110 protein-coding genes and 7 pseudogenes are annotated in these 108,828 nt (G+C 68.2%); 58 read left to right on the top strand and 59 right to left on the bottom strand.

The genetic code is table 11. From position 1 onward, the window contains the following. Positions 1-134: 134 nt before the first annotated feature. Together E5671_RS04220 and E5671_RS04215 are read right to left on the bottom strand one after the other, a co-directional pair. Positions 135-977, bottom strand: a complete 843-nt coding sequence (locus E5671_RS04220) for a maleylpyruvate isomerase family mycothiol-dependent enzyme (RefSeq protein WP_160502497.1) — start codon at positions 975-977, stop codon at positions 135-137. Positions 978-1,112: 135 nt separating this feature from the next. Further along, entirely contained in the window at positions 1,113-1,364 is a 252-nt protein-coding gene (locus E5671_RS04215; RefSeq protein ID WP_160509975.1) for a TetR/AcrR family transcriptional regulator C-terminal domain-containing protein, read from the bottom strand. 211 nt (positions 1,365-1,575) lie between these two features. On the opposite strand from E5671_RS04215, the gene E5671_RS47710 reads away from it, so the two are divergent. Together E5671_RS47710 and E5671_RS04205 are read left to right on the top strand one after the other, a co-directional pair. Next, positions 1,576-1,857 carry a transposase gene (locus E5671_RS47710; RefSeq protein WP_160502496.1) on the top strand — a complete coding sequence of 94 codons (282 nt, stop codon included), beginning with the start codon at positions 1,576-1,578 and terminating at the stop codon, positions 1,855-1,857. A 127-nt stretch (positions 1,858-1,984) separates the two neighbouring features. Further along, on the top strand, positions 1,985-3,412 hold the full coding sequence (locus E5671_RS04205; protein ID WP_160502495.1) for a carbohydrate-binding protein: 1,428 nt from the start codon (positions 1,985-1,987) through the stop codon (positions 3,410-3,412). Positions 3,413-3,499: 87 nt separating this feature from the next. Here the strand turns inward: E5671_RS04205 and E5671_RS04200 are convergent, their stop codons facing one another. Genes E5671_RS04200 through E5671_RS04180 form a run of 5 tightly spaced genes read right to left on the bottom strand, consistent with a single transcriptional unit; the run spans position 3,500 to position 7,472 of the window. Then, complete coding sequence (locus tag E5671_RS04200; RefSeq protein ID WP_160502494.1) at positions 3,500-4,609, bottom strand: serine hydrolase domain-containing protein; 1,110 nt, start codon at positions 4,607-4,609, stop codon at positions 3,500-3,502. Continuing rightward, entirely contained in the window at positions 4,609-5,529 is a 921-nt protein-coding gene (locus tag E5671_RS04195; protein ID WP_160502493.1) for a DUF6895 family protein, read from the bottom strand. The genes E5671_RS04200 and E5671_RS04195 overlap by 1 nt, the downstream gene beginning before the upstream one ends. Continuing rightward, positions 5,526-6,575, bottom strand: coding sequence for a DUF6895 family protein (locus E5671_RS04190; protein ID WP_336605659.1), 1,050 nt, complete (start codon positions 6,573-6,575; stop codon positions 5,526-5,528). The genes E5671_RS04195 and E5671_RS04190 overlap by 4 nt, the downstream gene beginning before the upstream one ends. Continuing rightward, complete coding sequence (locus tag E5671_RS04185) at positions 6,572-7,276, bottom strand: hypothetical protein (RefSeq protein WP_160502492.1); 705 nt, start codon at positions 7,274-7,276, stop codon at positions 6,572-6,574. Before E5671_RS04185 ends, E5671_RS04190 begins: the two co-directional genes overlap by 4 nt. Positions 7,277-7,289: 13 nt before the next feature. Next, positions 7,290-7,472, bottom strand: coding sequence for a hypothetical protein (locus tag E5671_RS04180; RefSeq protein WP_160502491.1), 183 nt, complete (start codon positions 7,470-7,472; stop codon positions 7,290-7,292). Between the two features lie 404 nt (positions 7,473-7,876). Here E5671_RS04180 and E5671_RS04175 point away from each other — a divergent pair, with 404 nt between their 5' ends. The 4 genes from E5671_RS04175 to E5671_RS04160 all read left to right on the top strand — a co-directional run bounded on the left by E5671_RS04175 (position 7,877) and on the right by E5671_RS04160 (position 11,284). Continuing rightward, positions 7,877-8,296, top strand: a complete 420-nt coding sequence (locus E5671_RS04175) for an MmcQ/YjbR family DNA-binding protein (protein ID WP_160502490.1) — start codon at positions 7,877-7,879, stop codon at positions 8,294-8,296. Between the two features lie 576 nt (positions 8,297-8,872). Beyond that, positions 8,873-9,724, top strand: coding sequence for an endonuclease/exonuclease/phosphatase family protein (locus E5671_RS04170; protein ID WP_160502489.1), 852 nt, complete (start codon positions 8,873-8,875; stop codon positions 9,722-9,724). Positions 9,725-9,875: 151 nt separating this feature from the next. After that, positions 9,876-10,436: a cytochrome b gene (locus E5671_RS04165; protein ID WP_160502488.1), complete on the top strand. Its 561-nt coding sequence runs from the start codon at positions 9,876-9,878 to the stop codon at positions 10,434-10,436. A gap of 230 nt (positions 10,437-10,666) precedes the next feature. Beyond that, positions 10,667-11,284: an SUKH-4 family immunity protein gene (locus E5671_RS04160; protein ID WP_160502487.1), complete on the top strand. Its 618-nt coding sequence runs from the start codon at positions 10,667-10,669 to the stop codon at positions 11,282-11,284. An 80-nt stretch (positions 11,285-11,364) separates the two neighbouring features. Here the strand turns inward: E5671_RS04160 and E5671_RS04155 are convergent, their stop codons facing one another. After that, positions 11,365-11,826 carry a VOC family protein gene (locus E5671_RS04155; RefSeq protein ID WP_160502486.1) on the bottom strand — a complete coding sequence of 154 codons (462 nt, stop codon included), beginning with the start codon at positions 11,824-11,826 and terminating at the stop codon, positions 11,365-11,367. Further along, positions 11,823-12,695, bottom strand: coding sequence for a sigma-70 family RNA polymerase sigma factor (locus E5671_RS04150; protein ID WP_160502485.1), 873 nt, complete (start codon positions 12,693-12,695; stop codon positions 11,823-11,825). Before E5671_RS04150 ends, E5671_RS04155 begins: the two co-directional genes overlap by 4 nt. 126 nt (positions 12,696-12,821) lie before the next feature. Between E5671_RS04150 and E5671_RS04145 the strand changes: the two genes are divergently transcribed. After that, positions 12,822-13,238 (top strand): VOC family protein, encoded by a 417-nt coding sequence (locus E5671_RS04145; protein WP_160502484.1) that lies wholly within the window; start codon positions 12,822-12,824, stop codon positions 13,236-13,238. A gap of 281 nt (positions 13,239-13,519) precedes the next feature. On the opposite strand, the gene E5671_RS04140 is transcribed toward E5671_RS04145, so the two are convergent. Next, positions 13,520-14,119, bottom strand: a complete 600-nt coding sequence (locus E5671_RS04140; protein ID WP_160502483.1) for a YdcF family protein — start codon at positions 14,117-14,119, stop codon at positions 13,520-13,522. A gap of 246 nt (positions 14,120-14,365) precedes the next feature. On the opposite strand from E5671_RS04140, the gene E5671_RS04135 reads away from it, so the two are divergent. Continuing rightward, on the top strand, positions 14,366-14,572 hold the full coding sequence (locus E5671_RS04135; protein WP_160502482.1) for a hypothetical protein: 207 nt from the start codon (positions 14,366-14,368) through the stop codon (positions 14,570-14,572). A gap of 464 nt (positions 14,573-15,036) precedes the next feature. Here E5671_RS04135 and E5671_RS04130 read toward each other — a convergent pair whose 3' ends face one another. From E5671_RS04130 to E5671_RS04115, 4 genes are all read right to left on the bottom strand, one after another. Further along, positions 15,037-15,252, bottom strand: coding sequence for a hypothetical protein (locus E5671_RS04130; protein WP_202121008.1), 216 nt, complete (start codon positions 15,250-15,252; stop codon positions 15,037-15,039). Between the two features lie 111 nt (positions 15,253-15,363). Continuing rightward, a complete protein-coding gene (locus E5671_RS04125; protein ID WP_160502481.1) occupies positions 15,364-16,482 on the bottom strand; it encodes an AI-2E family transporter in 1,119 nt (372 codons plus the stop codon). A 678-nt stretch (positions 16,483-17,160) separates the two neighbouring features. Beyond that, a complete protein-coding gene (locus E5671_RS04120; RefSeq protein WP_160502480.1) occupies positions 17,161-17,517 on the bottom strand; it encodes an FhaA domain-containing protein in 357 nt (118 codons plus the stop codon). A 495-nt stretch (positions 17,518-18,012) separates the two neighbouring features. Then, complete coding sequence (locus E5671_RS04115; RefSeq protein WP_160502479.1) at positions 18,013-18,498, bottom strand: phospholipase; 486 nt, start codon at positions 18,496-18,498, stop codon at positions 18,013-18,015. A gap of 247 nt (positions 18,499-18,745) precedes the next feature. On the opposite strand from E5671_RS04115, the gene E5671_RS04110 reads away from it, so the two are divergent. Beyond that, on the top strand, positions 18,746-19,486 hold the full coding sequence (locus E5671_RS04110; RefSeq protein ID WP_160502478.1) for a methyltransferase domain-containing protein: 741 nt from the start codon (positions 18,746-18,748) through the stop codon (positions 19,484-19,486). A 119-nt stretch (positions 19,487-19,605) separates the two neighbouring features. On the opposite strand, the pseudogene E5671_RS04105 reads toward E5671_RS04110, so the two are convergent. After that, positions 19,606-20,086 (bottom strand): annotated as a pseudogene (locus E5671_RS04105) (IS5 family transposase); the annotation flags it as partial. Positions 20,087-20,544: 458 nt separating this feature from the next. Between E5671_RS04105 and E5671_RS04100 the strand changes: the two are divergent. Further along, the gene (locus tag E5671_RS04100) at positions 20,545-21,240 is read left to right on the top strand and encodes a L,D-transpeptidase (protein WP_160502477.1); all 696 of its coding nucleotides are present in this window, start codon (positions 20,545-20,547) and stop codon (positions 21,238-21,240) included. Between the two features lie 333 nt (positions 21,241-21,573). Here the strand turns inward: E5671_RS04100 and E5671_RS04095 are convergent, their stop codons facing one another. Beyond that, positions 21,574-22,527 carry a pentapeptide repeat-containing protein gene (locus E5671_RS04095; protein ID WP_160502476.1) on the bottom strand — a complete coding sequence of 318 codons (954 nt, stop codon included), beginning with the start codon at positions 22,525-22,527 and terminating at the stop codon, positions 21,574-21,576. A gap of 123 nt (positions 22,528-22,650) precedes the next feature. After that, complete coding sequence (locus tag E5671_RS04090; protein WP_160502475.1) at positions 22,651-23,613, bottom strand: helix-turn-helix transcriptional regulator; 963 nt, start codon at positions 23,611-23,613, stop codon at positions 22,651-22,653. Positions 23,614-23,676: 63 nt separating this feature from the next. Between E5671_RS04090 and E5671_RS04085 the strand changes: the two genes are divergently transcribed. The 4 genes from E5671_RS04085 (at position 23,677) to E5671_RS04070 (ending at position 28,637) form a co-directional block, all read left to right on the top strand. Then, positions 23,677-25,188, top strand: coding sequence for an MFS transporter (locus E5671_RS04085; protein WP_160502474.1), 1,512 nt, complete (start codon positions 23,677-23,679; stop codon positions 25,186-25,188). Positions 25,189-25,325: 137 nt separating this feature from the next. After that, positions 25,326-26,159, top strand: a complete 834-nt coding sequence (locus tag E5671_RS04080; protein ID WP_160502473.1) for a VOC family protein — start codon at positions 25,326-25,328, stop codon at positions 26,157-26,159. A gap of 24 nt (positions 26,160-26,183) precedes the next feature. Continuing rightward, positions 26,184-27,128 carry a Gfo/Idh/MocA family protein gene (locus E5671_RS04075; protein ID WP_160502472.1) on the top strand — a complete coding sequence of 315 codons (945 nt, stop codon included), beginning with the start codon at positions 26,184-26,186 and terminating at the stop codon, positions 27,126-27,128. A gap of 348 nt (positions 27,129-27,476) precedes the next feature. After that, positions 27,477-28,637, top strand: a complete 1,161-nt coding sequence (locus E5671_RS04070) for an alkaline phosphatase PhoX (RefSeq protein WP_160502471.1) — start codon at positions 27,477-27,479, stop codon at positions 28,635-28,637. Positions 28,638-28,657: 20 nt separating this feature from the next. On the opposite strand, the gene E5671_RS47705 is transcribed toward E5671_RS04070, so the two are convergent. Further along, on the bottom strand, positions 28,658-28,993 hold the full coding sequence (locus tag E5671_RS47705; RefSeq protein ID WP_160502470.1) for an AsnC family protein: 336 nt from the start codon (positions 28,991-28,993) through the stop codon (positions 28,658-28,660). A gap of 365 nt (positions 28,994-29,358) precedes the next feature. On the opposite strand from E5671_RS47705, the gene E5671_RS04060 reads away from it, so the two are divergent. Both E5671_RS04060 and E5671_RS04055 read left to right on the top strand, forming a co-directional pair. Continuing rightward, positions 29,359-30,102 (top strand): polysaccharide deacetylase family protein, encoded by a 744-nt coding sequence (locus E5671_RS04060; protein WP_336605658.1) that lies wholly within the window; start codon positions 29,359-29,361, stop codon positions 30,100-30,102. A gap of 381 nt (positions 30,103-30,483) precedes the next feature. Further along, complete coding sequence (locus tag E5671_RS04055; RefSeq protein WP_160502469.1) at positions 30,484-31,089, top strand: dihydrofolate reductase family protein; 606 nt, start codon at positions 30,484-30,486, stop codon at positions 31,087-31,089. A gap of 235 nt (positions 31,090-31,324) precedes the next feature. On the opposite strand, the gene E5671_RS04050 is transcribed toward E5671_RS04055, so the two are convergent. Continuing rightward, positions 31,325-32,305: a GNAT family N-acetyltransferase gene (locus tag E5671_RS04050; RefSeq protein ID WP_202121005.1), complete on the bottom strand. Its 981-nt coding sequence runs from the start codon at positions 32,303-32,305 to the stop codon at positions 31,325-31,327. Positions 32,306-32,497: 192 nt separating this feature from the next. Next, complete coding sequence (locus E5671_RS04045) at positions 32,498-34,600, bottom strand: NACHT domain-containing protein (RefSeq protein ID WP_160502468.1); 2,103 nt, start codon at positions 34,598-34,600, stop codon at positions 32,498-32,500. An 834-nt stretch (positions 34,601-35,434) separates the two neighbouring features. Between E5671_RS04045 and E5671_RS04040 the strand changes: the two genes are divergently transcribed. Further along, entirely contained in the window at positions 35,435-35,662 is a 228-nt protein-coding gene (locus tag E5671_RS04040; protein ID WP_160502467.1) for a DUF5133 domain-containing protein, read from the top strand. A gap of 602 nt (positions 35,663-36,264) precedes the next feature. Here the strand turns inward: E5671_RS04040 and E5671_RS04035 are convergent. The 3 genes from E5671_RS04035 to E5671_RS04025 all read right to left on the bottom strand — a co-directional run bounded on the left by E5671_RS04035 (position 36,265) and on the right by E5671_RS04025 (position 39,851). Continuing rightward, positions 36,265-36,816 carry a DM13 domain-containing protein gene (locus tag E5671_RS04035; protein WP_160502466.1) on the bottom strand — a complete coding sequence of 184 codons (552 nt, stop codon included), beginning with the start codon at positions 36,814-36,816 and terminating at the stop codon, positions 36,265-36,267. Between the two features lie 104 nt (positions 36,817-36,920). Next, the gene (locus E5671_RS04030) at positions 36,921-37,430 is read right to left on the bottom strand and encodes a hypothetical protein (RefSeq protein ID WP_160502465.1); all 510 of its coding nucleotides are present in this window, start codon (positions 37,428-37,430) and stop codon (positions 36,921-36,923) included. A 1,296-nt stretch (positions 37,431-38,726) separates the two neighbouring features. After that, positions 38,727-39,851: a hypothetical protein gene (locus E5671_RS04025; protein ID WP_160502464.1), complete on the bottom strand. Its 1,125-nt coding sequence runs from the start codon at positions 39,849-39,851 to the stop codon at positions 38,727-38,729. Positions 39,852-40,403: 552 nt separating this feature from the next. Between E5671_RS04025 and E5671_RS04020 the strand changes: the two genes are divergently transcribed. From E5671_RS04020 to E5671_RS04010, 3 genes are read left to right on the top strand one after another with little or no spacing between them, the layout of a single operon-like run. Further along, on the top strand, positions 40,404-40,604 hold the full coding sequence (locus tag E5671_RS04020; RefSeq protein WP_160502463.1) for a hypothetical protein: 201 nt from the start codon (positions 40,404-40,406) through the stop codon (positions 40,602-40,604). After that, entirely contained in the window at positions 40,601-40,825 is a 225-nt protein-coding gene (locus tag E5671_RS04015) for a hypothetical protein (protein ID WP_160502462.1), read from the top strand. Before E5671_RS04020 ends, E5671_RS04015 begins: the two co-directional genes overlap by 4 nt. Further along, positions 40,825-41,154, top strand: coding sequence for a DUF6233 domain-containing protein (locus E5671_RS04010; RefSeq protein WP_160502461.1), 330 nt, complete (start codon positions 40,825-40,827; stop codon positions 41,152-41,154). Before E5671_RS04015 ends, E5671_RS04010 begins: the two co-directional genes overlap by 1 nt. Positions 41,155-41,996: 842 nt before the next feature. Here the strand turns inward: E5671_RS04010 and E5671_RS04005 are convergent. Beyond that, positions 41,997-43,271, bottom strand: a complete 1,275-nt coding sequence (locus E5671_RS04005; protein WP_160502460.1) for a DUF3326 domain-containing protein — start codon at positions 43,269-43,271, stop codon at positions 41,997-41,999. Between the two features lie 987 nt (positions 43,272-44,258). Between E5671_RS04005 and E5671_RS04000 the strand changes: the two genes are divergently transcribed. Then, positions 44,259-44,750 (top strand): NUDIX hydrolase, encoded by a 492-nt coding sequence (locus E5671_RS04000; RefSeq protein ID WP_160502459.1) that lies wholly within the window; start codon positions 44,259-44,261, stop codon positions 44,748-44,750. Positions 44,751-45,629: 879 nt separating this feature from the next. Here the strand turns inward: E5671_RS04000 and E5671_RS03995 are convergent. Next, positions 45,630-46,772 carry a Rieske 2Fe-2S domain-containing protein gene (locus E5671_RS03995; RefSeq protein WP_272902816.1) on the bottom strand — a complete coding sequence of 381 codons (1,143 nt, stop codon included), beginning with the start codon at positions 46,770-46,772 and terminating at the stop codon, positions 45,630-45,632. 554 nt (positions 46,773-47,326) lie between these two features. Between E5671_RS03995 and dapB the strand changes: the two genes are divergently transcribed. From dapB to E5671_RS03960, 7 genes are all read left to right on the top strand, one after another. Further along, on the top strand, positions 47,327-48,076 hold the full coding sequence (gene dapB, locus E5671_RS03990) for a 4-hydroxy-tetrahydrodipicolinate reductase (protein ID WP_160502457.1): 750 nt from the start codon (positions 47,327-47,329) through the stop codon (positions 48,074-48,076). Between the two features lie 147 nt (positions 48,077-48,223). Further along, on the top strand, positions 48,224-49,372 hold the full coding sequence (locus E5671_RS03985; protein WP_160502456.1) for an isopropylmalate synthase: 1,149 nt from the start codon (positions 48,224-48,226) through the stop codon (positions 49,370-49,372). A 27-nt stretch (positions 49,373-49,399) separates the two neighbouring features. Then, the gene (locus E5671_RS03980) at positions 49,400-49,585 is read left to right on the top strand and encodes a lysine biosynthesis protein LysW (RefSeq protein WP_160502455.1); all 186 of its coding nucleotides are present in this window, start codon (positions 49,400-49,402) and stop codon (positions 49,583-49,585) included. A gap of 1 nt (position 49,586) precedes the next feature. Then, entirely contained in the window at positions 49,587-50,435 is an 849-nt protein-coding gene (locus E5671_RS03975) for an ATP-grasp domain-containing protein (RefSeq protein ID WP_160502454.1), read from the top strand. Beyond that, on the top strand, positions 50,432-51,487 hold the full coding sequence (gene argC, locus E5671_RS03970; protein WP_160502453.1) for an N-acetyl-gamma-glutamyl-phosphate reductase: 1,056 nt from the start codon (positions 50,432-50,434) through the stop codon (positions 51,485-51,487). Before E5671_RS03975 ends, argC begins: the two co-directional genes overlap by 4 nt. Continuing rightward, positions 51,484-52,287: an amino acid kinase family protein gene (locus E5671_RS03965; protein ID WP_160502452.1), complete on the top strand. Its 804-nt coding sequence runs from the start codon at positions 51,484-51,486 to the stop codon at positions 52,285-52,287. Before argC ends, E5671_RS03965 begins: the two co-directional genes overlap by 4 nt. 12 nt (positions 52,288-52,299) lie before the next feature. Continuing rightward, a complete protein-coding gene (locus E5671_RS03960) occupies positions 52,300-52,863 on the top strand; it encodes a glutamine amidotransferase-related protein (protein ID WP_160502451.1) in 564 nt (187 codons plus the stop codon). On the opposite strand, the gene E5671_RS03955 is transcribed toward E5671_RS03960, so the two are convergent. Next, positions 52,854-53,285, bottom strand: coding sequence for a nitroreductase family protein (locus E5671_RS03955; protein WP_443032564.1), 432 nt, complete (start codon positions 53,283-53,285; stop codon positions 52,854-52,856). The two genes, E5671_RS03960 and E5671_RS03955, sit on opposite strands and share 10 nt — an antisense overlap. Positions 53,286-53,462: 177 nt before the next feature. Here E5671_RS03955 and E5671_RS03950 point away from each other — a divergent pair, with 177 nt between their 5' ends. Beyond that, positions 53,463-54,629 carry a pentapeptide repeat-containing protein gene (locus tag E5671_RS03950; RefSeq protein ID WP_237330094.1) on the top strand — a complete coding sequence of 389 codons (1,167 nt, stop codon included), beginning with the start codon at positions 53,463-53,465 and terminating at the stop codon, positions 54,627-54,629. A gap of 72 nt (positions 54,630-54,701) precedes the next feature. On the opposite strand, the pseudogene E5671_RS03945 reads toward E5671_RS03950, so the two are convergent. Next, positions 54,702-54,809, bottom strand: a pseudogene (locus E5671_RS03945) (IS21-like element helper ATPase IstB); the annotation flags it as partial. A gap of 6 nt (positions 54,810-54,815) precedes the next feature. Here E5671_RS03945 and E5671_RS47340 point away from each other — a divergent pair. Beyond that, positions 54,816-55,256, top strand: a complete 441-nt coding sequence (locus E5671_RS47340; protein WP_336605657.1) for a VOC family protein — start codon at positions 54,816-54,818, stop codon at positions 55,254-55,256. A 122-nt stretch (positions 55,257-55,378) separates the two neighbouring features. On the opposite strand, the gene E5671_RS03940 is transcribed toward E5671_RS47340, so the two are convergent. The 5 genes from E5671_RS03940 to E5671_RS46020 all read right to left on the bottom strand — a co-directional run bounded on the left by E5671_RS03940 (position 55,379) and on the right by E5671_RS46020 (position 60,606). After that, positions 55,379-55,777: a hypothetical protein gene (locus E5671_RS03940; RefSeq protein ID WP_160502449.1), complete on the bottom strand. Its 399-nt coding sequence runs from the start codon at positions 55,775-55,777 to the stop codon at positions 55,379-55,381. Between the two features lie 504 nt (positions 55,778-56,281). After that, positions 56,282-56,731 carry a hypothetical protein gene (locus E5671_RS03935; protein ID WP_160502448.1) on the bottom strand — a complete coding sequence of 150 codons (450 nt, stop codon included), beginning with the start codon at positions 56,729-56,731 and terminating at the stop codon, positions 56,282-56,284. Positions 56,732-56,931: 200 nt separating this feature from the next. Continuing rightward, complete coding sequence (locus tag E5671_RS03930) at positions 56,932-57,933, bottom strand: ArsR/SmtB family transcription factor (RefSeq protein WP_336605656.1); 1,002 nt, start codon at positions 57,931-57,933, stop codon at positions 56,932-56,934. A gap of 188 nt (positions 57,934-58,121) precedes the next feature. Then, on the bottom strand, positions 58,122-59,837 hold the full coding sequence (locus E5671_RS03925; protein ID WP_160502447.1) for an ISL3 family transposase: 1,716 nt from the start codon (positions 59,835-59,837) through the stop codon (positions 58,122-58,124). 31 nt (positions 59,838-59,868) lie between these two features. Then, a complete protein-coding gene (locus tag E5671_RS46020; RefSeq protein ID WP_237330988.1) occupies positions 59,869-60,606 on the bottom strand; it encodes a hypothetical protein in 738 nt (245 codons plus the stop codon). A gap of 1,006 nt (positions 60,607-61,612) precedes the next feature. On the opposite strand from E5671_RS46020, the gene E5671_RS03910 reads away from it, so the two are divergent. Beyond that, positions 61,613-62,035, top strand: coding sequence for an RICIN domain-containing protein (locus tag E5671_RS03910; RefSeq protein ID WP_160502446.1), 423 nt, complete (start codon positions 61,613-61,615; stop codon positions 62,033-62,035). 361 nt (positions 62,036-62,396) lie between these two features. Here the strand turns inward: E5671_RS03910 and E5671_RS03905 are convergent, their stop codons facing one another. The 3 genes from E5671_RS03905 to E5671_RS46920 form a co-directional block, all read right to left on the bottom strand. Further along, positions 62,397-62,927 carry a hypothetical protein gene (locus E5671_RS03905; RefSeq protein ID WP_160502445.1) on the bottom strand — a complete coding sequence of 177 codons (531 nt, stop codon included), beginning with the start codon at positions 62,925-62,927 and terminating at the stop codon, positions 62,397-62,399. 23 nt (positions 62,928-62,950) lie between these two features. Next, positions 62,951-63,367: a hypothetical protein gene (locus E5671_RS03900; RefSeq protein ID WP_160502444.1), complete on the bottom strand. Its 417-nt coding sequence runs from the start codon at positions 63,365-63,367 to the stop codon at positions 62,951-62,953. A 1,896-nt stretch (positions 63,368-65,263) separates the two neighbouring features. Next, on the bottom strand, positions 65,264-65,392 hold the full coding sequence (locus E5671_RS46920; protein WP_272902815.1) for a hypothetical protein: 129 nt from the start codon (positions 65,390-65,392) through the stop codon (positions 65,264-65,266). Between the two features lie 906 nt (positions 65,393-66,298). Between E5671_RS46920 and E5671_RS03895 the strand changes: the two genes are divergently transcribed. The 3 genes and pseudogenes from E5671_RS03895 to E5671_RS03885 all read left to right on the top strand — a co-directional run bounded on the left by E5671_RS03895 (position 66,299) and on the right by E5671_RS03885 (position 67,389). After that, complete coding sequence (locus tag E5671_RS03895; protein WP_160502443.1) at positions 66,299-66,676, top strand: VOC family protein; 378 nt, start codon at positions 66,299-66,301, stop codon at positions 66,674-66,676. Continuing rightward, positions 66,673-66,828 (top strand): annotated as a pseudogene (locus E5671_RS03890) (RNA polymerase subunit sigma-70); the annotation flags it as partial. The gene E5671_RS03895 and the pseudogene E5671_RS03890, both read left to right, overlap by 4 nt. 375 nt (positions 66,829-67,203) lie before the next feature. Then, entirely contained in the window at positions 67,204-67,389 is a 186-nt protein-coding gene (locus E5671_RS03885; protein ID WP_160502442.1) for a hypothetical protein, read from the top strand. Positions 67,390-68,114: 725 nt separating this feature from the next. Here the strand turns inward: E5671_RS03885 and E5671_RS03875 are convergent. Then, the gene (locus E5671_RS03875) at positions 68,115-68,672 is read right to left on the bottom strand and encodes a MarR family winged helix-turn-helix transcriptional regulator (RefSeq protein WP_336605655.1); all 558 of its coding nucleotides are present in this window, start codon (positions 68,670-68,672) and stop codon (positions 68,115-68,117) included. 67 nt (positions 68,673-68,739) lie between these two features. On the opposite strand from E5671_RS03875, the gene E5671_RS03870 reads away from it, so the two are divergent. Beyond that, on the top strand, positions 68,740-70,017 hold the full coding sequence (locus E5671_RS03870; RefSeq protein WP_160502441.1) for an MFS transporter: 1,278 nt from the start codon (positions 68,740-68,742) through the stop codon (positions 70,015-70,017). Positions 70,018-70,232: 215 nt separating this feature from the next. Continuing rightward, positions 70,233-71,087, top strand: coding sequence for an oxidoreductase (locus E5671_RS03865; RefSeq protein WP_160502440.1), 855 nt, complete (start codon positions 70,233-70,235; stop codon positions 71,085-71,087). 236 nt (positions 71,088-71,323) lie between these two features. Here E5671_RS03865 and E5671_RS03860 read toward each other — a convergent pair whose 3' ends face one another. Beyond that, entirely contained in the window at positions 71,324-72,163 is an 840-nt protein-coding gene (locus E5671_RS03860; RefSeq protein WP_160502439.1) for an SDR family oxidoreductase, read from the bottom strand. 92 nt (positions 72,164-72,255) lie between these two features. Here E5671_RS03860 and E5671_RS03855 point away from each other — a divergent pair, with 92 nt between their 5' ends. The 3 genes and pseudogenes from E5671_RS03855 to E5671_RS47335 all read left to right on the top strand — a co-directional run. Then, complete coding sequence (locus E5671_RS03855; protein ID WP_160502438.1) at positions 72,256-72,627, top strand: winged helix-turn-helix transcriptional regulator; 372 nt, start codon at positions 72,256-72,258, stop codon at positions 72,625-72,627. A 150-nt stretch (positions 72,628-72,777) separates the two neighbouring features. Continuing rightward, entirely contained in the window at positions 72,778-73,017 is a 240-nt protein-coding gene (locus tag E5671_RS03850; protein WP_160502437.1) for a hypothetical protein, read from the top strand. Between the two features lie 148 nt (positions 73,018-73,165). Beyond that, a pseudogene (locus tag E5671_RS47335) lies at positions 73,166-73,258 on the top strand (transposase); the annotation flags it as partial. Between the two features lie 7 nt (positions 73,259-73,265). Here the strand turns inward: E5671_RS47335 and E5671_RS03840 are convergent. Continuing rightward, complete coding sequence (locus tag E5671_RS03840) at positions 73,266-73,577, bottom strand: mycothiol transferase (protein ID WP_336606035.1); 312 nt, start codon at positions 73,575-73,577, stop codon at positions 73,266-73,268. A gap of 2 nt (positions 73,578-73,579) precedes the next feature. Beyond that, the gene (locus E5671_RS03835) at positions 73,580-74,332 is read right to left on the bottom strand and encodes a helix-turn-helix domain-containing protein (protein WP_237330092.1); all 753 of its coding nucleotides are present in this window, start codon (positions 74,330-74,332) and stop codon (positions 73,580-73,582) included. 6 nt (positions 74,333-74,338) lie between these two features. Between E5671_RS03835 and E5671_RS03830 the strand changes: the two genes are divergently transcribed. Together E5671_RS03830 and E5671_RS03825 are read left to right on the top strand one after the other, a co-directional pair. Beyond that, positions 74,339-74,728, top strand: a complete 390-nt coding sequence (locus tag E5671_RS03830) for a hypothetical protein (protein WP_160502436.1) — start codon at positions 74,339-74,341, stop codon at positions 74,726-74,728. 93 nt (positions 74,729-74,821) lie between these two features. Beyond that, positions 74,822-75,397 (top strand): NAD(P)/FAD-dependent oxidoreductase, encoded by a 576-nt coding sequence (locus E5671_RS03825; protein WP_160502435.1) that lies wholly within the window; start codon positions 74,822-74,824, stop codon positions 75,395-75,397. Here the strand turns inward: E5671_RS03825 and E5671_RS03820 are convergent. Both E5671_RS03820 and E5671_RS03815 read right to left on the bottom strand, forming a co-directional pair. Next, positions 75,345-75,923: a GNAT family N-acetyltransferase gene (locus E5671_RS03820; RefSeq protein WP_160502434.1), complete on the bottom strand. Its 579-nt coding sequence runs from the start codon at positions 75,921-75,923 to the stop codon at positions 75,345-75,347. The two genes, E5671_RS03825 and E5671_RS03820, sit on opposite strands and share 53 nt — an antisense overlap. Positions 75,924-75,987: 64 nt before the next feature. Beyond that, positions 75,988-76,422, bottom strand: coding sequence for a nuclear transport factor 2 family protein (locus E5671_RS03815; RefSeq protein WP_160502433.1), 435 nt, complete (start codon positions 76,420-76,422; stop codon positions 75,988-75,990). Between the two features lie 95 nt (positions 76,423-76,517). Between E5671_RS03815 and E5671_RS03810 the strand changes: the two genes are divergently transcribed. Further along, positions 76,518-77,003: a MarR family winged helix-turn-helix transcriptional regulator gene (locus E5671_RS03810; protein ID WP_160502432.1), complete on the top strand. Its 486-nt coding sequence runs from the start codon at positions 76,518-76,520 to the stop codon at positions 77,001-77,003. 250 nt (positions 77,004-77,253) lie between these two features. On the opposite strand, the gene E5671_RS03805 is transcribed toward E5671_RS03810, so the two are convergent. The 3 genes and pseudogenes from E5671_RS03805 to E5671_RS03795 form a co-directional block, all read right to left on the bottom strand. Next, complete coding sequence (locus tag E5671_RS03805; protein WP_160502431.1) at positions 77,254-78,084, bottom strand: SigB/SigF/SigG family RNA polymerase sigma factor; 831 nt, start codon at positions 78,082-78,084, stop codon at positions 77,254-77,256. 242 nt (positions 78,085-78,326) lie between these two features. Further along, positions 78,327-78,743, bottom strand: a complete 417-nt coding sequence (locus tag E5671_RS03800) for a CBS domain-containing protein (RefSeq protein WP_160502430.1) — start codon at positions 78,741-78,743, stop codon at positions 78,327-78,329. A 45-nt stretch (positions 78,744-78,788) separates the two neighbouring features. Continuing rightward, positions 78,789-79,327, bottom strand: a pseudogene (locus E5671_RS03795) (hemerythrin domain-containing protein). Between E5671_RS03795 and E5671_RS47330 the strand changes: the two are divergent. Then, complete coding sequence (locus E5671_RS47330; RefSeq protein ID WP_336606092.1) at positions 79,253-79,408, top strand: hypothetical protein; 156 nt, start codon at positions 79,253-79,255, stop codon at positions 79,406-79,408. The pseudogene E5671_RS03795 and the gene E5671_RS47330 overlap by 75 nt on opposite strands. Positions 79,409-79,633: 225 nt before the next feature. Here the strand turns inward: E5671_RS47330 and E5671_RS03790 are convergent, their stop codons facing one another. Continuing rightward, a complete protein-coding gene (locus E5671_RS03790; RefSeq protein WP_160502429.1) occupies positions 79,634-79,960 on the bottom strand; it encodes a plasmid stabilization protein in 327 nt (108 codons plus the stop codon). A 727-nt stretch (positions 79,961-80,687) separates the two neighbouring features. Here E5671_RS03790 and E5671_RS03785 point away from each other — a divergent pair. Then, positions 80,688-81,488 carry a VOC family protein gene (locus E5671_RS03785; protein ID WP_160502428.1) on the top strand — a complete coding sequence of 267 codons (801 nt, stop codon included), beginning with the start codon at positions 80,688-80,690 and terminating at the stop codon, positions 81,486-81,488. Between the two features lie 922 nt (positions 81,489-82,410). Further along, positions 82,411-83,514, top strand: a complete 1,104-nt coding sequence (locus E5671_RS03775; RefSeq protein ID WP_336605654.1) for an FUSC family protein — start codon at positions 82,411-82,413, stop codon at positions 83,512-83,514. A gap of 192 nt (positions 83,515-83,706) precedes the next feature. Here E5671_RS03775 and E5671_RS03770 read toward each other — a convergent pair whose 3' ends face one another. From E5671_RS03770 to E5671_RS03755, 4 genes are all read right to left on the bottom strand, one after another. Beyond that, positions 83,707-84,045, bottom strand: a complete 339-nt coding sequence (locus E5671_RS03770) for an STAS domain-containing protein (protein WP_160502426.1) — start codon at positions 84,043-84,045, stop codon at positions 83,707-83,709. A 395-nt stretch (positions 84,046-84,440) separates the two neighbouring features. Continuing rightward, positions 84,441-84,710: a hypothetical protein gene (locus E5671_RS03765; protein WP_160502425.1), complete on the bottom strand. Its 270-nt coding sequence runs from the start codon at positions 84,708-84,710 to the stop codon at positions 84,441-84,443. 264 nt (positions 84,711-84,974) lie between these two features. Next, positions 84,975-85,442: an ATP-binding protein gene (locus tag E5671_RS03760; RefSeq protein ID WP_160502424.1), complete on the bottom strand. Its 468-nt coding sequence runs from the start codon at positions 85,440-85,442 to the stop codon at positions 84,975-84,977. 632 nt (positions 85,443-86,074) lie between these two features. Then, positions 86,075-86,524, bottom strand: a complete 450-nt coding sequence (locus E5671_RS03755) for an SgcJ/EcaC family oxidoreductase (RefSeq protein WP_160502423.1) — start codon at positions 86,522-86,524, stop codon at positions 86,075-86,077. Between the two features lie 91 nt (positions 86,525-86,615). Here E5671_RS03755 and E5671_RS03750 point away from each other — a divergent pair, with 91 nt between their 5' ends. Further along, the gene (locus E5671_RS03750; protein WP_160502422.1) at positions 86,616-87,116 is read left to right on the top strand and encodes a MarR family winged helix-turn-helix transcriptional regulator; all 501 of its coding nucleotides are present in this window, start codon (positions 86,616-86,618) and stop codon (positions 87,114-87,116) included. A gap of 122 nt (positions 87,117-87,238) precedes the next feature. Here the strand turns inward: E5671_RS03750 and E5671_RS03745 are convergent, their stop codons facing one another. After that, complete coding sequence (locus E5671_RS03745; protein WP_160502421.1) at positions 87,239-87,562, bottom strand: ArsR/SmtB family transcription factor; 324 nt, start codon at positions 87,560-87,562, stop codon at positions 87,239-87,241. Positions 87,563-87,721: 159 nt separating this feature from the next. Further along, positions 87,722-88,624, bottom strand: a complete 903-nt coding sequence (locus E5671_RS03735) for a LysR family transcriptional regulator (protein WP_160502420.1) — start codon at positions 88,622-88,624, stop codon at positions 87,722-87,724. A gap of 187 nt (positions 88,625-88,811) precedes the next feature. On the opposite strand from E5671_RS03735, the gene E5671_RS03730 reads away from it, so the two are divergent. Beyond that, complete coding sequence (locus E5671_RS03730; RefSeq protein WP_160502419.1) at positions 88,812-89,117, top strand: DUF1330 domain-containing protein; 306 nt, start codon at positions 88,812-88,814, stop codon at positions 89,115-89,117. A 232-nt stretch (positions 89,118-89,349) separates the two neighbouring features. On the opposite strand, the pseudogene E5671_RS03725 reads toward E5671_RS03730, so the two are convergent. Next, positions 89,350-89,958: pseudogene (locus tag E5671_RS03725) on the bottom strand (ATP-binding protein); the annotation flags it as partial. 391 nt (positions 89,959-90,349) lie between these two features. Continuing rightward, positions 90,350-91,126, bottom strand: a complete 777-nt coding sequence (gene map / locus E5671_RS03720) for a type I methionyl aminopeptidase (protein ID WP_160502418.1) — start codon at positions 91,124-91,126, stop codon at positions 90,350-90,352. A gap of 64 nt (positions 91,127-91,190) precedes the next feature. On the opposite strand from map, the gene E5671_RS03715 reads away from it, so the two are divergent. From E5671_RS03715 to E5671_RS45280, 3 genes are all read left to right on the top strand, one after another. Further along, complete coding sequence (locus tag E5671_RS03715; RefSeq protein WP_160502417.1) at positions 91,191-91,496, top strand: helix-turn-helix domain-containing protein; 306 nt, start codon at positions 91,191-91,193, stop codon at positions 91,494-91,496. Positions 91,497-91,781: 285 nt separating this feature from the next. Beyond that, positions 91,782-92,366: a hypothetical protein gene (locus E5671_RS03710; RefSeq protein WP_160502416.1), complete on the top strand. Its 585-nt coding sequence runs from the start codon at positions 91,782-91,784 to the stop codon at positions 92,364-92,366. A gap of 456 nt (positions 92,367-92,822) precedes the next feature. After that, positions 92,823-93,107, top strand: a complete 285-nt coding sequence (locus tag E5671_RS45280; RefSeq protein ID WP_202121003.1) for a hypothetical protein — start codon at positions 92,823-92,825, stop codon at positions 93,105-93,107. A gap of 23 nt (positions 93,108-93,130) precedes the next feature. On the opposite strand, the gene E5671_RS03705 is transcribed toward E5671_RS45280, so the two are convergent. Together E5671_RS03705 and E5671_RS03700 are read right to left on the bottom strand one after the other, a co-directional pair. Next, on the bottom strand, positions 93,131-93,565 hold the full coding sequence (locus E5671_RS03705) for a hypothetical protein (protein ID WP_336605652.1): 435 nt from the start codon (positions 93,563-93,565) through the stop codon (positions 93,131-93,133). Between the two features lie 282 nt (positions 93,566-93,847). Beyond that, entirely contained in the window at positions 93,848-94,477 is a 630-nt protein-coding gene (locus tag E5671_RS03700; RefSeq protein WP_160502415.1) for a TetR/AcrR family transcriptional regulator, read from the bottom strand. 172 nt (positions 94,478-94,649) lie between these two features. Between E5671_RS03700 and E5671_RS03695 the strand changes: the two genes are divergently transcribed. Further along, positions 94,650-95,261 carry a DUF2867 domain-containing protein gene (locus tag E5671_RS03695; protein WP_160502414.1) on the top strand — a complete coding sequence of 204 codons (612 nt, stop codon included), beginning with the start codon at positions 94,650-94,652 and terminating at the stop codon, positions 95,259-95,261. A gap of 213 nt (positions 95,262-95,474) precedes the next feature. Here E5671_RS03695 and E5671_RS03690 read toward each other — a convergent pair whose 3' ends face one another. The 3 genes from E5671_RS03690 to E5671_RS03680 all read right to left on the bottom strand — a co-directional run bounded on the left by E5671_RS03690 (position 95,475) and on the right by E5671_RS03680 (position 99,866). Further along, positions 95,475-96,317: an AAC(3) family N-acetyltransferase gene (locus E5671_RS03690; protein ID WP_160502413.1), complete on the bottom strand. Its 843-nt coding sequence runs from the start codon at positions 96,315-96,317 to the stop codon at positions 95,475-95,477. A gap of 83 nt (positions 96,318-96,400) precedes the next feature. Beyond that, positions 96,401-98,671 (bottom strand): tetratricopeptide repeat protein, encoded by a 2,271-nt coding sequence (locus E5671_RS46915; protein ID WP_160502412.1) that lies wholly within the window; start codon positions 98,669-98,671, stop codon positions 96,401-96,403. 634 nt (positions 98,672-99,305) lie between these two features. Further along, the gene (locus E5671_RS03680; RefSeq protein ID WP_160502411.1) at positions 99,306-99,866 is read right to left on the bottom strand and encodes a TetR/AcrR family transcriptional regulator; all 561 of its coding nucleotides are present in this window, start codon (positions 99,864-99,866) and stop codon (positions 99,306-99,308) included. Between the two features lie 115 nt (positions 99,867-99,981). Here E5671_RS03680 and E5671_RS03675 point away from each other — a divergent pair, with 115 nt between their 5' ends. From E5671_RS03675 to E5671_RS03660, 4 genes are all read left to right on the top strand, one after another. Next, positions 99,982-100,668: an SDR family oxidoreductase gene (locus E5671_RS03675; protein WP_160502410.1), complete on the top strand. Its 687-nt coding sequence runs from the start codon at positions 99,982-99,984 to the stop codon at positions 100,666-100,668. A 56-nt stretch (positions 100,669-100,724) separates the two neighbouring features. After that, positions 100,725-101,780: an aldo/keto reductase gene (locus tag E5671_RS03670; RefSeq protein WP_160502409.1), complete on the top strand. Its 1,056-nt coding sequence runs from the start codon at positions 100,725-100,727 to the stop codon at positions 101,778-101,780. A gap of 136 nt (positions 101,781-101,916) precedes the next feature. Further along, positions 101,917-102,921: an NADP-dependent oxidoreductase gene (locus E5671_RS03665; RefSeq protein WP_160502408.1), complete on the top strand. Its 1,005-nt coding sequence runs from the start codon at positions 101,917-101,919 to the stop codon at positions 102,919-102,921. 59 nt (positions 102,922-102,980) lie between these two features. Continuing rightward, entirely contained in the window at positions 102,981-103,604 is a 624-nt protein-coding gene (locus E5671_RS03660) for an alpha/beta fold hydrolase (protein WP_237330089.1), read from the top strand. Between the two features lie 269 nt (positions 103,605-103,873). Here the strand turns inward: E5671_RS03660 and E5671_RS03655 are convergent, their stop codons facing one another. Then, positions 103,874-104,299, bottom strand: a complete 426-nt coding sequence (locus E5671_RS03655; protein ID WP_160502407.1) for a DUF6299 family protein — start codon at positions 104,297-104,299, stop codon at positions 103,874-103,876. Between the two features lie 628 nt (positions 104,300-104,927). Here E5671_RS03655 and E5671_RS46005 point away from each other — a divergent pair. The 3 genes and pseudogenes from E5671_RS46005 to E5671_RS03645 all read left to right on the top strand — a co-directional run. After that, a pseudogene (locus E5671_RS46005) lies at positions 104,928-105,130 on the top strand (hypothetical protein); the annotation flags it as partial. A gap of 264 nt (positions 105,131-105,394) precedes the next feature. Further along, positions 105,395-105,628, top strand: coding sequence for a hypothetical protein (locus tag E5671_RS03650; RefSeq protein WP_237330088.1), 234 nt, complete (start codon positions 105,395-105,397; stop codon positions 105,626-105,628). Then, on the top strand, positions 105,625-108,768 hold the full coding sequence (locus tag E5671_RS03645; RefSeq protein ID WP_336605651.1) for a helix-turn-helix transcriptional regulator: 3,144 nt from the start codon (positions 105,625-105,627) through the stop codon (positions 108,766-108,768). Before E5671_RS03650 ends, E5671_RS03645 begins: the two co-directional genes overlap by 4 nt. Positions 108,769-108,828: the final 60 nt, after the last annotated feature.

Below are 108,828 nucleotides of genomic sequence, written 5' to 3'. Positions count from 1 at the left end.
CCTTCAGGCTGCTGGACAGCTGACGAGTGGTCCGAAGAACGCCTGGCGGGCGCCGAGGTCGGCGTGGGCGAGCCCGAGGGATACACGACAACCGGCCCCGGAACCCGCCAGGAGCCGGTGAGGCAGGCGTCGGGTCAGTAGATGATGGATACGATCTGGCACGCGGCTTCGGCGAGCCGACGATCTCCTTGCACATGGGCGCGGGACAGGGCATCCGCAGGATCGATGCTCCGGGTAGCCAATCGCCAGAGGGTGTCAGCATCCAGCAGCACTGCTGCGGTTGGTCGGCCGCTCGGTGCTCCGGCCAACGACCAATGGTCCGCGGCGGCAGTCGCCGTCCACGTGCCGCCGACGGGGCCCGCGGAGATCACCCGGACCTGCGCCCCGACTGGTGCTGACGTGCGTCGGAGTGTGTGAGGCAGGGCCCGCATGAAGGTATCGAGGACCATGGCCAGGGCACGCGGCTCCGGATCGGTGTCGCGGCCGATGGCGTGGCGGATCTGCTGGCGGTGAGTCCAGTGCTCGGTGAACTCCCGGGCGATGTCCAGCCAGGCCGGCGCAGGGTCGACACCTGCCCACGACACGCCCAGGGCGGCCGCGTCAAGATCGGCTGTGGCGAATCGCTGGGCCAGCTGGGTGCCTGCCGCAGCCAGGGCGTCGATGAGCGAAGCAGGGGTGTCGTCCGCGTGCAGGTCGACCCATTCCTGGTTCGTGCGGTGGATGAACGCCTCGAGCGTCTCGCCATCGGCCGGGTTGTTCCGGTAGCCGCGGCCGAGGCGGCCGTAGTAGTCGCCGAGGAGGTGGGCGGCAACGTCGTGCACCGTCCAGTGCCCGGCTGCCGTCCTGCTCCAGTCGGCGGGTGTCAGGCCACGCAGGGTATCGAGCAGCGATCTGAGCTCCTGACCGAACAGCGCACGTGCGTCGATCGGGTTGCCCAGCCAAGAAATTCCGGACACGCGGTTGGACTCGGGACTCATGGCCACAGCCTGTCAGTTGGGGGCCGTGGCCTGCCATCGAATACTCCGCCCGGGAGAGCCCGGGTGACCCGCTGCGTCAACCGTCCGCGAGCAGTGCGGTTGCGGGCCAGAGCTACCGGCACCCACCGGCCGCCGTCAGGCGTACCGCCCCGAGTGCGCAGGAAGCGAGCTGGTGATGCGGGAGAGGAAGTGTTCGGCGGCGACCTCCGGGTCGTATCTGCTCAGGCGGCCATTGAGGGCCAGGCGGGCCAGGCGGTCAGCGAGGGCGGAGCGTACCCGCAGGGTTGTGCGCTCGCGTACGCTCGCCGCCAGGTCGGGGAGTTGCGCCGCCTGCACACAGGCCAACTGCCGTACGGCGATGGTGTCTTCGTCGCCAAACGCTTTCAGTTACGGGGCCAGGATCGCCATTGGCCCGGACCTGTCCCACGACATGACACCCACCCCGGCCCGGGACACCCTTGCCCTGCACGAGGAGAAGGCCGCGCTCTACCCGCAGTGGGCCGCCGAACTCGGCCCACTGTTGGCATCCTCGTGACGTGACCTGGCAGTTCGTGTTGCATGACACGGGCACAACTGACTGACAAGACATGGCAGTTCGTTGGGACGTGGCTGCCGATCGATCGGTGGGTGCGGCCCGTATCCCGAGTGGCTGTGGCTACGGCAGCAGTTCGAGGGCGCGACAGGGCGGTTCCGGACCGGTGGGCAGTGGCGGAATGCGCCGACCGAGCTCGGTGCCTGGTCCACCGTCCACAACCGCTTCAGGCAGTGGCGGGACGCCGCTGAAGTTGTTGGCCCTCAGTTGTTGGTTCTAGACGTCGGCCTCGTCCCAATGACCGATGCCCTGGCCGACCCCCGGGCGTTGGGCCGGGTGGGTCGCTGATGTGGTCCGTTTTGCCGAACCGGGGGCGTGGGGGGATTTCCTGAGTCGGTGTCGGCAAGGTCTAGGTTTCGACGCCTTTCTGTCTCCACCCCACCGAACCGGATCTTCCGAGGATGAGGAATCACTCATGGTCGACAGACACGCCGCCCGACCCGGCCACCCCCTCCGGCCTGCCCGTCTTCCCTGGTTTGTGGTGAGCGTACTGGGTGCGTTCGTACTGACGGGGTTGCCGGTGGCTGCGGCTGTCGTGCCGCCCGCGCCGACTCCGCCTGTGCCGGCCCCGCAGTCCTCCGTGGTGCCGGCGCCCCCGTCGGCTGCGCAGACGCTGGCCGCTGACAAGCCGTCAGGGGGGTTGCTGCGGGCACTGCGGCGTGACCTGGGGCTGTTGGAGGGGCAGGCGCGGGCGCGGTTGGTCAACGAGGCGGAGGCGGGGACGCGGGCGGGTCGGCTTCAGAACACGCTGGGCAAGAAATTCGCCGGTGCCTGGGTGCAGGGCACGACCTCCGCCCGCCTCGTGGTAGCCACCACGGACGCCGCGGACGTGGCCGCGATCAAGGCGGAGGGGGCACAGGCCAGGGTCGTCAAACATGGTCTGGGTGAGTTGGAGGCGCTCACGGCGAAGCTGGATTCCGCCGCCGTGGCAGGTGGGGGTCTGGAAACGCCGGTGCGGTATGTCGACGTGCGGGCCAACAAGGCGACGGTGCAGGCGACGAGCAGCGCGGCCGCCGACAAGCTGATCGCGGCGGCCGGAGTCGACCGGCGGCTCCTGAACGTCAAGGTGTCGGCCGACCGCCCGCGCGCGCTGCACGACGTCCGCGGGGGCGACGCGTACTACATCGACGAGATGGCTCGATGTTCGGTCGGGTTCTCGGTGACCAAGGGCACCCAGCAGGGGTTCGCCAGCGCCGGGCACTGCGGCAAGGCGGGCGCGAAGACCACCGGCTTCAACAAGGTCTCCCAGGGTGCTTTCGAGGCGTCGGTCTTTCCGCAGAAGGACATGTCCTGGGTGGGCGTGAACAGTCAGTGGGCTGCCACGCCGCGGGTGAAGAGTCAGGGGGCGGCGGACGTGCAGGTCACCGGTTCGGTGCAGGCGCTGGTGGGCGCGGCGGTCTGCCGGTCGGGTTCCACCACCGGCTGGCACTGCGGGACCATCGAGCAGCACGGCGCCAGCGTGAACTACGCGGAGGGCGTCATCGAGGGGGTGACCCGCACCACGGTGTGCGCGGAGCCCGGGGACTCGGGTGGCTCCTACATCTCCGGCAGCCAGGCCCAGGGGGTGACTTCCGGAGGCAGCGGTGACTGCAAGAGCGGCGGGATCACTTTCCATCAGCCGTTGAACCCGCTGCTCAATGAGTTCGGACTCACGTTGAAGACCGCCCTCGCCCAGCGTGATCCCAGTACGCAGGGGACCTCGGGCAGTTGGAGTGCGGGCAAGGTCTATCAGACCGGGTCGCGCGTGACCTTCGACGGCGTCACCTACGTGTGCCTGCAGCCCCATCAGGCTCAGGGCGGGTGGCAGCCTGCCCGCACACCGGCCCTGTGGCAGCGCGTCTGACGGGCAGTTCGTTCACGACATCCCTGGCCGAAGCGGCGACGTCGGGGGCTGGTGTCTCAGGCCTTGGTGTCTCAGGGGTTGGTCGGCTCAGGTCTCTGCGAGCAGTGTGTAGGCCGTCGTCACGAAGGTTTCGCGGGCGCGGTAGCGGCGGGTGCAGACGGCGGCCAGAGCAGTTGCGGTGTCGGGCCTGTAGCCCAGGAAGGCCTGTTGGCCGAGGGTGGCTCCGCAGTGGAAGTAGAGCGGGCCGTACTGGGCGGGGTGCTGGAACCAGGACATGGTGTGCGTGTGCCGGTGCCCAAAGCCCCGCCGCAGGACCGGGCGGCCTGCTGCCCGCAGGGCCGCGGCCAGGGGGTGGCCCGTCGGGTCGAGGTGGGCTTCGAGGAAGGTCAGCAGGTCGTGCGGGGTGGCACGGATCGCGCCTGCTGCCTTGAATCCGCCGATGGTCAGCGGGGGCGTGGGCGTGCTGCCGTCCTTGCGGTGGCCGGTGGCGTCGGTGGCATCCGTATCGTCCGGGCCCGCGGGGTGCAGGGCCGTGCCGCCCAGACGCAGTGGCCGCAGCACCTGTTCGGTGAGCAGGTCGTCCCAGGGGGTGGCGGTAGCGGCGGCCAAGGCGTGGCCGAGCACGGAGACACCGAAGTTGGAGTAGTGCCAGCGGGAGCCCGGCCGCCGGCGCGGTCGTCGGCGTACGAAGGCGTTGACGACGTGCCGGTCCTCGTAGCGGGCGTAGGGGTTGGTGCGCCAGGTGGGCAGGGCCCGGGGGTAGAAGTCGGGGGGCAGGGCGGGCAGCCCGGAGGTGTGGGTGACCAGGTGCGCGAGGGTGATGGGGTGCGCGCCGATGCGCCGCGTGGGGGCGAGGAAGGACAGGGCCGGCTCGCCCGCGGAGAGAACTCCGGACTGCGTCAGGTGGGCCAGCAGCAGTGCGGTGAACGTCTTGGAAGCCGAGCCGATCTCGTAACGCAGCTGGTCACGGGGAACGGGCGGCGGCGGTCCGGTCCCGCCGCAGCGCACCGTGCGCCGGCCGTCGCGGGACAGTGCGAAGACGACATCGGGCGCCTCCACCGCGGCGATGGCGTCATCCAGCCGCCGGTACATCGTCTCGTCGTCCGGGCGGTTCTGCGCCGGGGCGCGGCGAGGCGGAAGTTCGTCTTCGGTGGCGTTGTGCGGTTCGCCTGGCCAGGGCGTGCGCGGGGGCGTCATCAGGACGTGGTGTGGGTGAGTTGCGTCAGGGCACGGGAGGTGGCCATGACGGAGGCGAAGGCGGCGACGAGCGTGGGGTGATAGACGAGGTCGAAGAGTTCTTCGGGATCCCCCTCGGGGATGGTGCGTACGGCGGGCATGGCACCGTCGGCCTGTTGGGCGGCGGCGAAACCCTCCCAGGCTCGTTCGTCCAGCGTGGGACGGGGCAGGCAGGCGTCGACGACCAGGAGTTCGCCGAGGAGGTCCCAGCGCTCCAGGTCCAGCCAGTCGTCCAGCCAGGCGGGCAGCCAGGTGGCCAGGTAGTCGGCGAGCGGGGGCGGGATGTCGTCGGGGTGCTTGCCCCAGTCGGTGAGGTGGAAGACGGTGTGGGTGATGTCGTAGGCGGTGTGCCCTTCCACCGTCCAGGGTTCGGGGGTGCGTCCCAGCCATGTCCGGCCGATGACCTCGGCCTCCGGCGGCCGGGGCTCGAGGCCGCAGCGGCGCTGGAACGCGGAGAGCCCCAGGCGGCGTACGGGTGGCATCTCGCGGGCGGCGAAACTCTCCAGGCGCTGGTTGAGCCGGAAGATCTGCTCGAACGCGGGATGGCTGTAGCCCAGCTCCTTGAAGGGGAGGTAGACCTCGAAGGGAATGGGGGAGATGGGTTCGATGCGCTGGCCGCGCACCAGCATCTGACCGCCGTCCAGCGTGTTGCGCCAGGCGTGGTCGAGCAGTTGCCGTGCCAGCTGCGCCTGCCGGGAGCCCGCCACTCCTTCCCGGAACAACACCGAGCAGATGAGGGCCAGTTCGCCGATGGGTTTGAAGCGCTCCAGAAAGCCCACTTCCGGGTCGACGTCCGGTTCCAGGCGGAACCCGTCGCGGTGGGCGTGCAGCCACTCGAGAGCCTGGCTGCCGACGGTGTGCATGAGGCGGGTGTTGGTCATCTCGACGCTCCTCGTCCCCGCTGTCCAGCCTGCCCCCGACGCGTGGCTCCCGAATGTGCCGGCTGCGCGAAGGCGGGTGCCTTCCCGGTCGCCGCAGCGGCGGTATCGGTGTCCTCGTGCAGTGCGCCGGCGGTCAGTACGGCGGCGAAGACCGTCATCAGCGTCGAGTGGTAGCAGCCGGTGAATTCGTCTGCGGGCGCCCGCTCGGTGAAACCGTCCGCAGGCCCCCTCCCGTCCCGCCCGGAGCCGATCTCCGGAACGGCTCCGGAAGCGCCCTGTGCTCCGGCCAGTCGTGTCCAGGCGTCTTGCAACATCGTGCGGTCGGGCGGGCCGGGCAGGCTGCCTGCCACGGCCAGCAGCTCACAGCTCAGGTCCCACCGCTCGTCCTCCAGGCAGGTGTCCAGCCACGGCGGGAGCCACTGCGCGAGGTAGTCGGCGACCTGCGGGGGAACGCGGTGCGGTGCCGCGCCCCAGTCGGCGATGTGGAAGATCACATGGGTGAGTGTGTAGCCGGCGTCCCCTTCGAACATCCAGGGTTCCGGCAGGCCGCCCAGCCAGGTGCGCTCCAGCGCCCGCTCCATGCCCTCGTGCGGCCGCATGCCGCTGTGGCGTTCGGAGTTGAGGATGCCGAGGCGCCGGTTGGGCTGCTGCTCGGTCACCTGCCAGGAGCGGGTACGTGTCACCGTCGCGGCGGCCTTCTCGAAGCCGTGGTGGCGCAGCCCGGCCGAGGCGAAAGCCGCGTAGATCTCCAACGGGTACGTCGCGAAGGGCTCCAGGCGCTGCAACTGGCACAGGAGGTCTCCCTGCCCGGTCTGCCGCCAGGCGAAGTCCAGCAGATCACTCGCCCTTTGGTGCAGCGGCGCGGTCGATTCGGCATGGCGGCGGACGGTGACGCACACATGCGCCAGTTCTCCCAGCGGCTTCCAGGTGAAGTTCACGTTGCCGTACTCGGCCAACGCGTCATCCCCGAGCACGAAGTCGTCACGGTGCTCGGACACCCAGGCAAGCGCCGCCTCGGCGACCCCCCGGACATCGCGCGCCCTCACCCCGGCACTCCGGCCCGCAACAGCTGCGCCGCCTCGACCTGCAGCAGCACACGGGGATCCTCGGACCCCATCTGCGCCACGAACTCCAGCCCGGCCTCCAGGCCAAGGGTGTGTGGCACGCCGTCCAGCAGGACCAGCCAGCGGCCGGCCCCCGCGGCTTGCAGCCAGTCGCGTCGGCGGACCGCACGCACGAAGCCGCGGGCGACATCCACGGGTCGGGTGCGTGCCACCCGGGCCACCGCGCAGTCGGCGCCGGGCAGCGCGAGGGGAGCCAGCACGGCGAGTTGATGGGTCAGCACCTGCCACGAGGTGTCCTGAAGCCAGGCCGCCGGGGGCTCTGTTCCTTGCGGTGCGCCGTTGAAGGACGCGTCAAGATCCGCCAGAGTTCGTTGCATCGCCCAGTGGCTCCACACCGACGCGGGCGAGGCATCGGCGGGGGGCGGATACGCCAGCACGGCTTTGCTGAACACGGCGAGGTCGTCGGGTTCGACCGGTGTGCGGCGCAGGACGCCCGGCAGGACGGCGTCGGCACCCACCACACGCACGGCGGCGAGCGCGAGGCCGTCCACGGCCGCCGCGTCGGATCCGGTCACGCTGCCGGCCAACCGGAACCGGCCCCCGTCCCGAAGAGCGGAGACCAGTTCCCACGTGAGGCCCTGCACCGCGCCCGCCAAAGGCGACGTAGTGCCTGACTCCTCCATACCGGTGCCCCCGTCAACCCTTCTTCGGGCGCGGAGTCGGAGGCGACAACAGCAGGGAGATCGTCCCGCCAGTCAGGGCCAGCGCCGCACATTCGCGGCTGTCGCGGTAGGAACCGTCGGCCTCAACCGGGTCGAGAGCGGCCTCAACGTCCAGCGTTTCGGCTATGTCTTGATCCGTGAATTCGGTGGAAGCCATGCCTCTGCCTCTTCCGTCATATTACGCTGTGTTTCACGTGATGTCAGCGCGCTTCCTGCACGTACTGTCATCAGTGAAAATTCAACGCATGGGTTTCCTTTACCTCACGCGCATTAGAGAATTGCGCGACCGAGGTCAGGCGGTGTGCTGCACGCCTCTAAATCATTCTCTTCGAGGCGCCCATACAAGCCTAGACGAACCAAGCCGTTGCAGCATCCGCAGGCAATATTCCACATTCGAACTATTGCAACCTGTAAGGGGTTTGGCCGCGCAGCGCCACCGGGCGAGGACCATCCGCTCGACTGGGGTTCCGCACTGTCACGCGGGCTTCCCTGCCCCGCCGCGCCCTGCCGTGCCCAGCCGCGTCCGGCACGGAATTCGTCGGCGGTCGCTAGGGTCGGCCTATGTCCAGTCCTGGAGATGTGCCGCCGGAGATCCTGAATCGGTTGCGGTCGTTCTGTCAGCAGCTGCCCGAGTCGTACGAGGAGCCAGCGTGGATCGGCGTGCGCTGGCGGATCCGTACGCGGACGTTCGCCCATGTCTACACGCCGGACGTGGACCGCTACCCGGCCTACGCATCGTATGCAACCGCAGATCAGGAACCGGTCGTGATGACTTTTCGGGTGCCCGTCGACGATCTGCTCGGCGTTACCGCCGGTGGGTTCCCGTTCCTCCGTGCCGACTGGGGACATAACGTCGTCGCCGCCGTTCTCGGCGACCACACCGACTGGACCGAGCTTGCCGAACTGATCACCGACAGCTACCGCGAGATGGCCCCGAAGTTCCTCGCCGCCCGGGTCCCCCTCCTGCCACCGATCAGCTGACCGGCGGCGGGCTTCGTCTCCCGCGCCCTCGAGGCCCGACGAACTCGCCGCGGCCGCGGTCGCGGTCGCCGACGTCCAGTTCGTGCTCGAGCGGACGCGGAGGCCTTGTTCAGCCATGGTGTGGACCCTGGCCCACGGCCTGGCGTTCCTGCACCTGGATGGCGACGACCCCGACACCCCAACCCCCGAGGTAGTCGCTACCCCAGGCCCACGCGGCCCTCCACGCGCCGTTCAGCGTCTGCCCGGCGATGTCCCCGACGACAGCCGCGGCATTCGGAGGTGCGAACGGCTGTGATCGATGGGCTGGCGGCCGCCGAGCACATCCGCGGCAGTCTCGGTCAAGGGTCGGCGTATGACCCGCTGGCAATTAGGCAGCACGCGCATGGTCGACATGCAACGCGGAGCAGACCACCGCCTCCTACCGCTCAAACTTCCGCGGTACCGCAGGAGTTGCAGGGCCCGGCTTTCTACGGCAGGGGTTGGACACGAACACCCATCTCTCGTTAGACGCCCCTCGGCCGCCTGCCCGCTAGCGTCATGCCTCCATCAACTCAAGGGAATTGAGGGGAGAAACCGATGAGGGCAAAGCGTCGCTCGGCGATGGTCGGGGCATTGCTGGGGGCATGCGTGTTCCTGGTTCCGGAGGCGTCGGCCGGAGCACAGACAGACAATCCACGGGCAGCGGACACGGACGCGCGGGAGGCGGCCGTCCATCCCAACCGGGTGGCCACAATGAACCTCTTCAAGCCCGGGGGCAGGAAGCCCTGGACCACAGCGCAGGAAATCGCCAAGCACGCCCCACAGGTGGTCGGACTCCAGGAAGTATGCCTGCGAGACACGGATGCCATCGTGCGGCACCTGAAAGAGCGCGGTCTCACGTACTACGCGACTGTCGGACCGGCGTCGCAGAAGTTCGGCTGCGGCCGTAGGTGGGGCATCAGGGGGTCCTACGGGAACGTCATCCTGTCAGCGACACCCATAACGGATTCCGGCCACCAGTCCTATCCCGAAGGAGGCAGCGAGGGGCGCAGCTTCGTCTGGGCCAATGCCGTGGTCGACGGGGTCGAAACCAAGATTTTCAACACGCACCTGGCGCAGGGGCCACAGGCGGACGTGCGCGAGAAGCAGGCACGGTTCCTCGCGGACCACGTGAAGCCGCACACGCGCGCCATCGTCCTGGGTGACTTCAACTCCGAGCCCTGGCTGCCGGCGATGTCACCCATGACGTCCCTCCTATGGGACGCCGACCCCTACTGCGGCCCTGTCCAGGACAAGCGCTGCACACCAACCGCGGACGCCAGCCCGAACCGCAAGAAGTTCGACTACGTCTTCCTCAACCGTGCCTACGCCCCGCCGCCCGGCGTCAGCACACACAACACCTTCTCGGACCACGACTTGGTCTATGCGGACGTCAAGGCGAAGTTCTGAACGCTGGTGTTCTCCGCTCTGCGCGGCAAGTGGTGCCAGCTCCCCTGCACCGGCCCATGCCGTCCAGCGTTTTGCCCGGGAGGAGCGCGGTTCGGTCCCTCGGGAACGGGACGCATGCCTGAAGAAGAGAGCCGCGGGGCACGTTGGAGGCATGGGACTTTACCTGCGCAATGGTGCGCACGGCTATGGGCTGGTCACGAAGGTGCTGCACTGGGCGGTATTCGTGGCGATGGTCGCGCAGTTCGCAGTGGGGTACCTGCTTGACGTCGACGACAGCGGCCGTGGTCGGGGCCGAGGGCGTGGGCGGGGCGGGAGCTCGGGCAGGGGACAAGGCCGTGGCAGGGGCGGGGAGGACGGTTACGACCTCTTCGGTCACGACGTGCTGCTCACCGTGCACGTCGTGCTGGGGGCCGCGGTGTTGCTGCTCGGCCTGGCCCGGCTCGTATGGCGGCTGGCCACACCGCTCCCTCTCTGGGCGCCGTCGTTGACTTCGCTGGAGCGACGCCTGGCACACGGTACGGAGACCGCCTTGTACGCGACCACGTTCGCCATCCCGCTCACCGGCATTGCCCTGGTGCTGTCCGGTGACGACCTGCTCGTCGCCCACATCGCCGCGCACATCGTCTTCTTCGCAGCGCTGGCGCTGCACGTCGGGTTGGTGTTCAAGCACCAACTGGTCGACCGTGACCGTCTGCTGCGTCGCATGGCGTGAAGCGCGCACCCTGGTGGTTGTTCAGGCCAGGCGCTGGGAGGGGCCGGTTGGAGGACGTCGATGTCGCGAGTTCGGGCCGGTCACCGTTCCCTCCAACCAGTGCTTGAGGCAGCGATCCGCGAAAGAGTGGCCGGAAGCGCCTTGATCGGCAACGCTGTTGTTGCGTGATCGCTTTCGTTCATCAAGGGTCCCGCGGCGCCCGTTTCGCCGCCGAGTTCGGAGTTCCACACATGCTTTTCGACGTCACCCGCAGCGAGCTTGTCGACATCTTCGGCGAGGACCGGATCGCAACCCTGCCCGCCACTGCCTTTCCGCTCGCCGCCGTGGACACCGAGGGCGCCCGCCTCCTGCAGACCGTCGGCGTCCCCACCGGGACGCTCCTGCTGCGTCAGCCGGACGAGGACGACGGTTCGCTGCCCCGCGTTCAGGACGTTGTCCACATCGAGGATTTCGAGGACGCCGCTCAGGGCGCGGGTGACTGGACCGTCATCGGCTGGCTGCTCAACGCGCACCTCGCCCTCGACCCCGTATCCGGCAAGGTGCATGCTCTCGACTCCGACGAGGAGTCGGTGGTCGAACTCCATCGGGACGTTTCGTCACTTCTTCAGGTCACCCTCCGGTTCCAGTGCCTGGTAGAGGAGTTCACCTTCAGCGGTGATCAGGACGAGGAGGAAGCTGACTTCGAGCGCTTGGACGGCGAGGTCGATCGGATCCGTGAGGAGACGAGCAAGATTGACCCGCTCCCCTTCCAGGACGGCGAGACCGTCTGGTCGATAGTGGGTGATGAGATCGCAGGGGGCCAGCGCTTCACGGGCAACAGCCCGGGAGCCCGTTCCCTCTACGGGTGATCGCCTGGCACGAGACACTGCTCCGCTGGCCAGCGGCCGGTGGCAGACCAGGGCTGATCGACTCGGTCCTCGCGCCGCGGCTAAGTGCTGAGTCGGGGGCTCCCAGCGGCCCCACCACGTGCCTGGCGCGGTTGGGTGAAACGCAGCATGGTGCCGGATGGGTCGAGGAAGGCGCAGTCACGGGCACCGTCGGGCCGGTTGATCGGTTCTTGCATCACTTCGGCGCCCGCACCCTCGATGCGCTCGAAGGTCGCGTCGCAGTCGGCGGTCACGAAGACCAGACGACTCAGAAAACCCTTGGCCATCAGACTCTCGATCGCCTGCCGGTCTGCCGGGGAGATACCTGGATCGTTGGCGGGTGCCACGAGGAAGATCTGCACAAGAGGATGCGCAGGCGAGCGGATGCTGACTCTCTCAACTCCCTCGGAGTCGACATGGGTACATACCTCAAAGCCGAGCACGTCACGGTAGAAGTCGAGTGCCTCGTCGATGTCGTGGACGGCGAGAGAGCAGGACGAGAGCTCGAGATCTGCTTCGGTCATCGCCGCTCCTTGTCACCGGCGGACAGGAAGACGACGTCGAGATCGTGGAGCCGTCGGGGGTCGGTGTCGATGGCGATGCGGGTGATCTTCTCGTTGTGGATGGTGAACGTGAAGAGGGCCTTTGGCCGGCCGCGGTTGGACCAGACGGCCGCTGGGGTGCCATCGACCAGGGCGAGCCGGGCCGCCTGAGCTCGTCCGGCGAAGAAGGCCGCCACCTCGCGGGCGCCGCGCATCTCGATGGCCACGGCGTCCGGATCGAGCAGTTCCAGCAGGGCGGTGAAGTCTCCGCCGCGGGCCGCGGCCAGGAAAGCCTCGACGATTTCCCGCTTCCGGGATTGGGCGGCATCGGATGCGTCGGCCGCTCCGCGAACCCGCTGCCGTGCCCGGCTGGCGAGTTGCCGGGCCGCCGCCGGGGAGCGGTCGAGGATGGCGCCGATCTCGGCGAACGACACGGCGAAGACGTCGTGCAGGACGAACGCGAGCCGCTCGGCCGGGGTCAGCGTGTCCAGCACCACCATCAGCGCGACACCGACCGAGTCGGCCAGCAGTGTCTCGTCCTCGGGGCCGGCCTGGCCGTTCGGATGGGTCTTGGTGTGGGGCGCGGTCGGCTCGGGCGGCAACGTCCCGGCCGCGTCCTCACGCCGTGCCCTGCCCGCCTCGAGCATGTTCAGGCAGACCCGAGCCACGATGGTGGTCAGCCACCCGGCCGGGTTCTCCACCTGTCCGGTGTCGGCACGACTGACCCGTAGCCACGCCTCCTGCACCGCGTCCTCGGCGTCGCTGGGGGAGCCGAGCATCCGGTAGGCCACCGTGTGCAGGCGGCTCTTGTGCGCGGCGAACTGTTCGCTCAGCCAGTCCTGTTCGCCCATCTGTCACATTCCTCCGTCCGGTCCTGTCATACGTACTGACCGGCGAGACCACGCAGATGTGACATCCGCGCCGCACTCGGCGTGGATGTCCCGCACCTCTTTGACCGACATACAGGGAGATATGGCATGAAAGCGCACGTGAGCTCGATCCTCCTCGGCGTCCAGGACATGGACCGGGCCAAGCGGTTCTACACCGAGGGGCTCGGCTGGAAGATCAAGAATGACTACGGCGTCTCGGTGTTCTTCGAGTCGGACGGAGCCTCGGCCGTCGGCTTCTACGAACGCGAAGGGTTGGCCGAGCAGGTGGGCACAGGCCACGAGGGCAGCGGCTTCAGCGGGCTGGTCCTGACCTACGTCGTGCGTGGTGAGGCGAGGGTCGACGAAGTCATGGAGGAAGCCCAGAAGGCCGGTGCCAAGGTCCTCAAGCCGGCCGGCGCCCTGCCGTGGGGTGGGTACGGCGGCACCTTCGCCGACCCGGACGGCTACATCTGGAGCCTGAGCTACAGCGCCCGGGGCGGCGCCGACCAGCTCTACGCGGAGTAGCCGCGGGTCTCTGCGGCTGACGATCGTCCGGGACGGCGGGGGCGTGTGCCGCAGCCGTCCCGGGCACGGCGATGGCCGGGGCAGGCAAGGCAGTGATCGGATCCGGGCGAGCCGGCTGCGCGGCGACTTGGCAACACAGTGGACCCTTCGGCCAGTGTGTGGGGCTGCGGCGCCGGTTGGTCCACCAAGCTTTCCTCAGCATCGGATGCGCACTCATCTGTTGGCGCCGGGCTCAAGAAGCCACTGCCTGTGACGCCGGACGCCGATGTGAAAGCGGCGGTTTACAGCGAAATCTTTCGTTCATCGGGCTTGAGCCCACGGAGTGTCCAAAGGCCGTACAGAGCCAGCAGCGGTTTGGCGACCATCCACTCGCCAGGGCGATAGTCATCCGCGCGCACGAGTTTCTCAGCCAGATCAGGCCGCTGTCTCCGCAGGTACGCGCGGGCCTTGAGCGCGTGAGCCGGCTGGGATGCGATCTTGATGCGATCGACGTCTTCAAGCAATGGGATCACGTTCGTGATGTTCTCCCATGTCGTCGCACTTTGGTCTTCGAGGAGAAGGGTGCCGTCGAACTCGAGCACCGACTTGGCGTAGTCCGCCATCAACTGGGCTTCCGCAGCGCAGTTGCCGGTCCCACCACCGCTGAAGATCACACGAGTGTCTCGCGCGTTGTCAGCGGCAGCGGAGCGAACTCCAGCACGGACCCGCCAGCGGTTGATGAAGTTCGCCGTCGGCTGGGGGTTCTGGAAGCCCAACACGACCACGGCTTCGGATGCGCCCCCTCTGCTCCCCACGAGCGCTCGAGACCAGCGCCAGTTCAACCACTCGCCCCAGGCCAGGGCCGCAGCCCCAGCTATGACCAGCCTCGTCCTTCGTCGCATGCGGCGACTCTAGGGCACCGCGGTATCGGCCAGTGAAGGCACCAGCCGCGGTGCCACGAGCCTTTCAACGCTGACCGAAAGGCGCCGGGCAGCGTGTCGCCGCCCGTCATGCCGCCCAGGCCTGACTCGCCCCGGATCACCCGTACGCCTGATCCGGGGCCATACGGGCGTGCCATTGGGCGACCGGGGTCGTTGGTGTTCGCGAAGGTCCCGTAATTGAGTGAGAGGTGAACTTCTGTGCGTCGAATGAGCATGGTTCTGGCCACGGCCGTCGTGGCCATCAGTCTGGCTACTCCGATGGCGAGCGCTGCCCCCGTCTCCGATGGTGGACCGCCGTATCCCTATGCGGACTGCCTGGCCGCCACCAAGCAGAAGGGCGAGTCGCCGTCCTATGGCAGGTGGCACTGCGACCAGCTGGTGAAGAAGGGCTATGTCCTGCCGCCGAACCGCTGATCACCCGGTTGTCTTCCGGTATGTCTCGGCCATGGGGAAATCGCCAGCGCTAATCAGTTGAGCTTGTTCCTCAACCCCTGGGCCCGGTCGCGTGATCCCTCCTTGGGGTGAGTGCAGGGTGTGGGGTGGCCCTCAGTGGCCCTCCTCGTGATTCTGAAATCATCGATGGATGACGGACATTCACGGGGAGGGCCGTGGGGAGAGCCTGCTGGCGCCGGTTGGTGCTCAGGAGGCTGTCGGGCAATTGCCAGGCTTCAGGAATAGCTCGCTGCGGAGGGTATTCCGGTTCACACCCTGTCCTGCGTGATCCTGCCCTGGACCGTCGAGCAGTACGACACCGCGCCGACACCGCGTCCTGACTCCGGCCTGCTGAACATCCGCGGATGTGCTCGTACCTCCCGGGGGCCCGCGCCCTGGTGCCAAGGAGGTCAGGGCTGTCGAAGCCTAGGGCCCGCACTGTGCGCTCACCAACCACCGGGCGCAACACACTCGTCGAAGACCTGCTCGGCGGTGTGCCGTTGCTTGCGCGGGGCGTTCAGGTCCGCCCGCAGCATCTCGTCCACCAGCGACTTGAACGGATCGAGCCGGGTCGCCTGGGGCGGGAGCTTCTTCCGTGGCCGCGGCCACACGGACTCCCGCGCCTTCTGCACCGTGGGGTGTGTGACCCCGTACTTGCGCATCAGAGCACGTTTGTTCAGCCCGGCACGATGGTCACGGCGGATCGCCGCGTATCTGGTTGCCGCAGGGGACGCCGTGACGCTGACTGCGGCGGGGCAGCCTGGATGAGAGCCCTACTGCTGTGCGGATGTGGCCGCGCGCCCGCCGTCGCCGGTCTCGGGCTCTTGTGGTGGGTCGCTGAGCTGCTCGCGCAGATAGTTCCAGACCACCGCGATCAGGGCGGCTACCGGTACCGCGAGCAGGCTGCCCACGACGCCGGCCAGGTTCGCGCCCAGGGTGACCGCCAGCAGGATCACCGCCGCGTGCAGACCCAGCCCGCGACTTTGGATGATCGGCTGGAAGACGTTGCCCTCGAGTTGCTGCACTACGACGATGATCGCCAACGTGATCAGTGCGTCGGTCAGGCCGTTGGACACGAGGGCGATGAGTACTGCAACCAGGCCGGCGAACAGGGCGCCCACGATCGGAACGAACGCCGATACGAAGGTCAGTACGGCAAGCGGGAGGACGAGCGGCACGCCCAGGATCCACAGGCCCAGGCCGATGAAGATCGCGTCGAGGAGGCCGACGAGGGCTTGGGAGCGTACAAAAGCGCCCAGAGTGTCCCAGCTGCGCGCGGCCACGATCGGGATGTCGGTGGCTAGCCGGCCGGGGAGCTGACGGGCGAGCCACGGAAGGAAGCGCGGGCCGTCCTTGAGGAAGAAGAACATCAAAAAGAGCGCCAGGATCGCGGTGACGACCCCGTTCAACACGGTGCTCACTCCCGTGAAGAGGGCGGTCACCATGCTGCCGACGCTGTCCTTGATCTGCGCCGTCGCCGAGTCGACTCCGCCTGAGATCTGGGCGTCGTCGATGTTGAGGGGCGGCCCGGCGGCCCACTGGCGCAATTTCTCGATGCCCTCGGTCACGCCGTCGGTCAGTTCGGCGGAATCGGAGGCCACCGGCACCGCGATCAGCGCCACGATGCCCGCGGCGGCCAGGAGGAACAGCACGGTCACCGCCGAGGCGGCCAGGGCGGGGGGCCAGCCGCGTCGGCGTAGGAAGTGGGCCAGAGGCCAGGTCAGTGTGGTGAGCAAGAGGCCCACTATGAGCGGCCAGAGGACTGACCACATCCGACCCATAACCCACAAGGCCGCCGCAGCGGCCACAAGAACCAGCAGCAACTCGACGGAGACCCGTGCCGATCTGCGCAACGCGGCGGCGGTCTTTGTGGAACTCAGCGTGGCAGGCATGGTGGACACCCTATTGATATGTCAGCAACACTCGGGCACTTCAGTCGACCGGAGCGGTCTCGGAGATTTCGGCGCCCCCACCGGCCCACCGGCCCACCGGCCGACCGGCATCCGGAGCAGGCTCCGCAGCTCGCTGTCTCGTGACCAGTCGGTCGACGCCGTGGCGCCGGTTCGCCGCATCCTGCTGGTCGGCCAGGCCCGGCCCGGCGTGCCACCACGCTCGCGGCCCAGGCGATGGCCTCGCGTCCTGCACGCCGTCACGTGAGGATTCACCGACGCAGGCCTCGACCACCCGCGGCAGAGTGCGGTGCGAAAGCGCTGAGGTGGCCGTCAACGTGGCGGCGAGTAAAGGCAGTTGGGAGCGAGGGCGGCTGTCGCACGTGAACGCGCCTCCTTGGTGATGAAGGCCGTTGATCGCCCAGGCCTCTCGCATATAGGGCAGGCACGGCGAATCGCCGTTTCGTCGATAGGCAGCCGCAGGTAGGCGGGGAGGGGGCTGTGCTTCACGGATCTTCAATTCGTCGTGCAAAGTGGCCTGTTCGGCACTCTTGCCAAGCGCAGACCATTTGCAGGACGCCGTGCTACGAACACAGCAAGCGCCTTGGCGACCTCTGCGCGGAGTCCGGCGTGAGCGGGGTGCGAGGCTGCCAATGGGGCTTATGACGCGGGTCGCTCCTCTCAGCTGGGATCGACCCCGCTGTACAAGCGAAATTGGTCGACAGAGTCGTCTGGCGCGGCATGAATGTGCACCGAGACCGGGCCGGGAAATGTGTAGCCCTGTTCAGCCGCGTGTCGGCAGACCTGAGCACCGAGCTGGCGTTGCACTTGCGCCTTGTATGTGGCCAGTCGCCGGTGAGAATCTGGCGGCAGCTCAAGGGTGTATGTGTTGGGTGCAAGGACGCGTTGACGATCGACGATGATCGTATTGTCGTCGCATGTCTGGCGTAGTTCGGCCACAACTTCTGGCTGGTCTTGCTGCCCAGGCAGCACACGCTCCCACAGCGGGTCGGTCCACTTCTCCAGGGCGTTCTCCACGATGCTGATGATTCCCATAGCGACCGGGTGCCCGACAAGACGTGATGCACGCACGCAAGCGGGTGCTGGGATCGCCTCGCCGCACACCTGACGCCTCATCGGCGACACCCTGCGGCAGGTCGCTTACCGCGGTGGCGGGACCATCCCCGCGCGTGCGGGGAGCGGGCATCGGGCTCGATCAGCGTGAGAAGCGTTTTGCGGGCGGCCGGGTTGCGGTCGAGGACGCGTTTGTGGCTGCCGCCGGGCCGGCGGGTCCGTCGTGTTCGGCGTCGTGTTCGGCGTCGTGCACCGGGTCGTGGCCGGTGACGACCATTCGGGTTCGGTCGGAGCATCTCGCCAAGCGGCGACGCCGGCAGGGGTGGTGGTGGCCCCGACCACGCCGTGAGCGTCCTCCCCGCGGCCGCTAGGAGGGCGCGGGGAGGCTGTAGGGATGCGGGGTTCAAGGGCCGGGGGAGACCGTACGTGGCCACCGCCCTGCGCCCCATGAGCGACGGATCAGGGGGTGGTCCCGTCGCCCACCACACGGGCGAAGCCGAGTTTGTCGACGGCCTGGTAGTAGGTCCAGGCCGTCCCGTTGCACGTGGTCTTCGTCGCGCCGCTGTACCTCGCGCACACTCTCTTCAGGTCCTCGTAGAAGGCGCTGTCGATGCGGGCCTTGTTGGAGTTGAAGGTGCCCACTTCCTTGTAGTTGCGGTAGCCGAAGTCGTGCCGGGCACAGGCCGTCTTGAAGGGGAAACCCATGGGATTGTCGGGCGAGCTGGAGCAGTAGTCGGTGGACCAGTTGAACTGGTAGGCGCTCCAGGCCCCCTGGTTGGCGTTGGCCGACACCCAGGTGTTGTAACTGCCCGCGTCCGTCTGGGTCCACTGGCTGAGCACCTGCGCCTTGTCGGCGGGCACGGCGGACGCGGGGGCGGCGGCTACGCCTATGGCCAGGGTGAGGGAAGCGGTGCTTACGACGAAAGCGGTCAGTCGAGCGCGCATGGGGCCTCCTGCCGGGGGGATGACACGTCCATCCCAACAAGCGTTTTCATGCCCACAGTTGGCGCTTCAACAAACGCGGCGTTCGCGTGAACTCCGTTGAACAGACAGGGGTTTACGCACCCTCGCACCGCCGCGTCTAGGGCTCGTCCGGCGGATCATGGGCCGAGCCAGGGCCGGACCGAGGCGAGGGCCGGCCAGTGCCCTAATCATGTTGACCGCCCCTGGCAGGCAGTGCTGGAGTCGGCACGTGGACAGCATCCCCGCCAACCGGCGGCTCTGGAACCAGATCAGCAGCGCCTACCAGCACGAGCATGACCCGCAAATCGGCGCCACACCCCGGCTGTGGGGCATGTACTCCATCCCGGACGCGCACCTGCACGCCCTGGGCGACGTCACCGGCAAGCGCGTCCTCGAACTCGGCTGCGGCGCCGGCCAGTGGTCCAGGGCGCTCGCCGCCGAGGGCGCCACCGTGGTCGGGCTCGACCTGTCCGAAGCTCAACTCGCCGCAGCAGCCCGCGCGATGGGAGCGGCCCGCTACCCGCTGGTGCAAGGCGCCGCCGAACAACTCCCCTTCGCCACCAACAGCTTCGACCTGGTGTTCTGCGACTTCGGTGGGCTCAGCTGGGCGCCCCCGCACCTGGCCGTCCCGCAGGCCGCACGCGTCTTGGGCCGAGGCGGGCGCCTGGTGTTCAACGTCGCCAGTCCATGGTTCGAAGCTTGCTACGACGAAGCCGCCAGCCGCGTGACCACGACGCTGCAGCAGGACTACTTCGGGCTGAACACCATCGCCGAAGGCGACGGCGCGACCAGCTATCAGCTCACCTACGGCGACTGGGTCAAGGTCCTGCGCGGCGCGGGTCTCATCATCGACGACCTCATCGAGCCGCGGCCCGAACTCGGAACACCCAACGGCTACAACGAAACCGACCCACCCGACTGGGCACACCGCTGGCCGGCGGAACTGCTCTGGGTAACCCACAAACCGTAAGTTCCGCCGCGCCGAGACGTGAAGGCACCCCATCGCCGGGCAGGCCTACGGCCTGTCCGGCTGATCGTGGGCGGAGCCAGAACCGGATCGAGGCCCTGCGTTTGTCGGTCGGAGGACTACGCCTTATCACCGCCCAGGTGGTCGGGCCGGGTGCGCGGGTGCCCGCCACTCGGGCAGTCGACACGGATGCGTTCCATGACCGGGATGAGCTGCGGGGTGTCGCCCTACTGGCCTGGCGTGATCAGCAGCGCCAGCGGGCGGCGTCCGCCTTCACTGGCCAGGTGGATCTTGATGTCAGGCCGCCCCGAGAGCGTCCGAGTCCCTCGTCTGGGCGGTGGTGCCGGGGCGTGCTTCCTTTCCCGGCGTCCGGCAGGACGTGGAGTCCACGCTCACCATCGACCAGTTGATACGGCCCTGGGCATCAGCGTCGGCCAGCACGGCCGCGAAGCTCTTGTCCCACGTGCCGTCCGCCGACCACCGCCGGTGCCGCTCGTAGACGGTCTTCCACGGACCGAAACGCACAGGCAGATCCCGCCAGGAAACCCAGTGCGCTGTCGATACAGGATCCGGCGGCCCGGACTCGGGCAGATGCGGCTTCAGTCGGGCCCACTCCTCATTCGTATGGAGGCTCGGGCCAGCTGGTCGGTCCGGGCTCTGTGTCGGAGCGCTCGATGCCGGACGGGGACGTCAGCGCAGGAAGGGGGAGGATCGCGGTCGGCTGGGTGAGGCCCAGCAGGCCGAGGAGGGTCGCGATGGCAAAGCCGGGGCGGGAGGGGGGGGCGGGCTCAGTCGCATGGCGCCCCGTCACACTTCGCCCGCCGTGCTGCGCTCGGCGCGCGGTCGGGTCCCTCGCAGGCCTCGGGGCCGGCGGCCGCCCACTTCAGACCGCCGGGCCTCGGCTAGGGGCTCGATGGCCACAACCACCTGCGGCCCCCCGGCGGCAAATCGCCCTCTGTTACACACCTGTGCCGATTCGCCCTACAACGAACCCCGAGGCCGTGTCGTCTAGCAGGTGGGATCCGACCCGCGGACCAATGACGAATGAGGAGTGGGCAGCAATGGGGGACATACGCAGACGAGGAGCCGTGGCTCTGGGGATCACCGCGCTGGTGGCCCCGCTCACGGTGGCACTCGGCACGGGCAGTGCTCAGGCCGCGTCGTGCTCGACACAGAGCGGCCCGTACCAGAAGCAGGTCGAGAAGTTCCTCGGCCGCCCGGTGGACGGCAAGCAGTCGGCAGCCGACTGCAAGGTCATCAAGGCCTTCCAGACCAAACACAAGATCACTCCGAACGCCGGGTACGCGGGCAGCGTCACCTGGGGTGTCATGAACCTCATGAACAAGCAGAAAGCGGTGGGCAACAACCCCAATAAGGCGGGCAAGTGCCCGATCAACAAGGGGCGCATCGCCTGTGTCGACCTGACGCTCCAGCTCAGCTGGATCCAGGACGGCAAGAACCTCAAGTACGGCCCGGTCCCGGTGCGCACCGGCCGCAACGGCCACGAGACCCGCACGGGTCTGAAGAAGGTCTACTGGCGCAACATCGACCACGTTTCGAGCATCTACCACGTGCCGATGCCGTACAGCCAGTTTTTCGACGGCGGCCAGGCGTTCCATTCGGTCGGCATCAGTGTGTGGTCCCCGCCGGGCTCCCACGGCTGCGTCAACATGACGAAGAAGGATGCCGTGCAGTATTGGAACATGCTGCGCAAGGGCGACGACGTCTTCGTTTACGGCCGCAAGCAGGGCACCTGATCCGCCGATTTGGCGGCCGCGGCCGCGGCCCGGACCCGCCCTCCTGGGTCGAGCACCTCGCCAGGCCTTGGGCGCTGCCCCCGCCTTCCTGCCGGAGCCGCACAATCGGGCCATCGGCAACCTGGCCTTCGCGCTGACCGCCCGCGAGTACAAGGTCACTGCTGAAGTCGACCCTGTCGCCGGTGAACTGGGCGTCGCGGAAGGAGACGGTGGCGCCGGTGGAGAACCGCGCCGGAGGAGGAGGCCGGTGTCCCGGCCGGTCGATGAATGGGCCGCGGGCTCGCCGCCCTCGGTCTGGCCGCCGGGGATGTCGTCATAGTCGGCGCTTGGCTATTAGTCGACGTCTGTGGTGGGAATCTGTGTGCCGTCGTTGGTGTGCGCCTTATGGGTCAGCTCTGGCCTACGGTTGGTGATTTCCCGCAGGTCAGTATCCCAGAGCCAGACTCCTTCGAGACTGGCTGGCAGGGTGGTTGCGCGTAGTGATGCGCCGTTGAAATTGGCGCCTGGTATAGCCGAGTTGTGCAGATCGGCCCTGTCGAGGATTGCTCCGCTGAAGTTCGCGTGTGCCCCATAGATGTCGACCAGGATGGCTTCGGTGAGGTTGGCGTCGCTGAAGTTGGCGTTCTCCCAGTTGCCTCCCTCGGATACCGCACCGACGAGGTACGCGCCGCGTAGGTCGACGCCTTCGGGGCGCACTCCTTTGTGCTCCGGTCGCCGGCCGAGGATAGTGAAGGCTGCCTGCTTGTCAATGGGGATTGCCTGACGCATCGGCTTCGACGGCTTCTGGCGGAGAAAGGCCGCGAGGACTTTCACTACGGTGGGATAGTCCTTCGGTGAGTCGTTCATAATCCGTTCGAGACCGTAGATTCCGCCGAGTCGTTCCGTGGTGTTCTGAGATGCCAGCAACTTGATGGCCTCGACGTAGCGCCCGGTGACTTGCCCTTCGCGTGTCAGCTCGGCTTGCTCGCGATCCTTCTCACGGGCGTGGTTGAACTGTTCTTGGCCGTGCTCGTAGAGCTTTTCGGCGTGCCGGTGACTCTTGTGTGTGTACCAGAGACCCATCCCGGCGATGAGGCCTGCTGCCAGGGCGACCATCCCGGTCCGGAAGCCGGTGATGACGACTCCGTCAGCGGGTTCCAGGTTGGCGTCACGGATGTGGGCACCATCGAACCACCAAGGGCCACGCCAGAAGAGGATCGCGAAGCCAACTGCTGCGAGTGTGCCGAGCGCCCAGATGCGGAAGGGCGGCCTGTCCTTTGGCTGTTCGTCGCTCACGTCGTCGCTCATGGCGGAATGATGTCCGCCGCTGTCGCTCCGGATTCCGTGTACGGGGTTGTTCAGAGGAAGAGTTGAGGTATTCAAGTGGGTCCGACTGGCCCGGAGGCTGCCGTGGGTGTCTCGGTCAGGCGGTCAGGAGTAGGTGGCGTGGTGCATGCGTGTGGCGGCCTGACGGAGGTAGGCGGTCACCTCGGGGTCGGCATCGAGGGTGTAGTCGGCATCGAGGGCGGCGAGGGTCTGGGCGATGCCGGGGAGGTGGTTGCTGGAGCAGTCGACGGTGCAGGTGGCCTCGTCGCGGGGGCGGATTCGGGTGGCCAGGGCCCAGGTGCGGTGGCGGACGCTGTCGGCGGGGGCGTGGACGGTGGCGATGGCGCGGTAACGGGTCGGCGCGGTGGCGATCTTGTCGGCGACGTAGGTGGCCGGGTCGTGGCCGGGGGCGGGGCGGGGGGTGAAGCGGTGGCGGGTGGGGTCTGGGTTGGTGATGCGGTCGAGACGGTAGATACGCCAGTCGTTCTTGTCGGTGTCGTGGGCGAGGAGGTACCACAGGCCGCCGGAGGCGATCAGGTGGTGGGGCTCGACGCGGCGGGCGGCGCAGACGCCGTGGCGGGTGGTGTAGTCGAAGGTGACGCTCTCGTGGTCGCGGCAGGCGGCGGCCAGACTGCCCAGCAGCTCGGGGTCGACACGTGGGCCGCGGGTTTCCCAGCCGATGGTGGCCGTCGTCTGCTGTACGGCCGCGACCTGGGTGCGCAGCCGGGCGGGCAGGACCTGTTCAAGTTTGGCCAGGGCGCGCAGTGAGGTCTCCTCCATGCCGGTGAGGTGTCCTGCGGCGGTGCGCAGGGCGACGGCGGTGGCGATGGCTTCGTCGTCGTCGAGGAGCAGCGGGGGCATGGCGGTGCCGGAGGCGAGGCGGTAGCCGCCGGCGTGGCCGGTGGTGCCCTCGACGGGGTAGCCGAGGTGGCGCAGACGGTCGATGTCGCGGCGGATGGTGCGGCCGGTGACGCCGAGGCGTTCGGCGAGTTCGGTGCCGGACCATTCGCGGCGGGTCTGCAGCAGGGACAGCAGGCGGAGCATACGGGCGGGCAGGTCGGTCGTCATGCCTTTCAGATTGCCCCTCTTTACGGACGTAAGGTGTCCTAAAAGGGTCCTAGCTTGGACGGCATGTCCGAGAATAAACATCCCCGAAACGCCATGAATGCGGTTGATCCGCGCAGGTGGGCGGCGCTGGCCGTGGTACTCATCGCCTCGTTCATGGACGCGGTCGACGTCACCGTCGTCCACATGGCCATTCCGCATATCCAGCAGGACATCGGCGCCTCGTCGGCGCAGGTGCAGTGGATCACTGGCGGGTATGCGCTGACGTTCGCTCTCGGGCTGATCACCGGTGGCCGTCTGGGCGACCTGTTCGGACGCAAGCGCGTCTTCCTGCTCGGTGTCGTCGGCTTCACCGCCACCTCGCTGATCTGCGGCGTCGCAGGCAACGCGGAGATGCTGCTGGCCGGGCGCGTCGCACAGGGCGCGATGGCGGCCCTGATGGTGCCGCAGGTGCTGTCGATCATCCACGTCACGTTTCCCCAGCGGGAGCGCGGCAAGGTCTTCGGCATCTACGGCGCGGTCATGTCGCTCGGGACGATCGCCGGCCCGCTGGTCGGCGCGCTGCTCGTGCAGGGTGATCTGTTCGGCCTTGGCTGGCGGCCGATCTTTCTGGTCAACCTCCCGCTGGGCATCGCGGGGCTGATCGCCGGCGTCCTGGTGGTCAGCGAGTCGCGGGCCGAGCGTGCCGCCCGTCTGGACCTGGTCGGGGTGGTGCTGGCGAGTGCCGGGCTGCTGGCGCTGGTGTTGCCGCTGACCCAGGGCCGCGAGCTGGGCTGGCCCGCCTGGACCTACGTATCGATGGCCGCGTCCGTGCCGGTGCTGGCGCTGTTCGTTGCCTGGGAGCGGGGGCTGCTGCGGCGGGGTGGCTCGCCGCTGGTGGTGCTGTCGCTGTTTGCCCGGCGCAGTTTCGCCGGCGGGCAGGGCGTGCAGCTGATGTTCGGCCTCGCCTCGGGGGTGTTCTTCCTGGCCTGGACCCTCTACCTCCAGCTGGGGCTGGGCTGGTCGCCGCTGAAGGCCGGGTTGTCGGGGCTGCCGCTGTCGGCGGCGATGATGGCCGGGGCCGGAATGTCCATGCAGGTCCTGGTGCCGCGCTTCGGCCGCGTGGTCCTGCAGGCGGGAGCTTTGCTGGCGGCGGCGGGGATGCTGCTGTTCGCCTGCCTGGCCCAGCACTACGGCTCCGGCATCGCGACGTGGCAGGCCATCGTTCCGCTGATCCCGATGGGCCTGGGCATGGGCCTGATCATCGCTCCGCTGACCGACGTGATCCTCTCCGAGGTCCCGCACGAGCACGCCGGGTCCGCGTCCGGGCTGACCAATACCACCGTCCAGCTCGGCCAGGCCGTCGGTGTCGCCCTGTCCTCGGTGATCTTCTTCGCCCGCCTGGGCCACGGCGACCCCGCCGCCCAGGCCGCGAAGATGCCGTACGCCTTCACCGGCTCCCTGTGGTATGTCGCAGCCGCATTCGTTGCCGCGTCCGCGCTGCTGGCCACCTTGCCCCGTACCGCCGGAACCAAGAAGCCGACTGCTGGCCCGGCCAGGCGGTCAGAGCAGCAGGACACCACGGTTCCGGTGGCCTGACCCGCCGCGGTTCCCCACGCCGTCACTCTCGCGGTCCTGCACGCGGGCTCGTCCTGGGGTGCGAGCCAGGCTCGACACGAAAGAACCCGACCCGCGACACAGGCCACGTTCGCGGTCGCACGAAAGGAACAATCCACATGAGCTTCATGTCTCCCGGTCAGGTCGTCTGGTTCGAGATCGGCACCACCGATCCCCGGGCCGTCACCTACTTCTACGGTCCCCTCCTCGGTTGGAGGTTCGAGGTCGATGCGGATTCCTCCATCGACGGCCGCACCTACACCCGCATCCTCGCCCCTGGCGCGCCGTGGCCGATGGGTGCGATCCAGCAGGGCGACACCGGCGACGAGGCCATCAACCTCTCCATCCTGTCCGCCGACGTCCACACGGACATAAACAAACTCACCGGGCTGGGCGCCACCGTCGTCGTGCCGGCCACACCGGTGGGGGACGTGACGGTCTTCGCGCGGCTGAAGGACCCGCGCGGCAACCTGTTCTCCCTCTTCTCCCAGTCCACCTCCCAGCGGTTCGAGGAGCGCATCGCCGGGACCGAGGAGTACATGCGGCGGGCCGCCTTCACGCCGGAGCCCGGGACGATGGCCGGCTTCCAGATCGGCACCACCGACGTCCAGGCCACCACCGACTTCTATACCCAGGGCTTCGGCTGGCGGTTCGAGAAGGACGACACCAACGGTGACGTGCCCAGCCTGGCTGTCTTGGGGCCAGGCGCCGAGTACCCGTCCGGCCTCTTGTGGGATCACAGCGGCGAAAACGGCAGTGCGGCGGATTACGTCATGCCCACCTTCCTGGTCACCGACGCCGCTGCCACCGCCACAGCGGCGCAGGAGGAAGGCGCACGAGTGGAGCAACAGCCGCGCTCTGCGCCTGCCGGCCCGGTACGCGCCCGTATCCGCGACCCCCGGGGGAACCGCTTCGGCCTCCTCTCCCAGCCCACCCCGCCCACGACCCGCTGACCCCCCCCGCAAAGGAGACAAGAGATGAAGATTGCACTGCTGGGAACCGGTTTCGGACAGGCGCACGCCGCCGTCTACGCCGCTCGTGACGATGTGGAAGTGGTGATGTTCGGCCGGGACGCGGCCAAGACCGCGAAAACGGCGGACCAGTTCGGGTTCGCCTCCTCGACGGATATGGACGCCGTGTTCGAGGACGGCTCCTTCGACCTGGTGGACATCTGCTTGCCGCTGCCGCTGCACGCCGAGTTCGTGCTGCGCGCCCTTCAGGCGGGCAAGCACGCGCTGGTCGAGCTGCCGCTGGCCGATGACATCGAGGACGCGAAGCGGGTGGCTGAGGCCGCCGCGCACAGCGACAAGCACGTGTTCGTCGACATGTTCGAGCGGTTCATCCCGGGCAACCAGGCCTTGTTCGACGCGGTGAACCAGGGCACTTACGGGCGCCTGGAGCATCTGACGTTGTGGAACCTGACCGCCCACCTGTGGCCGGGCGCCTCGCTGGGGCTGAAGGCCCTGCCGCTGGAAGCACTGCACAGCGACATGGACATCATCACCCGCACCCTCGGCCTGCCCCGGACCGCCACCGTCACCACCGTGGCGCGCGGCGAGGATTCCGGGGCCATCGACGCCACTTTCCGCTTCGACGGCGCGGCGGCCCGCAGCTCTGTCTCCTCGCTGATGCCCCAGGCATGGGGCGCCCGCGGCGGCTACACCGCCACGTTCGAGCACGGCGTACTGGACGCCACGTCCACGATGGGCTTCGACGGCAAACCCTCCGGCACCGTCACCGCCTACACCGCCGAGGGCGCGCACGATCTCCAGCTGCCTGCCGCCGACCAGTACACCGCCATGATCGGCCACGTCCTGGAGGTGGTGCGCGGCGAAGAAGACAACCAGATCGCCCCCGCGAGTGTGCTGGACGCGCTCCAGCTCACCCTCGACCTGGACCGCCAGGTCAACCACCCCGTCTGAGCCCCGTCTCCCGGCCCCCCTGAGCCGTCCGAGCGGCCGACGCCCTGGGGGCCGGGCTGGGGTCCATCTACGGCTATCCGCACCTGGATTCCGCGCAAGTCGTCACCGCTCACCAGCGACTCGATCAGGCTCTGGCCCGCTGCGCGCGCCAGCCGCAGACCACCGCCCACCGGCGAGGCGGCAGGTTCTGGCAAAAGGCGCGGCGCAACGGGCCGACAGCAGACGCTTCCACTTCATCGGTTGTTGATGCACCGTCAATCCGGGGCTCTTAGGTTCCGGAAGCGCCCCTCGCGACCCCGCCGCCCGACCGGTGCGGCAGGGACGGTCACGAACCCCTGGAGTGATCAAGTGGAACGTCGTAGCTTCTTGCGTGGAGCAGTCGTCGGCGGCACAGCAGCGGCATTCGGCTACACGCTCATGCAGGGCGCGGCCTACGCGGCGCCCGCACAGAAAGGCCCCGGCCCGTACGGCGCGCTCGGCACGGCAGACTCCAACGGCATCCAGCTGCCCAGCGGCTTCACCAGCCGGGTGATCGCCCGGTCCGGCCAGAAAGTCGGCTCCACCACCTACACCTGGCACAACGCCCCCGACGGCGGTGCCTGTTTCGCCGACGGCACAGGCTGGATCTACGTCTCCAACTCGGAGATTTCCTCCACCGGCGGCGCGGGCGCGATCAAGTTCAACTCGACAGGCTCCATCACCGGCTCGTACCGGATCCTGTCCAACACCAACCGCAACTGCGCCGGCGGGGCCACCCCCTGGAACACCTGGCTGTCCTGCGAGGAGGTCAGCACCGGCTACGTCTACGAGACCGACCCGTGGGGCGTGAAGGCGGCCGTGCGCCGCGATGCCATGGGCCGCTTCAACCACGAGGCGGCGGCCGCCGACCCGGTCCGCAAGGTGATCTACCTGACGGAGGACGCGTCGGACGGCTGCTTCTATCGGTTCGTTCCGTCCACCTGGGGCAACCTGTCGGCGGGCACGCTCCAGGTCCTCAAGGCCGGAACGGCCACCTCCGGCAGCTTCACCTGGGCGACCGTGCCCGACCCGGACGGCTCGCCCACCCCGACCCGCGATCAGGTCTCCGGCGCCAAGCTGTTCAACGGCGGAGAGGGCTGCCACTACGCCAACGACACCGTCTGGTTCACCACCAAGGGCGATGGCCGGGTCTGGCAGCTCAACCTGGCCGCCAGCACCTATGAACTGGCCTACGACGACTCCCTGGTCGTCGGTGGCGGAGCCCCGCTGACGGGCGTCGACAACGTCACCGGCGCGTCCTCCGGCGACCTGTACGTCGCGGAGGATGGCGGGAACATGGAGATCTGCATCATCACGCCGGACGACGTGGTCGCGACGTTCCTGCGAATAACCGGCCAGTCCTCCTCGGAGATCTGCGGCCCGGCCTTCTCGCCGGATGGCAAGCGCCTGTACTTCTCCAGCCAGCGCGGTACGAGCGGCAGCTCTTCCGGCGGCATCACCTACGAAGTCACAGGCCCCTTCCGCAGCTGACCGACCCGACCGGCCCACCGTCACGAGCCGCGCAGGCCCGCCGCATCGCCTTCCGCCGCCACCTTCGGCGAGACCGTGAGCACCTCTTGAGTGTGCGCGGCGTTGCGGCCGCCGCCGACGAAGGACTCACTCGCCGATGAGCGAGGCGGGGGCGAAGGGCATGAGCGCTCCCATACGAGGATGAGCGCGTGTGGGGGGCCGGTCTGCTCCAGGCGTTGCAGCCGACGGAGAACGGATGGGTGGCTGGAGAGACCTACCGCAGCACCGATCTCCCGAACGGTGGGCGCTTGACGTGGTCGGTCGTGTGGGTGCGTATACAGGCCAGGCCGGACCGCTGCCGGTCGGTGACCTCCCACGAGCGGCGGCTTACGACGAGCCCCCGGTCCGTCGCCGCAAGTCGGCGAGCTCGGTGCGCGGCACGTCCTGCACCAGGTGGCGGGACAGCTCGATGAACCGTCGCCTCAGGCGGTGTTGCTGGCGGCTGGGCCTGCGGCAAGAGCGTTGTAGGTGCGGTTCCAGTCGCGCTGGGCCTGCACGAGCTCGGGGGAGTGTTGTGTGTGCACCGTGCACCATGACGCCAGTAGAGCAGGGCCGTCGTGGGCGGGAGCGCTCTGTACTCAAGGGTGGGGCCCGGTCGGCCGATGGCTGGAGCATGCAACCACTCTCTGTGATCACGGACCGCCGCCGCCCTCTCGCCTGGCGCCTGCTTTGGACAGGCCCCGTGTTCGCCATCCTGCTGTGGACCCTCGCGCAGGGTCCAGTGGCGCAGCCGACGGAGGCCGTCGCGGTGCACCCGGCGGCGACCATGGAAGGCAAGGGACTGCGGGCGCTGTTCGGATCGGAGAACCGGGCGTTCCGTACGCGCGAGCGGGTGATCGCCGTGACGTTCAACGCCGCCTGGAACGAAGCAGGCCTGGACAACATCCTCGGTGAGCTCGCCCGCCGTCGCGCCCCCGCTACGTTCTTCCTGACGGGCGACTTCGCCGACCGCCACCCCGCCGTGGTGAAGAGAATCGCGGCAGCCGGCCACGGGCTGGGCAACCACTCCTTCAGCCACCCCCACTTCAAGGACCTGGCCAAGGCCAAACGACAGCACGAAGTGGTGGCGGCGGACCGCGCCCTTCGCGCGGCCGGAGCAGGCCGCGCGGTGACACCGTTCTTCCGCTTCCCGTACAGCGAGACCAGTCCCGCTCACATCAGGGAGGTCAACGCCCTCGGGTTCGCGGACATCGAGTTCACCACCGACACCAACGGATGGAAGGGGACCGAAGGCGGCATGACGGTGGACCGCGCAGTGGACAGAGCACTGGACGCCCTGCGTCCGGGAGCGGTCCTGCAGATGCACCTCGGGGCACCACAGGACCGCACCGAGGTGATCGACGCCCAGGCCCTGCCCCGCATCCTCACAGCACTCAACGCCCGCGGCTACCGCGTCATCGACCTGCGCACTCTGCTCACACTCTGACCCACTGGACACTGTGTGGCCGTCGTATCAGAAGGCTCTGACCTCTCTGCCGTGACGGCCGCCCGGCCCGGCGTCGCCCCCGAGGGATTTCGGCGACAAAGTCCCGCGTTGCCCGGGTGGTTGCGCCGCGGCCAGCGGCCAGCGGCCTGGACGGGGGCGTCCTTCCGCCGTAGCCGTCACGCAAGCGCGGTCACACCCAACTGAAGCGCTCAGTCACATTCACATGCGGCGACAGCCCGGTCCGCTGGCGCGCCGCTGGCATGACCGGCACACCGGCCGCGGCCGCGCTCGAGGAAGCCCGGCTGCACCAGTGGCCGGGGAAGTTCCGCCGATGAGTTTGTGGCGGTCGCACGGTCCACCCCTCGAGGAAGGGAGCACACCATGCGCAAGATCATCGTTTGTACGTTCCTGACGCTCGACGGCGTCATGCAGGCGCCGGGCGGTCCGGACGAGGACGCGGAGAGCGGCTTTAAGCACGGCGGCTGGCAGAAGCCGGTGGATGACGACGAAGTCGGGGCGGCCATCGCCGGTTGGTACGAGCGCTCGGACGCGATGCTGCTCGGCCGCAAGACGTACGAGATCTTCGCGTCGTACTGGCCAACCGCCGATCCCGGCAACCCGTTCACCGATCGGATGAACAGCATGCGCAAGTACGTGGCGTCTCGGACCCTGACGTCCGTCGAGTGGCAGAACTCCACACTGCTGGAGGGCGACGTCTCCGATGCCGTACGCAAACTGAAGGCATCCGACGGCGGCAACATCAACGTCGTCGGCAGCGGCGACCTCGCGCAGACCCTCATGCAGCACGGTCTCGTCGACGAGTACCGGCTGACCATCCACCCGGTGATCATCGGCACCGGCAAGCGGCTGTTCGCCGACGGGGCGATCCCCACCGCACTGGAGCCGGTCAACGTCTCGACGACGAAGGGCGGCACCGTCGTCGGCGTCTACCGGCCGAACGGTAAGCCCAGCTACGACAGCTACTAGTGCCGTGCGCCGCGGAAGTTCCGCGGCGCGGCACTGGCCGAGGCGTTCGAGGAAGACAGGTGCCTCAGGTGCCTGAACGTCCTCCAGCTGAGATGTCGCGTCGCAGCCGGCGACGTTAGACCCGAGCTCAGGGCCCGTCCGGCTGCGCGCCACCGGCGGCCCGGCGACCTCTTGGCACTTACGCGGGGCCGCTCAGCGTCAGAGCCTGACACCGCAACTCCTGTGCGGCGGGGTCTCAGCGCCAGTCGTCGATCACGTAGGCGTCGGGGTGGCTGTAACCGGGTTCGTTGGGCCTGTGCATGGTCACGCCCTGCAACCAGGTGCGGAAACCGTGGTCGACCATTCGACGGTAGGCATCCGGGCGGCCCAGGCTCATGCCGGCGTCCAGTTGCCCCAGGCCACGCTCGGCGGCCAGCTGCTCGCACGCGGTGAGGAGTCGTTCGAACCGGTCGGCGGCATCCGGGCCAGGGCGTACGGCTCCGAATTTGACGAAGCACACGTCCTCTCCAGCCTCCGACCCGGCTCCGCAGTGGCAGACGGCCAGGCCATCGAGCTCTGAGCCGGCGCCCTGGAGCAGGATGGTGTCACCGAGCCCCTGCGCGTGCGTGGCCACGATCTCGCGTTCCAGGCTCAGGCCCTCGTACACGGCCCCGGTCAGGGTGCGACAGAGGCTCAGGGCGCCGGGCTGCTCGGTGGCGGGCAGCTGGCCGTACAGCACTCGGCGGGGGACCGCGGCACTGCCTGCGACCTGCTTCTTCATGATGGCTGTGAGGAATCGGGGCCAGAAACCGTACCGGCGGTAGAGCTCAAGGTGCTTGGGACTGTGCGAGAAGGTGAACAGGCCCAGGTGTCGGTTCTCCCAGGTGTCGAAGCAGTCCATGACCGGCTCCATGAGGCGCCTGCCGATGCCCTGGTCCCATAGGTCCGGACGTACGGTCAGCGGGCCGAAGTACCCGACGCTGCCCCAGTTGGCGGCGAAGTTCGATCCGGCGACTTCGCCCTCGACGGTCGCTGCGAAGGCCGCATGTGGATCGGCCGCCCAGCGAGTGCGGACGTAGTCGGCGGTCCCGAAGAATGTCTTCGGCTCGGGAAACCCGAGGAACGTCCCGAAGGCGACCCTGAAGATCTCGTCGGCCCGGTCCAGGTCTGCCTCACCCAGCGGGCGAACCGACACATGGCCCGTGCCACTCTTGCGCTCCCCTGTCGGTGGGATCATCGCTCTCTCCTTCCCGACCCCCTGTTTCATCGCACCACGGGCGTGCGCCGCAGTCGAGGCGAAAGGTCCACCGATACCCAGGGACCGAGGACCGGCCGGTCTGCCTTAGCCGCCCCTGCCCCCGGAGCCGCGGAGCCGCGGGGCCGCTGGTCGGCAGGCTCGGGATCGAGCCTTGGACGATGTGGTCCGTACTCAAGAGGAGCATGAGCGTTGAGCGAGGTGATGCTGGAGGTCGATGTGACGGAACTGATACACCGCCCCGGCTTGTCGCAGAACGCCGCGTTGATGGGCGTCGGCCAGGAAGGCCGTGAGGTTCCAAGGAAGCCGACGGCCCAGTGTGAGGCAACAGCGGGCGAGAATGAAGTGGCCCCAGGCCGCGTAGGCGAAGGCTCCGCAGACGCTGAAGGCGGGGGTGAGGGCGAGGACTGCGAACCTGCCGGGGTCGGGAGCGGCGTCGTTGAGCAGGCCCGGGACTGCGAGTGCCAGCACGAGCCCGTAGCCGAACCCGAACTCGAGGATGAGCCGCCGAAAGACCCGGCGGTCGTAGCGAACGAGCGTTGCCGGTCCGACCGTGAAGGCGAGGTCGGGCGGGCGGGTTTCCTGGCCGGCCAGAGCTACCACGCCGTGGCCAAGACGGGCGCCCGTCACCGGGCCAAGAAGCAGAGCTCCGAGTATGCAGAGCTCAGGGGTGGCGCGGGCTGACAGGACGAGGATGAGGCCGAAGCCGAACGCCCACAGCAGGCCCAGGGCGAACCCCGCCCCCGACCACCAGAAGGCGACGGCTGGGAGCCTTCTTGGCTGGCCGCCGGTGCGCCAGCCCAGGAATCCGGCCGCAAGACCGATCCCGACGCCCGTGCCAAGCCCGGCGCCCAACGTGCTGAGTCCGGCGGTGCACGCGGCGGTGGTCGCGAGCAGGCACTGGTAGACGCGTCGGTGTACCGCCCTGTGCAGGTGCCACCAGGCCAGATCGGGGGTCCCGTGAAGCGTGTGCTGCAGATGCCGGGCCAAGAAGACCAGGGCGTGTTCGGCGCTCTGCGGGCTCCACCGGCCGGCGTCGGCCGGGCGGCGCCGGTAGGCCGCAGGGATGAACGCTTCGAGCAGGTGTCGCTCGACGGCCGCCTGGGTGGGCAGCCGGTCCACATCACAGAGCTCTGCTGGTTTGGGCAGACTGGTCGCGGTCTCACCAGGACGCGGGTTGTAGACGGTGCGGGCGAGGAACACCATCAGCGGGGTGCGCAGCGCCTGCCCGACGGGGGTGTCGGAGCCGAGCCGGGTGAGCACGCGCTCCCAGCGGGCAGCCGACGCTGTGTGCTCCCCTCCAGCGTCCCGGGACAGATAGGCGGCAGTCTCATCAACCGTCAGGGGCTGCAGCTCGATGCCTGCAGCCCCGGTCAGACGCACCGGGACCCCGGCCGCAGGGGCCTGGGCCTGCCGGTACTCGTCGGTGCGGCTGGAGACCACCACGGCTTGGCCAGGCGGCAGGGCACGGCTGAGCTCGTCGAGTGCCACGGCACGTGTGGTCGGGGGGAGTTCGTCGAGTCCGTCCAGGATCGGCAGGATCAAGTGGTGTTCAAGCAGCGCCTGGGCCCTGTTCATGCTGCCCACGCCCGCAGGGGCAGGACCTCGCAGGTCGGCGTAGTCCTGGGTCAGCCTCTCGGCCAGCCATGCGTGCAGGTCCTGTGCGGCCGGGTTCCATGAGGCCAGTGGAAGCAGTACCGGGACCGCTTCTCCCGGGGCCCGCTGCTCGACCACTGTCAGCAGCAGACGCATCAGCAGCATGGTTTTCCCGGATCCCGGGGCGCCCAGGAGGACCAGACGATGGGTGGGAATCCTGTGCAGGAAGACGTCGGCAACCTCCAGGCCGGATCCGGCGAGGTCGCCCGGGACCGTCGCCCACCCCTGCGGGGCGCCTGCTGCTCCCACGAGCCGACCCGCAGCCTCCGTCCGTAACCGCGGCCAGTCCTCGGGCAGCGCCGGAGCCGCCGGTGCCCAGCGCACGGACAGGGGGTATGGATCGTTGAGGCGCCGGGCCCGTGCCTCCTCCTCCCACTGGCGGCGTACCGTCACTGCCAACTGGTCGGCCATCTCCGCCACTCCCTGGTCCTGCGACGCCTCGGCACGGTCCGCGTGAAAGCCCTGCCAGGCCAGATACAGTCCCGCCAGCGCGGGCAGCAGGGTGCCTGCCATCTCCGCGACTCCCGACCGGTGCGTGTAGGCCGCCCACAAGGCACCGCCCATCCCGGCCAGCGCAAGAGCCAGGTAGATCAGTCCAGTACGCCGCGTGTGCCCAGTCACGTGGCGGGGTCCCTACGGGATGCCGCACCAACTCGGACCGGCGGTTCGATACTCCGGGCCCGGCACTTCACCGGCAGGGCCTCGCGGATCTGCTTGCGGTGGTACTCGGCGGTCCGGCCAACCAGCGTGTGGTTCGCGATGTTGAAGCCGAGTCGGTCGCTCCGGTCTTGTGCGCCACCAAGTCCCAGTAGCGGTCTACCAGCGTCCAGCTCGCCAACGGCCCCTCTGGCGACCACTCTTGCCGCACGCCCGCCCCGCTCCCTTGGCCTCGATCGCTCGATCAGACCAACGACGACGCCCCATGCTGGGAAACGGGGCTGAAGCCTTTCCAGTAGAGGTCCGGCGGTGCGCTCTGGGCTGGGAGGCGCTTCGGGCATGGGGGCGCGGGCACGGCGTGGTGTTGCTTGAGCGGTATCGCACCGTCGTGGCCGAGTTCGCGAACGGTACTGACCTCGGTCCGCCTGACGAGGGTGGTCTGCTGCCTGTGGGGGAGAGACCCGATAGCTGGGCCGTCTCGGAAGCGAACTACTGGATGAGCCCGGCGCCATTCGATGGCACCGCCGCACTACGACCACACTCTCCAATGCAGACCTCCGATGCAGGGAGCACGGCGAAGAGTCGGGCGGCGAGTCTGGTGTTCGAGGAACCATCCGGGGAGCACGCGAAGATCTGAGCCTCGCCCCAGGTGCCGGGACCATTCCGCGCATGCGGGGAGCAGGCGAGCTCGTGGGCCTTGGGCCAGGGCAACACGCAAGAGTGCGGGCGAATATCGCTCTGGCTCTGGGGCACAAGATGTGGCGCACACCCCTGGTAGTGGCTTTGAGGGAGGCCCTGATGCTGATGGCACACCCAGTCGTACTGAAGAACTTGTTGGAGCAGTACGAGACGCTGCGCGCCCTGCATGCTGAGAACGGCACCAAGGAAGCCCGTCAGCGCATGGAAGACGTCGCCTACACGCTCTGCATATCGACCGGCACCCGCCGCATCGACGCCGCCCTCAGCGCCGCACGTCGCCAGCTTTCCGCACCCCACGTCGAAGACGGAGCCGTCCATACCGCCTGACGCAGGTCCGCTGCGCCACAGCGCCGCCCATCAATCGTTCGCCAGTACGACAGCTCGCCATGAACGAGGGATGGAGCGCGGAGGAATCATCGTCGGTAGCCGCCGGCGGCTGCGGAGAAGGAGCCGGGCTCGTGCGCACAGGCGGGATTCGGAGTCGCTGAATGCGTTACCGAAGAAGACCAGGAGGTTGGTGACCTTCTGGTCAGCATGGGATCGAGGCGGGGCGGTGCCTTGCGGGAGGCACCAGAGGAAGTGTCCCGCAAGGCGTTCGCGGCCAGCCCGGGCGAATGGGAGCTCCGCCTCCGGCCAAGACCGTTGCCCACGCCCGGGCGATGAAGGAGCCCGCGGCGAAGTCCAGCATCGCCGCCGGCGCCAGCCGTCATCGCGACACAGCAGCCCTGGCCAGAAACCGACGGCTTCATGGCTACCCCCAATTCCGTGCTGCGTGGCTTGGCGGATTCCTCCGACGCCCCCCACGAACTCCCACGACCGCACCCGCAGCCACACCCCCGCCTCGCCAGCTCCAGGACAGCCCGGGGACCCGAGGCTTCCCTCGGTCGTCCCCGGGACGGGTGAATCCGCGAGCGGGCCCGACCGAACCGTCAGACGGGGCTGAGTTCGGCCGCCCCGAAGGACACGCTGAAGCGCTCGCACCAGATGCTGACGCTGCTGTACTCGTTCACGTCGAGGCCGGCGGGCAGGGCATAGTTCTGGTCCCCCTTGTTGCCCTTGAGCTTGCCGAGGCTCTCGTACTTCCCGTCATCGAAGACGCCCCAGCCCGCCTTGCCTTCCTTCACCGGAGCATCGGTGATCCAGACGTGCAGGTCCGGGCCGTTGCTGGTGTCCAGGCCACTCAGGCGCAGGGCGTGCGAGCCGTCGGCCAGGCGGAGGATTTTCGCCGAGCCGGTGGTGTTGTGCTCGTGACTGATGAACTGGCCCGTGGCCACCGTGTGTGGCCCCTTAGGCGACGGTGGTGCGGAACTGGTGCTCGGCGACTGGCCCTTGGCAGGTTCGGGCGCGGCTGTGGGCAGTTCCTCGCGGACGGTCTCGTCCGTCCACAAGGTCCACGGTTTGAACCAGTAAAGAGTCGCTCCGATGACCAGGATGGCTGCCGCGACCGCTCCGAGAACCACTGGTTTGCGCGCTCTCGTCATTCTTTGCCCCCTGAGATATTCGATCCTTTTGACTCCTGGGGAAACGTCGCCCAGAACGACGTTTCCCCAGGTCAATTGATATTCGCGACGTACGCCAGCCGAGATCAGACGGTCCCGCGGACGGTGAAGTCACACCACGGTGTCCACGACGACGTAAGCGAGTGGTCCTCCGCCCGGACCCGCCAGCGGTAGGAGCCCTCGGGCAAGGACATTGCCAGAGGCAGGCTCAGCGCCCTTCCCCCGTTGGCCGGCCTGGTCTCCTGGATGAACGGTGCGTCCTCGCCGCCGGGTCTGGCGATCTCGAACTGGCCATTCATCTCGGGATAGCTGGGATAGGGATAGGAGGGATCCCCTTCACTGGGTTCGACGGTCGCGGCGAACTGGGTGAAGACGGACGGGTATACGACCGGCGGTGTCGCTCCGCAGAACTGGTAACCCTCGTAGGGGCCGGCCGAGACACGCGGCAACGTCGGCGTGCCGGGGGTCCCGGCCACGGACGTTGCGGCCTGGGAGGGCGACACGCTCAGCGCCCCGAGGACCGCCACCATCGCGCCCATGAAGGCGCTACGCCGAGTCCATCCCCCGGTCGCGGTACTCCTGCGATCCCTGGTCATCGAAACCCCCATCGTTCCCACGGTGCAGCCCACCTCTGGTCCGGTGCGCCATGACGGGGATCAGTAGACACTCTGGCCTCACGCGTGGAACGACAACTGAGCCATCCGTCATGGCTCCGTAAGCTCTCGGCGCGCAGCCGCATCCCAGGCGCGGGGGCGTCCGTCACGCAGCCGCCCGAGTTTGGGGTGAAGGTGCGTCGGCGGGCTCCGGGGGTGGTGCCCAGATGCGTCCGGAAGCGGCGCCGCAGAGCGACTGCCGAGGCGGGTGCGACGCGGGTGGCGATGGGTTCGACCGGCAGAGATTGCCACGGGCGAACTGGTGTTGATCGCTCGGCTCTCGCTGGTAGGTAGTGCCGCGTGTCGATTCACGCAGGCAGGCAAGATCGCGTCACAAGCTCCCGGGGCCGGCAGCGCCGAGAGCATGGTCTGCGGCATTGGCTGCAAGGACGCCGTACGCCGCCTGAAGGTCGACACCGTGGCGGAGTTCGGCATGGGACGCGGCCCCGCCCCGATTCCGAACTCGCCCAGCAGGTCGAAGCACTTGCCGACGTCCTGTAGATACAAAAAATGCCCCGGCTGGACGGGGGAGACCAGCCGGGGCCGAAGGTGGTGGCACGCGGAGGGCGGTCGCCTCTCGGCGAGTGGCTCCATGGGGCTTCAGCCGAACGATCGTCCCCATGGGCTATAGGTGAGGCCCGGGGACACTGTCCCCTCCGCAGCCACATCTAGATGAACGATGGGTCGTACACGGATGTTCCAGGCCGACGGCATTTCCAGGGTGAACTGGGTCACATCGCACAGGGTCGGGCGTGCGCTCGGGAGCGAACCCGTCCCTCAGGCGGATCCGGACGCCGTAGGTGACCGTTGGCAGAAGCACGGGCCGCACCGGCCGTGGGGGGCCTTCGCGGTCGGTACGCCTTGCCTTCACTCTCCTCCACGAACAGGGTGCAAAGCGGAACGGAGGGGCACTTTTTCTCCTACGCCAATCTGCTTTATCCCGGCGGATCAGCACGCCGCGTCTGAGCCCCGGCTCGCGCGAGGGCACACGGCCCGTTGGACCGGGGGTATGAGCGACAGCGAAGAGCGGGTCTCGGCGAGCTAAGGCGCGGCCCGGTGGCCAACATCGACCTGACCGGGGGCGGCCTCACCGGCACCGGACTGGAACTGACCCACCATCCGACAACACCCCGACGAGATCAGTAGGCCCCGGAGGCAGCCAACAGTTGGCCCGGCAGGCTGAAACCGGCTGATTGGTAGGCCGCCGGGTCGTTTCCGGCGGCCTACCAATGGCGCTGCTTAGGGCAGCGACCACCAGTTGACCCACAGGTCGGAGTCATCGGTGATGACGAACGCGTACGGCCGCTGCGTGGCGTTCGGATTGTCCTGCATGGTGATTGCTTCTCCGGGGCGTTCGATGACGCGTCCGGGTGGCGTGTTCTGGGCGGCCCAGTGCCAGGCCTTGCCGTCCCACCAGTTGACGTACAGCTTCGAGTCGTCGGTGATGACAAAGACGTAGGGGCGGGTGAACGCGTTCGGGTCGTTCTTCATCGTGACCACGCCGACGGAGTCGAGGATGAGCCGCCCGCTGGGCGCACCTTGCGCGCTCCAGTGCCAGGCCTTGCCGTCCCACCAGTTGACGTACAGCTTCGAGTCGTAGCCTTGGATGAAGGCGTACGGCCGCTCCGCCGCGTTCGGATCGTTCTGGGCGCTGATGACGCCGGCACCCTTCTTGACCGGCTGCCCCGACGGGGCGCCCTGGTCGCTCCAGTGCCACTTGGAGCCGTCCCACCAGTTGACCCAGACCTTGGAGTCGTCGGTGATGACGAAGGCGTAGGGGCGGGTGAAGGCGCTGGGGTCGTTCTTCATCGTGGTGACGCCGATGGGCCGGGAGATGGTGCGGTTCGGCGGGGCGCCCTGGTCGCTCCAGTGCCACTTGGAGCCGTCCCACCAGTTGACCCACAGGCGGCAGTCGTCGGTGATGACGAAGGCATACGGGCGCTGCGCCGCGTTCGGATTGTCCCGGGCGGAGATGACGCCGACACCCTCACGGATCAGACGTCCGGCAGGCGCGCCCTGGTCGCTCCAGTGCCACTTGCTGCCGTCCCACCAGTTCACGTGCAGTTTCGAGTCGTCGGTGATGACGAAGGCGTACGGGCGCTGCTGCGCGCCCGCGTCGTTCTGCATCGTGACGGCGCCGACCTTCTCGATGATCGTGCGCCCGGCCGGCGTGCCCTGGTCGCTCCAGTGCCACGCCTTGCCGTCCCACCAGTTGACGTGCAGGCGCGAGTCATAGCCGCGCACGAAGACGTACGGCCGCTGCATGGCCTGTGGGTCGTCCTTCATGGTGACGGCGCCCATCGTGGCCCGGACACCGACTGTGGTGGTGGGCTGTTCCTGGTCGTTCCACTGCCATGAACCCATCGCGTTCCCTCTCCGGCCCCCGTCGCGAGCATCACGGGCAGGGGCATGCTGAAGTGAGACGTGCTCTCAAGGCGCTGGCCCCACGGGAGGTGGGCGCCAGGGTGCGGGGACGGGTCCGGCCGGAGTCCCTCGGCGTACCGTGCGGGCACACTCTGGCACCGCCTGGCTGACCTGTCATCGCCGCAGAAGCGAGGAAGCGATCCACTGGCCTGTTTCCGACATGTCAGCTGACAGCGTCGTATTCCCGGCAGCAGGTTTCATGTGCCCCTCAGCCTGCAATCCGCGGATGGAAGAACGCCGAGGGTGAGGTGACAGACGCGAAGGTCCTGGCGGTCGAATGGCCAAGTATCGCCGCGCCTGACCGCCCGCCGTAGCTGTGGCGGAGGGGCGCCGCGCCCGAGTAGCCGCACGCCGACAGCATCTCTGGCGTAGCCGTCACGGAAGCGCGGCCAGACCGAGGCCAGAACCAACTGGCGCTCTCAGTCACAGTAGGGCTGTGCGGACGCGCCGTCTGACTCGCACCAGAAATCGAACACATGCTCTACTGGGGGTATGGTGCACACCGAACACACCCCCGACATCGTGCAGACCCAGCGCGACTGGACCCGCACCTACAATGCCCTCGCCCAAGCCCCAGCCACCAGCAACACCGCTCTGCGGCGTCGGCTCATCGGCCTGTCCCGCCGCCTGGTGCAGGATGTACCGCGGACCCAGCTGGCCGACCTGCGCCGCCGCACCGAGGAGCAGACATGACACGGCGCTCGCAGGACATCAGCGACCGGCAGCAAACAGTCCTGTCCTGTATCCGCGCCCACATCCTCGACCGGGGCGAGGCCCCCAGCGTCCGGGGAATCAGCCGCGCCGTCGGACTGGCCAGCCCCTCCTCCGTGCTCTACCAGCTGCGCCGCCTCGAACAGGCCGGGGCCGTCGTACGAGCCAGTGGCGCCGGCTGGCGGGAGTACCGGCTCAGCTGATGACGGAGATCCGGCGCATCGACGTGCTCCGCTTCCTGGAACGGGTGCAGGAACGCGACCTGGCACGCACCCGCGTCTGGATCGCGGACGAGGAGCGGCGAGAGACCGAGCGGATCCGCGGCGAGCGGGCCCGGCCGCCGGCCCCGGACTGGCTCATCGAGCCGGGCCTGAGTGGACGCGGCCCGGTGTATGTGCACCGGGGCGATTGCCACATGGCGGGCAAGCGGTCACGAGGCGTGGACCGGGACCAGGCGCGCCGCGCGCTGACCGAGGGCGTTGATGCCTGCCCGCACTGCCGACCCGACACCGAGCTCGGTGTGCTGGAGTAGCGCGCTGGTCATCCGGACGGGTCGGCGCCCGCGCCGAAGGCGGGTATGTCTGCGGCGGTGGCGTCCAGTCGGAGAGCTGGTAACCGGTACGTAGTCGAACCCTGCGCTATGCCCCGCAATCCATTGCCCTCCAGCTCACCTCGGCCGGCGCTGACCGGCGTTGGTCGTCGCCATCACCACGGGGAGTGAGGGGAGTGAGGGGAGTGACAGAGGGAGCCAGAGCTGCCTGCAGGACCGAGCAACGGGCATGCGAGTGCCATCGCTCCCCAGTGGCTGCGTCATTCGGAACAACAGGCGACCACAGGCACGATCGGCCCGCTTACAGCGGAACCGGAACTCTTCCCCGTATGTCCTCGGCATCGACATCTCGGCATCGACATGTGGTCCAGCCCGCGCCTCGCCCTGCTACTCGCTGGCGACAACGCGCTATCGATCTGCGTTACCGCGGTGTCGTCCTCGAAGGCCACGCCGCTGACATCGCCGACATCGCCGCCGTCGCGGGGGAGATCGAGAGGAAGTTGGCTGAGGTTATTCAGGACACCGCTGGTGCCGGTGGTGCGGCCCACTGCGGTGACTTCGTGGCGTGCGTTGATCATGATGTTGCCGAAGGGGCGTTTCCGACCCCCAGGACATCATCGCTGGCCCATCCCCGCGCCATGTCGCACCGGTACAGCCGACGGTCGTAGCTGCCAGGACAACGAGACGAATGACCGCGTGCGAGGTAAGCGCGCAAAACGCCCAAGGGGCGAAGGTGCAGCGGGCGAACCCCCACCTCGCCTTCTTCGCCGCCGGCACTACGCAGGTCAGGTCGTTCGTGGGCGGTCACGGGTCGGCACGCCAGGTCAACCAGCCGGTTCGGAAGCGCTCAAGCCCAGTGTCCGCAGCGGCCGGGTGAGAGTTTCCGGGCTGATGCCGCCACGTAGAGCGAGGACCAGCCCGGCTGCCTCTGTGTAGTTGGCGACCTCGGACACGCCCGGTAGGTCGAGTGCATCGGCGGTGACATCGAGAATTGTGGTGTTCTCTCGAACGGCGAGTACCGGAACTCGTCGGCGTAGTGCTTCAAGTACGGGAACACCGCCCAAGGCATCTGCCGGAGCTACCACTGCGATCACGTCGTCGATGCTCACCTCGTCAGTTAGCCGGGCACCGCGGGCTTCTGGCGAAATCTGCGGGGCGCTGCCCAGCGCGATGAGCACGCAGGCGAGTCCGCTGACGGACACCAGCTCTCCCGCGGAACGGGCGTCGACCACAGAATGATCGAGCATGAGATCTTTGAAGTTCATCATCGGAGCGTGGGCGGCTGGGACCCCCAGGACACGAACAATCAGGTGCGAGAGTACGGCTTCGGCGCCGCCGACCGGATTGGCGTGACTGCCGCTGAAATGAGCGGAATAGTTCTGGCTGGTGAGATCCTGGACATTCGTCGTGACCGCGATGGCGTTCGAGCCCCGGTCGATCAGTGACTGAGCGGCTTCCAGCAGCACATCCGGCGAATCGATGCATCCCACATAGGCACCGGACTCATTTCGAACACAGCGTGTGCCGATGGGGCGTTCGGTGACCACGTAATCGACGACGTCGATGCCGTGCACCGCGCGCACCGCGTTGGTCACATTCCATACATGCTCAACAGCCGCAGTCGCGGAGCTCTCGATGATCAGCCCGACCCGGTTGCCACGGGACCGGTGAAGATTGATCTGTCCTCGGGCGAAGGAGTCGATGCACGAGCCCTCGGTGTACAGGATCCGTTCGCTGGTCCGGACGAAGTTGGAGGCATTGAGGGCGTTCGGGTTCGTGACTACCAAGTCCGCGGCCTGCGCCAGCAATGCGGTGACCGGCGCCGCGTCCCCGGCGTACCCGCCGATCGCGCAGCCGATCCCGGTAGGGATGAGGCTGATGACTGTAGCGAGCCCCGAGCGGGTGCGGGGAGGCTGGATGGGCGGCCCGGGGAGGTTGCCGCCGTATTCAGTGCTCTCGATGACGACGCGGTTCCGGTCGGCCTCGCTGATGAACCAGCGCAAAGCGGGTTCTCCGAAGGAGCTTTCGATGAGCCTGAGCAGTGCATCGGCTTCACCCGCGTTGGAACGATCGACTTCGTACCTGCGGTTCGAGATCATGGTGTCGTACCGCCTTCCTCACCGTTGGATACAGCCGCAGCCCACCCACTACTCCACGCAAGGTGCTGGCCAGCACTCAACGGATTGCGGCGGTGGGGCGTGAAGACCAGACATACAGCAAGTCCATCTCCACTGGGCGGAAGGCGAGCAGGCGCGCCTTTGCCGAGCCGGTGATCACGGGTGTGAGCAGTTGAGGTGCAGGAAATCCCGGTGCGATTGATCTTGCCGGCTACACGGTCTCCGTGGGCTGGAGGTCCTGGTCCTGGTCCTGGAGACGCTGCCGCGGTTCGGTTTCCTCCGGGGTGAGCGCATCGTCCGGGCGTCGGATACGGACTCGGCGGGGTCGGGGGATGCCGTCGGTGCCCTGGAGGTCGGCGAAGTCGGCGTGCGCCTGGGCGACGGCCTCGGGGGGACCTCATCCTGTAGTCCTGTAGGGCTGCGCAGACGTCGTGCCCCGCGCGGTCAGGGTGTCCGCGGGCAGGCGGCCGGTGTCGCCGGTGACGGTAGTGACCCGCTGTCTGTGCGCGCTAGATGACTAGCGACGAACGCAAAGATCACCCACGAGTCGCTTCACGGCATCAGCACTGTCGTCCCCGTCCCCCCCGCATGATCCGTTGGCCGAGGAACACCGCGCTTTCCGCCACCTTCTGCGCACCGGAGAGGCGGGCCCTCTTGTCACCCTGGAAGAAGGTGCACAGGCGGTCGCCGTATCGAGTCCGTCTGCATACAAAACGGCGCAGCCGAGCCCCCTTCTGAGCTGGTGCAGCAGTTCCTGACCAGCGCAGCCACATCGGCCCGGCGTCGCCCGGCCGGACCGCGTACGCTCCCAAGACCACGCCGGATCAGGCAATCCCCTGAGCCGCCCGGCGGTCACGTATCCGTGGTCCGCCGGTGCTGCGGCCGGCCGGGCCACGCACAGGCGGGCTGGCCGGGAGCGTCACCCGCCCCCGGCTGACGGGCATCGATGTGAAGAGGGGCCCAAACTCCATGCACGACTACGTGAGCGATTTGCGGGCCCTGGTGGGCCACCGCCCTTTGATCCTTCCCGGCGCCGCGGTACTGCTCACCGACGACGAAGGCCAGGTCCTGCTGCTGGCGCGAGCAGACACCGGAGGATGGGGCCTGCCCGGCGGACTGATGGAACCCGGCGAGAGCCTCGAGGACACGGGCCGACGCGAAGTGAGAGAGGAAACCGGCCTCAACATCGGCACGTTGCAGCTGTTCGGGGTCTATTCCGGGGCGGAGCAGTTCTACCGCTACCCCAACGGCGACGAGATCTACAACGTCACCGTCGTCTACCGGGCCTCTCTTCCCCCGGGCAGCACACCCCGGGTCGAGGGCCTGGAGAACACCGACTGGCGTCTGTTCCTGCCCGACCAGCTCCCCGCAACGCTCATCAGCCCCGAAAGGCCGATCCTGGCCGACTTCGCCCAGGCCTCCGGCCGCCCTCCGCATCCAGGAACCGCCACGGCCACCTGAGACCAGCCCGGTGAGCGGAACGCCGCCCCGGGGCCCCGGCTTTGACCTCAGCGACCGCCGCTCGCAGGTGGCGATCAACCAGCAGTTCGGGACATTCCTGCGGGCTCCTCTTTCGGCCACGGTCTTCGTCGGCACAGGCCGGGCTGCCGGTGCACGCGCCGCCTGGGGGCCGACGGCACACGCCGCCTGGGGGCCTCGGTGACCAGCGCGGCTCCGTCCTTCTGGATCACCGCGACCTCGACCGCGTACAGGTAGTCGATGGTCCGGAGAGTGGGGAGCATAGCCGCCCGGATGAGGCCAGGGAGGCGGCCTTCTTCTCGCGGTGAGGGCTGACCGGCTGACATCTCGGCCGGGTGCGGGCGGTATCGGGCTGCTTGCCGAATAGCCAGCCGCAGTCGCAGCGGTGTTGGGGTTTCTGCCTGGGCTGCTGCTGCGTTTTTGGGTGCGGGAGTTCCGCGTATGGCCAGGGCCCGCGCTCGCTGTGCCGCAGGGCCCGGCGCCTCCGCGTTTCCCGGCGCACGAGGGAGGGGTGAATGGAGCCTGTCGCAGACCCTGGCCCGACTACCCGTGAGTGGGTGAAATGCATCCTGGCCCTGCGGCACTTGAAGAAGACCTGGGCTGGGGAGCAGCTCGAGTTCTTGCCAGAAGTAGCTGGGACGATGCACGAGAAGAGGGAGCTTGCGCTGGCCGGTTGCGTGATCCTTCCCTACGGCTTCCGCCGACCAGATTCGCCCCATGGTCCTCGCGATGGCCAACGGCATGGCCATCGGCGGCTTCTGCGAGCTACTTGCTCCCGGGGAGACCGTCAAAGTCGCCCAGCGCGCCCATGAGTTGATCCTCGGTGATCGCCTCGCTGTGCGGGGCAGGCGATCGGCTGCGCTATGGCGAAGGAGCTGGCTCTGACGGTGAGCGTGGCTTTGTGAGCGAGGGGTGGGGCGGGTAGAACTGGCGGGCCCAGTGCCGGTATGTGCCGATGGGGCCGTCAGCCTGGTTGAGTGCGGGGTGTGGCTGGTACTGCTTGTGGTGCCAGATGGGGTGGTCGGCCCGGGTGTCGTGGAAGAACCAGGCGACCATCAGTCGGCTGAGTGTCCGGGTGATCAGGCGGCCGAGGGTGCGGTCCAGGCGGTGCAGTGGTCCGACGGCGGTGACCGTGGCGGCCATGCGGTAGTGCGTCCGCCAGGGCGCGACGGGCAGGGGCAGCATCCATCCGATGACGTGGAAGCCGTAGCGGCTGAAGTCGACGTGGGAGTACATGGCGCCGAGACCGATGTAGGTGAAGGTGAGCTGTCCGTGCCCGACGTAGCGGCCGAGCAGTGGGATGCGGCGGCGCAGGCGTACCGACAGTCTAAGGAAGGGGCCGTCGCTGTGCGGTGCGGTGATCTCCTCCACCAGGTTGCCGTGCACGGGCAGCAGGTGCCCGTAGTCCAGCGCGTTCTCCAGGATCTCCTGAGGGTGGCTGGCGAGTTCGATCTGCTTGGCCCGCAGGACGGGGCGCAAGCCGATGCCGGGGAGCGGAGGAAGCTCCCACTGGGGTTGTCTGCTGGGGTGGTGCCACAGCCAGACCAGGCCGTGGGCTTCCCGCACGTGCAGCAACGCCAGGGTCGCCCGGGGAGGCGTCCCGTACGGTGTGCGCTCGCACCGGCCGTCCAGGCCGAAGGCGAACCCGTGGAAGGGGCATACCAGTAGCTCCCCGTCCACACGGCCGCCGACTCCCAGGTGCGCGCCCATGTGCGGGCAGAAGGCCTTCGTCGCCCGTAGCCGGCCATCGCGGGTGCGGTAGACCACGATGTCCTCTCCCATGAACAACACCGTCCGTACCGCTCCCGAAACCCAGTCCCTGCTCAGGCCCGCACAGAACCAGCCGCTGGGGTAGGGCAGCGCCGGCACCACGGCGTCGCCGGCGAGCGCCTCAGCACCTCTACGCCGATCACGTCGGGGCCTGCGGTACCGGGGGACGTACACGGTTTGCCTCCAAGGCAGGTGCGCCAACTGCTCCGTCGGACTGCGCCCCGTATTCCGCATGCTGCTGCGGATGTCGGTTGGTCCCTTTCTGACCGCTCACAAGCCAGGCCGACAGCCATCCTTCCTAACGGAGGGTCCGATGCACGGCAACGGTAGCGCCGGCCCTTCAACCCGATTGAGTGGGACAGCGGGAAGGGAAAACCCAATAACCCCCGCCCGGAGGCCGGCAATTCGAGCGGGGGAAGCTCTTCTCGGGCTGCGGATTCGGTTCGGACCCATACCTCCCGACGTTCCTCTCGTGGTCAGAGCGTCGGCCCAACGCGGCGTGGAGCCCGGTCTGCGTCTGGTGGCTGGCTCGGGGCCACGGTCGGCAGCAGCCCACATCGGCCAGGTCCTCCGTGGCGTTCTCGCGGAGTCCTGATCCATGAGTCCGGGGTCTCCCGCACTTTCTCGACAAACGGCATCAACAACCAGCCGCAGTCCCAAAGATGTCGGGTGATCTCAAGCGGCAGAGGGGAGGTTCCCGGCGCCTGCCGCAGTGTTGCGTGTTGCCCCGCCCCTACGCGGATCTGCAGCGACAGCGTGAGTAGCGGAGGGATGTCGGGAGGAGCAGGATGGGCGCTATCCGAGTGGGAGTGATCGGCGCGGGCGGACGCATGGGGCGTGAGGTGGTCAAGGCCGTCGAATCCGCTGACGATCTGGAGGTGGTGGCTGCCCTGGGCCGCATGGACCCGCTGCAGAGTCTCATCCGGGCCGGCACCCAGGTCGCTGTCGAGCTGACCCACCCCGACGCGGTTATGGACCATCTCGAGTTCTGCGTGCGCGCAGGAATCCACTCGGTGGTCGGGACCACCGGCTGGACGGACGAGCGGCTGGACACGCTCAGTGGCTGGCTTGCCGGCTCTCCCACGACGGGCGTGCTCGTCGGCCCCCTTTCCGTCGGGGCGATGCTGACCATGCGTCTTGCGCAGTACGCGGCGCGCTGGTTCGAGTCCGTCGAGGTCGTCGAGATGCATCACCCCGACAAGATCGACGCTCCGAGCGGCGCCGCCGTGCGCACTGCCCGGCTCATCGCCGAAGCACGCCGTGAGGCAGGCAGTGCAGCACCGCCGGACGCCACCTCCACCGCCCTGGCCGGCGCTCGTGGTGCGAACGTCGAAGGGGTGCCGGTGCATGCCGTGCGAGCGCGTGGGCTTGTGGCCCGCCAGGAGGTCATTTTCGGTGGCACAGGCGAGACGCTCACGCTCCGGCACGACTCCATGGACCGTGCCTGCTTCACGTCCGGCTTCCTCCTCGGAGTGCGTCGGGTCGGTTCGGTACCGGGGCTGACCGTGGGGCTGGAGTCCTTCATGGACTGGGACTGAGGCCTGGTGGCCTGCGCACGCACGGACGCTGCATCCGAGCTTGGCGCAGGGCTTCGCGGGACCGGGCCGCCGCTGAATTCGCACACGCCGGGAGAGCAGTCCGCCTGGGACTGCTGGCAGAACCGTGGAAGGCAAGGGGTGGAGCACATGGCAGCGGAGATGAGGGAGAGCGTGCCGGGGGCGCCGCGCATATCGGATGCCACGCTGCGGGACTCCGCGCACATGGCAGGCGTCGAGTTCGCTCCGAAGGATGCGGCGGCCATCGCTGACCTGCTGGTCAGGACCGGCGTCGATCGGGTTGAGGTAGGCATGGTGTCGGGCCCGGGAGCCAGGGACGCAGATCTGATCCGCGCCACGCATGAGGCGGTCGGCCCCGAGCGCAGTATCACGCTCGTCGTGGTGCGCGATCGGCGGCAGGTCGCCACGGCTCTTGACGAGGCCAGGCGCCTGGGCGTGCGGAACGTGATGTGCTCCCTGCCCACGTCCGCGTGGCATGCCGAACTCAAGCTCGGCTCGACCAGTCTCAAGCTCCTGCAGGCGCTGGCCCGTTCGGCGATTTCCCAGGCCAAGGACCGAGGGTTTCATGTCACCTTCAGCGGTGAGGACGGCGCGCGCACCCCTACCGATCGGCTTCTGCCCTATGCGACGACGGGTTTCCAGGCCGGAGCCGACCGCTTTCGGCTGGCGGAGACAGTCTCCTGTCTCTCGCCGTGGCAGATGCAGGAGCTGATCGCGCACCTCGTGGCGATCGAGGGCTCCGAGATCGAGGTCCATTCACACAACATGCTGGGCATGGCCGTCGCCAACTCCCTTGCCGCTGTCCGTGCAGGGGCCCGGTGGGTCTCTGCGACCGTTGGCGGTATCGGCGAGCGCGGCGGCAACACGCCGCTGGCCGAACTACTCACCGCGCTGCGCGTCCTGCACGCGGACACCCGGTTCGACCTGACCCACCTCACCGAGCTTTCCCGCCTCGCGCTGGGGAGCTCCGGCCTCGGCGATGCTTTTCAACCCGGGCCGGTCACCTGGCACGCGTTCGCCTACGAGCTGGCGGGCCAGCTCAGCCATCCGGAGGCGTACGAGACGCTGCCCGCCGAACTCGTCGGCAATGAACGCCGGTTACGCGTGCGCAGCCGCCTCACCCCCGCCCTGGTCTCCTGGGCGCTGGCCGATTCGGGCCTCGACGTGGACGTCGAGTCCTTCACCGCCTGGCTCATCGAAAAGCAGCAGCGAGACGGTAACCCGCTGCTCGATCAGGACGCGCTCCGTAGGGCCGCCGCAGTCTTCCCATCGGTCTGACACCCAGATGAGCAACGGAGGTTCCTCATGACGAGTGACACGCTCGCCGGTACCTGCCCCGAGTGCGAGACGGACCTGACCGTACCAACGATGGTCCGGGGCGAGACCCTTGTCTGCCCCGAGTGCATGCTCACGCTGCGTGTCGAGGACGTCTGTGAGGGCCGGATCACCCTGCACATGGTCGAGACCCGGCTTCGCGACTGGGGCCAGTGACATGCGACAAACCGTCGCCGTCGCCGCGGACCGGATCGGCTGGGAAGAACGTCGGCTGATCGCGGCCGCCCCGGCTTTCGGCCTGCACCTGTCCTGGGTCAATGACGAGTCGATGTGCCTGGGCCACCCGGCCGCGCCGTCGCTCGCGGGCTACGACGCGCTGCTGGTGCGCAGCCGCAGCTACACCCGCGGCGGTCTCCTCGCCACGCTCGCCGAGGCCGCCGCGGTCCACACGCTGAACACCGCCCGCGCGATCAGCATCTGTCAGAACAAAGCGGTTCTGCGCACCGTGCTGCGCTCCGAGGGGATCCCCGTCCCGGACTTCCGCCTCGTGCTCTCCCGCAGAGACTTCGAGCGCTGCGTGCAGGAACTGACCCTGCCGCTGGTCCTCAAGCCGATTTTCGGCGGCATGGGCAAACGCGTCACCCTGCTCCGGCACGCGGACACCGCCGCGTCCGTATACGACTACATCGAGGACCTCGGACACGCCTTTGAGCAGGCATGCCTGGTGGAGCCCTATGCGGGAGACACCTCGGTGCGCTGCCTTGTCGCAGGAGACGAACTGCTCGGCGCCGTCGAATTCACCGGAGATGGCACCGACTGGCGCTCCAACGCGGCGCTGGGCAACCGAACCCGCCCCATGGCCCACGACCCGGACCTGCGCAAGATCCTCGACGGTGTGGTGTCCGCTCTGGGCCCCGGCATCTATGGAGTGGACCTCTTTCGCACCCCGGACGGCTACATGGTCAACGAGGTCAACCACGCCCCGGCCTTCCGGGCCTTGGACGAGGCGGTCGAGGCGGACATCCCCACGGCCGTCGCCCGCCACATCCGGGAGGCCCTGGCATGATCCGTGCGGGAGTGATCGGTGCCTCCGGACTTGTCGGCGGCGAACTCATCCGGCTCCTCACTCAGCACCCCGGCATGAAACTGACGTTCCTTGGCGGCAACTCCAGCGTCGGCATGCATCCCGGCGACCTCCATCCCGGCCTGCGGCTCAACCCGCACCTGAGCGTGCAGCACGTCACCGCGGACACCGCCGACCAGCTCGACGTGGCCTTCCTGGCCACCCCCGGGCCGGTCTCGGCGGAACTCGCCGCGCTGCTCGCGGACCGGATCCCGGCCGTCATCGACCTCAGTGGCGCCTTCCGCATCCGCAACCGCCAACTCCATGACCGCTGGTACCCGAACGTGCAGCGCCGGGCCGACCTTGTGGACCGCTTCGTGTACGGGGTGCCGGAACTGGTCGGCGAGCAGATGAACGACGCCGCACTCATCACACTTCCCGGCTGCTACGCAACCGCGATCACCCTGGGACTTGCCCCTCTGATCCTGGGCATGGGCCTACAGGTGAGCCGGGTGCTCGTGGACGCCAAAGGCGGATCCAGCGGCAGCGGACTGCGCCTGCGCACCACAGGCCTGCATCCGCTGCGCAGCGGCGCCATCACGCCGTACGCCCCCACCGGGCACCGGCACGCCGCAGAGGTCACCGACTTCCTGCAGCGGACGCGGCCCGGTTCGATCGGCTCCCTGAGCATGTCCGCATACGGGGTCGCCACCGTGCGGGGCCTGCTCGTAAGCCTCTACGTGTGGGCCGATCGGACCGTCGGCCGACAGGAGCTGGAACGAGCCTACCTGCGCTTCTACAGGGGGCACCCATTCGTGAGGCCACGGCGGCACACCGAGACGCGAATCCCGATGCCGGACCCACAGGCGGTGTTGGGATCAAACTTCTGCGACGTGACGGCCCTGGTTGACGAGGACGGCGGCCACATCGTCGTCCTCGCCGCCCTCGACAACCTCGTCAAGGGCGCCGCCGGCCAGGCCGTGCAAGCAGCAAACCGACGGTTCGACCTCCCCGAGGAGACGGGGCTGACCATGCAGCCGGTGATGCCCGCATGAGCACAACGCCGCACCAACCTCCCGCCATCGTGGTCAAACTCGGCGGCAGCTGCCTCGACTCCCTCAACGGCCCCTGGTGGGACGACCTGGCCCGCCTGGGACAGGAACGACCACTGGTCCTTGTCCACGGCTGGTCCCGCCCGCTGCAACGGCTTGACTCCCGCCATCGTCAGCCGGAGGCCATCCTGCGCGACCGGTACGGCAACCAGAGCCGCTGGACCACACCGAAGGTCCTCGACGACATCAGAACCGTAAGCACCGCGCTGAGCGAGGAAATCCTGGAAGAGCTCCACCAGCGCGCCATGACCACAGAGAGACTGCTCGGCAGCGACGGAGTGATCAGCGCGGGCCCCGCCGAGCGCTTGTGGTGGCAAGACCACCAGCTCATCGAACTGGACAACCTCGTCGGTCCGCCCACCAGCGTGAACACCGCACCACTGAAGCACGCGAGGCCAGGCCACATCCCTCTGCTGACACCGCTGGCACGCAACACAGCCGGCCAGGAGGTCAACACCGACGCCGACCGTGCCGCCGCGGCTGTCGCCGGCGCCCTCAGGGCCGCTGAACTGGTCGTGGTCACCAACGTCAGCCACCTCATGGTGGACGGGAAACCCGTCCGCCGGGTTGCTGCCCAGACCGCAACCAGACTGCGTGACACGGTCGCGACCGACGGGATGCGCAAGAAGCTGCGCGCCGCCTGCGAAGCCCTGGCACAGAACGTGGAGAGGGTCATCATTGGCAACGCACCCCTCACAGCCCTGCTCACCGCCCGAACCGGAACCATCATTACGCGAGACTGAGGGGGCAAACACGTGCTCCGTCCCCGCGTCCTGGTCGTCGACAACGGAACACTCTCCCTTCCGCACCTGCGCCGATGCCTGGAGAACCTGGGGTCACACACGGACACCGTGGACGCGGCCTCGGCCCCCTCCAGGCTCCAGCGCCAGCATCAGGCAATCGTGCTGAGCGGCACCAAAGTGCGCGCCGACAACCGCGAGCACTACCAGCCCGTCATCAACCTCGTCATGGCCAGCAACGTCCCCGTGCTCGGAATCTGCGGCGGGATGCAGATCCTCGCGGTCGCCGCGGGCGCCCACCTCCGCCCGGGGCCTCAACGGGTGGGACGCAGCAAGGTACAGGTCGACACGCACGAGCCCCTCTTCGCACACGTACAGCCCACGGTGACGCTTTTCCAGCGTCACACCCTTTACCTGCACACGGCCCCACCGGGCTTCCGCATCATCGGCCACTCCCGGCAGGCGCCCGTGGAGTTCCTCCGTTCCGACGACGGCCGACTGATCGGCTCCCAGGCCCATCTGGAATACCGCGCCGACGGCCTGGAAATCCTGCGAGGATTCGCACAGCTCTACCAGTAGTGTTCAGCCACCTTGGTCATGGCAACGGTTGAGCGAGACAGCACGCGAGAGGCGGGCGGGCGAGGCGTCAGGGCGCTTGAACACTGATGCTTCGGGGCCGAACTGTTTGCCGGTGCGGTCACATCAGTCGTGCCGAAGGAGATGCCGAACAGCAGCGTGAGCTCGTCGGGAACACCCAGAAACTCGCGGACGGTGTTTGCGTAGATCCCAAGCATGGTCTGCGGAATGCCGCCGAGCCCCCGGGCCGTCAGCGAGAGCAGGAAGTTCTGTGCGTACATGCCGATGTCACCGGCAGCCCGCACCCCGTCGCCGAACGCGGGCATGAAGAGGAAAGCGGCGTGGGGGGGCGCCGTGGAAGCGAGGTTTTCACGGGCATGCGCGTTCCTCGCTGCCGGTCTGGCTCTGTAGGCGAGAGTGGGCAACGTTTATCGACGGTTTCGGGCAGCACTTAGCGATCACAGGGCTCCCAAATGTCGATGAGAACTGGCGACGCCCTACGTCGTCCGGTGATTGCCCGTCGTGCCAGTGGCAGTTGAGCGCCGCCGCTCGAAGTCGTGCACCTTGATCGTTTTTTGACCGGCGCCTAGGCTCCCATGCCCATGGAGATGGGGGAGCCGGGCCGCGGCCTCAGGCCGTGGCGTGACCGGCTGGTCAAGCATCGTACGATCGCGGCCCTGCTGGCTGGGACAGCAGGGCTGGCCGTTCTGGGCGCGGTGCTCGTCGTCCTACCGGGTGTGGTGGTCGACCACGATCTTGCCGGGGCGAGCGTCGCTGCGCAGGACCGGCTGAAAGCGGTGAACGACGTCCGTACGACACTTCTGCAGGCCGTGGGCGGCATGGTCGTGTTGTTCGGCGCGTTCGCCACCTGGCGGCAACTGCGCGTCAGCCAGGACGGGTTGCGCGCCACCCAGGAGGGCTATATCACCGACCGGTTCAGCACAGCCGTAGATCAGCTCGGCAGTGACAAGCTGGAAACACGCATCGGCGGACTCCACGCACTGTGGCGGATCGCGGAGCACTCCGCCCGTGACCGCGAGGCCATCATCTCCATCCAGGCCGCTTACCTGCGTACACACCTGCCGTGGCCGCCCGCCGGACCATCAGCTCCAGCGGCAGATGTACCTATCAACAACGTTGTGCCGCTGGAGGTCCGTGCCGCCGACGCCCAGGTGGCGCTGACTGGGCTCGGCGTGTTGTTGCTGCAACCCCGGGAGCAGTCCTGGGTCAACCTCAGCGTGACGGATCTGCGCCGGGCCGACTGCGACGGGCTGTGGCTGCATGAGGTCAACCTCGACCGGTCCTGCATGGAGGCGGCGGGCCTGTACCACGCCAACCTGACGCAGGCGTCTCTCGTCTCGGTCAACCTGCGGCACGCCGACCTCAAGACGGCGATCCTGCGCCGGGCCCGCTGCGTTCTGGCTGACGTGCGGGGCGCCCGGCTGGTCGAAACGGACTTGCGTGACGCGGACTTCACCGAAGCCGACCTGCGCGAGGCGAACCTGCGCAATGCCGACGCAGGCGGCGCCGTCTTCCGCCGCGCTGACCTGCGCCTGGCCGACTTGCGTGGCTCCGACTTGAGCACGGCCGACCTGCTCCAGGCACGTCTGACCGGCGCGCTGGCCAGCGAGCACACTCGCTGGCCAGCCGGTTTCGACCACGCGGCCGCCGGCGTCGTTGTCACCGAGGACCCCGGCCCCGAACCTCCGCCACTGCTCCAGCCCTCAGGGATAACGACGCAGCACCCGCCCCTGCGGTCCATGCCGTGAATGCCGTGACCGAGGGGCCCGCTGCATGCGGGAAGACCTGGCCGACTAACTCCTCCTCTGTGGGGTCCGTGGTCAGCTCGTGGCAGCGTCTTGCCCGGCGGCCCGGGCCCTGGTGCTGGCGAGCCGGTAGGACTTGGTACCGGTCTCGATGATGTCGCCGCCGAAGGTGAGCCGGTCCACGGGGGTGTGGGGCATGCTGAGCTGCGCCGGCCTGGCGGTGGCGCGCTGGTGTTCGGTTCGACCCGGCATGCGGACACCGTGCACGGCGTGATGCGGGCCGGTGCCGGCGCGGTCTACGTGGTGAGCGATGAGGTGGACGCGGTAAACCGGCGGGCCGTCGACACAGGGGGCGAGGTCCTCGAACCGCCGCACGAGACCCGTTTCGGTTCGGGTGCAGCGGCGTACGTGCGCACTGTGCGGGATCCCGAGGGCAATCTGTGGACCTTCGGCACCACCCGCGGGCCCTTCGCCGGCGGAGAACCTCGGGAACAGCTGAGGGGCACCGTCAGCAGGCCCAAGAGCGCCCAAGGGTGCGTCATTTTGCCGCGCCGGTGGGTGGTGGTGCAGGTTGGTGTCCTTCGAAGGCAGCACCCGGTTCGGTCTGGTGGTCTTCGAGGGCAACGCTGAATTCAGGTCGGCGATCCGTAAGAGCGACGCCCGGTTCACGTCGGCGGCTTTCCATCGGTCGGTCAGTTGGGGGCCGTTGGTGTGCGCGGGGCGGCGACGTCACTTGCGGCCGGTCGGGTGGGTCAGGGCCGGTTGTATCGCACGCACTTGCTCGAAGGCGTGTTCACATCGTCCAGACAGACTTTGACGTACGCGGCCCCGCCGGGCCCATCCGCGGGGATTGTGCCGTTGAACCGGTACGTCCCGTCGCACTTGATGCCGGTGCTCCAGGTGCCGAGCTCCTGGCCAGAGGCACCGTAGGCGCCGAACCATGCCCTGTGGCAGCCGACGGCCCGGAGGGTTCCATCGGCCCCGACCGACCGGTTGTACCAAGTCAGGGTGCCGCGGAGGTAGCTGGCACCGACTGTCACGTCGAAAGGGGTGGTCGGGTAGGCGGCGGTCTGCGCGCCGGCGGCGGGAGCGCCCAGCAAGGTGCCCGCGGTCAGCAGGAGGGAACCGAGGGCGGCGAGATGAGTCTTCATGCGATCTCCGGGATGGGGTGAGCCGGTTCGTTCCGCCCGCCTGGGCGCAGACCAGGTTGAAGCCTTCGTACTCGAGGTGTCCGGTGATCTGGCGGGGCAGGGCGGGAACCGAGAGCTTGTCGGTGGCGGCGTCGGTGGTATCTACGAGATCGGGGCGGGGGGTTGGCCCAGATGCCGGAAAGGGGGTCGGCCAGAGCGGGGACCCGTCGGGGACCTGTCCGGTCTTGCCTGTGTCACCGGGCAGGTCCCGCGCGGTCTGGTCGCGGCCTTGGTCCCCTCTTGGCTTGTGTTCGGACCTTCGTTCGGGCCCCTGTTGCCGGGCTCCGTTTCGGGCCTGTTCAAAGCGCTCCGCCGCGCCGTGACGATGGCGCGATGGCGGCGCTCCAACCTGCCGGACAAGATGGGGGAGGGGATGGGGTTTTGCGGTTGGCAGGCTCTCTGACCCAGGCGTCGGCCGCGTCGGCCTCCCCAGGCGCGGGTGGCGGGCAGCTGCGAGGCGGTGGGTCAGAGCCGCCGGAGGGGGGTAGTACAGAGCAGGTCTTTGAGATTGCCGTCGTCGAGGCAGACGCGTACGAATGCGGCTCCTCCGACGACATCGGCCGGCACGGTGAAGCGGTAGCTCTTGGTGTTGCCGCACGCCGTGTCGGAAGAGGCGGAGCCGCCCGAGCCGATCTTGTTGCGGTGGGCGTCGTAGGTGTACGCCCAGGTGCGTCGGCAGTAGGCCTCACCGGCTTGGCTCACCGACTTGTGCGTCCCTACCACCTCGACCGATCGGTTGTACCAGGTGACCGTGCCATCCGTCCACGTGTTCCCGACGGCGACGTGGAAGGGGGTGGGCAGGCCGGCGGCGGACTGTGTGCCGGGGGCGGTTTGCGCGGCGGCGGCGGGAGCGCCCAGCAAGGTGCCTGCGGTGAGCACGGCGGAGCCGAGGGCGGCGGCGAGATGAGTCCTCATGCGATCTCCAGGGTGGGGTGAGCCGGTTGCGGCTTCACATCCTGGGCGGGCCGGCCGCCTGTGGCCTACCTCTTAAGTCACGGCTTAAAGGGGGCCGGGACGGCAGGCGCGGCGCCTCGTGCACCTGGCACCAATCTCCGGTGGCATCCGGGCAGGACAGCGCCGCGCTCACCCATCTGACGCCCCGGCCCCCTTGGATCTCATGGTTCTGTCAGGGCACCGGTGCGCAGCAGGGCCAGCCCGAGGGGGGTGATGAAGTGCAGTACGGACCCGCCTCGGCGGCTGGTGGTGATGAGGTCGGTGTTCCGCAGCACTCTCGCGTGCTGACTGGCTGCTGCGGCCGTGACGTTGAGGCGGCGGGCCAGTTCGCTCGTCGTGCAGCCTTCCGCTGTGACATGCAGGGCGGCGGCTCGTGTGCGGCCGAGCAAAGACTCCAGGTTCCGCACGGCGGAGCCGTCGGCTTCTGCCGGTTCGCTACCGGTCAGCGACCGGCGCAGAGCCGGCACGGTCAGTCGGGGAGGCTGGGCGGGATCGAGCGGGTCCCACAGAAAGCTCACCGGGTGCTTCGAGAAGACCGTGGGCGTAATGATCAGTCCCCGTCCCTGGAGACGCACCTCAACTCGGCGCGGGTAGGGGGCTTCGAGCACCGGTGGACGCCAGCGGACCAGCGGTGCGCAGATCGAACGCAGCAGCAGATCGATGCCTCCTTCCAGCATCAGGTTCGCGCAACGGGTGGTCAGCGCGACCAGTTCGGACCGCCCTCGATGCCAGTAGGGCTCCACGGTCAGCCGATGGCAGGCGCGCACGGCCTCGGCGAGCTGCTGCCGCGCGTCGCGGTCGCCCTCGGACACCAGCCTGGCCCACGGCAGGTGTCCGGGGTGGAAGTCGAGACCCTCGAGCTCGCGCCGCAGCCGGGACACCGGAGCGTGCAGCAGGTTGTCCACGGCGTGGTCCACCGAGGGCGCATCACCCATCAGGGCCAGCAGATCAAGCCCGGGACCGCGCACCGGAACCAGGGACGTCAGGGGCCGCGTGTCCGCTCCCATCCGTCCCGCGACAGCCGACCGCCACGAGCGGAGGTGAGGAAGTTCCCGGTTCTCCCTCAGCAGCTCCAGGCTGTAGTAGACCTCCGCTGCGACGCCGATCGTTGCGGCCACCCGGGTCCGGGCGAGGTCTTCGGCCGTGAAGTGAATGCGTAACACCGACAGGCCCCCTGCGATCGAAGTGGAGCGCGTGAGCGCACCACCCCCAGCATGCCCCAACCCGGCATGGGGCATGGGGAGTTCAGGCCTCGGCGGCTTCGTCACCGGGCCTGGCCGGATAGAGCACCGGGCGGACAAGAAAGGCGGCGCAGCCCGTCGGCGCTACCCACCGTGGCCACCGCCCTTCGTCAACTTGCTGATGTTGGACGTCGGGCAGGAAGGAAGTGGCGCGTTCGTCGAGTTCTGCCGCACCTGCGCTGATGGCGATCGTTGAAAATGGCTCTGGTCGGAATCTCGTGACGGTCACGATCGCAGGAGAACCCGGGTGCGGAGGAGTTGGAATGCACCGCGGCCGTACATCTGCCGCTTGATCGTCTTAAACGGTTGATGTGGCCTTCCACTACGCCGGAGCTGTATGTGAGGGTCATTCCGGCGGTGACCGCGTCGAGGTCCTGGCGGAGGAACCCGGCGAAGCTGCGCATCGGGGCCGGAGCGTCCTGTTCGGCCTGGCGGATCCAGTCCATCAGTAGTTGTCCGCGCTGGTGGCGGACGAGGTCGGCGAAGTTTCGGGCCAGGTCGCAGGCTCGGGTGATGTCTGGGCAGGCGAGGCGGACTTGGAGAAGTTGCTCATCCTGGTGGTCCGTGAGGGCCTCGCGGGGCCGCATGATCCAGCCGGTGATCTTGTGCGGGCTGGGGATGTCGGTGCGGACAGGTTCAGCATTGCCAGCTCGGAGGGCGGCGAGGTGTTTGCGGACGACTTGGCGGCTGCCGCGGTAGCCGCGTTCGCGGACTTCGAGGAACAGCCGACTACCGCTGACTTGGCCCAGAGACTCGGTGAACCGCTGGTTGATGTACGGCTTGAAGGGCTCCAGCACGCCAGCTGGGCGCCGAACATGAGCCGTGGCGAGGAGCTGGGCGAGATCGGTGTCGCGGAAGCGGCGGACCGTCTTGCGGTCGAGGTGCAGGCGCCGGGCGATGGCGCTGATCGTCCAGCCTGCGTCCACGAGCCGGAGGATGTCCTCGCGACGGTGCCGGGTCCGTTCGATGATCTGGGTGCGGGGTAGTTCAAGCGGCGGCAGTTCGATGAGCGGAGGCTGCGGCGGTATCTGGAGGGTCTCGGCGTCGGCACGTTTACGCAGGCAGGAACGGTGCTGGTGGCAGGTCTTCTCCACCGCGGAGGCCAGGTTCTGGAGCAGATGCCAGCGGTCAGCCACCTCCCTGGCATGCGGCGCTGCTTCCTTGACCGCACGGCTGTAACCGCTGTCCCGGTCGCGGCACACGATCTCGGCCCCGGGGTGCACCTTCAGCCAGGCCGCGAGGGTCTCGCTGGTGCGGTCCGGCAGCACGTCGATCACAGTGGAGGACTCCACGTCGATGAGCACGGTTCCGTACGTCCGAGACCGCCTGAAGGCGAAGTCGTCGACGCCGAGTACACGTGGTGCCTGGTCCGGAACCAGCGGCGCGTGCAGCAGACCCAGCAGTCGCCCACGGCTGGTCGGCATGGCGAAGACGCCGCACAGGCGGACACCCGGACGGCCTCCCACGGCCAGCGCGACCGACCGCCACCACCTCTTCACCCCCGGACCGGCGCGGGCGAACCTGGTGGTCAGGCCCTCAACCTGCTCGACGAACGTGCGTCGCGGGCAGTCGGCGTTCTCGCAGAAGAAGCGCCGCACCGTTAGCCGAATCACCGCCCGGCGGCCACCGGTCGGATACATGGCGAGCCGTCGTTCGTAGCAGCTGTGCACGCGATGGGACAGAGCCGAGCAGTCGGGACAGACCAACTCTCCTACCACGCACTGTGCTTGGACCTCGATCAGCGCATCCATCTCGGCGATGCCGTCCAGCACCAGCCCGACCACCTGCGGCACCAGGAGCTTCCTGAGAGCCGATAATTCCCGCATGACCAGGGCATTCCCGCCCTGGTCATGATCGCTACGAACGAGGGATCGGATCATTCCCGGCGCCCGATGCCAGCCGACGGGCTTCGGCCGTGACCTCGGCATCGATCTGGGCCGGCGTCCGGTCCCCGTATTCGAGGATGTCGTACTCGTCGTCGAGCTCGGCGAGGCGCTCAGCCAGCGGCAGTTGGTGGCCAAACCGCTGGTGGATGCGCAATGCAAGCTCTCGCGGTGTCAGCCTGCCCGCCAGCATCTGGTCCGCGAGCGCCCGCACGGCGGCTTCCCGCCCAGCCTCGCTGTCGCGCGGGTAGAACGTGAGACCAAGCTCGTCGAGGGCAGCGGGCAGGAGATCGGGCACGTCGTACTCCGCCTCGCCGCGCGTGCACGCGGCCAGGATACGGAGCGCCGGACTGTCGAGCCCGGCAACGAGCGCCTCGCAGGCAGCGCCGACGACATCGGTCGCACGGGCCTCGCCGATACTCCAGAGAACAGCGAGATCCTGCAGGTCACGGGCTGAAGCTTCGATCGACGACACCCGCACATGATCCCCTGCACTGGGTGATTCAGTCGAACGTGTTTCGCTAGCAGCCACGGGGCGCTTCCCGGCGATCGTGACCGTCACGAGATTCCGACCAGAGCCAAGTTCAAAGATCCCCATCAGTGCCTCGGCGTGGATGAACGGCCGGTAGTAGGTGACGTTGCAGGACTCGACGATCTGGACGGTCCAGCAGCCGGGGATGACATTGCACCCCGCAATCTCGTGCTGCACCATATGCGCCTGCGTCGCCTGTCCGGCCGCCCGCAGGTACGTTCAGATGCCGCAGGCCGACGCCGACCAGAAGCGGCTTGTGCGGTGATCGAGGTGGGTGTGGTCGCTGTGGCCCGGGTGGCCGGGGCCGAGGATTCTGTTGAGAGCCGTGGTTGCGGGCCTGCTGGGCCCCCGGCGGCACCGTTCCGTGCCACCGGTTCAACGGCGGATGCCGAGCGGTTCTCACTCCTGGGCGGCGACATCGCGGACATCGAAGCCCCCGCTACCCCGCATGCTCATCAACGCTGCCGTGCGCGGCGGTCCGTATCTGTCTGCCGTCGGCTCTGCCCCGACCAGATCCGCCTTCCGGGCCACATCTGTCTGGGGCGTGGACGGCATCGACGCCACGTGTCGGCCGGCTCGTGGGAGTCCTGCACGGGCCCCGGCCGGTATCCGCCTTCACGTGGGATGCCGCCCGGACCGTCACCGGCCTTCCACCCCCACATCTTCCGCCGCCGCGCGGCGAGGGTCACCCGCCGAAGCGTTCTGACCCCATACCCCTCACCTGGCGAGGCAGCCCGCATGCCTCCGGTCCTCTTGTTCTGTCATCTAACGCTCCTGGGGTCGGAGTTGAGCCCTCTGCCTCGGGCTGCTTCTGCACCTGCCCGCCGTGAAAAAACCACCGCCCTGCGCTACAGACCCGACCTTCGCTGCCTCTCACCGACAACCGGTCCCCTTCTGGCTGCGTTCCGGCCAGAAGGGGACCGGACCCGGTGGCCGACGGCTGGGTCGTCGAGCCGGGCACCGTCTTGACGGGTGGCCTGCCGCGCAGACGGGCAAGGATCGGCGATTCGGACGCCTTTGCCGCAATGATGGCGTGATTGAAAGGCTATTTCCCTTGTTTACCGGCCACGTTGGATAAGGAATGGATGACCGTAAGTGCCTGTTACGGGACGAGTGAGAGGCATTTAGGGTGAAGGTGCTCGATCGGAACGGACATCCGCATACCCGCCCTCATCTGGAGAATTCCATGGCAGTTCTGCCCGACGGCGAGTACCTGATCAAGAACCCTGAGACGGACCTCTACATCGACCTGTTCAACGGCAGCCCTGAGCACAACACCCCGATTGTGGGACTCCCGCTGACCAAGGAGCCCAACCAGAAGTGGAAGGTCAGCACCACCAACGGCATCAACGAGTTCATCATCAAAAGCTCGGTGAGCGGCGAGGCCTTCCTGGGTCTGAGCGTCATCAGGATCTTCCCGCCGAGGATCGCGGCCGAGCCGATCCCGGTCCGCTGGTCGATCGAGCCGGTGGGCGACGGCCAGTACCGGATCGCGTTCCCGTTCGCGGACGGTGTGGTCTCCCTGCCCGAGGCCCGTCCGGGCACCCAGCTGTTCAACGAGCCGTTCCACGGCAGCCCGATGCAGTTCTGGCAGTTCGTTCAGGCCTGACCGGCTTGACCGACCCTTGAGGTACGGCGCGGTCACGCCCCCCAACCGGGCGGCGTGACCGCGCCGTTCGCATGCGCCGCCGCATGCGTGCTGACCCTGCTGCCATGCGCCGCGACACTCAGCACGATGAGATGTCGGCGAGGCGGCATTCTCGCTTCGGACGGACGCGCTCGCCGAGGTGTCAGACTTCCGTGAAGCGCGGGAGTACGCGCGGTGCGCAGACGTTCTCGGGGTGGTGGCCGGGACGACGCCTTGCTGGGTAACGCGTCGTGAGACCGCGGCCCAAGGCGCTTTCGCCGTTCCTTCATAGTCCGTCGCTGCCGCTTTTCTTCACTCGCCCCGCTCCTCTGGAAGGCTGGTGCTACAACGGACCCAGGACCTCCGCACAATAGAGAGCGAAGCGTCCGATGCTTCCGGCTTCATCAGGGGATCGGATCAAGGAATAGATGAAGAGCCCAGCGGCGGCCAGACCATGAAGAACCCTGACGTATGCGTCGGTATCGAAGCTCCACGGGCTGCGGAGAAGCGCCTTGTTCAGCACGACGACCTCGATGGCCACGCTACCGATCATGACGCATGCCGTGTAGACCATGACCCACCAGATTGAAGGTCCGGGCTTAGCCTCGAAGAGAAGTTGCAGACTGGTGCCACCTGCGAGCAATGGCACCGGGGCAAGTAGGTAGAGCAGAACTGTGACTGGGATGTGCCACGGTCCCATGTAGAAGACGTGTGCGTCACCGTCATCGTCTTCGTCATCTTGAACCGTCTCGCGGAAGCAAGGTGTCGCGGTGTCGAAGTGGTAGTGGTTTTGGACGAAGTGCTGGTCTCTCCCGGCCTGGTGTACCTGGGCCTCATCGGAGGCGTCGGCCCGCATCGACCAGGATTCGTTCATCTCTCCGTCATTACCGGGCGGAGTCATGACTGGGTAATGCTTTGGTCGCGCCCCGCCTGGAACACTCGTCCGTTGCCGCTTGCATGGGCAGTTATGTTCAGGGAGGGATGAGCACTACTGGTCTTTTCTTGCCCGAGCGCCGCGTTGAGCTGCCTGAGTGCGTCAAGAGCCTGAGGCTGCGCGACGAGCAACCCGAGCAGGTACCCGTTCCATGCGGCGACGAGCGCGGCGTGCGTATGTTCATCTCCCGCTTGGAGAGAATTGACGAGAAGCCTCCGGTTCTCCTCGAAGTTCTCATGGATCGAGTCGGCGGACTCAGGGCGGAACCGTTGCCAGAGCGCTACTACGCTGTCCCTCGCGCGCTGCCAGCCATCCGTAGCCATCGCCGAAACAATGGCAGTACCAGCGGTGCCGGCAACTGCGACGATCTGCGGGTCCACACATTCCCCCTGGAAGACGCGGGACGATCTCGTGACTCCATGTGCTGTCGTGACTATAAGGGCGCGTACAGCAAGTCGTCAGCCCTCGCACGCGGTTGATGGCTTGTGGCAGGCCTTCCCACGAGTTATCCACCGAGCTCATGCTTGCACTCGTGGGCGCCTTGAAGGGCGACGGAACGTCCTCACGCCGGCGGGTAGGGCGCCCGCGCCCCCCCGCAACAGATCCGCCGCCGAATCCACGGAGCACCCCACGTCGGTGGGGAGGGGGCGGTCATGGTCCGCGTCTGGTCGTCGGTCTGCGGAACACCCTCACTGACGCGGGGGTGTTCCGCTCGTCCCCCTCGAAATGGCGGGTGGCGCTGGGTGCTCCCCGCCGCGATAGCCCCAGGTCCCACACCACCTCGCCGGCCACGGTGCGGCGCCGGGCCGGGGGCCGCGGGCCTCCACCGTGCCGCGCACCAGCGGGAGTCCGGAGTGGAAGATCGGGTGTGCGCTCTCCTCGTGGGTGTTGTCGAAGAAGGCGAGGTCGACCAGCCCGGAGCCGTCCGTGTGATGCGCCGCCTGCTCTCCACGGCGCAACGCCGGGCCGCGGCCGCGCTCGCCGTGACGGCCTCCACCACGTTCGGCTCGTGGGCGCTGACGTTGGTCTGCTCGCCCTCGTGCACGGTCTACGCCGGGGCCTACACACCGCTCCACGCGCCGGAGACCGAGGTCGACGCCGCGCTGGAGCCGCTGGAGCCGCTGGAGCGCGCTCACGACAGGGCCTTTGCAGACGGCGTGGCGTGTGCGGTCCCAAGCGGGCGCGCTCCAAAACTGGAACGACCAAGGACGCCCCGGCCAGGTAGCCGGGCACAACCCGGCTGCGCCGCAGCGTGCCGTCCGTTTCACGTCACCGGTTCCGGATGGCGCGGCGGAATCACCCCCCCGGCCTCCCACCAGAATCTGCTCCACTCAGCATGGGTCCGTGGATACTCAAGGCTCGCCCGCTTCCTGATGAGGATGGGGAGATCTAAGTTGGGTGTCATGACTGGGGACTCCGACGACAGGACACCTCGTACCTCATCTTCACCATTACCGCCTCCTCCTTCAGCGCCGCCCCTACCCACACCCCCTCAGCCTCAACAGCCCAGGTGGGCTTGGTGGGTTGTCGGGGTCCTTGTCCCTGCTATTGGCATCATCGTGACGTTGCTCGTCAGCAACCAGGGATCATCCCCTTCCGCCGGCTCGGACCCGTCAACTGATGTGAGCGATTCGGCGGATTCGGCACCCTCCGCGAGCTCGAAGCCCTCAACTGACGTGACGGACTCGGCCTCCGCAGCCAGCGGTGGAGATACCGGAGGGAACCCACCGAAGGTGAGATTCGGGCCAGGAACCTTAGATGTCCCAGACCTGGACCACATCGATCTGGATTCCGAACCCCCACTTGTCCTGGAAACGGGCACCAAAGGCACAGACCTCTACGTCAGCACCCCTACGCTCTCATCGGAGGAATCCGGTCAGAAACTTGCCCCGCTGCCTTCTTCCGGCTCCGCTCCGAGCGAGGCCGAGTGCGCTGAGCAGGTCCAGAACAACGGTGCATATCACGTCAAGCTGACCAGGGGAGCCCGCTTCTGCGCGCAGTCCAACGAGGGACGCACGGCCCATATACGTGCTGTAGCGGTGACTGAGGGACCCGTGCGGCTCAAAGTAACCGTGTGGGAACTCCCGAGCTGATCTCTGCGCAGACCTTGCCGCAGGCCCGCTCAATTGGCCTGACGCTGAGTGAGCGCACCATACGGAAGTCGGAAGTTGAACAGGAGTCGCAGGGCTCGTGGACGCTTGACCAGGTTCCCGTTCGTCTCGATCAGGCTGTCGCTCACCAGCGAGGGCAGTACTAGTCAGTACAGCCCGTACGAGTCAGTACAGCCCGATCGCATCCACGACGATTGCCGGGCCGGAGATGTGAGCATGCACGTCCTCGGCGGGCAGATCGACCCCGATCCGTGCCATCATCACGCGCTTCATCAGGAACTCCCAGTCGTGCAAGCGTTGAGCTTGGACACGCTGCCAAGGATGCGCACTCGCCCTCCACACGGCTGGCTGACGCGTCGTCGATGAAGTGGTCGGGGCGTACGTTGATGTACACCTTCTGCGGCAGTGATGTTTGGGAGAGCTCCAGTAGGAGGGGGTTGGGGAGCAGCTCGTTCTCCAGGTAGTCCTGCTTGCACCTGCTTGCACCTGTTCATCGCCTCGGCGAACCGCGGATCTGCGACATCCAGATCGAAGAGGTTGTCCAGATCACGGCCCTACTGAGCTAGGAGGAGGCGGCGGATGGTGAAGAGCATCTTCCCTGCCGAACTGGCCGCGGGGATCCGTGCTGCTTCTCCCGAGATCTCGACAAGGTCATCTTTGGCAAGGCACGTGTTCTCTCCGGCTGGACCTTCACGCCCACGCCCTTCACCGCGTCCTGGCTGATCAGGGAGTCGATCACGTTGGAGATCAGGGCCTTCTCCCGCGGATCCAGGCTCCAGGCTGTAGGTCCGCTGGTACTCGAAGTCGCTGCCTGCCGTCCCGTCCACACCGAAACTACCGACGCCCGCCTTGCCCCCGCCGGCTCGCCGCTTCACCGTCTTCTCGACGATCAGCTCCCGCTGGGGAACGCCGACTTCGTAGCAGTCCGCCTGGGACAAAAGCGTCTCCAGGTCCAGGCGGACTCGGGGGCCTCAGCGCCGTACAACAAGTCTCCCACCCGCCTCTGACACTCTGTCTGGCTCGATCAGCGGGTGCTGCCGCCACCCATCCGTGACTTGGTTGCCAGCAAGGTCGGCGGACCGGAAGCAGCTGCGGCGGCTCGGACGGACTGGTCTCGTTACCTTCTCCCGTCGGCGTTCGTCATGGGTTTGACGGCCGGATACGAACGGTTGTCGTACCGACGAGTGAATCGAGAGATGGATGCTGACCAACATCATGTACGTGACGGTCTACGTCACCGATCAGGACCGCGCGCTGGAGTTCTACACCGTGGGACTCGGCCTGGAGAAGCGGCTCGACTTCCCCGGGCCCGATGGACGTTTCCTCACCGTCGGTGTCCCGGACAGCCCGGTGCAGATCATCCTGTGGTCGCAGGCGGCGGTCACAGGACAGCCAGCTGGCGCGCCCGGTCCGGTGATCCTCGAATCCGACGATCTGCGAAAGGATTTCGAGGTCATGCGCCAGCGCGGCGTCACCTTTGAGGAGTCCGAGCCGCAGGAGTATCCGTTCGGGCTCCGCATCGAGGCGATGGACCCGGACGGCAACCGGGTCTCGCTCCGTCAGCCGCGCAAGCCCTGACCGCCCACCCGTCCGGCCTCGTGACCGAGGTGTTCGAAGCCCAGCGCGATCGGTTGCGCGCCGTCGCGTACCGCGTGCTGGGCTCGCATGCCGATGCCGATGCCGATGCCGATGCCGATGCCGATGCCGATGCCGATGCCGAGGACGTGGACTAGGAAGCCTGGTTGCGCCTCGTCCGCTACGAGGAGGCGGCCAACCCATGCTCGAATGCTGAGGCAAAGGGACAGCTCCCACGGCGCGGCCGCCGGGTTGTGTCCTGTGCTAGTGAACCTTGAGCACCTGCCGTCGAAGGTTGAGCGACGCTTCTACGGGTCGTGGTGTGCGGCGGCTGTGTCGACGATTCCGTTGGCGATCTTGGCTCAGGAGGGGAGTGGGGGCGGTAGTACCAGTCGTCCCTCCGGGCACGGATATCGCATTCGAGGGCTTGGGCGGAGCCTGGTGTGAACTCTCTGTGGAGCCCCGCCCCCGGCGCATCCGCGCCCGTCTAGGGTCGTCGTGACCACGACAAGCGGCTCAAGGGGGTACACATGGCAGTCGCACGGGGCCCGGAGGGCTTACGTCGCCAGGCGGAAGAGGGGGACGAGGGCGCACAGCTCAAGCTCGGCGAGTGGTATGCCAGTAACGGGCACCTGCGCCAGGCGCTGAAGTGCCTGGCGCCGCTGGCCAAAGCAGGCAGTGACCGGGCTCTGGGGCAGGTCACGGGTTTCTGTTGATGTTGGCTCGCGAGATGCGGTCCTGGGCGGGCAGAGAGGCTGATGCTCGCGAACTTCTCGTCCGTCTGGCGGTGGAGGAAGGGCCCCGGAAGCGGCCCGATATCTGGCTGGCTGGCATGGACCACGATGACCCCCAGGATGCTGCTCGATGGCACAGCCTGGCCGTCGAGTTGAGGCATACGAAGCGTTGGCGCAACGGTCGGGGACTTGTGGAGATGCCTCGTGAGATGCCTCGTGCTGTGCCTGCCAGGCGGGCGGCGAAATCCCCTGCGCGTAGTGCCCCGGACCCGGTGGTCATCGATCGGGGTGAGGCGGCGACGATCGTGGGGGCCGTGAGTGCTGTTCCCTTTGCCCAGGCCATCGCTACGCAGGCGGGCGGTGATGTCTATGCCTGGGTGCGGCAGCTCTTCGGCCGTGTTGTGGGGCGTGGGAGCGAGTAGCTGACCGAGATGACGGGTGAGGCGGCTCTGCACGCCGTCGGGGACAGTGCGGCCAACACCTGGCTGGTGATGCGTGGTCGCCCTTCTGACGAGGCACTGGCCAAGCTCGCCGAGACCGACCTGGAAACCTTGGCCGCCCCGGAAAACCTTGGCCGCCCCCGACCGGTGAGGGCGAACCGTCATCGTCTGCTGGGTTCCCGAGGTCGGAGAGTGGCAGCGACGGGTGGAGCAGCCCGGCGGGCGCTAGGGCCTGTGCGGAGTCGTGATCACGACTCCGCACAGGCCCTAGTCCTTGGGAACGTCGTGACGTGAGACCTGCCCGAACTCATCCTCCAGGCGGCGCAGCAGGCCACTCAGCAACACGTTGAGCTCCTCCAGCTCTTCAGGGTTCAACGCCTCTGCGAACAGCCGCCGCTCCTGAGAGGTGCGCTCCTGGGTGGCCGAGCGCCAGCGGGCCTGCCCCTGTTCGGTCAGGCGCACCGGCTTGCTGCGCCCGTCGGCCGCCGCCACGGACTCGATCAGCCCGGCACGCGCGAGGCGGCTCAGGCGCACGCTCATCGTGCCCGAGGTGATCCCGAGCTGCTGCGACAGCGCGGTGGGGGAGACCTGGTGGGGAGCGCCTGAGCGCTGCAGGGCGGACAGGGCCGCCCAGTCCCCGGCCGTCAGCTCATGGTCGGCGGCCACGCGCGACAGCAGGCGCTCGAAGAGACGGGCCATGCGACCGATGCGCTGGCGGGCCGCTTCGGTGTCCGGGTCGACATCGGGCATGTCGGCGATCCATGAGGTCAGTTCGGCTGCGACGGAGTCCTGCGGCTCCGTCGGCGGCGGCTCGGATACAGGCACCTTTGACACTCCCTTGAGTCTCAAGATAATTTACCTTGGCATTCAAGGTAACTATAAGAGGAGGCCCGTGACAGACTCGTCCACCCCACAAGGACACCGTCCACTGCCCTGGGCCGGGTTACTGGCCCTGGCGGTCTCCGGGTTCGTCACCGTGCTCACCGAGACCATCCCCGCCGGCCTGCTGCCGCAGATCAGCGACGGCCTCGACGTCTCCCAATCAACCGCCGGACAACTGGTGACCGTCTACGCCGTGGGCTCGATGGCCGCGGCCATCCCGCTGACCGCGCTGACCCGACGCTGGCCACGCCGCCCGGTCCTGCTGGTCACCCTTCTCGCCGTGGTCGCCGCCAACATCGCCACGGCTCTCTCTCCTTGGTACGCCCTGACCTTCACCGGCCGCCTCATCGCAGGACTCGGCGCAGGACTGCAGTGGGCCATGCTGGCCGGATACGCCATGCGGCTGGTCCCCGAATCCAGCAAGGGCAAGGCCCTGGCTGTCTCCATGGGCGGCGTCCCCGTCGCCCTGGCCCTGGGAGTCCCTCTGGGCACCGCCCTGGGCACTGGCATCGGCTGGCGCTCCACGTTCGCCGTGATGGCCGTCCTGGGACTCCTTACGACCGTCTGGGTACGGGCGGCCATCCCGCCCCTCGAAGCGGAACCCGCCCACGAGCGCATCCCGGTCAGCCGGATCCTGCTGCGCCCGGGCATCGCAGTCCTGATGCTGATCGCGTTCGCCTTCGAGGTCGCCCACACGAACCTCTACACCTACATCGCCTCCTTCCTGTCCTCCTCGGGCCTGCAGGACCGGGTCGATGTCGTCCTGCTCGTCTTCGGCATCGCCTCCATCGTCGGCCTCTGGCTGACCGGAGCTCTGATCGACCGCAACCTGCGTGCCGTCGTCATGGCCGCCCTGGCCGGCTTCACCGGCGCGATGGCCCTGCTCGCCGTCATTGGAACCAACGCCGTGGCCACCCTCGCGGCCATCGCCGTGTGGGGGCTTGCCCTGGGAGCCGCGCCGACCATGCTGCAGGCCTCCTCCGCCCGGGTCGCGGGGGCCTCGGTGGAAGTCGCCCAGTCGATGCTGGTCACGATGCTCAACGCCGGCATGGCCGCCGGCCCCCTCCTGGGAGGCATCCTCTACTCGGCCGACCAGACAACTCCCTTGCCCTGGGCGAGCCTTGGCATCTTCGCCGTCGTCCTCCTCATCGCCGCATCGATCGGGCGCCGCGCCTTCCCCTTGTCCACGCAGGCACCGCCCGCCGCCCCGCGCGACCAGACCCCGGACCTGATCGAGCGGACACAAGACGACGCCAACACGCCCCAGCCCACCCGGACTTCGCGCTAGTTCCTGTCCGGCCGACCCCAACCGGCCGACCCTGTCCGACGACCCCAACCGGCCGACCCTGTCCGACGACCCCGTCCGGCCGATGCTGCCCGGACGCCCCTGCCCGGCCGATCCCGCCAGGACAGCAGACGAAGATCGACCCACCACGCCCCCGCCCCTTCGCTCCAGCCGCCACCCGGCATGGATCGGCACGCCATTGAAAGGACGCGCCCCCGATGACCTCGCAGCCCTCCACTCCCGAAACCGCCAAGGTCTGGTTCATCACAGGTACGAGCACCGGCCTGGGCCGCGCCCTGGCCCACGAGGTCATCGCCGCCGGCGAACGCCTCGTGGCCACCGCCCGTGATACCTCGACCCTCGGCGACCTGGTTTCCGCCGCACCCGACCGTGTGCGCGCCGTCCCCCTCGACGTCACCGACCCCGCCGCCGTCGATGACGCCGTGGCCACGGCGCTCAAGGACTTCGGCCGCATCGACGTCCTCGTCAACAACGCCGGCTACGCGATGCGCGGCGCCGTCGAAGAACTGTCGGACGTCGAGCTGCGCCACCAGTTCGACACCAATGTCTTCGGCGCCATGGACGTAACCCGCAAGGTTCTGCCCACCATGCGTGCTCAGCGCTCGGGCTGCATCGTGCAGATGTCGTCGGTCGGCGGCGTCATGGCCACCCTGGGCGGCACCGCCTACGCGGGCACCAAGTTCGCCCTCGAGGGTCTCTCCGAGGGGCTGGCCCTCGAAGTCGCCCACCTCGGCATCCACGTCGTCATCGTGGAACCCGGCCCCTTCCGCACGGACTTCGGTGGGCGCTCCGTACGCTTCGCCGACCCCATCGACGACTACCGTTCCGTCCTGGACCCGGCCAAGAAGCAGTTCCTGGCGATGCACGGGACCCAGCCGGGCGATCCCGCCCGCGCGGCCCACGCCATCATCACCGCCACACGCATGGAAAAGCCCCCGCTGCGGCTACCGCTGGGCGCCAACGCGGTCGATCGTATCCGCGAGCGGCTCCAGCTCCGCCTCGACGAAGTCGACGCCACCGAGCCCCTGGGCCGCCCGACCGACTTTGCCTGACACACAAGCAGTACCGGGACGTCGGATCGCCACCACCCAAGGCCCCTGCCGACTACGAGACGGGGGCCTTGGTGTGGTTCGGCCGGGCCCCGTCGACCTCGAGGGGGAACCGCCCCAGAGGCTCCGTTCGCTTCCCCGTCACGTGACCGCTCTGCGAACGGTTCTGTTCCACCACCGCTTCCGCCATACCGGCGCGACCTGCGATTTCGCGGTTCGGAAACAGCTTCTGATCAGTCTCAGCGGAACGCGGCGACATTGCGGGCGGCCCAGTCGGCGAAGGGGCGCGGGGCGCGGCCGAGGACCTGCTGAACGTCCGGGCTGACGCGCAGCTCAGCCGGGCTCGGTGAGCCGAGGATGTCCAGAGTGTCGTCGGCAAGCTCCGCCGGCATGCTCTGGGCCATGGCGGTCTTGGCCTCGTCGCGGGTGAGCTCGTGAAACCTCACTGGCGAGCCCAGCGCGGCGGCGATGGCCTCCGCCTGCTGGCGCGGAGTGATCACCTCCGGGCCGGTCAGCTCGTAGACGCCGCCGGTGTGCCGGTCCTCCAGCAGGCAGGCTGCCGCGACCGCGGCGATGTCCGCCGGGTCGATGATCGGCACCCCGACGTCGCCGAAGGGCGCGGCGACGGCCTGTTGCGCGCGGACGGACTCGGCCCACCACAGGGCGTTGGAGGCGAAGCCGCCCGGCCGCAGGATGGCCCACTCCAGGCCGGACTCCCGCAGCGTGTCCTCCAGCGCGCGCATCGCGATCCGCGTTTGGCCGGAGGGCCTGGTCACCACGCCCAGCGTGGAGAGCAGAACGACCCGGCGGACCCCGCTGGCCGCAGCTTCGCTGATGATGTCGGCAGGGTTGGCTCCAGCGGCGTGCAGGTTGCCGGACAGCAGCAGGAACAGCGCCTTCGCCCCGGCCAGCGCGGGCTTGAGGCTGGCCGGCTCGGCCAGGTCGGCCGTCACGTGACGGACGCCGTTCGGCACCGCCGCCGTGTGCCGTGACACTGCCATCACTTGCTGGCCCGTCTCGGACAGCGTCTGCGTCAACGGCCGGCCGATATTCCCGGTAGCCCCGGTTACTACGATCATGATCAGCTCCTCGTCGGATGTTCTCTGTGGTCGTCACGCTAAGAGCAAGGGCTAACTTTCGGTAAGGGCATACCTTGAGGTAAGCTCATGAAATGACGGGAAGCGTGCAGCGCAGACAGGCCGTGGCGGGGCAGCGGTATGACGTGTTTCACACCGACTGCCCTGCGCGCGATGTGGTCGACCATGTGACCAGCAGGTGGGGCGTCTGGGTGCTGATCTCGTTGCGGAGCGATGACCTCCGGTTCTACGAATTGCGCGAGAGCATCCAGGGCATCAGCGAGAAGATGCTCGCCCAGACCCTGCGCGCGCTGGTCCAGGACGGCCTGGTCTGGCGGGAGGTAGAGCCGACGACGCCGCCTCAGGTCACGTACGGGCTGACCGAGTTCGGCCGGGACGTCGGCGAGCCGCTGACGGAGCTGTTCGACCGGATCACACGGCGGCTGTCGCCACGCAGCGCGGGATAGCGCGGTACTGGCTGGTGCACGTCCGCGAAGCGATGGACGATGGACGCACTGCTGAGTCAGATCTTCGCCCCGATCCAATAGCGCCCTCTGGCAGCCCAGCCCTGGACGCGCTGCACGGCCTCCAGGGGGAAGATCACCACGGCCGTACCCGTGGCCCGGCACAACGGCGAGGCGTGGCAGCAGATCGCCAACCAGCTGGGAGTCTCCCAGCAACTGGCGTGGAAGAAGTCCAAGTTCGCCGGTTCCACCGAGGCCGTCGACGACGCCTACCCGAAAGCCGGATCGCTTTCGATCGTGCGCGTCGGCCTGCGGCTATCCGTCCTCGCTGTCATCCGTGCGCAGGTCGCGCAGTTGCCGCAGGCCCGGCGCCGAGGGCCGGTGAAGGCGTAGCTGCCAAGGAAGTTGGTGCCCTTGGAGACCTCGTTCATGGCGTGCAGACTGCACGCCAGCGCGAGCGCGGCGTCCTGACCGCCATCCTCCTGCTCCGCCCCGTTCTCGTATAGCTACCGCCAGGTGGCGTGTAGCGCTACGAAATCTGGGCGGCATGATCCGCCGCTACGTCATCTGGCGAAACCGCCATGCTGACGACCGGCGCCTACGCGCCGTCGTCGACAGAGCCAACGCTGCCTGATCCGGCACTACACGCCGGCGGCCCCGTCGATGCGTGCCCGCAGCAGATCGGCGTGGCCGTTGGGGCGGGCGTACTCCTCGATCATGTGGACGTAGATCCAGCGGAGGTTGACGTCCTGCTCCATGAAGCGGCCAGTGCCAGCCAGAGCTCGCTCGGCGCAGTGCTCGCGGGCGCGGGCGATTTCCGCATGCCAGGTGGCGAGGGCGTCGCGCAGGGTGGCTCCCGCAGCGAGTTCGAAGCCGCCGTCGGGGCCATCCGGGTCGGCCTGCGGGTCGTAGGCGGGCGGGGTGTCGGCGTATACCTCAACGTGGCCAGTCAGGTTCAGCTATGCGTTCCGGCCCTGAAGGAGGCGGGCGTGCGCCCGATGAAGTCCCGTGCAGTGCGGGTGAGGTGGGCCTGGTCGGTGAAGCCTGCGGTGGCTGCGGCCAGAGCGGCAGTCGAATTGGGCAGGTCGGCGATCGCGGTGCGGAGCCGGCCCCATCGGCGCAAGCGAGTAAGCGCGATGCCCACGTCCTGCCGGACCAGGGCGCGCAGCCGAGGGGCCGACAGGCCGATCTTGTTGGAGATGGAGGCGATGGGCATGTCCGGATCGCGCAACGTGCACAGGTCGATGGCGTGGGCGACTCTCGGGTCGAGTGGGGTCGGGCGCCCGGCGAGTGTCCGCAGCTCGGCGTATCCGGCGGCCAGGTCCGCGCAGGTGCCGGGGCCGTCGGAATCGGTGGTGCCGAGTGCGGCGAGCAAGCGGCGGACCTCGCCTGCACCGAGCGGTATCGGCCCAGGGCAGGACGGCAGCAGCCAGGGGTCGATGAACAGGGCGATGTAGGGCGAGGTCGCCGCGCAGGTGTGGGTCAGTTGAGGCGGAACGATCAGGCCGGGCGCCGTCACCATGGGCCGTCCCGGCTGGAGGAGTTGGGCGTGGCCGCCGATCGGCAGTACGGCTTTCCACGCGGGCAGCCGGTGTTGGGCGACGCGGGATGGGCGGGACTCGGCGAACATCGTTGCCTCGGGGCCGGAGGCGAAGACGATACGGCGATCGTTTTGTTCAAGTGCCCAGGCATGAGGGGAGCGGATCATCGTGCCATGCACGCTATCGCTATCGCTATCGCCATCGCTGCCGTCGCCTTGGCGATATTCCTGGTCGTCACTGGGGTCATGCATTTCCTGGCCCCCGGCTACTTCCGCATGCTGATACCGGCATGGCTCCGCCGGGAGCGGCTCCTCGTGGCTGTCAGTGGGGCGGCGGAGGTCGTGGTGGGTGCGCTGGTGCTGGTTCCGTGCAGCAGGCGGGTCGGAGGCTGGGCCGCCGCCGTCCTGATCACCTGTTACCTGGTGTCCCACGTGGACGCGCTGCGGCGCGCGCGGCCGGACCGGCCCCGGCTGCTGGAGAGGCCTGCCGGTGCGGTGGCCCGGCTGGTGGTGAACGTCCTGTACATCGCCTGGGCGGTTGCAGTGGCCAGATCCGCGCCCTGACGCCGATGTGCGGCGACTGATTGTCAGAGGTGGCGCCGAGCCGCCGAAGCAGCCGTAGCCCCAAAGTCCCAAAGTCCCAAAGGATGTCATGCCATGAGCCATCGCCTCGTCGTCGTAGGTGCCGGTTACGCCGGTCTGCTGGCGGCCAAGCGCCTCGCCCGGAAGCTACGCCGAAGCGACGTCGCCATCACGCTGGTCAATGCCTCAGACCGGTTCGTGGAGCGGGTCCGGCTCCATCAGCTGGCTGCCGGGCAGCGATTGGCGGAGCTGTCGTTGCGTCAACAGCTCCGCGGGACATCGGTCCAGCTGGTCGTCGGACGTGTGACCGCGATCGATACCACTTGCCGGACCGTGTGTATGGACGTCGCGCCCCGGACGATCGGCTACGACACCCTGGTGAATGCGGTAGGCAGCCGGGCGCGGCTCGACGATGTTCTTCCGGGGGCAGTCGAGCACGCGTACGCTGTCGCCGGCTCTGAGCAGGCGACGCGGTTGCGGCACAGGGTTGCCGAGTTGGCGTCAGACGGCACTGTCGCGGTGGTCGGCGGAGGGCTGACCGGGCTGGAAACCGCCTCGGAACTGGCCAAGAGTTACCCCGAGTTGTGGGTCCGGCTGTTCACCGGTGCGATGCATCGGGACCGGCCTCGCGCCGCGAGTGAGTGGTTGTGACGTACTGGTCCGAAGACAACTCGAACACCCGGACTCGCCGACCGCCGGTGGGATTGACGGTCTTACGGACCGGATGCATCCCCAGTTTTGTCATGATCCGTTCGGAGGCGTCGTTGCCCACTTGAGTGATGCTGACGATCCGCTCCAGCCCTCGCTCTTCGAATCCGAACCGTACAGCGGTCGCAGCGGCCTCGGTGGCCAAGCCCTGTCCCCAGTGGGAACGTCCCAGCCGCCAGCCGACCTCAACCGCCGGCAGTACCTCCGGCAAGTAGTTGGGCACCGAAAGGCCGGTGAACCCGGCCAGCTCGCCAGTGGACCGGATCTCCACGGCGAACAGGCCGAAGCCCTGTGACTCCCACTCGCTCTCCCATGCCTGGATCCCGCCGCGAGTCTGCTGTTCGTCACGGACGCTGCCGTCACGGATCCACCGCATGACCTGGGGGTCGGCATTGATGGCAGCCATGGGCGCAACGTCTTCCTCGCGCCAGCGACGCAGGATCAAACGGGGAGTCTCAAGCGTGACCATGCAATCATTCTGGATCACAGAATGGGCTCTCCGCCATCCTCACCAGGCACTTTCGATGCATGCCCTAGAGGGCTCGCCCCAGGGCCTCGGTCAGGGCGACCGGGGTGATTTCGAGGCGGTCGAAGCGCCAGCCGTCCTGGGTGCGGCGCGCTCGGTAGTGGTGGATGGCGGCGGCGACCGCCTCTGATTTGTCGTCGATGACGAAGACGGCGATGTCGTGGGCCCGCACCGTGGCGGTCGCGCCGTTGACCTCGATGACGAGGTTGGACTTGTTGTGCAGGGTGCGGACGTAGTCGTCGTGGCGTGAGCGGACGAGGTCGATGAGCGGCTCGATGCCGTGTGCCTCTCCGCGGAGGGACTTGACCACGACGTCCTGGGTGAAGAGTCGATCGGTCTCGTCGTAGCGGCCCTCGTCGATCCACAGGCTGTGGCGGGCGACCAGGTCGGACAGTTCGGCGCGGTCGGCGAGGTCGCGGATGAGAGTTTCGGTGCTGGTCATGGAAAGCTCCTTCAAACAATTAGAGTCACTAACGTTCGATGCCCTAACGAAAGTATATCGTTAGGGGAGCTAACGCAAGCGGGTAGGCTGTCGACATGGAGACGGGCGAGGAACTGAGCTTTGACCGCGGCGGCGAGACTCCTGCCCGGCTCAAGGGTCAGCTCTCGCGCCTCGTCGGGATGACGGCCGCTCAAATGCGGCGCGTGGCGGGCGATGCGCTCGGCGCGGTGGGTGCCCGTAAGGACCACTTCGTGGTGCTCGCCGCTCTCGGCGAGTTCGGCCCCGCGAGTCAGGCGGCTCTCTCCGGCCGCACCCGGATTTACAAGAGTGACCTCGTGGCCGTCCTCAACGACCTTGCGGACGGCGGCTGGGTCCGCCGTGCCCCCGACCCCGGCGACAAGCGCCGCAACGTCATCACCATCACCGACAGCGGCGAGCGCCGCCTCGCCGAACTCGACCGCGTCCTCGACGGCGTCAACGAGCACATCATGGCCCCACTCGGCCACGACGAGCGCACGCAACTGTTCGCCCTGCTCGGCCGTATTAACGCTCATCTCGACAACCCGCCGGGCCGCGCCTGATCGGGGTCGGCCGTGACATGACGACAGCCGCGCGGGTTGAGTGGACTGTGACGTCCTTCTTGGCCCGTGCGGCCTTGTCCCATCCTCCCTTCTGCGGCCTTGATCGTGCACATCTCGGTAGGCGCGGTCATTAACCGTGGGTTCAGGCCAAGGGGGGCGCTGGGGAGCGATGGCCGAGCACCGTCGTCGAGTTCGAAGGAGACTCGGCAGTAGACGTCGGCAAGTACAGGCATCCGGTGAGGCCAGCTTCTCAGGCGGCTGCTTGGAGCTCGGCCTTTTCGCGTGCTTCCTCGCGGACCCGGGCGCAGCTTTCCCGGATGAGCCGGGAGACGTGCATCTGGGAGATGCCGAGTTCTTCCCCGATCCGGCTCTGCGTCATGTGCTCGAAGAAACGCAGATACAGGATGGTGCGCTCCCGCTCCGGCAGATGCCGCAGGCCAGGTTTGGCGGCCTCGCGGTCGGCGACCAGGTCGTATGAAGGCTCTGGAGTGCCGAGCGTGTCGGCCATGTTGAAGCCGTCGCCGTCCGTGGGGGAGAACTCGGCGTCCAGGGACAGGGCCTGGTAGCTGTCGATCGCTGTCAGGCCGTCACGGACTTGGCTCTCGCTCAGGCCCGTCTTCGCGGCGAGGTCGACGAGTGTCGGTTCGGGGCTGCCGGGCTGCTGCATCAGCTCGCGGCGGGCGGCGCGGACCTTGTTGCGCAGTTCTTGCACGCTGCGCGGCACGTGCAGGTCCCACGTGTGGTCTCGGAAGTGGCGGCGCAGTTCACCGGTGATGGTCGGCACCGCATACGACTCGAACGCGCCGCGGCCAGGGTCATAGCGGTTGACGGCCTTGAGCAGGCCGATGGCGGCGACCTGCTTGAGGTCCTCCATGCTCTCGCCCTTGTCACGAAAGCGGCTGGCGATACGGTGCGCCATCGGCAGCCATGCCTCGACTACCTGCTCACACAGCAGGTCCCGCTCGGGGCCCGCGTCGAGGCGTGCCAGATGGGCGAAGGCCGCCCTGGTGTCGGGGGAGTCGTCGTGATCACGGCGTGAGCGCGCGTGCTGCGGCGTGTTGGAGATGCTGTCGGTGAGCATAAAAAGAACGCTCCTCAACGGGTCAGCCAGCAAGGTTCCGCGGGGGCGCGACAGCCATGAGAGTCATCCAGCCGGAAAGCGGCACGCCGCTCGCGGGTAGATGCCTTCTGTCCAAAGCATCGATACGCGCCTGCCCGACCGTCCTTTGCTCAAACTGACTCCGCCGCCGACGTGCGCTCCACGCCAAGGCGCGCCTCGCCTCCGCCTTCAGGCGCGCCTGGCTGCAACGTCGGGCGTGCCGTTCAGTCGCTGGAGAGTGCTTCCAGGAGGTCTCCGACCTGGGGGTCGGGCAGGGCGCGGGCGACGTCGCCCTGGGAGACCATGCCGACCAGGCGGTGGCCGTCGATGACGGGCAGGCGGCGGGTCTTGTGGGACGTCATGGTGCGCAGGATCTCGCTGGCGTCGTCGTCGGCGCCGATCGTGACGGCTTCGCCCTGGGACAGCTCACCGGCCATGGTCGAGGCGGGGTCCTTGCCGGCTCCCAGCACCTTGATCACGATGTCGCGGTCGGTGATCACGCCCTTGAGCTTGTCGTCGGTGCCACAGATCGGCAGCGCGCCGACGCCCAGTTCGGTCATCTTCTGGGCGGCGAGCAGAACGGGCTCGTCAGCGCCGATACATTCGGCGCCCTCGGTCATGATCTCTCGTGCGGTGGTCATCGTCGTGTCTCCTTCGCGTGTTGTTGCGGCCGGTGGCCGCAGGCCTCATGTCGTGGTGGGGACGGGGCAGTTCGTGCGACGGCCGGCCATCAGGGCGCGGGTGTGATCCACCAACCCGCGCTGGAGCCTGGAGTTTGTGGCCCGGCGGGCCATTGGGTGCGCAGGGCAGGGGCGCGGACGGGTGGGGGGCGGTCTTCTTTGCGGTGCGGACCTTGGCGCCCAGATCCTTCAGGAGATCGGGCGTGCAGGTCACCGACAGGGGAGGGAAGAGGCGCTCTTCCTCGGCGCGTACGTGTGCGCGCACCTCGAGCCTGAGCCTGGCCACCAGGTGATCGAACTGCGGATCGTCCGCGTGGCCCCCCTCCAGGTCTTTGAGGAGCAGCTCCACCCCCGTCTTTGAGGAGCAGCTCCACCGCCGCGTGGTCGGTCAGCTCCTTGGCGATGAGGTCGCCGCCGCCTGGGATGTACTCGCGCACTGCTGAGTGCAGCAGCTTTTCCTTGGCCACGGCATGCTGTACCAGTTGCCTGGTGGGTTCACCGGCCAGCTCCCGGCGCCGTTGGTCACCTACCGGCTGGGCCTCGATCTGAGCGAACAGCGCATCGACCTCGCGGTGATCGGCGGTGAGCTCCGCGATCACACCCCTACCGTGTTCCCTCAAGGGTGAGGCCCCTCTTTTGCTGGTAGGGCGTGAGCTCAAGCTCAAACCGGCCCCATTACCGCCAGTGCCCGGGGCTGACAACCATGCGCACCTGGGCGAGTTCGACGTGGCACCGGGGCCGCATAGGTGGCCTTCGGATAGCGCGAAGAGCGACAGCCTCCCGGGCGAGTCCGTGCGCTAGGTCAGCCGTCAGCCCCCCGCGGTCCTGCGGGCGTGCGTGGGGTCTGGCGGTCAGCGTCCGACGGCCTTGGCCAGTTGCTGTTTGTTCATCGACGAACGGCCGTCGATGCCGCGCTTCTTGGCCTCCGCGTACAGCTGGTCCTTCGTCGGCCCCTGCGAACCGCTGTGCGAGCGCTCACCGCCGCGCTGCGAAGCGGACTTCTTGTCCCGGGTGGATGTCTTGCTCGCCGTTTTCGACTCACCGGAGCGGGCCCGCTCCTTGTTCACGGTGCGCGCCGCGATCTCCTTCGCCCGGCCCTCAGAAGTGCCACGCTTCTCGGCACCCTCCTTGATGTGCTCGTACTGACGCTCACGCTTCTTGCTGGAACCCTGCGGCACGACGTACTCCTTCCAGACGGGGGCGGGCTCCCGGGCCGCGCCCCTTTCCAATGACCCTCCGCGTACCCTCCGGCTGGCATTTCATCGGGAACCGCGGTGGTCCCATCTGATGCGGGGCCTTATAACTCTGCGAGCAGACAGCGACCGAACGGATGAATCAGCGGCCCGCAGATCTTCCGGTTCCTGAAGCGTTCGCCACCGCCGGACCGTGTGCGGAGAACTGACAGCACTTCGGGGGCCGCGGCTCAGCAGGGGAAACAACAGCGCACAGCTTCCCGGGCGTCACACGCTCGCCTGTCCAGGAGCTCGCGGATACCTCACGCCCTGTTCTTCCTGCGGCTGGCGAAGCGCGGAGACCGCGGCCGTGCGCGGGGTACGTGCGGCGGAGGCCGTGGCCCAGCTCGGCGTCCCTAGCAGGGCCTCGGCGTCTGGCGACCGGCTTCGCCGACGAAGCCGGCCGAGCCTTGCGAGATCGCCGTCCCGGTGCCCAGGGTCTTTGACCAGGTGCTCGGCTATTGCGGCCAGCCCACGATCTCGGCTCACCACCTTGATGGGTCGGGAAGGCGGCCATGCCTTTGGTAATCGCCCTGGCGGATAGCATGGCAAGAGCGGATGAAGCCGGGCAATCAAGCCGGTTGCATGGTGCTGGGCGCGGCCACGCGCGAGAACGTGCTTTCGGCCAGCTGATCCGCTGCCACGTCTCCTTGCCCATGGGATGTCGAGTGCGATGACCGGACACAGAACTGTCACCCCCGTAGCAGATGCCATCACCAGCCGTGAGATCGTCGGCGCGCCTTGCTGGACGAGCTTGCTGACACATGACCTGGCGGCCGCTGAATCCTTCTACAGTGCAGTCCTGGGCTGGACCTTCCGCCCGGCGAGCCTCGGCGAGGATTTCCGTGTCGCCCTGCACGAGGGCAAGCCCGTGGCCGGTATCGGAGCCCTCGCCTCGACGCTGCGGGTTCCTGTCGCGTGGACGCCTTACTTCGCGGTCGAAGATGTGGATGAGACGGCTGCGCGGATCCGTGAGCGCAGCGCCACCGTCGCCGTGGGGCCGCTGCGGTTTCCGGTAGGCCGCGGGGCGCTTGCGGCGGACCGGGACGGCGCCGTGTTCGGGATCTGGGAAGGCCAGCTGATCTCTGACTGGCATTCCTGGCGGGCGGACGCACCGGTGTGGCTACGCCTGCGGTCACCGGACGCCTTCGAGGCGGCCATTTTCTACGGCCAGGTTCTGGACTGGGCCTGCGAACGGCCCGGTTGCTGTGAGGTGGGCTATGAGGACGACGAAGTCGTCCTGAGCCAGGAGGGGAAAGTGCTCGCCCGCCTCGGCTCGGGCGGCGACGACAGAGCACCCAGCCCGGCGGACCTGCCCCGATGGGACGTCTACTTCACGGTCACCGACCCAGAAGCCACGGTACGTGCAGCGCTCAGTCACGGCGGTTCCGTGGTGCGTCACACCGACCAGGGCCACCCGGAAACTACTCTCTGTGACCCGCAGGGCAGCATCTTCACCGTGACAGCACGCTAAGCGCCGGGGGCGCGGTGATTCACGCCCAGCCGTAAGTGTTTTACCAAGCCGCCACGGCTGACCTTTCGCTGCCCGTGAGGGCTTTGCAGCCGTCCTTGGTGACCTTGGTGGGGTCGCGCGGCCAGGCGCTCGGCCGGATAAATGGGATCATGTAAGGGAGGTGATCGCGATGCCGAACCCGCAGCAGCCTGAACAGCGGCGCAGCGACAAGGGCGCAGCTACCCCTCAGGACAGCGCCGAACGCAAGGCCCGCCAGCCAGGAAGGCCGGGGTCGGCCGGTGCTCACGCCCACGGGCCGGATAAAGGCAGTAAGGGCGGCGGCCCCGGCGGCGGAACTCCGCCAGGGGAGCGTCCGGATCATCCGGCCTGAGCCCTGCAGCAAGAGCGTGGCCCGCGGGGCTTGGGCGACGGGGCGGCACCCGGTTTCCGAGCGGCGTTCGGCGGCTCGGCCGCTGGCCTAGCCCTTCCTGCGGTAAGTCACTGCTCGCTTCACCGACAAGTTCCCACAATAAGTCGGACCCTCCAGAGGAGATCGTCGTTGGACGCCGACGACGCGACGATCCCTGTCAGTCAGTTAGTCAGGCCGTCCGAGTCCGAGTCGGCGAGGGTTAAGAGCAGCCTGCTGCCGCGGTAGCCGCTGAGGCCAACGGAGGCTTGCTGCGCGACCAATGAGAGCGCCGATCTCCAAATTGCCGCCGTCGGACTGCTCGAGGCCGTCTCGAGGATGTCGTGGGGCGTGGGGTGCCTGATGTCGTGGTACTCCGCCTGGGACAAGTGGGTCTGTGGGTGCAGAAAGAGAGCGGTCATTGGTATGGCGGTTGGCGGGGCGCGGGTTCAGGGACGGTCGGGATGGTTCGTACGGGTGGGACAGTGGTGGGGGAGGGCCTTTCGCCACGCGGGCCCCGAGAGCGAGACTCTGTTGTTGGTCGCCAAGAGCACTCTGGCGGCCTCGCTGGCCTGGGTGGTTTCCTTCTACGTGCTGGACGCGCAGTCGCCGGCGTTCGCCCCGTTCTCCGCAGTGATGATCATGTATGTGACGGTCTATCAGTCCGTGACGCAGTCCCTGCGCTACGTCGGCGCGGTCGCCTCGGGGGTGGCCGTACAGGCCGCGCTCGGTTTCCTCGCCGGACCAGACATGCTGACCTTTGTGCTGGTCGCCGTCATCGCTCTGTCGATCGGCCGCTCCCGGGTGCTCGGCGTGCAGGGCCCACAGGTAGCCACCGCGGCGTTCTTCGCGTTCTCCACCTACAGCAGCGCCACCGACAACCTGACCCGCATCACGCAGCTGGGGCAGATCGTGCTCCTGGTCCTCATCGGCTGCGCGATCGGTACCGCAGTCAACATCACCGTTGTTCCGCCGCTGCGCTACCGCAGCGCCGAACACAGCGTCCGTATGCTCGCCCAGGCCCTCCACGATCTGACCGGGGATATGCATCCGGTCCTGCGCGACGGTGCGCCGGAGGAGGAGACCATCAGGCGGTGGCGCGAGCGTGCCGCCCAGACGGACCAGCTGATCTCGCAAGCAAGGGCGGGGCTGAGCACCGCCAAGGAGAGCGTCCACTACAACCCCCGGCGGCTGTTGAGGCGCCATCGTGGGCACATCACCTTCCAAGGCTATGAGACGGTGCTCAACGCCCTGGAGCGGACCCTGCAGCAGCTGGCTTCCTTGATGAGGAGTCTCGACCAGTGGCGCCAAGAAGAGAACGAGTACAACTACCGGCGCTTTTTCGGCCGGTACGCGGCCTTCCTCGAAGCCATCTCCGAGATCGCCGAGGCGCTGAGCACCCTGGACGAGGCGCATCTGGCCCAGCAGACACAACAGTTGGCCGACCGGACCCGCACCGCGCAGGAACGCCGTCGGGAGGTTGCCGAAGAAGCCGAGGCCCAGTTGCTACCGCTGACCGATCCCGCCCGCCCCTATGGCGTTTTGGTCGTCGAGGCCACTCGCCTGATGGAAGAGGTGCAGTACACCAGCGACACCCTCTACGACTGGGTAGAAGGCATGAGCGAGGCGGCGGACGTGTGAGAGGCGGCTGGCCTCCCTTCAGATTGCGATGGGCATCCACCTGCTTGCGCCTTGTGCTGGCAGAGATGGAACGGGTCGACCGCCTCGCTCTTCGGACCAGCCCTGGTCTTTCACCGGGCCGATTGCGGGCCGTCAGTTTCCGTTGGGGCAGCGGTAGCGTCTCGGTCAGTGGCTGCATGGTCATTCGCGGGCTTACGGCCCATGCGGCAAATCCTGCAGACCTGCCCGGTGGATGGCGTCATGGGGGCCACGGCGCCGGTCTCGATGATGTCCACCGTGACGCCCGACGGCATCCAGCGCTTGGCAGACGCCCAGCAGCGTATAGAGCCCGGCATTGCCGCAGCGGGTGAGGGTGGACAAGTCCAGCAAGAGCCGACGGCGGACACCTGGCCGCACCGCTACCTGCAAGATCGCCTCGCGCAGCAGCATGGCGGTGTTGGGATCCAGCTCGCCGGCCAGCCCTATCACCACCACAGAGCGGCCCACCATGACCTGACGGACCACCAACCGGGGCTTGGAGCCGTGCCTCATCCCAGGGACCCCCCGCCTCAGCCCGCCAGTGGCGCGCCGACCGCGGACTGCTCGACGAGGCCAAAAGGACCGTCTCGTGCCGGATCACTGAGCGCACCACCCAGGCCACCATGGACATCGGCCCAGCATTGCCGGAAACCCTCTTCGTACCCACGTATCCTCCTGCATTTTGGCTGGGGGAGGAGGATCGAGGAGGCTCGGATCACCGACATGGTTGGTGCCGCGAGCTGGCGGCCGAACACCGAGTTCCGCATCCAGTACTCCGTCACACTGCCCCTGCCGCAGCGAGCCGTCGTGCGCCAGCATCCCGGCACGATCCGCGTAGCGCCGTCTCGCCGTGCAGCGAGCTCGTGCAGACCTTTCGAGCGGGGGCGGTCCGGCAAGGGCAGGCGGGCCTACTCGAGATGCCCGGCCGCCTTCTTCACCCGGGTTTCGGTGTCCTGGCGGGCCTCGCCGTTCGTCTTGGCGTAGGTGGCGATCGCGTTCTGGGCGTCCCGGGCCAGGTCACGCGCCGCCCGCCATGCCGTCTCGTAGGTCTGTGACTGCTGTGCGGACCACGGGTGGGCGGTCGGCGGACCGTACTGGTCTCGTAGGCGCTCGGCCTGGGCGTGCGCCGCGTCGGCCGCGCGCTGCATCTCGACGAGTTCTTCGAAGGTGTGTGCCACAGCAGCCGATCGTAGGGAGGACACAGCGCGGGGCCGCCTCGACCCGCGCAGGAGGTGATCGTGTTGTGGCATGAGCCGCCCCGCTGACGGCTCGTCTCCACCCTGGCGTAGCAGGACGAGTTGACGCTCCGCTCTATTGGCGCTGCGCGGCCACGAACTGCTCCGCTTCCGTGCGGGCACTGCGGTACGCGTGCGGTACACGCAGCCCAGTCTCGTGAAGGGCAGCTTCTCCGGCAGGGGGAGCGCAGGCGGTGAATGTAGTGATTACAGCTTGTGGCCCGCGACGTCGCCGTCGGGGTCGTCGGCCAGCACGATGGCGGCGGTGATCCGCTTGCCCACCGGTTCCCGCTGTACTTGAAAGCTCTTGGACACCGCCATCACGATCTCGAGTCCGTGCCGGCCGATCCGGGCGGGGCCCTGCGCCAGAACCGCGGGGAGCGTGGTGCTGCTGTCCCAGACGCTCACTTCCACCGCGCCGTGCTGGACCTCGAGCGTGACCAGGCACGGTCCGGGCGCGTATTTGCGGGTGTTGGTCACCAGCTCGCTGACCACCAGCTGCACCATGCCCATCACGCGCCCGGAGACCGGAAACCCGTGGACGGCCTGCAAGTCTGTCAGAAAGCTTCGGGCCAACGCACGAGCGGCGGGGATCTCTTCATCGTCGTCACCGAAGGCCGCTGAAACCGTGATAGCCCCACGGAAAAGAAGCCCTCGTACGTCTGTCTGGTCCATACGGTCCGCCCTGCTGCCCAGGTGCCCTGCCAGCACCACGGCAGCTACCTACCCCCGAAATGGCATCCAACGCAGAAAGACTGTCGCGGCAGCCCTTGCCGCCTCCCAGGCCACGGTGCCGCTGCCTGGGAGGCGGCAAGGGCTGTGTCGTACCGGGAGATGAGTGGCGCAGACCGCGATACTGCTGTTGCCGCGGACACCATCAGGGCACGGCACGGCGCGGGAAATGGCCGTGGCCGGGCGACTGAGATCTACCATCCGCCCTGGCGAGGGCCGCGATCGCCTTGCGGGACACTTCCTCTCGGTGCCTCCCGCAAGGCATCCCGCAAGACATCCCGCTCCTGGCTCTGGTTCCCCGCGATGATCGACCTCGCATTGACACAGAGGACGATGGCGGTGGCTTCGTTCACTTCAGGCGACAGCGTTTCTCCACCGGCTCGAGAGGCATGTGACGGTCAGCGGCGGCGTGAATGTTCATGAAAAATGACGTCGCTGCGTGGGACGCCCCACCGTCCGGGGTATCCCTTGCGTGGTGGCGCTGCGCGCTGTCGGTTGATGGGGCAGTGGTTGAGAAGTGCGGTGTGAGTGTGCTGGCGCCTGCCCATGCGCCGATGCGGGGCCAGCTTCACCGGTCACTTCTGGGATGCCGGGACGAGAGCGGGGGCGGCCTTGAAGGAGATGGCCTCCATAAGCGGCTTGCGCTTGGTGTTGTGGAAGGCCGCGATGCGCCACTGGCCGTCCGGCTCCCGGACCAGGGTGTAGGTCTGGACCTTGGTCAGCTTCTTCGGCTTGCTGCCCTTGTAGCTGTCGCCGCGGCCGGTGATCACGGCGGTGTCTGGCCCGTAGAAGCGGATGTCCAGGATCTCGTCGGCGAGCTGTGTGCCCTTGAGGAATTTGGCGAACAGCGTCCGGTGGCTGTCGATGATGTCGCGACGGCCCTGGTAGTACGTGCCGACGAAGGTGACGTAGGTGGCGTCCTGTGTGAAGTGCGCACCGTACGCGTCGGCGTCGTGGCGTCGCCAGGCGTCGACGAGTGAGGCGATCACCGTGGTGACGGCATTCCGGTCGTCCGTGGTGGGCATGAAATTCTCCAGGTGGTTGCACTGATGCAGGTATTGCAGGTATGCATTATCTGCATGCATGCAGCTAACTATGCAAGGGGCACCCAGGGACATGGCAGACCCGACGCCGGCAGGCGAGCACTTGGTCTTCCGTCAGTACCTCGACGCTGTGGGACTCCACGGCATGGCCGGGGCGGAAGCGGTGGGGCTCAGCGCCTCCGAGTGGTATGCGCTCAGCCAGATCGCGTTGGAGGGCACGCTCACCTCGGGAGAACTGGCCGCGCGTACCGGTCTCACCACCGGGGCGACCACTCGCCTGATCGACCGGCTGGAGCGAGCCGGATTCGCCCGCCGGGTTGCCGATCCGGATGATCGACGCAAGGTCATCGTCGAGCCGGTGGCCGACTCCCTCGACCGTATTGAGAAGGTGGTCGGGCCTGCCCGGCGCCAGATCGCCGAGGTTCTCAGTCGGTACACGCCCGACCAACGCGCCGTTCTCTTCGACTACTTCGCTCACGCCGCCCCTGCTTTCCGGGCGGCCACCGAGGAGATCCGGGACGCGGCAGCACACCGTCGTCAGGGCAAGGGAGGCGCGGCGGCCCGCCGCTCGTGAGGGCGGCGGGCCGTCGAGTCGGAACCGGCAGGTGCCAGCTGGCCTTGGCGGTTGCTTCGGCTCGGGTGCGGGTGCGGGTGCGGCGATAGGAGCGCCATGGTCATCGAGCGTCGAGGTCAGCCTCAGGCAGTGGGGTCAAGTGTGGGCAGCGTGGCGGCGAGGACGGCGTCAAGGAGTCCGGGAAAGCGGGCGTCGAGGTCTTCGAGGCGCAGATCAACGGACTTGTAGCGGCCGACCTTGTGTTCGCGGGTCACGCCGGCTTCGCGCAGCACGCGCCAGTGGAAGGTGGCGGTGGCTTTGGTGACGTTCATGGGAAGGCTGCCGCAGGTGCGCTCTCCCTTCGAGGCGGCGAGTTCGCGCACGATGCCAATTCGGACGGGGCGACCGAGGGCGGCCAGAACATCTTCGACGAGGAGCTGGTCGCGATGGGGGTGGTACGTCGCCATGCTTGGCCCTGGGGCCATCATCGGATGCTGATCCGCCGGCGTAGTGAGGTCGTGTCGGACATTCAGCAAGACCGCCGTCGTCATCACCGCGAAGTCCGCCGGGCGCAAGGCCTTTGGCCTCGCCACCGCAGGCGTCCGTCTCGCTTGACCTCTTGCGCGTCAGTCCGGCAGCCAGTGCAGCTCGTGCGCCAGGGTTTTGGCGACGGCACGGATGCGGCGGTGCAGCGGCGACTGCTCGCGTGGGAGGACCAGGTGGATCGTCAGGCTGGGCGCGCCTCGCAGCGGTCGCCAGGTGAGACCGGCCGGTTGTGCCGTGGCCGCGGCTTCTCCGGCCGGGGCGAGGGTGACCCCGTCGCGCAGGTCGCGCTGAGACATGTCGAAAGAGACTGCGGGCGTGTGGAATCGGGGGTGTGGTCGGGTGTCTCGGAACAGTGCGGACAGCTGATCGTGGATCACGGGGTTGGCCGCACGGTCCGGGAGGCGCAGCGGATACGCGGCCGCCTCGGCGATCTCGATCTCCGGGTGTTCGGCCAGCGGATGGTGCTGCGCCAGCTGGACCCCGATGCGCGCACGCCGCAGCAGGAACCGGTGCACGCCACGGCCCGGCTGTTCACCGCGGGTGATCCCGGCATCGATGCGGCCGTCGGCGACCGCGGGGGAGATCTCCGGTGTCGCCATCGGGACCGCGCCGACCTCGAGTCCGCTGTTGCCGCGAATCAGCCTGTCCACCAGGGCCGGTGCCGTCTCGGCCCCAGTGCTGAGGCTGTATCCGATGCGCAGCGTGCCCAGTTCACCGGCCGCCGCGCTCCGGGCGGTGTCCCATGCCCGGTCCAGCGCCGCCAGCGAGGGCGGCGCGGACTCCGCCAAAGCCGCACCGGCCGTGGTCAATACGACGCTACGCGTGTCTCGAACCAGCAGGGCCGTACCGAGTTCCGCCTCCAATCGGCGCATCCGGGCGCTGAGTGCGGGCTGTGCGATACCGATGCGTGCGGCCGCGCGGGTGAAGTTCAACTCCTGCGCCAGCACCAGGAAGTACCGCAGGCTCACCGTATCCGGCGCCACGTGCCCCCCTGCCGATTGATAACGATCCGTTCTGAGTCTATCCCGTATCGGTCTTTCCCCTGACTCCACGTCAAGCCCTAACCTGCGCATATGACGCTTCAACTGACCTCAGTGCCCGTCGCCGGGATCGATCGATCTGAGTGTCAATTCGAAGTCGGACGTGTCCGGCCGAACACAGGAGGTTTCCATGGCTAAGGGCTACTGGGTCAGTGTCTACCCCGCCATTTCCGACCCTGAGAGGCTGACTGCCTACGACAAGCTGGCCGGTCCGGCTGTCCAGGCTGGGGGCGGGCGCGTCCTGTCCCGGATCCCGTCCAGTGGCGGTCGAGTTGTCGCCCACGAGGCCGGAATCACGCAACGCGTCGTTCTGATCGAGTTCGACAGCTTTGAACAGGCCGTCGCGGCATACGAGAGTGAGGCATACCAGAAGGCGCTGGTGGCCCTCCCCGACGGCGTCGAGCGCGACTTCCGCATTGTCGACGGCATCGACTGACCGGCGGGCCAGGCATCGCTGAGCATCCGTAAGCCGGCCGCCTAGCCACACCACAGGCACCACCCTCACCCGAAAGCTCGGGCAGGGTGTCACACACTGCACACCGTCGGGCAGACCCACCCGGGCCTGCCCGACAGGCCGTCTCCCGAGAGATCCCGCACAACTTGTCAGCCCATAGCGAGAAGGCTGAGTTCGGGGCCGCTGCCGGGAGGGTCTCCCGCGCGGCGGCCGGTCAGCTGGCTTCGGCGCGCTCGGCCACCGCCTTCGTGTGGGCGAGCCGGTAGGACTCGGTGCCAGTCTGGATGATCGCGCCGTTGAAGGTGAGCCGGTCGACGATGGCCGCGCAGAGCCGCGGATCTGTGAACGTCTTCGTCCACCCGGAAAACGACTCGTTGGAAGCAATCGCGACGCTGTTCTTCTCTTCCCGCTCCGTCAGCACCTGGAACAGCAACTCGGCTCCGCGCCGGTCGAGTTCCATGTAGCCGAGTTCATCGATCGCGAGTAGGTCGACGCGTCCGTAGCGGGCGATGGTCTTCGACAGCTGCTTCTCGTCGGCGGCTTTGACCAGTTCGTTGACCAGCTTCGTGGCCAGCACGTAGCGGACGCGGTAGCCGAGCATGGCGGCCTCGGTCCCCAACGCGATCAGCAGGTGGGACTTGCCGGTGCCGGAGTCGCCGATCAGGCAGAGCGGCTCGCCCTCCTTGACCCAGTCGCAGGTGGCCAGTGTGTTGACCGTGGCCGGGTCGATACTGGGCTTGGCATCGCACTCCAGCGCGTCCGCGTCCGCGGTCAGTGCCCCGGCCCGGTGGGCGGCCGCGAGACCGTTGACGACGTGGTCGTGCTCCATGTGCCGGGCCAGCAGCAGCACCTCGATCAGGGCTCGGGTGCCCGCGGCCTCGCCGTGGGCTGCGCGGGCGGCAGCCCACCGGAAGCGTCAAGCATCCCCTCGGAGGCCGTTACCTCCTCGAAGTCGACGTCGGCCGATAGTCGCGATCGCGAAGCCACCCCCGCAACACCCCCGAACCAACGACAAACCTCAGAAGTCTCGGGGCGGAGTCTCAGGCGAAGGCCACGAAGAAGAAGGCCAGTTGTCAGTGCTGCCTGCAAACATGCCGCATGAGCAAAGGCATGCTGGACCTCCGCTAGGACCAGTGGCTAGGCGCGCGTGAGCCGAGGGGCGCCGTACCTCATGCCGCCGCCTGCAGCGGTACTGCGGGCGTGGCGCCTCGTGGCTACGCCTGCGTGGGCAGAGTGAGGATTTCGGCTCCGTCGTCAGTGATGGCGATGGTGTGCTCGCTGTGTGCCGTCCGGCAGCCCGTTGCGCTGCGCAACGTCCAGCCGTCGGCGTCGGTGACGAGCGTGGCGGTGTCGGCCATGACCCAGGGCTCCAAGGCCAGGAGCAGTCCAGGGCGGAGCTTGTAGCCCCGGCCGGGCCGTCCGTTGTTCGCGACGTGTGGGTCCTGATGCATGGTCGAGCCGATGCCGTGACCGCCGAACTCAAGGTTGATCGGGTAGCCGGCCTCGCTGAGGACCGTACCGATGGCGTGGGAGAGGTCGCCGATGCGTGCCCCTGGCTTGGCGGCTGCAATGCCCGCGGCCAGTGCGCGTTCGGTCGTCTCGATCATCGCGACGCTCTCCGCCGGCCGGGCCTTGCCCACGAGGAAGCTGATCGCGGCATCCGCGGCCACTCCGCGCGTGGAGACAGCCAGGTCGAGGGTCAGCAGGTCGCCGTCGGCCAGCGTGTAGTTGTGGGGCCGGCCGTGGAGCACGGCGTCGTTGACGGCCGTGCAGATGTAGTGGCCGAAGGGGCCGCGACCGAAGGACGGCGCGTAGTCGACGTAGCAGGACTGTGCGCCCGCCTCAGTGATCATTTCCTTGGCCCACTGGTCGATGTCCAGAAGGTTCGTGCCGGCCGTGCTGCGCTGCTTCAGCGTGTGCAGGATGTCGCCGACCAGCGCTCCGGTGTCCTTCGCCCGCTCGAGCCGGGTGGAGTTCAGGATCTCAATCATGGGGGCCTCTCACGCGCTTCCAATAACTATACCGTTCTAACTGTACCGGTATTAGAATGGCTACATGGTCAGGTTGCCGCTCACTCCCGCCGAGGTCGAACGCGGACAGCGCCTCGGTGCCCTGCTCCGCCAGGCCCGGGGCCGCCGCTCGATGCTCGACGTCGCGCTCGCCGCGGGCATCTCGCCGGAGACACTCCGAAAGATCGAATCCGGCCGCGTGGCCACCCCCGCCTTTCCGACCATCGCCGCGATCGCCGACATCCTCGGGTTGTCCCTTGACACGGTCTGGGCCGAAATCAACCAGCCGGAGCGCGCTGGCGAGGACCGGTCGGTCCGGCCTGTCGCCCGGGCCGCGCTGTTCGCCTCGTAAGCTGTTCGCCTTGTAACCCGCCGCGTCGCTCCCGTGCGGCGTTGCGCCGCGGTGGCCTTCGAGTACCCACGCGGTGGCGGTGTCGGTGCACAGGGATCGCATCGCTGCCGAAGGAGTTGGGTTTCGGCTCGGGTGTCGGGTGTGACCCGCTGGCGGCACCTCCCGCCGTAGTCCCCGCCAGCTGGCTCACGCTCAGGCTGGCAGTGGCATCGGTGACGCCGCCCGCCCCGGCTGTACCCGACGGGGGCCTGCGGTGAGTTGGGGGGCGGCGGATAGCGTGCGGGCATGGCGATGACGGGGAAGCGGCGGGTCCTGTACCGGCAAGGCAGCGGGTTCTGGCGGATGACGGCGAAGTGGGTTCTGGTCTTCGGGGTCCTGTACGTGCTGGACGGCGGGCTGGTCCGGTCATGGGGCAATGCCTTGGTCTGGCCGATGATCGGGATCCTGCTGTGGGCGCCGTTCGGGGTCGGCATCGTCTGGTACTCGAAGAAGGACCAGCGGTTCGCGCTGACGGAGCGTGAAATGCGGCTGCGGCGCAAGCGGCTGCCGATGGAAAAGGTGAACCTGCTGCACGTGGCGCGGTTGTGGCTGGAGGGGCGGTCGACCGCGGACGACCAGCCGGTGCTGGAATGGCCACGGTTCGACCGGGTGGTGTGGATGCCGCTGCGGGACGGCCGGGCGATCGGCGTGGAGTTCCGCGACCCGGCCGCGTTCGCCAAGGTTTTCGGCGCTTTCGCGGTCGCGGCGTGCGGCGGGCCGGACATCGTCCGCGCGAGGGCCGCAGCGGAGACCTACCCGGATCCGCTCCCGTTACGGCACCGCCCCGCCACGGACGGCTCCAGGCTGGACATCGTGGACATCTTCAACTGAGCGCCGAAAACGCACGGTAAGGGGGGGCAGCGGTCCGCCAGGGGGCGCGGGGGTCATAAAGTTCCATGCCCGGAACTCGTCCCACTTCGGCCCGCCTGCCCGGCTCTCCCGCCCGGCTCGCCCGCAGTGCAGGCCGGCTCCGGCTCGGCGAGCATCGCCTCGGGCAGCATCGACGCCATACCCGTATGCCCTCAACCCACCTCTTGACGGTGATCATTTGAGCCTCTCGGGGCGCGGGCGCAACGTCTCTGCATGCGCGGGGGGCAGGGCTGGGCAGGCGAGGAGCACCGCGTGCGGGGGCGGGGTCGTCCCCGTAGGAGCCAGCCGTACGGTCGAAAGCAGTAGAGGTCTTATCCGACAAGTACATGGCCCCGATCGAGGGGGCATGCTCACTCGATCCGGGGTCATCGGCGAGCGTGGGCGTACCGCCGGTGTGCCGGCCCGTGTTGCAGTGGCATGGACAGCACTTCCACCACGACCGGGTGTCTCCTGGACCAGGAGGGGCACGATCCGGCGTACGTCGAACTCGCCGATGCGTACGGGGCGAACCCGCCGATCTACTCCGCCTTGGTGGCCGAGTGGTGGGCCAGGGGGCGGATGGTGCCCGGATGGCGCGATGCGCAGTGGAGTGCCCTCACCATGCCGCCCAAGGCAGGGCGAGGCGACGTGGGCGCCGGGGTCGGCGCGGGGCGGGGGGAACGTGTGGGCGCCTCTCAGGCCGGTGCGGATCCCGTCAGTTGACGAATCCGCACCGACGGACGTGATCACTCCAGCCTTCCGCCGGTGTCCAGGGCGCTCGTTCCGCGCGGCGCGAGTCGGCCGCGATGGGTCCCGATGACAGCGGTCGTCTTGCCGGGGTCAGGGGGTGCGGCGGGCTCGAGGAGGGCGGCCAGTATCCCGGTGGCCTGTTGGAGCGCCAGTTCCACGGTGGCGGGGGAGAACAGGGTGCCGCTGCCGTCGGGAGGAACGAGCCACCGCAAGGGGCCCGTTGCCCGATGGGGGGCCGGTACGGCAATCCACGCGTCCTTGCCCGCGTAACGGATACCGGAGCCGACCCAGCGGCTTTCGGGATCCGGGGGCAGGAAGAAGCCCACCCGGTGGGCGGCGAAGTCCGCAAGCGTGGGGCCGGGTTCCTGCAGCGGGGTGCGCAACAGAACGTCCAGGGCGAAAAGGCCCAACTCCTCCGGCACACTCAGCACATCCCAAAACCGTCCGGATGACAGCACCGCGGTCCCGTTCTCCGCGTGCCAAGCTCTCTTGCACGCCCGGGGGTCCGTCGCAGCGGCGGCAAGCCACTCGACTGCTCGTTTCGCGTGACTTCTCATGCGCTCCTCCACCATGGCTGATGTCTTGCTGCCAGATCTGACCCCCTCGACAGACCGCAAGAATGCGCGAATTCCCATGTTCTGGCCCGATTCGCCATGCTCATGCTGGTAGATATTTCTACGGGGCGGAAGAGGTGGCGCGACGTGGCGTTTTCGTTACGGCGCCACCTCACTGCCGGAGTCGTCTGGGGTGGCAGGGGGCTCGGTGCTGGTGAGGGCGAGTACCGCGTCGAGAAGTGCGGGGAGTTGGTCGGGGGATCCGGACAGCAGGAACAACCAGGCGAAGATGGGGCCGACCAGCAGGGCGTTGAGGATGGCCGGGTCGGGGCGGATGGTGAGCTCCCCGCGTGCCACGGCGCGGTCCAGGATCTCGGTGAGGGTCCGGCGCTGGACGCCGAGGTACTTCGCGTCGAACCGTTCGAGCAGTGCGGAGTCGGCGTGGATGTCGGCCAGCAGGCCGGGAATCGTCCCCGGCGGTGGTGAGGTCATGCTGTCCGCGATCTCGGCGAGCACGGCGGCCAGGTCGGCGCGGAGCGATCCGTGGTCGGGTGCCACGGCCAGGAACTGGCCCGGGGTGAGGACGTCAAAGATCATTTCTTGCTTGGTGGCGTGGCGCCGGTAGATCGCCGCCTTGCCCACGCCGGCACGCGCTGCCACCTCGCCCATCGTGAGCCGCGCGTACCCCACATCGGTCAGCAGCTCCAGCACGGCGGAGGCGATGGCGTCATCGACGCGACTGTCCCGGGGGCGGCCCCCCTGGCTTCGGGGTTGATTTCGAGCAGACATGCATGCATCATACGGAACTCGGAGTATCGAAACTAGCGGTTCCGTAACTGATGGTTCGGCAATCCTCGGCTCGGTCGCCGCCTGGTCACCTCACGCGGCGCGCAGTCCTCGGGAGCGGCCCGCCCGCCCCGTCCCGAGTGGGTGGCGCGCACCAGGTCGGAAGGAATGACAGATGCGAATCCCGAAAGCCGCCCACACCGCACAGCCGTGGCGGATCCACGAGTTCACCCACGACTTCCGGATCGAGGACGTGTGGTCCTTCCGCGCCCCCGGTGCCGGGCGCGACGACTTTCCCGTGATGCTCGACGCGCTCAAGGCGGCCTATGACACTCGCAAGGAGCCCGCCGCCGTCCGGTTCCTGTTCGCGGTGCGATGGAAGCTCGGTGGCCTGCTCGGCTGGGAGGATCCTCAGGCGGGTCTGGGGAGGCGGGTTGCCTCGCTGCGCGACCGCCTCCCGCGTGACCTCGCCCGGACCGCGAAGGACGCCACCCCCTGCACCGACCCGTTCACCGAGGTGTACCTGCTCGACGACGAGGCCGCGCGCGAACTGGCCAACAAGACCGTCCACGACATCATGCATCTGGGCTGGGTACCGACCGGCGACGGCGGATACGAACTGCACATGGCGGCCCTGGTCAAACCCAACGGGGTGTTCGGACGGCTGTACATGGCCTTCATCGCACCGTTCCGCTACCTGATCATCTACCCCGCATTGACGCGTCAGTGGGAACAGGCCTGGCGAGACCGCGCGCGCCTGCTCGCCAAGACGGACCCCGCCGGCTGACACCCCTGCCCTCAAGGGGGGCAGCACTTCGACACCCGATGATTGAGTCCAGACCCCGGCCCGGACGACGGCACCCCCCCAACGCACAAAGACGTGGCGGCCACTGGGAAGGGCAGCGATGCTGCTGCGCGGACCGCACGTCCGCACCGGGTGCCGGGCTCACCCGCCCATGCGCAGCGGTCGTGCCCGTGTCCCGGGGCGGGCCCGGTTGGATCATCCCAAAGGAATCGGGCCGATCGGACCGCCGGCCACCGAGTCTCGGCAGGCGAGGCAAGCCGCGTCGGCGCAGTGGGTCACGCTCTGATCAGCGGTCATGGCGGCGACTGCGGCGGCAAGTGTCTCCTTCGCCGGGTAGGCGCTCCATCGGGACTCGCTCACCCGGGCAGTGCGTGGCAGCGATCGCAGCCAAGGTTCCAGGCGTGGGAATCCCTCTGAGCACGACCCTGTCTCCACCATGATCACTCTGTTGTCGGCTGCGCGCGCCCAGCGGACGGGGAGTCGTCGGCCGGAGTCCTGTTCGGCGAGGTGGAGCGCAGTCATCCGGTTCAGTTCGACACCCAGCAGGAGTATGGCGCCGTTCTCGTCTGCAAGCGTGCGCACGGGGCCGTACACGTTGGTGGGGGTCTGCGCGGCGACGAGTTCGGCAGCTTGCGGCCCTACGGCCGCGAAGGAATTGAGCGGGTGTCGGCCGCGTCGCGCCTTGCCGCGTGCGAGTAGTCGCGCCGGAAGGACGCCCATGCCTGAGTTGATGACTTCGCAGTCGACGGTGTAGTTGGCGGCTGCCTGGGGCCGGGGCGTTGCCTTGTCGAGGACTGCGTAGTCGATTCCGTTTCGGGCCGGGCGCATCGTGGTCGGGGGGACGACGCCGAACTGCGGTTCGGTGAACGACGGGACCAGGACCGTGCAGCCACGGGAGAGCAAGGCGTCCAGAACAGCGTCCGCCCCGCCCTCAACGGGCATACCGAAGGACCGAAGCGATGCATGGACCATGACCGGCCGCTGCGCCAGCGCCAGTTCGTCGATCGTCGCGACGAGCTCTTCAGCGGTGATCGTCATGATGTCGCGTTCCCCTCTGTCTGGTGCTCCGGGTGATCTGTCGGGTGCTCCGGGTGATTTGGGTGGTGTGCTGTGAAGCGTTCTCAGGCGACGTGGAATGCGTCGGCGATATGACGGTTTCCGAGCTGCTGGAGCGCCGAAAGAGTCGCCAGCGTGTCGGGATGCTCCTCTCCGAGCGCCCGTCGGCGTGCCCGGAGAACGTTCTCGTACTCGGCCGCTGCCTTGCTCCAACGGCCTTGCAGGGCCAGGATCCAGGCTAGTTCGTGATGGGCGGACAGGGTGTGGTGGTGCTCGTCGCCGAGTACCTGCAGGCGAGTTTCCAGCAGTTGCCGGTACTTCACCTCCGCCTCAGCGGGCCGACCGCGCCTGGCCGTGATCCACGCCAGCTCGTGGAGTGTCGCCAGCGTGTGCGGATGCTCCTCGCCGAGAACCTGTCGTCGGGTCCGCAGGACGGACCGCAGCTCCGCCTCGGCATCCTCCAGGCGCCCCTGGTTCGCCAACGCCCAGCCATGTTCGTGTCTGGTGAACAGGGTGGCGATGTGCTCCTCGCCGAGCACCCTCCGGAGAGCGGGCAGGACACGCCGGTAGCCGCTCTCCGCCTCTTCCCGCCGTTCCTGGGCGGCGGCGATCCAGGCTAGTTCGTGGCGAGTGACCAGCGTGTCGGGATAGTCCTCCCCGAGTAGCCGTCGACGTGCCACGAACACCTGTCGATACATGGCCTCCGCCTGGTTCCGGCGTCCCATGGCGGCCGAATCCCATGCAAGCTGGTGCCGGAGTTGGAGGACTACGGGGTGATCCGCATCGAGACCGGACGCGCGGTCCAAGGCGGCAAGGCACAAGCTTTCGCCGACATCGATGGCTCCGCTCTGGTCGATGGCGCAGCCTGTGGTGCAGACGGCTGAGACCAGCGCTGCGAGGTGCTCCTGCGTCAAGTGCGGAGCAACAGTGTCGAGCAGGGTGCGCAGATGTGTGCCGATCAACCGGAAGCGTGGCCAGTCGGCGGGCGCGTACGGGCTCAGGCCGGACAGCTCGGAGGTGATGACTTCGACAGCGACTCGCCGAACGAGATTCGCGTCCGGCTCGTCGCCCGGGCGTGCGACGGCCGACGAAAGGTGGATGCGATTGGCGTCTGCCACGACCGGGTGGATCACGATCGCGGTCTGCGGGCCGGATACTCGTGCCTCGATCAGGCCCAGCTTGTCGAGACCGCGCAGTGCCTCCTCCAGTTGGTCCGCGTTGTCGGCGTCCCCCTCGTCGATCTGGCCAAAAGCTCGTGGCCGGAGCAGGCACGCGATGTGACGAGCGTCGAGCAGGTCGAGCGGTATCGGGGTTGCGGGGGCCCAGCAGGACAGCAAGCGGAGTAGGGGACGCGCGTGTGGCACTCCGCATCGCGCCAGGTCGTCGAGGGAGATCTCCCACGTTCGCGTCACCACGCCACGAGCCTCCGCCCGGGGGTCGTCCAGTAGCCGTACCCCGCCACCGCTGTCGAGTACGTGGCGGTAGTCGGCGAAGGTTCGCCATCGTGCAACGGCGGTATCCAGGTACGTTCCTGCCAGATACAGCGCCAGCGGCAGGCCACCCAGACGCTGGGCCAGCAACTGTGCCTCGGCCTCATCTCCCGCCCGGGGAGCCAGATCAAGCAACACTCGGGCGCCGGCGCCCTCATCCACCGGATCCATCCGACACACCTTGGCGTGGCGCCCCCACGTTCGTGGGTCGGAGTTCCGGCTCGTCACCACGGTCAGTCCGCGGGCCGACGGGCGTATCCAGCCGGTTCCGTCGCCCACCGCCGAGGCACCCCCGGCAAGCACCTCCGGGTCATCAGCCGCATCGAAGACCAACAGCCACCCGGGCGCCGCCCGCTCCAGCAACGACCAGAACCGGTCAGGGGCATCCGGTGCCCCCGACGCCAACGCCTCCAGGTCGGCGGGGTCGGCATTCAACTGCCGGGCAACAGTGACCAGCCCGGCCGCGAGACTTGACTGATCCGCAGCCGAGACCCACCACACCCGTCTGCTCCAACGGCCTGACCTCCGGCCGCGGGCAGCACGCTCGGCCAGCGCCGTGGCCACCGTCGACTTGCCGATGCCGCCCATCCCTACAAGCACGATGGTTGTCGCGGGGGGCCTGCGCGTCCACTTCCACAGTGGTCCCAGTATCTGATCGCGGCCGTGCGTCTCGAGCGGCAACGCCCCGGTGGGTGGCACCACCGACACCCCGAACAGGGTCAGCGCCCCTGGCACCGGTTCCTGACGGTTCTCCACGGGCTGGACCCGCAACTGCAGCCACGCCATTCCCAGCCCGGCATACGTCCCCAATGTGCCCACGGCAGTCCAGACCAGGCTCGCGTCCACCAGTCCCCCCGGGAAAGAGTGCACAGGACTCCGTGACACATGCTTCCAGCTGTGCTTTGCGCGCAAACCAGCGCAGTGGGGCGGTCGGGGAGCGCGGAGAGGCACTCCAGGGCAGTCCGAGAGTCCGCTCCACAGAGACACTAGCGATGAGCGGTCGAATGCATCGGGCTCAGAGGAGTCGTCGGTATTTATCGTGGTCGCAGCCGCGGTCCCCCAGGAGCGCGGCGGATCTCGGTCGTGGTCCGCCGGCGACGCCGGGTACAGCTGGGATCTTGTCGAGCAACGGCAGCAGTTGGGTTACGTCGTTGCAGTTCCCGCCGGTCAGCGAGACCGCGAACGGGATGCCCTGCCCATCGGAGGACGCTGCGTCTGCTGCCCGGGCGTGCGCGGTCGAACGGGCCGGGCCCGCTTTTGGGCCCCGCCGAGCGGCCAGGACATGGGAAGCCCAACTCCTGGGCCAGGTACTCCTATTGGATACCGGTGTGCAGGACGAACAAGATCCCGCAGAGCGCCTGCCGGTCCGGCACCCGCGGTCTGCCCTCAACCTGCTTCGGAGCGGATTCGGGCAGCGACGCCGTGCAGGCGAAGGCGATCCAGGTCGGTTGCGACGGCCCGGACCGTGCCGTGCCCCCGATCAGCTGCTCTTCGTCAAGGCGGTTCGCGCGGTGGTGAGGATCTCCTCGGAGAGCGGGGAGCCCTTGGTGGCCCGGGCCAGGACGAGTGCGCCGAGCATGGTGCACAGCCGGGCGATGCCGTCCTGGTCGTCGGTGGCGAGAAAGCCGGCGAAGTCGTCCACTCCCTTGGTGTAGACGCGACGCGCCTCGCGATCTCCGGTTTCGCGCGCGATGTCGCCGGCGAGTGCGGCGACCGGGCAGCCGTCCGCCGCTCTGTCGCGATGTTCGACGGAGAGGTAGGCGTCGATCAGCGCCCGCTGCGCCGCGTCGCGCTGCCCGGCGTGCCGCTCGAGTCCGTCCTTGTGCAGCTGGGCTAGTTCGTCGAACGCGTGGGCGGTGGCTTCGTCGACGAGCGCCTCTTTGGAGGCGAACTGCTTGTAGAAGCCGCCGTGGGTGAGGCCGGACGCCTTCATGAGGTCGGCGACGCTGATGTGGGTGCCCTGTTCCCGGAACAGCCGGGATGCGGTTTCCACAACCCGCCGGCGGTTCTCCGCCGCCTGCGCCTGCGATACGCGGCCCATGAGCCACCTCCCGGTTGGATGTCGATTGCCATCTATCCTAGACTGTGGTTTAGATTGTAGTCATAATCTAATTACGCGGGCTGCTCGTCGCCCGCACGCAACGTCGGGAGTGGGCATGGAACTGAAGGACGCGGTCGCGGTGGTCACAGGCGCCAACCGGGGGCTCGGGCGGCATCTGGCCGCCCAGCTCGTGGAGCGCGGGGCGAAGGTGTACGCGGCGGCCCGCCGCCCCGAGACGGTGGACCTGCCCGGCGTCACCCCGCTGAGGCTGGACGTGACGGACGAGGATTCGATCCGGGCCGCGGCCCGCACCGCGTCCGACGCGACGCTGCTGGTGAACAACGCCGGCATCTCCACCGCCACACCGCTGATCGCGGGCCGCTTGGACGCGGTGCGCGGGGAGATGGAGACGAACTTCTTCGGTCCGCTCGCCGTGACACGGACTTTCGCCCCCGTCATGGAGGGCAACGGCGGCGGAGCGGTGCTCAACGTCCTGTCCGTCCTGTCCTGGCTGCACCCGGCCGGCCTCGGGTCCTACGCCGCCGCCAAGGCCGCCGCATGGGCGCTGACGAATGCGACCCGCGAGGAACTGGCGCCCCGCGGGATCACCGTCTCGGCACTGCACGTCGGATACATGGACACCGACATGGCCGCGGGAGTCCCAGCCGATCAGAAGGCCGACCCCGCCGATGTCGCCGCGCAGGCCCTGTACGGCATCGAAGGGGGCCTGCCCGAGATCCTCGCCGACGAGACCACCCGGTACGTCAGGCAGAGCCTGGCCGCTTCGCCCGGCGGGACGTGAGGCACGCCCCGCCGCACCGCCTCCCTCTTGTCGACTTCCTGGAGTAAGGACACCTGATGCGTTACACGACCTTCGGACACCGGACCGGACTGCGCGTATCCGAATACGCGCTCGGCACCGCGAACTTCGGCACCGGCTGGGGCGCCGGAGCCGAGGCGGACGAGGCACGCCGGATCTTCGACCGGTTCGCCGAGGCGGGCGGCACCTTCCTCGACAGCGCGGACGGCTACCAGTTCGGCGAGTCGGAGGAACTGACAGGAAAGCTGATCTCCGCCGACCGCGAGCACTTCGTGCTGGCCACCAAGTTCGCCCTCGGTGCCGCCCCGCAGCCGGACATCTCCAAGACGGGCAACAGCCGCAAGAACATGGTCGCCTCCGTGGAGGCCAGCCTGAAGCGCCTGGGCACCGACTACATCGACCTGCTGTGGGTGCACTTTCCGGACGAGCTCACCCCCATGGAAGAGATCCTGCGCGGGCTCGACGACCTGGTGAGCTCCGGCAAGATCCACCATGCCGCGCTGTCCAACTTCCCCGCCTGGCGCGTCTCGCGCGCGGTGACCCTCGCGGACCTGAAGAACTGGGCCCCGATCGTGGGCATCCAGTACGAGTACAGCCTCGTCGAGCGCACGGCCGACCGCGAGCTGCTCCCGATGGCCGAGAGCCTCGGACTCGGCGCCGCCCTGTGGTCCCCGCTCGGCGGCGGACTGCTCACCGGCAAGTACCGCAACTCCGCCGAGGGGCGCCTGAGCGACCTGGGCATGGTCATCCACACCGAGAGCACCGACCAGAAGGCCGCCGTAGTGGACACCGTCCTGGCCATCGCCGAGGAGACCGGCGTACCGCCCGCCCAGGTGTCGGTGGCCTGGGTTCGTGAGCGCGCCGCACGCTCCGTGGCCACGCTCGTCCCGATCATCGGCCCGCGCACTCTCGCCCAGCTCGACAGCTACCTCGGTGCCCTCGACGTCCACCTGACCGAGGAGCAGCACACCCGCCTGAACGAAGTCAGCGCGGTCCCACTCGGCGTGCCCCACGTGGGGATCTCCGCTTCCCTGGGCCGCCTCCAGGGAGGTGCCGCCGAGCGTGTCATCGCCCCGGTCGTGCCGGTGGCGTGACAGGCGAACGCGGCTGAGGAGACAGTGCGCCCGCGCCGCGGCCAAGAAAACGACACAAACTGTCGCGTACTGGGAGAAGCCCGGGGCGAACGGTGACCCCGCCCTCTCACGGACGGGAAACGGAACGGAGACGACGATGAAGGCTTTCATGGTCGAGAAGTACGGCGATCAAGCCGGGATGCGCGCCGCCGAGGTACCCGACCCCCAGGTGGGCCCCGACGACGTCCTGGTCAAGATCCACGCGGCAGGCGTCAACCCGCTGGATCTCAGGATCCGCAACGGGGACTTCAAGGCGTTCATGCCCTACCGTCTCCCGCTCGTCCTGGGCAACGACCTCGCCGGGGAGGTCCTCCAGGTCGGGTCGTCCGTCACCCGGTTCGCGGTGGGCGACGAGGTCTACGCCCGGCCCGACAAGGACAGCATCGGCACCTTCGCCGAACTCATTGCCGTCCATCAGGACGACTTGGCACTCAAACCCGCCACCCTCTCCATGACAGATGCCGCCTCCCTTCCCCTGGTCGCCCTGACCGCATGGCAGGCACTGGTCGAGCGGACCCATGTACAGCCGGGCCAGAAGGTCCTCATCCACGCGGGTGCCGGCGGCCTCGGCTCCATCGCCGTCCAGCTGGCGAAGGCGCTCGGCGCGCACGTGGCCACCACCGCGAGCACCGCCAAGGTCGACCTGGTGAGGGAACTCGGCGCGGACGTCGTCGTCGACTACCGCACACAGGCCTTCGAGGAGAACCTCGACGGCTACGACGTCGTCCTGGACAGCCTCGGCGGCGAGAACCTCGCCAAATCCCTGCGTGTACTCAAGCCCGGCGGCACGGCCATCAGCGTCGCGGGCCCACCCGACGCGGCCTTCGCCCGCGAACTCGGAGCGAACCCGATCCTGCGCCTGGCGATGAGCGCGCTGAGCTTCAAGACCCGGCGCAGCGCCAAGCGCCACGGCGTGACGTACTCGTTCCTGTTCATGAAGGCCAGCGGCGACCAACTGCGCGAACTCACACCGCTCATCGACGCCGGGAAGATCCGCCCCGTCGTCGATCGCGTCTTCCCGTTCGACGACACACTTCAGGCCATGGAATACGTCGAGAAGGGCCGTGCGAAGGCCGGCAAGGTCGTCGTCGCGATGACCTGAGGGCAGGCACGAGCCCCCTGCACACCCCATCCCCCCCCCACGCGGCCCCAGGGCAAGCCATGAACGCACAGTCCAGTTCCCCCGCCCCCACCCCCGCCCCGTCGTCGTACAAGAGCACGCCGACCCGTTCCGTGTCCGTGCGCGGCGTGGACTTCGTCTACCGGCTGCTCGGTCCGGACGACGGCGTACCGCTGATCCTCCTCAACCACCTGGCCGCGGTCCTGGACAACTGGGACCCCCGCGTCGTCGACGGACTCGCCGCAAGACGCCGAGTGATCACCTTCGACAACCGCGGAGTCGGTGCGTCCGGCGGCTCCACGCCCGACACCATCGAGGCGATGGCCCGCGACACGGTGCTGTTCATCCGAGCCCTCGGGTACGACCGTGTCGACTTGCTCGGCCTGTCGATGGGCGGCTTCATCGCCCAGGTCGTCGCAGCGGAGGAACCGCACCTCGTGCGCACGATCATCCTCGCGGGCACGGGCCCCGCCGGAGGCCCTGGCATCGACAAGGTCACAAGCCTCACCATCAAGGACACCCTCAAGGCGGTCCTGACCCGCAAGCGACAAGCCCATCTCCCTCTCGTCGTTCCGCGCCCAGCTGAAGGCCATCCACCTATGGGGCGTCCAGGCGCCGGCCGATCTGTCGCGCATCCACCATCCGGCTCTCGTGGCCAACGGTGAGAGCGACCGAATGGTCCCCAGTGTCAACACACGCGACCTGGCAGCCCGGTTGCCCCAGGGAGAACTCGTACCCCTCTACCCCGACGCCGGCCACGGAGGGCTCTTCCAGTACCACGACGAATTCGTCGCACGGGCGCTCAGATTCCTCGAATCGTAGCCTCGGGCGCTTGCCCGCCCTGTTGCCCCGGGCGGGCGTGAGAGCTGCCGGCATCGCTCGGCGGCAAGGAGGCAAAGGGGCGGGCCTCCATAGGCGTCTGTGATCTGTGCTCTCAGCCCTCGGTGAGCTTGATGTCCTGCCGGTGCATGGCGTGGAAGTACGGCAGCGGGAGGCCGTTTCGGGAGGCGAGTTCCATCACGGTGGCTTCGACGTGGGCGGTGCCCGGCTTGAGGGTGGAGGGCGAGGGGCGTCCGGTGTTGGTCCAGTCGTGCTCCTCGCCGTCGCAGACCGCGCGGGTGCCGCCGATGCCGTGGCGGACACGGCTGTCGCCCTGTGTGAGGGAGGAGGACACGAAGGCAGGGCCGGTGCCGCTGGTGCACCGGTAGGTTCCCGAGAGGGTGATGGTGCCGTCCGGGGCGAGGCGGCCGGTGGGGTCGACGGTCACTGTCTCGCCCGGGGCGGCGATCGCGTCGGCGGCCGGTGCGGTGAGCAGGAGTAGCGAGGCGATGGTGGCGGTTGTGGCCTTGCGGAATGACATGAGGGCCTCTTGGAGCAGGAGGAACGCGGGGTCTCCATCTATAGCGGGCCTCGTGAACCAGGCAGGGTCCGACACGACAGGCTTCCTCCTGATCCCGTTCACATTCGCGCATGAGGGTCAGTGCAGTGGTGCAGGCCATCCCAGCCGTCCAGCGACACCGTTACGCGGTCGTGTGCCGGCGCGGGCGGCTTCTCCAAGTTGCGTGACGATCACGATGGGCCGGGAGATGAGGCCGGCCGTGCAGGCGGACGTCTGCGAAGGGCGCTGGGTCCCTGTCGCGGCCAGTCGGCGAGCCGGGGGGGGGGCGACCTCGACGGCCGCGAAGTGCCCGACCATGCAGCAACTAGCCCAGTACTGCCCACTGTTCATCTGAGGGGTCACTTCGTCCTACACCGAGATCATCACGGTCTGGGCGAGTCACCATGCGTCCTGCGCCAGCGGTGCTGGCGGAAGGGCGCCCTTGCAGGGGAGGGGGGAGGGCGAGGGCGGAGTGTGGCCGGTGGTGGTGCGCGTCGCGCCTGGCTGTGCGTGTAACAGGGATGAATCAGGAGTGGTTGGGCGGAATGGCTCGCTGGGGAGGGCGGGTCCTGGTGGTCAGAAACGCTTGCTCGTCTCTCGCTCAGCGTCCATCAACTACCCGATGAACGACTCGGGCGGCTCCGGTGTCCGTGTCAAGCGGGGCTGCTGGTGACCTCGTCGGACGAGACGAAGTCGGTCACCCTCGACTGGCCGGGCGCCGCCACATTGCCCGTCACCGACGGTGCCGGATCCCCGGTGAAGCCACAGCGAGGTCCAACCCTACGAACCCGGCATGAGGGGCTGGTCAGTTGACTGCACCAAATGCTGGGCACGGTCCGCCAAGGCCAGTGGGGGAGACCGAGTGCCGCGCCCGCCCGGCTGGCCCAGGCCCGCTCGCCGTGGCCGTCCGGCTTGGCGACGACGTAGCGGCTTCGGGGGCCTGGCGCGTCGCGTGCTCCACAGGGCGACGAGGATGCGGGGCGTGCTGAGAGCCTTCCCTAAGGTCCCCTTCCCTCAGGCCTAAGGCACGCCTCCGTGCGGCAAGATGCGCAAGCCTCCCGATGTGGCGCCCTCACCTTGGAGACGACGCTGGAAGCGCAGCAAGAGACCAGCTCGTCCAGGGAGACCGTCATGATGCATCACGAGTTCCAAAGCGCTCGCCAGGCCGAGGTGCTCGCCCGCGCGGCGCGGCGCCGTCTGATCCGCGAGGCAAAGCAGGCCGCGAAGGCGGTGCGTACTGCCGACAGGATCTCCGCCGCAGAGAGGCCCTCCGGCGGCGCCAGCCGTCAGTGCTACGTCCGCACCGCGTGAGCGAGCAAGGGCGTCGCCTGGCCGGGCGCCCGGCTGAAGCGGCCCCCGCCGAGACCGAGGCCGGGGCCGAGATCGAGACCGAGATCGAGACCGAGATCGAATCCGCTGTTCCTGACCTCGTACGTCATGCAATGCTCGGCACCGTGCAAAGCAGTCACATAAGCCCCTTCTTCGTGGGCCGCAGCGCCGAACTGGCCGCCCTCGGCGAGGCCCTGTCCCGGGCGGACGCCGGGGAGCCCTGCGCTCTGGTCGTCGGCGGTGAGGCCGGCGTCGGCAAGACCCGGCTCCTGGAGGAGTTTCTCGGCCGGGCCGCCGCGGACGGGGCCGTCGTCGCCCTGGGCGGCTGCGTCGAGACCGGCGCCGACGCCCTGCCGTACCACCCCGTCTCCACCGCCCTGCGCTCCCTGCGACGCCAGCTCGGCGCGGAACTCCACGCCGCCGTCGCCGGCCAGGAGGGCGAGCTCGCCCGGCTGCTCCCCGAGCTCGGGGAGATGGACCTGGGCCTCCCCGAAACCGACGGCCGTGCCCGGCTCTTCGAGCTCACCGTCCGCCTCCTTGAGCGCCTCGCCGCGGACCGGACCCTCATCCTGGCCTTGGAGGACCTGCACTGGGCCGACCGCTCCACCCGCGAGCTGCTCAGCTTTCTGCTGCGCGCCGTCACCGACAGCCGCCTGCTCATCGTCGCCACCTACCGCGCCGACGACCTGCACCGTCGCCACCCGTTGCGCCCCGCCCTCGCCGAGTACGAGCGGCTGCGCACCGTCACCAGCCTCGCGCTGCCCCGCTTCGACCGCACCGAAGTCCGCCGCCAGCTCACCGCCATTCGCGGCGATGCCCCGCCCGAGCAGCTCCTTGACCGGGTCTTCGAACGCTCCGAGGGCAACGCGTTCTTCGTGGAGGAGCTGGCCCGCAGCATCGTCGAAGGCTCCCCGGGCGGCATCAGCGAATCCCTGCGCGACCTGTTGCTGGTCCGGATCGAGGCACTGCCGGACGAGGTGCAGCGCGTGGCGCGGATCGCCGCCGAGGGCGGGTCCGAGGTGGAGTTCCCTCTCCTTGCCGCCGTCACGGGCCTCGCCGAGGACGAACTGATCGAGATCCTGCGTGCCGCTGTCGGTGCCGCCGTCCTGCAGCCCTCCCATGAGGGTGAGTCCTTCCGCTTCAGACACGCCCTGATGCGCGAGGCCGTGGCCGGCGACCTGCTGCCCGGGGAGCGCTCCCGGCTCAGCCGGCGCTATGCGGAGGCGCTGGAGGCCGATCCGACGCTCGTACGGTCCGAGGAGCGGGCCGGGCGCCTTGCCGGTTACTGGTTCGACGCCCGCGACCCCGCCAGAGCGCTGCCTGCGATGATCGCCGCGGCGGCCGCCGCCCGTGGCCGGCACGCGTTCGCCGAGCAGCACCAACTGCTCGAGCGGGCACTGGAGGTGTGGGACGACGCCCCCGAGGAGCTGCGCCGCAAGGCGATGCGGCAGGGTGTCGAGGACGGCCTGAGCCCGGCCATCTCCCCGGACATGCCCGGGGACTTCGTGGACCTGCTCGCCGCGATGACTGTTGCCGCGCGCCTCGCGGGAGAGCGGGAGCGGGCGCTCGCCCTCTGCAACCGGGCGCTGCGCAAACTGGAAGGCGACCCTCTGCGAGCGGCCTGGTTCTGGACCGAGCGCTACCAACTCGTGCGCGACCTCTCCCGTTCCGACGGCTGGGACGAGATCGTCCAGGCCCAGAAGCTGCTCAAGGGCCTCGCGCCGTCCGTCGTACACGCCGATGTGCTGACGCATGCGGCGCACTGGTACGCCGTGCACCAGCCGGGGCCGAAGGCGGTCGAGACCGCCGAAGAGGCGGTGGAACTCTGCCGGATGACGGGCGCCGAGAACACCGGCCTTGCCGCGCAGCTCACCCTGGCCTGGCTCACCATCAACTTGGGCGACGTCGAGGCCGGACTCGAGCGGGCTCGCGACGTGTGCGCCCGTGACCTCGAACCGGGCAACGCCAGGGTCCTGCTTCAAGGCCACGGCAACTTGTCCACTGCGCTGCACGGCATCGGCCGCTACACCGAGGCCGTCGAGGTCGCCGAGGAGGGCAGCGGCCTTGCCGAGCGCCACGGGCTGCCGGACACCGCCTCGTTCATCGACGCCAACCTCGCCGAGTCCCTCACCCAGCTCGGCCGCTGGGTCGACGCCGACGCGGTGCTCAAGAGGGCAGGCGGCCGCCGCGGGGCGAGCCTCCGCACCCGGGGGCAGATCGCCGGGCAGCGGGCGGAACTGGCCCTGGCCCGGGGCGCCTACGACGAAGCCCGGCGGCTGATGGAGGAGTCCGACAGCTGGACCTCCGGCCGCTACCCGGAGCCGCAGCACAGCCTGGCCATGGCCCGGGTCGCCATCGCCCTTGCGGCTGCCGACGGCCGGATCCTCGACGTCCGCTCCCTGCTCGATACGGCGGTCGGCGAGGCCATCGCCCCCGGCCACCAACGCTACGGCTGGCCGCTGCTGTACGAGGCCGCGGCGGCGGAGGCGCGGGCCCGCGGGCACGCGGTGGCCGAGCTGGGGCGCGAGGCGGCGCTGGAGCAGATCCGCGAGGCGATGCGGGGCCAGCCCGAATTCGCACCGCTGTGGGCCGTGCTGTCCCAGATGACCGAGGCCGAACTACTCACCACCGAGGGCCGGGACACCATCGCCCGCTGGACGGAGGCCGTCGCCGCCACCGAGCAGTTGGAGGCCCCGGTGCTGCTTGCCACCGCCCGGTTGCGGCTCGCGGAGGCCCTGATCACCCATGGCGGCGCCGGGTCCCGCGAAGCGGCCGGTGAGTTGCTGCGCCAGGCCGAGGCGGTGACGCGCGAGCTGGGCGCGACGCCGCTCGGGACGGAGATCACCACGCTGGCCGGCCGCGCCCGGATCCCGCTGCGGCAGGGCGATCGGGAGGCGGCCCCGCCCCCGGAGCCGGCTGCGGCGCTGGGGCTGACCGTCCGGGAGCGGGACGTGCTGCGGCTGGTCGCCGCTGGGCGGAGCAACCGGAGAATCGCGCAGGAGCTGTTCATCTCGCCGAAGACGGCGAGCGTGCATGTCTCCAACATCCTGGCCAAGCTGGGCGCTTCAGGCCGAGGGGAGGCCGCGGCCATCGCGCACCGGCTGGGGGTTTTCGACGAGTGACGCTCCGTTGAGGTTCACAGCTTGCGCGGAAGCTGGCCGACGACCGCCGTTCCGGAGAGC

This window comes from Streptomyces sp. BA2, from assembly GCF_009769735.1.
In the GTDB taxonomy this organism is placed as follows: domain Bacteria; phylum Actinomycetota; class Actinomycetes; order Streptomycetales; family Streptomycetaceae; genus Streptomyces.
The sequence above is the reverse complement of the archived record's forward strand: the minus strand, read 5'-3'. Positions and strand labels throughout refer to the sequence as shown.

What these genes read in the sequence shown, in the direction of transcription:
- E5671_RS04220 (WP_160502497.1), bottom strand. Translation starts at nt 977, where the DNA reads ATGAGTCCCGAGTCCAACCGCGTGTCCGGAATTTCTTGGCTGGGCAAC.
- E5671_RS04205 (WP_160502495.1), top strand. Translation starts at nt 1,985, where the DNA reads ATGGTCGACAGACACGCCGCCCGACCCGGCCACCCCCTCCGGCCTGCC.
- E5671_RS04200 (WP_160502494.1), bottom strand. Translation starts at nt 4,609, where the DNA reads ATGACGCCCCCGCGCACGCCCTGGCCAGGCGAACCGCACAACGCCACC.
- E5671_RS04195 (WP_160502493.1), bottom strand. Translation starts at nt 5,529, where the DNA reads ATGACCAACACCCGCCTCATGCACACCGTCGGCAGCCAGGCTCTCGAG.
- E5671_RS04185 (WP_160502492.1), bottom strand. Translation starts at nt 7,276, where the DNA reads ATGGAGGAGTCAGGCACTACGTCGCCTTTGGCGGGCGCGGTGCAGGGC.
- E5671_RS04180 (WP_160502491.1), bottom strand. Translation starts at nt 7,472, where the DNA reads ATGGCTTCCACCGAATTCACGGATCAAGACATAGCCGAAACGCTGGAC.
- E5671_RS04175 (WP_160502490.1), top strand. Translation starts at nt 7,877, where the DNA reads ATGTCCAGTCCTGGAGATGTGCCGCCGGAGATCCTGAATCGGTTGCGG.
- E5671_RS04170 (WP_160502489.1), top strand. Translation starts at nt 8,873, where the DNA reads ATGAGGGCAAAGCGTCGCTCGGCGATGGTCGGGGCATTGCTGGGGGCA.
- E5671_RS04165 (WP_160502488.1), top strand. Translation starts at nt 9,876, where the DNA reads ATGGGACTTTACCTGCGCAATGGTGCGCACGGCTATGGGCTGGTCACG.
- E5671_RS04160 (WP_160502487.1), top strand. Translation starts at nt 10,667, where the DNA reads ATGCTTTTCGACGTCACCCGCAGCGAGCTTGTCGACATCTTCGGCGAG.
- E5671_RS04155 (WP_160502486.1), bottom strand. Translation starts at nt 11,826, where the DNA reads ATGACCGAAGCAGATCTCGAGCTCTCGTCCTGCTCTCTCGCCGTCCAC.
- E5671_RS04150 (WP_160502485.1), bottom strand. Translation starts at nt 12,695, where the DNA reads ATGGGCGAACAGGACTGGCTGAGCGAACAGTTCGCCGCGCACAAGAGC.
- E5671_RS04145 (WP_160502484.1), top strand. Translation starts at nt 12,822, where the DNA reads ATGAAAGCGCACGTGAGCTCGATCCTCCTCGGCGTCCAGGACATGGAC.
- E5671_RS04140 (WP_160502483.1), bottom strand. Translation starts at nt 14,119, where the DNA reads ATGCGACGAAGGACGAGGCTGGTCATAGCTGGGGCTGCGGCCCTGGCC.
- E5671_RS04135 (WP_160502482.1), top strand. Translation starts at nt 14,366, where the DNA reads ATGAGCATGGTTCTGGCCACGGCCGTCGTGGCCATCAGTCTGGCTACT.
- E5671_RS04130 (WP_202121008.1), bottom strand. Translation starts at nt 15,252, where the DNA reads ATGCGCAAGTACGGGGTCACACACCCCACGGTGCAGAAGGCGCGGGAG.
- E5671_RS04125 (WP_160502481.1), bottom strand. Translation starts at nt 16,482, where the DNA reads ATGCCTGCCACGCTGAGTTCCACAAAGACCGCCGCCGCGTTGCGCAGA.
- E5671_RS04115 (WP_160502479.1), bottom strand. Translation starts at nt 18,498, where the DNA reads ATGCGCGCTCGACTGACCGCTTTCGTCGTAAGCACCGCTTCCCTCACC.
- E5671_RS04100 (WP_160502477.1), top strand. Translation starts at nt 20,545, where the DNA reads ATGGGGGACATACGCAGACGAGGAGCCGTGGCTCTGGGGATCACCGCG.
- E5671_RS04095 (WP_160502476.1), bottom strand. Translation starts at nt 22,527, where the DNA reads ATGAGCGACGACGTGAGCGACGAACAGCCAAAGGACAGGCCGCCCTTC.
- E5671_RS04090 (WP_160502475.1), bottom strand. Translation starts at nt 23,613, where the DNA reads ATGACGACCGACCTGCCCGCCCGTATGCTCCGCCTGCTGTCCCTGCTG.
- E5671_RS04085 (WP_160502474.1), top strand. Translation starts at nt 23,677, where the DNA reads ATGTCCGAGAATAAACATCCCCGAAACGCCATGAATGCGGTTGATCCG.
- E5671_RS04080 (WP_160502473.1), top strand. Translation starts at nt 25,326, where the DNA reads ATGAGCTTCATGTCTCCCGGTCAGGTCGTCTGGTTCGAGATCGGCACC.
- E5671_RS04075 (WP_160502472.1), top strand. Translation starts at nt 26,184, where the DNA reads ATGAAGATTGCACTGCTGGGAACCGGTTTCGGACAGGCGCACGCCGCC.
- E5671_RS04055 (WP_160502469.1), top strand. Translation starts at nt 30,484, where the DNA reads ATGCGCAAGATCATCGTTTGTACGTTCCTGACGCTCGACGGCGTCATG.
- E5671_RS04050 (WP_202121005.1), bottom strand. Translation starts at nt 32,305, where the DNA reads ATGATCCCACCGACAGGGGAGCGCAAGAGTGGCACGGGCCATGTGTCG.
- E5671_RS04040 (WP_160502467.1), top strand. Translation starts at nt 35,435, where the DNA reads ATGCTGATGGCACACCCAGTCGTACTGAAGAACTTGTTGGAGCAGTAC.
- E5671_RS04035 (WP_160502466.1), bottom strand. Translation starts at nt 36,816, where the DNA reads ATGACGAGAGCGCGCAAACCAGTGGTTCTCGGAGCGGTCGCGGCAGCC.
- E5671_RS04030 (WP_160502465.1), bottom strand. Translation starts at nt 37,430, where the DNA reads ATGACCAGGGATCGCAGGAGTACCGCGACCGGGGGATGGACTCGGCGT.
- E5671_RS04025 (WP_160502464.1), bottom strand. Translation starts at nt 39,851, where the DNA reads ATGGGTTCATGGCAGTGGAACGACCAGGAACAGCCCACCACCACAGTC.
- E5671_RS04020 (WP_160502463.1), top strand. Translation starts at nt 40,404, where the DNA reads ATGGTGCACACCGAACACACCCCCGACATCGTGCAGACCCAGCGCGAC.
- E5671_RS04015 (WP_160502462.1), top strand. Translation starts at nt 40,601, where the DNA reads ATGACACGGCGCTCGCAGGACATCAGCGACCGGCAGCAAACAGTCCTG.
- E5671_RS04010 (WP_160502461.1), top strand. Translation starts at nt 40,825, where the DNA reads ATGACGGAGATCCGGCGCATCGACGTGCTCCGCTTCCTGGAACGGGTG.
- E5671_RS04005 (WP_160502460.1), bottom strand. Translation starts at nt 43,271, where the DNA reads ATGATCTCGAACCGCAGGTACGAAGTCGATCGTTCCAACGCGGGTGAA.
- E5671_RS04000 (WP_160502459.1), top strand. Translation starts at nt 44,259, where the DNA reads ATGCACGACTACGTGAGCGATTTGCGGGCCCTGGTGGGCCACCGCCCT.
- E5671_RS03995 (WP_272902816.1), bottom strand. Translation starts at nt 46,772, where the DNA reads ATGCGGAATACGGGGCGCAGTCCGACGGAGCAGTTGGCGCACCTGCCT.
- dapB (WP_160502457.1), top strand. Translation starts at nt 47,327, where the DNA reads ATGGGCGCTATCCGAGTGGGAGTGATCGGCGCGGGCGGACGCATGGGG.
- E5671_RS03985 (WP_160502456.1), top strand. Translation starts at nt 48,224, where the DNA reads ATGGCAGCGGAGATGAGGGAGAGCGTGCCGGGGGCGCCGCGCATATCG.
- E5671_RS03980 (WP_160502455.1), top strand. Translation starts at nt 49,400, where the DNA reads ATGACGAGTGACACGCTCGCCGGTACCTGCCCCGAGTGCGAGACGGAC.
- E5671_RS03975 (WP_160502454.1), top strand. Translation starts at nt 49,587, where the DNA reads ATGCGACAAACCGTCGCCGTCGCCGCGGACCGGATCGGCTGGGAAGAA.
- argC (WP_160502453.1), top strand. Translation starts at nt 50,432, where the DNA reads ATGATCCGTGCGGGAGTGATCGGTGCCTCCGGACTTGTCGGCGGCGAA.
- E5671_RS03965 (WP_160502452.1), top strand. Translation starts at nt 51,484, where the DNA reads ATGAGCACAACGCCGCACCAACCTCCCGCCATCGTGGTCAAACTCGGC.
- E5671_RS03950 (WP_237330094.1), top strand. Translation starts at nt 53,463, where the DNA reads ATGGAGATGGGGGAGCCGGGCCGCGGCCTCAGGCCGTGGCGTGACCGG.
- E5671_RS03940 (WP_160502449.1), bottom strand. Translation starts at nt 55,777, where the DNA reads ATGAAGACTCATCTCGCCGCCCTCGGTTCCCTCCTGCTGACCGCGGGC.
- E5671_RS03935 (WP_160502448.1), bottom strand. Translation starts at nt 56,731, where the DNA reads ATGAGGACTCATCTCGCCGCCGCCCTCGGCTCCGCCGTGCTCACCGCA.
- E5671_RS03925 (WP_160502447.1), bottom strand. Translation starts at nt 59,837, where the DNA reads ATGCGGGAATTATCGGCTCTCAGGAAGCTCCTGGTGCCGCAGGTGGTC.
- E5671_RS46020 (WP_237330988.1), bottom strand. Translation starts at nt 60,606, where the DNA reads ATGGTGCAGCACGAGATTGCGGGGTGCAATGTCATCCCCGGCTGCTGG.
- E5671_RS03910 (WP_160502446.1), top strand. Translation starts at nt 61,613, where the DNA reads ATGGCAGTTCTGCCCGACGGCGAGTACCTGATCAAGAACCCTGAGACG.
- E5671_RS03905 (WP_160502445.1), bottom strand. Translation starts at nt 62,927, where the DNA reads ATGAACGAATCCTGGTCGATGCGGGCCGACGCCTCCGATGAGGCCCAG.
- E5671_RS03895 (WP_160502443.1), top strand. Translation starts at nt 66,299, where the DNA reads ATGCTGACCAACATCATGTACGTGACGGTCTACGTCACCGATCAGGAC.
- E5671_RS03885 (WP_160502442.1), top strand. Translation starts at nt 67,204, where the DNA reads ATGGCAGTCGCACGGGGCCCGGAGGGCTTACGTCGCCAGGCGGAAGAG.
- E5671_RS03865 (WP_160502440.1), top strand. Translation starts at nt 70,233, where the DNA reads ATGACCTCGCAGCCCTCCACTCCCGAAACCGCCAAGGTCTGGTTCATC.
- E5671_RS03860 (WP_160502439.1), bottom strand. Translation starts at nt 72,163, where the DNA reads ATGATCGTAGTAACCGGGGCTACCGGGAATATCGGCCGGCCGTTGACG.
- E5671_RS03855 (WP_160502438.1), top strand. Translation starts at nt 72,256, where the DNA reads ATGACGGGAAGCGTGCAGCGCAGACAGGCCGTGGCGGGGCAGCGGTAT.
- E5671_RS03835 (WP_237330092.1), bottom strand. Translation starts at nt 74,332, where the DNA reads ATGATCCGCTCCCCTCATGCCTGGGCACTTGAACAAAACGATCGCCGT.
- E5671_RS03830 (WP_160502436.1), top strand. Translation starts at nt 74,339, where the DNA reads ATGCACGCTATCGCTATCGCTATCGCCATCGCTGCCGTCGCCTTGGCG.
- E5671_RS03825 (WP_160502435.1), top strand. Translation starts at nt 74,822, where the DNA reads ATGAGCCATCGCCTCGTCGTCGTAGGTGCCGGTTACGCCGGTCTGCTG.
- E5671_RS03820 (WP_160502434.1), bottom strand. Translation starts at nt 75,923, where the DNA reads ATGGTCACGCTTGAGACTCCCCGTTTGATCCTGCGTCGCTGGCGCGAG.
- E5671_RS03815 (WP_160502433.1), bottom strand. Translation starts at nt 76,422, where the DNA reads ATGACCAGCACCGAAACTCTCATCCGCGACCTCGCCGACCGCGCCGAA.
- E5671_RS03810 (WP_160502432.1), top strand. Translation starts at nt 76,518, where the DNA reads ATGGAGACGGGCGAGGAACTGAGCTTTGACCGCGGCGGCGAGACTCCT.
- E5671_RS03805 (WP_160502431.1), bottom strand. Translation starts at nt 78,084, where the DNA reads ATGCTCACCGACAGCATCTCCAACACGCCGCAGCACGCGCGCTCACGC.
- E5671_RS03800 (WP_160502430.1), bottom strand. Translation starts at nt 78,743, where the DNA reads ATGACCACCGCACGAGAGATCATGACCGAGGGCGCCGAATGTATCGGC.
- E5671_RS47330 (WP_336606092.1), top strand. Translation starts at nt 79,253, where the DNA reads ATGCTGTACCAGTTGCCTGGTGGGTTCACCGGCCAGCTCCCGGCGCCG.
- E5671_RS03785 (WP_160502428.1), top strand. Translation starts at nt 80,688, where the DNA reads ATGACCGGACACAGAACTGTCACCCCCGTAGCAGATGCCATCACCAGC.
- E5671_RS03770 (WP_160502426.1), bottom strand. Translation starts at nt 84,045, where the DNA reads ATGAGGCACGGCTCCAAGCCCCGGTTGGTGGTCCGTCAGGTCATGGTG.
- E5671_RS03760 (WP_160502424.1), bottom strand. Translation starts at nt 85,442, where the DNA reads ATGGACCAGACAGACGTACGAGGGCTTCTTTTCCGTGGGGCTATCACG.
- E5671_RS03755 (WP_160502423.1), bottom strand. Translation starts at nt 86,524, where the DNA reads ATGCCCACCACGGACGACCGGAATGCCGTCACCACGGTGATCGCCTCA.
- E5671_RS03750 (WP_160502422.1), top strand. Translation starts at nt 86,616, where the DNA reads ATGGCAGACCCGACGCCGGCAGGCGAGCACTTGGTCTTCCGTCAGTAC.
- E5671_RS03745 (WP_160502421.1), bottom strand. Translation starts at nt 87,562, where the DNA reads ATGGCGACGTACCACCCCCATCGCGACCAGCTCCTCGTCGAAGATGTT.
- E5671_RS03730 (WP_160502419.1), top strand. Translation starts at nt 88,812, where the DNA reads ATGGCTAAGGGCTACTGGGTCAGTGTCTACCCCGCCATTTCCGACCCT.
- map (WP_160502418.1), bottom strand. Translation starts at nt 91,126, where the DNA reads ATGATTGAGATCCTGAACTCCACCCGGCTCGAGCGGGCGAAGGACACC.
- E5671_RS03715 (WP_160502417.1), top strand. Translation starts at nt 91,191, where the DNA reads ATGGTCAGGTTGCCGCTCACTCCCGCCGAGGTCGAACGCGGACAGCGC.
- E5671_RS03710 (WP_160502416.1), top strand. Translation starts at nt 91,782, where the DNA reads ATGGCGATGACGGGGAAGCGGCGGGTCCTGTACCGGCAAGGCAGCGGG.
- E5671_RS45280 (WP_202121003.1), top strand. Translation starts at nt 92,823, where the DNA reads ATGGACAGCACTTCCACCACGACCGGGTGTCTCCTGGACCAGGAGGGG.
- E5671_RS03700 (WP_160502415.1), bottom strand. Translation starts at nt 94,477, where the DNA reads ATGTCTGCTCGAAATCAACCCCGAAGCCAGGGGGGCCGCCCCCGGGAC.
- E5671_RS03695 (WP_160502414.1), top strand. Translation starts at nt 94,650, where the DNA reads ATGCGAATCCCGAAAGCCGCCCACACCGCACAGCCGTGGCGGATCCAC.
- E5671_RS03690 (WP_160502413.1), bottom strand. Translation starts at nt 96,317, where the DNA reads ATGACGATCACCGCTGAAGAGCTCGTCGCGACGATCGACGAACTGGCG.
- E5671_RS03680 (WP_160502411.1), bottom strand. Translation starts at nt 99,866, where the DNA reads ATGGGCCGCGTATCGCAGGCGCAGGCGGCGGAGAACCGCCGGCGGGTT.
- E5671_RS03675 (WP_160502410.1), top strand. Translation starts at nt 99,982, where the DNA reads ATGGAACTGAAGGACGCGGTCGCGGTGGTCACAGGCGCCAACCGGGGG.
- E5671_RS03670 (WP_160502409.1), top strand. Translation starts at nt 100,725, where the DNA reads ATGCGTTACACGACCTTCGGACACCGGACCGGACTGCGCGTATCCGAA.
- E5671_RS03665 (WP_160502408.1), top strand. Translation starts at nt 101,917, where the DNA reads ATGAAGGCTTTCATGGTCGAGAAGTACGGCGATCAAGCCGGGATGCGC.
- E5671_RS03660 (WP_237330089.1), top strand. Translation starts at nt 102,981, where the DNA reads ATGAACGCACAGTCCAGTTCCCCCGCCCCCACCCCCGCCCCGTCGTCG.
- E5671_RS03655 (WP_160502407.1), bottom strand. Translation starts at nt 104,299, where the DNA reads ATGTCATTCCGCAAGGCCACAACCGCCACCATCGCCTCGCTACTCCTG.